103 protein-coding genes and 3 tRNA genes (1 of these 106 only partly in view) are annotated in these 115,343 nt (G+C 56.4%); 54 read left to right on the top strand and 52 right to left on the bottom strand.

Annotated features, from left to right (window positions below; translation table 11 throughout):
* Both GRI36_RS00810 and pyk read right to left on the bottom strand, forming a co-directional pair.
* The gene (locus GRI36_RS00810; protein WP_160596735.1) at nt 1-261 is read right to left on the bottom strand and encodes a protein kinase family protein; all 261 of its coding nucleotides are present in this window, start codon (nt 259-261) and stop codon (nt 1-3) included.
* Between the two features lie 9 nt (nt 262-270).
* Nucleotides 271-1,755: a pyruvate kinase gene (gene pyk / locus GRI36_RS00805; protein ID WP_160596734.1), complete on the bottom strand. Its 1,485-nt coding sequence runs from the start codon at nt 1,753-1,755 to the stop codon at nt 271-273.
* Between the two features lie 59 nt (nt 1,756-1,814).
* Between pyk and GRI36_RS00800 the strand changes: the two genes are divergently transcribed.
* The 7 genes from GRI36_RS00800 to GRI36_RS00770 all read left to right on the top strand — a co-directional run bounded on the left by GRI36_RS00800 (nt 1,815) and on the right by GRI36_RS00770 (nt 5,660).
* On the top strand, nt 1,815-2,126 hold the full coding sequence (locus GRI36_RS00800; protein WP_160598969.1) for a DUF1244 domain-containing protein: 312 nt from the start codon (nt 1,815-1,817) through the stop codon (nt 2,124-2,126).
* Between the two features lie 97 nt (nt 2,127-2,223).
* The gene (locus GRI36_RS00795; protein ID WP_160596733.1) at nt 2,224-2,460 is read left to right on the top strand and encodes a DUF2312 domain-containing protein; all 237 of its coding nucleotides are present in this window, start codon (nt 2,224-2,226) and stop codon (nt 2,458-2,460) included.
* A 46-nt stretch (nt 2,461-2,506) separates the two neighbouring features.
* A complete protein-coding gene (locus GRI36_RS00790) occupies nt 2,507-2,854 on the top strand; it encodes a heavy metal-binding domain-containing protein (protein ID WP_202392079.1) in 348 nt (115 codons plus the stop codon).
* 87 nt (nt 2,855-2,941) lie between these two features.
* Nucleotides 2,942-3,709, top strand: coding sequence for a YebC/PmpR family DNA-binding transcriptional regulator (locus GRI36_RS00785; protein WP_160596732.1), 768 nt, complete (start codon nt 2,942-2,944; stop codon nt 3,707-3,709).
* A 14-nt stretch (nt 3,710-3,723) separates the two neighbouring features.
* Complete coding sequence (gene ruvC / locus GRI36_RS00780) at nt 3,724-4,197, top strand: crossover junction endodeoxyribonuclease RuvC (RefSeq protein WP_160596731.1); 474 nt, start codon at nt 3,724-3,726, stop codon at nt 4,195-4,197.
* A 33-nt stretch (nt 4,198-4,230) separates the two neighbouring features.
* The gene (locus GRI36_RS00775) at nt 4,231-4,587 is read left to right on the top strand and encodes an arsenate reductase (protein ID WP_160596730.1); all 357 of its coding nucleotides are present in this window, start codon (nt 4,231-4,233) and stop codon (nt 4,585-4,587) included.
* Nucleotides 4,584-5,660 carry a glycerophosphodiester phosphodiesterase family protein gene (locus tag GRI36_RS00770; RefSeq protein WP_407985639.1) on the top strand — a complete coding sequence of 359 codons (1,077 nt, stop codon included), beginning with the start codon at nt 4,584-4,586 and terminating at the stop codon, nt 5,658-5,660. The genes GRI36_RS00775 and GRI36_RS00770 overlap by 4 nt, the downstream gene beginning before the upstream one ends.
* A 3-nt stretch (nt 5,661-5,663) precedes the next feature.
* Here the strand turns inward: GRI36_RS00770 and ubiG are convergent, their stop codons facing one another.
* Complete coding sequence (gene ubiG, locus GRI36_RS00765; protein WP_160596729.1) at nt 5,664-6,449, bottom strand: bifunctional 2-polyprenyl-6-hydroxyphenol methylase/3-demethylubiquinol 3-O-methyltransferase UbiG; 786 nt, start codon at nt 6,447-6,449, stop codon at nt 5,664-5,666.
* A gap of 53 nt (nt 6,450-6,502) precedes the next feature.
* Between ubiG and GRI36_RS00760 the strand changes: the two genes are divergently transcribed.
* Both GRI36_RS00760 and purT read left to right on the top strand, forming a co-directional pair.
* Nucleotides 6,503-7,774: an aspartate kinase gene (locus GRI36_RS00760; RefSeq protein WP_160596728.1), complete on the top strand. Its 1,272-nt coding sequence runs from the start codon at nt 6,503-6,505 to the stop codon at nt 7,772-7,774.
* 49 nt (nt 7,775-7,823) lie between these two features.
* On the top strand, nt 7,824-8,993 hold the full coding sequence (gene purT, locus GRI36_RS00755) for a formate-dependent phosphoribosylglycinamide formyltransferase (protein ID WP_160596727.1): 1,170 nt from the start codon (nt 7,824-7,826) through the stop codon (nt 8,991-8,993).
* Here the strand turns inward: purT and GRI36_RS00750 are convergent.
* Complete coding sequence (locus GRI36_RS00750) at nt 8,990-9,517, bottom strand: DUF2306 domain-containing protein (protein WP_160596726.1); 528 nt, start codon at nt 9,515-9,517, stop codon at nt 8,990-8,992. The two genes, purT and GRI36_RS00750, sit on opposite strands and share 4 nt — an antisense overlap.
* Nucleotides 9,518-9,676: 159 nt before the next feature.
* Between GRI36_RS00750 and GRI36_RS00745 the strand changes: the two genes are divergently transcribed.
* Nucleotides 9,677-10,483: a LytTR family DNA-binding domain-containing protein gene (locus tag GRI36_RS00745; protein ID WP_160596725.1), complete on the top strand. Its 807-nt coding sequence runs from the start codon at nt 9,677-9,679 to the stop codon at nt 10,481-10,483.
* An 84-nt stretch (nt 10,484-10,567) separates the two neighbouring features.
* Here the strand turns inward: GRI36_RS00745 and katG are convergent, their stop codons facing one another.
* Nucleotides 10,568-12,757 (bottom strand): catalase/peroxidase HPI, encoded by a 2,190-nt coding sequence (katG, locus tag GRI36_RS00740; protein WP_160596724.1) that lies wholly within the window; start codon nt 12,755-12,757, stop codon nt 10,568-10,570.
* 197 nt (nt 12,758-12,954) lie between these two features.
* On the opposite strand from katG, the gene GRI36_RS00735 reads away from it, so the two are divergent.
* Both GRI36_RS00735 and purU read left to right on the top strand, forming a co-directional pair.
* Nucleotides 12,955-13,965, top strand: a complete 1,011-nt coding sequence (locus tag GRI36_RS00735) for an NAD(P)H-dependent flavin oxidoreductase (RefSeq protein WP_160596723.1) — start codon at nt 12,955-12,957, stop codon at nt 13,963-13,965.
* Nucleotides 13,965-14,819, top strand: a complete 855-nt coding sequence (gene purU, locus GRI36_RS00730; RefSeq protein WP_160596722.1) for a formyltetrahydrofolate deformylase — start codon at nt 13,965-13,967, stop codon at nt 14,817-14,819. Before GRI36_RS00735 ends, purU begins: the two co-directional genes overlap by 1 nt.
* Nucleotides 14,820-14,852: 33 nt before the next feature.
* Here purU and GRI36_RS00725 read toward each other — a convergent pair whose 3' ends face one another.
* The 3 genes from GRI36_RS00725 to GRI36_RS00715 form a co-directional block, all read right to left on the bottom strand.
* On the bottom strand, nt 14,853-16,277 hold the full coding sequence (locus GRI36_RS00725; protein ID WP_160596721.1) for an aldehyde dehydrogenase family protein: 1,425 nt from the start codon (nt 16,275-16,277) through the stop codon (nt 14,853-14,855).
* Between the two features lie 134 nt (nt 16,278-16,411).
* Nucleotides 16,412-17,365: an alpha/beta fold hydrolase gene (locus GRI36_RS00720; RefSeq protein ID WP_202392078.1), complete on the bottom strand. Its 954-nt coding sequence runs from the start codon at nt 17,363-17,365 to the stop codon at nt 16,412-16,414.
* On the bottom strand, nt 17,314-19,467 hold the full coding sequence (locus GRI36_RS00715) for a PQQ-dependent dehydrogenase, methanol/ethanol family (protein ID WP_407985638.1): 2,154 nt from the start codon (nt 19,465-19,467) through the stop codon (nt 17,314-17,316). Before GRI36_RS00715 ends, GRI36_RS00720 begins: the two co-directional genes overlap by 52 nt.
* A 156-nt stretch (nt 19,468-19,623) precedes the next feature.
* On the opposite strand from GRI36_RS00715, the gene GRI36_RS00710 reads away from it, so the two are divergent.
* Entirely contained in the window at nt 19,624-20,520 is an 897-nt protein-coding gene (locus GRI36_RS00710) for a dienelactone hydrolase family protein (RefSeq protein WP_160596720.1), read from the top strand.
* A 32-nt stretch (nt 20,521-20,552) separates the two neighbouring features.
* On the opposite strand, the gene GRI36_RS00705 is transcribed toward GRI36_RS00710, so the two are convergent.
* Nucleotides 20,553-22,310, bottom strand: coding sequence for a sensor domain-containing diguanylate cyclase (locus GRI36_RS00705; protein WP_160596719.1), 1,758 nt, complete (start codon nt 22,308-22,310; stop codon nt 20,553-20,555).
* A 394-nt stretch (nt 22,311-22,704) separates the two neighbouring features.
* On the opposite strand from GRI36_RS00705, the gene GRI36_RS00700 reads away from it, so the two are divergent.
* Both GRI36_RS00700 and GRI36_RS00695 read left to right on the top strand, forming a co-directional pair.
* On the top strand, nt 22,705-23,694 hold the full coding sequence (locus tag GRI36_RS00700; protein WP_160596718.1) for an SPFH domain-containing protein: 990 nt from the start codon (nt 22,705-22,707) through the stop codon (nt 23,692-23,694).
* On the top strand, nt 23,694-24,185 hold the full coding sequence (locus GRI36_RS00695; RefSeq protein WP_160596717.1) for an NfeD family protein: 492 nt from the start codon (nt 23,694-23,696) through the stop codon (nt 24,183-24,185). Before GRI36_RS00700 ends, GRI36_RS00695 begins: the two co-directional genes overlap by 1 nt.
* 31 nt (nt 24,186-24,216) lie before the next feature.
* Here the strand turns inward: GRI36_RS00695 and GRI36_RS00690 are convergent, their stop codons facing one another.
* Nucleotides 24,217-25,179, bottom strand: a complete 963-nt coding sequence (locus tag GRI36_RS00690; protein WP_328598331.1) for a complex I NDUFA9 subunit family protein — start codon at nt 25,177-25,179, stop codon at nt 24,217-24,219.
* Between the two features lie 182 nt (nt 25,180-25,361).
* On the opposite strand from GRI36_RS00690, the gene GRI36_RS00685 reads away from it, so the two are divergent.
* Nucleotides 25,362-25,448: transfer RNA gene (locus GRI36_RS00685), tRNA-Leu, on the top strand.
* A 62-nt stretch (nt 25,449-25,510) separates the two neighbouring features.
* Here GRI36_RS00685 and GRI36_RS00680 read toward each other — a convergent pair.
* Complete coding sequence (locus GRI36_RS00680; RefSeq protein ID WP_160596716.1) at nt 25,511-26,311, bottom strand: crotonase/enoyl-CoA hydratase family protein; 801 nt, start codon at nt 26,309-26,311, stop codon at nt 25,511-25,513.
* Nucleotides 26,312-26,426: 115 nt separating this feature from the next.
* On the opposite strand from GRI36_RS00680, the gene GRI36_RS00675 reads away from it, so the two are divergent.
* The 11 genes from GRI36_RS00675 to GRI36_RS00625 all read left to right on the top strand — a co-directional run bounded on the left by GRI36_RS00675 (nt 26,427) and on the right by GRI36_RS00625 (nt 40,448).
* On the top strand, nt 26,427-27,578 hold the full coding sequence (locus tag GRI36_RS00675) for an acyl-CoA dehydrogenase family protein (protein ID WP_160596715.1): 1,152 nt from the start codon (nt 26,427-26,429) through the stop codon (nt 27,576-27,578).
* An 11-nt stretch (nt 27,579-27,589) separates the two neighbouring features.
* Entirely contained in the window at nt 27,590-28,570 is a 981-nt protein-coding gene (locus tag GRI36_RS00670) for an acyl-CoA dehydrogenase family protein (protein WP_160596714.1), read from the top strand.
* A 17-nt stretch (nt 28,571-28,587) separates the two neighbouring features.
* Nucleotides 28,588-32,154, top strand: coding sequence for a hydantoinase B/oxoprolinase family protein (locus GRI36_RS00665; RefSeq protein WP_160596713.1), 3,567 nt, complete (start codon nt 28,588-28,590; stop codon nt 32,152-32,154).
* Nucleotides 32,151-32,825 (top strand): DUF969 domain-containing protein, encoded by a 675-nt coding sequence (locus tag GRI36_RS00660; RefSeq protein WP_160596712.1) that lies wholly within the window; start codon nt 32,151-32,153, stop codon nt 32,823-32,825. The genes GRI36_RS00665 and GRI36_RS00660 overlap by 4 nt, the downstream gene beginning before the upstream one ends.
* A complete protein-coding gene (locus GRI36_RS00655) occupies nt 32,822-33,784 on the top strand; it encodes a DUF979 domain-containing protein (protein WP_160596711.1) in 963 nt (320 codons plus the stop codon). Before GRI36_RS00660 ends, GRI36_RS00655 begins: the two co-directional genes overlap by 4 nt.
* Complete coding sequence (locus GRI36_RS00650; RefSeq protein WP_160598963.1) at nt 33,772-34,761, top strand: DUF2891 domain-containing protein; 990 nt, start codon at nt 33,772-33,774, stop codon at nt 34,759-34,761. The genes GRI36_RS00655 and GRI36_RS00650 overlap by 13 nt, the downstream gene beginning before the upstream one ends.
* Nucleotides 34,762-34,865: 104 nt before the next feature.
* Entirely contained in the window at nt 34,866-36,359 is a 1,494-nt protein-coding gene (locus GRI36_RS00645; RefSeq protein WP_160596710.1) for a CoA-acylating methylmalonate-semialdehyde dehydrogenase, read from the top strand.
* A gap of 172 nt (nt 36,360-36,531) precedes the next feature.
* Entirely contained in the window at nt 36,532-38,124 is a 1,593-nt protein-coding gene (locus GRI36_RS00640) for a toll/interleukin-1 receptor domain-containing protein (protein ID WP_160596709.1), read from the top strand.
* Nucleotides 38,121-38,339, top strand: a complete 219-nt coding sequence (locus tag GRI36_RS00635) for a hypothetical protein (RefSeq protein ID WP_160596708.1) — start codon at nt 38,121-38,123, stop codon at nt 38,337-38,339. The genes GRI36_RS00640 and GRI36_RS00635 overlap by 4 nt, the downstream gene beginning before the upstream one ends.
* Nucleotides 38,340-38,354: 15 nt before the next feature.
* Complete coding sequence (locus GRI36_RS00630; protein ID WP_160596707.1) at nt 38,355-39,077, top strand: hypothetical protein; 723 nt, start codon at nt 38,355-38,357, stop codon at nt 39,075-39,077.
* A gap of 9 nt (nt 39,078-39,086) precedes the next feature.
* Entirely contained in the window at nt 39,087-40,448 is a 1,362-nt protein-coding gene (locus GRI36_RS00625) for a tetratricopeptide repeat-containing protein (RefSeq protein WP_160596706.1), read from the top strand.
* On the opposite strand, the gene GRI36_RS00620 is transcribed toward GRI36_RS00625, so the two are convergent.
* The 5 genes from GRI36_RS00620 to GRI36_RS00600 all read right to left on the bottom strand — a co-directional run bounded on the left by GRI36_RS00620 (nt 40,445) and on the right by GRI36_RS00600 (nt 45,560).
* Nucleotides 40,445-41,098, bottom strand: a complete 654-nt coding sequence (locus GRI36_RS00620) for a Crp/Fnr family transcriptional regulator (RefSeq protein ID WP_160596705.1) — start codon at nt 41,096-41,098, stop codon at nt 40,445-40,447. The genes GRI36_RS00625 and GRI36_RS00620 overlap by 4 nt on opposite strands.
* A gap of 49 nt (nt 41,099-41,147) precedes the next feature.
* Entirely contained in the window at nt 41,148-41,762 is a 615-nt protein-coding gene (locus tag GRI36_RS00615) for a glutathione S-transferase (RefSeq protein ID WP_160598962.1), read from the bottom strand.
* Nucleotides 41,755-42,708 (bottom strand): oxygen-dependent tRNA uridine(34) hydroxylase TrhO, encoded by a 954-nt coding sequence (gene trhO, locus GRI36_RS00610; protein ID WP_160596704.1) that lies wholly within the window; start codon nt 42,706-42,708, stop codon nt 41,755-41,757. Before trhO ends, GRI36_RS00615 begins: the two co-directional genes overlap by 8 nt.
* Before the next feature lie 224 nt (nt 42,709-42,932).
* Nucleotides 42,933-44,213, bottom strand: coding sequence for an acyl-CoA dehydrogenase family protein (locus tag GRI36_RS00605; RefSeq protein WP_160596703.1), 1,281 nt, complete (start codon nt 44,211-44,213; stop codon nt 42,933-42,935).
* Between the two features lie 3 nt (nt 44,214-44,216).
* On the bottom strand, nt 44,217-45,560 hold the full coding sequence (locus tag GRI36_RS00600; protein WP_160596702.1) for a phosphotransferase: 1,344 nt from the start codon (nt 45,558-45,560) through the stop codon (nt 44,217-44,219).
* Nucleotides 45,561-45,623: 63 nt separating this feature from the next.
* On the opposite strand from GRI36_RS00600, the gene GRI36_RS00595 reads away from it, so the two are divergent.
* Nucleotides 45,624-46,787 (top strand): AGE family epimerase/isomerase, encoded by a 1,164-nt coding sequence (locus GRI36_RS00595; protein ID WP_160596701.1) that lies wholly within the window; start codon nt 45,624-45,626, stop codon nt 46,785-46,787.
* On the opposite strand, the gene GRI36_RS00590 is transcribed toward GRI36_RS00595, so the two are convergent.
* The gene (locus GRI36_RS00590) at nt 46,784-48,289 is read right to left on the bottom strand and encodes an acetyl-CoA acetyltransferase (protein WP_160596700.1); all 1,506 of its coding nucleotides are present in this window, start codon (nt 48,287-48,289) and stop codon (nt 46,784-46,786) included. The genes GRI36_RS00595 and GRI36_RS00590 overlap by 4 nt on opposite strands.
* 21 nt (nt 48,290-48,310) lie before the next feature.
* Entirely contained in the window at nt 48,311-49,291 is a 981-nt protein-coding gene (locus GRI36_RS00585; RefSeq protein WP_160596699.1) for a pentapeptide repeat-containing protein, read from the bottom strand.
* A 192-nt stretch (nt 49,292-49,483) separates the two neighbouring features.
* Between GRI36_RS00585 and GRI36_RS00580 the strand changes: the two genes are divergently transcribed.
* Nucleotides 49,484-49,771 carry a hypothetical protein gene (locus tag GRI36_RS00580; RefSeq protein WP_160596698.1) on the top strand — a complete coding sequence of 96 codons (288 nt, stop codon included), beginning with the start codon at nt 49,484-49,486 and terminating at the stop codon, nt 49,769-49,771.
* Between the two features lie 158 nt (nt 49,772-49,929).
* Nucleotides 49,930-50,505 carry a pentapeptide repeat-containing protein gene (locus GRI36_RS00575; protein ID WP_160596697.1) on the top strand — a complete coding sequence of 192 codons (576 nt, stop codon included), beginning with the start codon at nt 49,930-49,932 and terminating at the stop codon, nt 50,503-50,505.
* A gap of 21 nt (nt 50,506-50,526) precedes the next feature.
* Here the strand turns inward: GRI36_RS00575 and GRI36_RS00570 are convergent, their stop codons facing one another.
* The gene (locus tag GRI36_RS00570) at nt 50,527-51,654 is read right to left on the bottom strand and encodes an amidoligase family protein (protein ID WP_235902124.1); all 1,128 of its coding nucleotides are present in this window, start codon (nt 51,652-51,654) and stop codon (nt 50,527-50,529) included.
* Nucleotides 51,655-51,791: 137 nt separating this feature from the next.
* Between GRI36_RS00570 and GRI36_RS00565 the strand changes: the two genes are divergently transcribed.
* Nucleotides 51,792-53,663: an ABC-F family ATP-binding cassette domain-containing protein gene (locus GRI36_RS00565; RefSeq protein ID WP_160596695.1), complete on the top strand. Its 1,872-nt coding sequence runs from the start codon at nt 51,792-51,794 to the stop codon at nt 53,661-53,663.
* Here GRI36_RS00565 and ccoS read toward each other — a convergent pair.
* The 9 genes from ccoS to GRI36_RS00520 form a co-directional block, all read right to left on the bottom strand.
* The gene (ccoS, locus tag GRI36_RS00560; RefSeq protein WP_160596694.1) at nt 53,660-53,815 is read right to left on the bottom strand and encodes a cbb3-type cytochrome oxidase assembly protein CcoS; all 156 of its coding nucleotides are present in this window, start codon (nt 53,813-53,815) and stop codon (nt 53,660-53,662) included. The two genes, GRI36_RS00565 and ccoS, sit on opposite strands and share 4 nt — an antisense overlap.
* Nucleotides 53,812-55,932, bottom strand: a complete 2,121-nt coding sequence (locus tag GRI36_RS00555) for a heavy metal translocating P-type ATPase (protein WP_160596693.1) — start codon at nt 55,930-55,932, stop codon at nt 53,812-53,814. Before GRI36_RS00555 ends, ccoS begins: the two co-directional genes overlap by 4 nt.
* Nucleotides 55,929-56,387, bottom strand: coding sequence for a FixH family protein (locus GRI36_RS00550; RefSeq protein ID WP_160596692.1), 459 nt, complete (start codon nt 56,385-56,387; stop codon nt 55,929-55,931). The genes GRI36_RS00555 and GRI36_RS00550 overlap by 4 nt, the downstream gene beginning before the upstream one ends.
* Complete coding sequence (gene ccoG, locus GRI36_RS00545; protein ID WP_160596691.1) at nt 56,384-57,868, bottom strand: cytochrome c oxidase accessory protein CcoG; 1,485 nt, start codon at nt 57,866-57,868, stop codon at nt 56,384-56,386. Before ccoG ends, GRI36_RS00550 begins: the two co-directional genes overlap by 4 nt.
* On the bottom strand, nt 57,855-58,829 hold the full coding sequence (gene ccoP / locus GRI36_RS00540; RefSeq protein WP_160596690.1) for a cytochrome-c oxidase, cbb3-type subunit III: 975 nt from the start codon (nt 58,827-58,829) through the stop codon (nt 57,855-57,857). Before ccoP ends, ccoG begins: the two co-directional genes overlap by 14 nt.
* On the bottom strand, nt 58,819-58,992 hold the full coding sequence (locus tag GRI36_RS00535) for a cbb3-type cytochrome c oxidase subunit 3 (RefSeq protein ID WP_160596689.1): 174 nt from the start codon (nt 58,990-58,992) through the stop codon (nt 58,819-58,821). The genes ccoP and GRI36_RS00535 overlap by 11 nt, the downstream gene beginning before the upstream one ends.
* Nucleotides 58,989-59,768 carry a cytochrome-c oxidase, cbb3-type subunit II gene (ccoO, locus tag GRI36_RS00530; RefSeq protein ID WP_160596688.1) on the bottom strand — a complete coding sequence of 260 codons (780 nt, stop codon included), beginning with the start codon at nt 59,766-59,768 and terminating at the stop codon, nt 58,989-58,991. The genes GRI36_RS00535 and ccoO overlap by 4 nt, the downstream gene beginning before the upstream one ends.
* Before the next feature lie 11 nt (nt 59,769-59,779).
* Complete coding sequence (gene ccoN, locus GRI36_RS00525; protein ID WP_160596687.1) at nt 59,780-61,435, bottom strand: cytochrome-c oxidase, cbb3-type subunit I; 1,656 nt, start codon at nt 61,433-61,435, stop codon at nt 59,780-59,782.
* A 151-nt stretch (nt 61,436-61,586) separates the two neighbouring features.
* Complete coding sequence (locus tag GRI36_RS00520) at nt 61,587-62,531, bottom strand: flavin reductase (RefSeq protein WP_160596686.1); 945 nt, start codon at nt 62,529-62,531, stop codon at nt 61,587-61,589.
* A gap of 200 nt (nt 62,532-62,731) precedes the next feature.
* Between GRI36_RS00520 and GRI36_RS00515 the strand changes: the two genes are divergently transcribed.
* The 6 genes from GRI36_RS00515 (at nt 62,732) to GRI36_RS00490 (ending at nt 72,427) form a co-directional block, all read left to right on the top strand.
* Entirely contained in the window at nt 62,732-63,556 is an 825-nt protein-coding gene (locus tag GRI36_RS00515) for an FAS1-like dehydratase domain-containing protein (protein WP_160596685.1), read from the top strand.
* An 80-nt stretch (nt 63,557-63,636) separates the two neighbouring features.
* Nucleotides 63,637-64,587 (top strand): 2-hydroxyacid dehydrogenase, encoded by a 951-nt coding sequence (locus tag GRI36_RS00510; protein ID WP_160596684.1) that lies wholly within the window; start codon nt 63,637-63,639, stop codon nt 64,585-64,587.
* Nucleotides 64,584-65,933, top strand: coding sequence for a GntP family permease (locus GRI36_RS00505; RefSeq protein WP_160596683.1), 1,350 nt, complete (start codon nt 64,584-64,586; stop codon nt 65,931-65,933). The genes GRI36_RS00510 and GRI36_RS00505 overlap by 4 nt, the downstream gene beginning before the upstream one ends.
* Nucleotides 65,934-66,063: 130 nt before the next feature.
* Nucleotides 66,064-66,960, top strand: a complete 897-nt coding sequence (locus GRI36_RS00500) for an ABC transporter ATP-binding protein (RefSeq protein ID WP_160596682.1) — start codon at nt 66,064-66,066, stop codon at nt 66,958-66,960.
* Nucleotides 66,961-66,974: 14 nt separating this feature from the next.
* Complete coding sequence (locus tag GRI36_RS00495) at nt 66,975-70,559, top strand: ABC transporter permease/M1 family aminopeptidase (protein WP_160596681.1); 3,585 nt, start codon at nt 66,975-66,977, stop codon at nt 70,557-70,559.
* 134 nt (nt 70,560-70,693) lie between these two features.
* Nucleotides 70,694-72,427, top strand: a complete 1,734-nt coding sequence (locus GRI36_RS00490) for an alpha/beta hydrolase family protein (RefSeq protein WP_202392075.1) — start codon at nt 70,694-70,696, stop codon at nt 72,425-72,427.
* Between the two features lie 60 nt (nt 72,428-72,487).
* Here the strand turns inward: GRI36_RS00490 and GRI36_RS00485 are convergent, their stop codons facing one another.
* The 10 genes from GRI36_RS00485 to GRI36_RS00440 all read right to left on the bottom strand — a co-directional run bounded on the left by GRI36_RS00485 (nt 72,488) and on the right by GRI36_RS00440 (nt 86,040).
* Nucleotides 72,488-74,668, bottom strand: a complete 2,181-nt coding sequence (locus GRI36_RS00485; RefSeq protein ID WP_160596680.1) for an Ig-like domain-containing protein — start codon at nt 74,666-74,668, stop codon at nt 72,488-72,490.
* A 628-nt stretch (nt 74,669-75,296) separates the two neighbouring features.
* Nucleotides 75,297-76,181 carry a DUF1295 domain-containing protein gene (locus GRI36_RS00480; protein ID WP_160596679.1) on the bottom strand — a complete coding sequence of 295 codons (885 nt, stop codon included), beginning with the start codon at nt 76,179-76,181 and terminating at the stop codon, nt 75,297-75,299.
* A 66-nt stretch (nt 76,182-76,247) separates the two neighbouring features.
* The gene (locus GRI36_RS00475) at nt 76,248-77,384 is read right to left on the bottom strand and encodes an acyl-CoA dehydrogenase family protein (protein ID WP_160596678.1); all 1,137 of its coding nucleotides are present in this window, start codon (nt 77,382-77,384) and stop codon (nt 76,248-76,250) included.
* 23 nt (nt 77,385-77,407) lie between these two features.
* Nucleotides 77,408-78,604 (bottom strand): acyl-CoA dehydrogenase family protein, encoded by a 1,197-nt coding sequence (locus GRI36_RS00470; RefSeq protein WP_160596677.1) that lies wholly within the window; start codon nt 78,602-78,604, stop codon nt 77,408-77,410.
* Nucleotides 78,605-78,728: 124 nt separating this feature from the next.
* Nucleotides 78,729-79,514: a peroxide stress protein YaaA gene (yaaA, locus tag GRI36_RS00465; RefSeq protein WP_160596676.1), complete on the bottom strand. Its 786-nt coding sequence runs from the start codon at nt 79,512-79,514 to the stop codon at nt 78,729-78,731.
* Nucleotides 79,515-79,700: 186 nt separating this feature from the next.
* A complete protein-coding gene (locus tag GRI36_RS00460) occupies nt 79,701-81,593 on the bottom strand; it encodes a GMC family oxidoreductase (RefSeq protein ID WP_160596675.1) in 1,893 nt (630 codons plus the stop codon).
* A 2-nt stretch (nt 81,594-81,595) separates the two neighbouring features.
* Nucleotides 81,596-82,078: a hypothetical protein gene (locus GRI36_RS00455; RefSeq protein WP_160596674.1), complete on the bottom strand. Its 483-nt coding sequence runs from the start codon at nt 82,076-82,078 to the stop codon at nt 81,596-81,598.
* Nucleotides 82,079-82,090: 12 nt separating this feature from the next.
* The gene (locus tag GRI36_RS00450; RefSeq protein WP_160596673.1) at nt 82,091-83,467 is read right to left on the bottom strand and encodes a hypothetical protein; all 1,377 of its coding nucleotides are present in this window, start codon (nt 83,465-83,467) and stop codon (nt 82,091-82,093) included.
* A gap of 402 nt (nt 83,468-83,869) precedes the next feature.
* A complete protein-coding gene (locus GRI36_RS00445; protein WP_160596672.1) occupies nt 83,870-85,045 on the bottom strand; it encodes an amino acid aminotransferase in 1,176 nt (391 codons plus the stop codon).
* A 125-nt stretch (nt 85,046-85,170) separates the two neighbouring features.
* On the bottom strand, nt 85,171-86,040 hold the full coding sequence (locus GRI36_RS00440; RefSeq protein WP_160596671.1) for a DUF1134 domain-containing protein: 870 nt from the start codon (nt 86,038-86,040) through the stop codon (nt 85,171-85,173).
* A 219-nt stretch (nt 86,041-86,259) separates the two neighbouring features.
* On the opposite strand from GRI36_RS00440, the gene GRI36_RS00435 reads away from it, so the two are divergent.
* Nucleotides 86,260-86,350, top strand: a tRNA-Ser gene (locus GRI36_RS00435).
* Nucleotides 86,351-86,978: 628 nt separating this feature from the next.
* On the opposite strand, the gene GRI36_RS00430 is transcribed toward GRI36_RS00435, so the two are convergent.
* Both GRI36_RS00430 and GRI36_RS00425 read right to left on the bottom strand, forming a co-directional pair.
* Nucleotides 86,979-87,065: transfer RNA gene (locus GRI36_RS00430), tRNA-Leu, on the bottom strand.
* Nucleotides 87,066-87,210: 145 nt separating this feature from the next.
* Entirely contained in the window at nt 87,211-88,083 is an 873-nt protein-coding gene (locus GRI36_RS00425; RefSeq protein WP_160596670.1) for a zinc-ribbon domain-containing protein, read from the bottom strand.
* A 170-nt stretch (nt 88,084-88,253) separates the two neighbouring features.
* Between GRI36_RS00425 and ftsE the strand changes: the two genes are divergently transcribed.
* Genes ftsE through GRI36_RS00405 form a run of 4 tightly spaced genes read left to right on the top strand, consistent with a single transcriptional unit; the run spans nt 88,254 to nt 91,151 of the window.
* On the top strand, nt 88,254-88,979 hold the full coding sequence (gene ftsE / locus GRI36_RS00420) for a cell division ATP-binding protein FtsE (protein WP_160596669.1): 726 nt from the start codon (nt 88,254-88,256) through the stop codon (nt 88,977-88,979).
* The gene (locus tag GRI36_RS00415; RefSeq protein ID WP_202392074.1) at nt 88,976-89,908 is read left to right on the top strand and encodes a cell division protein FtsX; all 933 of its coding nucleotides are present in this window, start codon (nt 88,976-88,978) and stop codon (nt 89,906-89,908) included. Before ftsE ends, GRI36_RS00415 begins: the two co-directional genes overlap by 4 nt.
* Nucleotides 89,905-90,435 carry a YdcF family protein gene (locus GRI36_RS00410; protein ID WP_160596668.1) on the top strand — a complete coding sequence of 177 codons (531 nt, stop codon included), beginning with the start codon at nt 89,905-89,907 and terminating at the stop codon, nt 90,433-90,435. The genes GRI36_RS00415 and GRI36_RS00410 overlap by 4 nt, the downstream gene beginning before the upstream one ends.
* A 5-nt stretch (nt 90,436-90,440) precedes the next feature.
* The gene (locus GRI36_RS00405) at nt 90,441-91,151 is read left to right on the top strand and encodes a lysophospholipid acyltransferase family protein (RefSeq protein ID WP_160596667.1); all 711 of its coding nucleotides are present in this window, start codon (nt 90,441-90,443) and stop codon (nt 91,149-91,151) included.
* Here GRI36_RS00405 and GRI36_RS00400 read toward each other — a convergent pair whose 3' ends face one another.
* Together GRI36_RS00400 and GRI36_RS00395 are read right to left on the bottom strand one after the other, a co-directional pair.
* A complete protein-coding gene (locus GRI36_RS00400) occupies nt 91,152-92,057 on the bottom strand; it encodes a prephenate/arogenate dehydrogenase family protein (RefSeq protein WP_160598959.1) in 906 nt (301 codons plus the stop codon). It lies immediately after the preceding gene.
* Nucleotides 92,057-93,154: a pyridoxal phosphate-dependent aminotransferase gene (locus GRI36_RS00395; protein ID WP_160596666.1), complete on the bottom strand. Its 1,098-nt coding sequence runs from the start codon at nt 93,152-93,154 to the stop codon at nt 92,057-92,059. Before GRI36_RS00395 ends, GRI36_RS00400 begins: the two co-directional genes overlap by 1 nt.
* 95 nt (nt 93,155-93,249) lie before the next feature.
* Here GRI36_RS00395 and metX point away from each other — a divergent pair, with 95 nt between their 5' ends.
* Together metX and metW are read left to right on the top strand one after the other, a co-directional pair.
* Entirely contained in the window at nt 93,250-94,347 is a 1,098-nt protein-coding gene (metX, locus tag GRI36_RS00390) for a homoserine O-acetyltransferase MetX (protein WP_160596665.1), read from the top strand.
* Nucleotides 94,344-94,949: a methionine biosynthesis protein MetW gene (metW, locus tag GRI36_RS00385; protein ID WP_160596664.1), complete on the top strand. Its 606-nt coding sequence runs from the start codon at nt 94,344-94,346 to the stop codon at nt 94,947-94,949. Before metX ends, metW begins: the two co-directional genes overlap by 4 nt.
* Nucleotides 94,950-95,020: 71 nt before the next feature.
* Here metW and GRI36_RS00380 read toward each other — a convergent pair whose 3' ends face one another.
* Nucleotides 95,021-95,425, bottom strand: coding sequence for a hypothetical protein (locus GRI36_RS00380; RefSeq protein ID WP_160596663.1), 405 nt, complete (start codon nt 95,423-95,425; stop codon nt 95,021-95,023).
* A gap of 139 nt (nt 95,426-95,564) precedes the next feature.
* Nucleotides 95,565-96,620, bottom strand: coding sequence for a fatty acid desaturase (locus GRI36_RS00375; RefSeq protein ID WP_160596662.1), 1,056 nt, complete (start codon nt 96,618-96,620; stop codon nt 95,565-95,567).
* Nucleotides 96,621-97,019: 399 nt separating this feature from the next.
* Here GRI36_RS00375 and GRI36_RS00370 point away from each other — a divergent pair, with 399 nt between their 5' ends.
* Nucleotides 97,020-97,208: a sensor histidine kinase gene (locus GRI36_RS00370; protein WP_160598958.1), complete on the top strand. Its 189-nt coding sequence runs from the start codon at nt 97,020-97,022 to the stop codon at nt 97,206-97,208.
* Nucleotides 97,209-97,311: 103 nt separating this feature from the next.
* On the opposite strand, the gene fghA is transcribed toward GRI36_RS00370, so the two are convergent.
* The 5 genes from fghA to GRI36_RS00345 all read right to left on the bottom strand — a co-directional run bounded on the left by fghA (nt 97,312) and on the right by GRI36_RS00345 (nt 101,674).
* Nucleotides 97,312-98,160 (bottom strand): S-formylglutathione hydrolase, encoded by an 849-nt coding sequence (gene fghA / locus GRI36_RS00365; RefSeq protein ID WP_160596661.1) that lies wholly within the window; start codon nt 98,158-98,160, stop codon nt 97,312-97,314.
* Between the two features lie 8 nt (nt 98,161-98,168).
* Nucleotides 98,169-98,549 (bottom strand): VOC family protein, encoded by a 381-nt coding sequence (locus tag GRI36_RS00360; protein WP_160596660.1) that lies wholly within the window; start codon nt 98,547-98,549, stop codon nt 98,169-98,171.
* A 39-nt stretch (nt 98,550-98,588) separates the two neighbouring features.
* Nucleotides 98,589-98,981 (bottom strand): VOC family protein, encoded by a 393-nt coding sequence (locus tag GRI36_RS00355; protein ID WP_160596659.1) that lies wholly within the window; start codon nt 98,979-98,981, stop codon nt 98,589-98,591.
* A gap of 99 nt (nt 98,982-99,080) precedes the next feature.
* The gene (locus GRI36_RS00350; protein WP_160596658.1) at nt 99,081-100,187 is read right to left on the bottom strand and encodes an S-(hydroxymethyl)glutathione dehydrogenase/class III alcohol dehydrogenase; all 1,107 of its coding nucleotides are present in this window, start codon (nt 100,185-100,187) and stop codon (nt 99,081-99,083) included.
* A gap of 56 nt (nt 100,188-100,243) precedes the next feature.
* Nucleotides 100,244-101,674, bottom strand: coding sequence for an NAD-dependent succinate-semialdehyde dehydrogenase (locus tag GRI36_RS00345; RefSeq protein WP_160596657.1), 1,431 nt, complete (start codon nt 101,672-101,674; stop codon nt 100,244-100,246).
* Between the two features lie 114 nt (nt 101,675-101,788).
* Here GRI36_RS00345 and GRI36_RS00340 point away from each other — a divergent pair, with 114 nt between their 5' ends.
* From GRI36_RS00340 to GRI36_RS00320, 5 genes are all read left to right on the top strand, one after another.
* A complete protein-coding gene (locus GRI36_RS00340; RefSeq protein ID WP_235902122.1) occupies nt 101,789-102,154 on the top strand; it encodes a hypothetical protein in 366 nt (121 codons plus the stop codon).
* A gap of 61 nt (nt 102,155-102,215) precedes the next feature.
* Nucleotides 102,216-102,887 carry a glutathione S-transferase family protein gene (locus GRI36_RS00335; protein WP_160596656.1) on the top strand — a complete coding sequence of 224 codons (672 nt, stop codon included), beginning with the start codon at nt 102,216-102,218 and terminating at the stop codon, nt 102,885-102,887.
* Nucleotides 102,888-103,104: 217 nt separating this feature from the next.
* Nucleotides 103,105-103,518 (top strand): peptide-methionine (R)-S-oxide reductase MsrB, encoded by a 414-nt coding sequence (msrB, locus tag GRI36_RS00330; RefSeq protein WP_160596655.1) that lies wholly within the window; start codon nt 103,105-103,107, stop codon nt 103,516-103,518.
* A 97-nt stretch (nt 103,519-103,615) separates the two neighbouring features.
* Nucleotides 103,616-105,814: a transglycosylase domain-containing protein gene (locus GRI36_RS00325; RefSeq protein ID WP_160596654.1), complete on the top strand. Its 2,199-nt coding sequence runs from the start codon at nt 103,616-103,618 to the stop codon at nt 105,812-105,814.
* Nucleotides 105,815-105,919: 105 nt separating this feature from the next.
* Nucleotides 105,920-106,318: a hypothetical protein gene (locus GRI36_RS00320; RefSeq protein ID WP_160596653.1), complete on the top strand. Its 399-nt coding sequence runs from the start codon at nt 105,920-105,922 to the stop codon at nt 106,316-106,318.
* Between the two features lie 104 nt (nt 106,319-106,422).
* Here GRI36_RS00320 and GRI36_RS00315 read toward each other — a convergent pair whose 3' ends face one another.
* The 3 genes from GRI36_RS00315 to hflK form a co-directional block, all read right to left on the bottom strand.
* Nucleotides 106,423-107,943, bottom strand: coding sequence for a Do family serine endopeptidase (locus GRI36_RS00315; protein ID WP_328598401.1), 1,521 nt, complete (start codon nt 107,941-107,943; stop codon nt 106,423-106,425).
* A 145-nt stretch (nt 107,944-108,088) separates the two neighbouring features.
* Nucleotides 108,089-108,940, bottom strand: coding sequence for a protease modulator HflC (gene hflC, locus GRI36_RS00310; protein ID WP_160596652.1), 852 nt, complete (start codon nt 108,938-108,940; stop codon nt 108,089-108,091).
* 2 nt (nt 108,941-108,942) lie between these two features.
* Nucleotides 108,943-110,118, bottom strand: coding sequence for a protease modulator HflK (gene hflK, locus GRI36_RS00305; RefSeq protein WP_235902121.1), 1,176 nt, complete (start codon nt 110,116-110,118; stop codon nt 108,943-108,945).
* Nucleotides 110,119-110,189: 71 nt separating this feature from the next.
* On the opposite strand from hflK, the gene GRI36_RS00300 reads away from it, so the two are divergent.
* The 4 genes in view from GRI36_RS00300 to GRI36_RS00285 are tightly spaced (at most 40 nt apart) and all read left to right on the top strand, a layout consistent with a single transcriptional unit that may run on beyond the window.
* A complete protein-coding gene (locus GRI36_RS00300) occupies nt 110,190-111,215 on the top strand; it encodes an Mrp/NBP35 family ATP-binding protein (protein ID WP_202392073.1) in 1,026 nt (341 codons plus the stop codon).
* A gap of 2 nt (nt 111,216-111,217) precedes the next feature.
* The gene (locus GRI36_RS00295; RefSeq protein ID WP_160596651.1) at nt 111,218-113,485 is read left to right on the top strand and encodes a molybdopterin cofactor-binding domain-containing protein; all 2,268 of its coding nucleotides are present in this window, start codon (nt 111,218-111,220) and stop codon (nt 113,483-113,485) included.
* A 24-nt stretch (nt 113,486-113,509) separates the two neighbouring features.
* On the top strand, nt 113,510-114,535 hold the full coding sequence (gene hemH, locus GRI36_RS00290; RefSeq protein WP_160596650.1) for a ferrochelatase: 1,026 nt from the start codon (nt 113,510-113,512) through the stop codon (nt 114,533-114,535).
* Between the two features lie 40 nt (nt 114,536-114,575).
* On the top strand, nt 114,576-115,343 hold the 5' portion of the coding sequence (locus GRI36_RS00285) for a cytochrome P450 (RefSeq protein WP_160596649.1). 630 nt of this gene lie beyond the right edge of the window; 768 of the gene's 1,398 nt are visible here — the first part of the coding sequence; its start codon is at nt 114,576-114,578; the stop codon falls past the right edge of the window.

The raw sequence follows: 115,343 nt of genomic DNA, 5'->3' as shown, positions 1-115,343 counted from the left end.
CTATTCCCCTTCAGCCGCCGCCATCATATCCATGAAATTGCGCGCGGCCTCGCGGTCGCCTTCATCTTTGAAGCTGGCTCCCAAATCGGGTGCTTCGCCGAGCATGTAGAGCAACGACCATAGGGCGAAGCGTTTGCCGCGGTCTTTTTCCAGGCCGAGATCGACCAGCATCCGTTCGGTCCCCGAAGCCATCGCCGCAGGGGTCATATCGGAAATATCCGAAGCCGCGAAATAGCGTTGGAGAAGGTCGCCGAAATCCACCCCTACCGCTCAGCCCTCATGCTTCTCAAGCTCGTCACCTGCCAGCGTCACCACATGCAGCAAATTGGTACTGCCCGGTGTGCCAAACGGAACCCCTGCAAGAGCGATAAGCTTGGAACCTGCGGTCCCGAAACCATGACGTAGCGCCATGCGTTTGCCCTTTGCGATCATCTCTTCAAAGCTGCCGATATCCTTGGTCATCACCGCATGCGCGCCCCATAACAGCGCGACGCGCCGGGCGGTTTTGATGGACGGGGTTAGCACCAGCATCGGCACTGAAGGCCGCTCTCGCGCTACGCGGCGTGCGGTTGAACCGGAGCCAGTGAAAACGGTAATAGCCGCGATATTGACCGTATCGGCGATGGTCATACAAGCATGGCTAAGCGCGTCTGCTGTGGTTTTGTCTGGCGGTGTCTCAAGCAGGCGGACCCGTTCGATATAGAGGTCATCGCGCTCCACTTGCGCGCAAATGCGGTCCATTATAGTCACGGCTTCTTCTGGCCAATCGCCCGCTGCGGTTTCCGCACTAAGCATCACCGCATCAGCCCCGTCATAGACTGCATTGGCGACGTCGGAAACTTCGGCGCGGGTTGGCGCAGGGCTTTCGATCATGCTTTCGAGCATTTGCGTCGCCACGATAACCGGCTTGCCCGCAATACGCGTTTTGTTGACGATGCGCTTTTGCAATGGCGGGACTTCTTCAGGGTTCAGTTCGACCCCTAGATCGCCGCGCGCGACCATGATCCCGTCGGACATTTCGATAATTTCATCGAGCCGGCGCACCGCCATCGGCTTTTCGATTTTGGCGCATAATGCGCCGTACCCGCCCATCAGCTTGCGCGCTTCGGCTAAATCTTCAGGCCGCTGGACGAAGCTGAGGCCGATCCAGTCCGCACCTTTGGAAACCGCGAAAGCGAGGTCCTTGCGGTCTTTGTCAGTTAGCGCCGGAATGGGAATTTCCGCATCGGGTACATTCACGCCCTTGCGGTCCGATATGACCCCGCCGACAACCGCTGAGCAGAGGATCTCGTTCTCGTCAGCGCGAATGACTTTGAGCTGTATCTTGCCGTCATTTATCAGCAAGCGCTGACCTTTTTCGAGCAAGCCGAATAATTCGGGATGCGGCAATTCGACGCGGGTTTCATCGCCTGGCTCGGGATTGCGGTCGAGCGTGAAATGGCCCGAATGGCGGATCACCGCCTTACCATCCTTGAATTTGCCCACCCGCAGTTTCGGCCCCTGAAGGTCACAGAAAATCGCTATCGGGCGATTGAGCTCGGCCTCCAAAGCACGGATCGCGTCGATGGTTTCAGCGTGGGTGTCGTGCTCGCCGTGGCTCATGTTCACGCGGAAGGCGTCAACGCCTGCCCACACCAGTTTTTTGAGCATCCCGGGATCGCGGCTGGCGGGACCTACAGTTGCAAGGATTTTGACCTTACGTCCTCGTGGGTCGAGCCATTGTTTTTTGTGAGTTTGTGTTTCGCGCTTTTCCATGAATGCAGCCTATGGCAGAGCGGCGCTTCAACTCAAGCGCGAAAGAGAAGGTGGCGGCGATGGATACGAATGCGGGCCTAGGCGTGAATGAATTACCCGATGCCGTAGCGGCGGCGGCATTCCGGCGGTTGGTGCACCATTTACAGCATCGCCACGATGCGCAAAACATCGATTTGATGGGGCTATCGGGCTTCTGCCGCAATTGTCTGGCCGATTGGATAATGGAAGCCGGATTTGAAGGCGATAAGGCAGCTGCGCGCGAGGTTATTCACGGAATGCCGCAGGCTGAATGGAAGGCCACCCGTCAATCTCCCGCAACCGAAGAACAGTTGAAACAGATGGAAGAAAGCGTCGCAAAGAATCGCGCTTAAAAATAACCCGTGAATTGGTGATTGGCGCACTTCACCCGGTGCGCGGCCCTCGCTATCAGGCAACTCAACTGATTCTCATTCCATTGGAGTAACGAACATGGCTGAAGCCACCGACGACCGCCTGCGCCTGCTGATCGAGCGCATCGAACGCCTTGAAGAAGAAAAGAAGGGCATCGCAGACGATATTCGTGACGTATATGCTGAGGCGAAGGCTGTCGGTTATGACCCGAAGATTATGCGCCAAATCGTTCGCCTGCGCAAAATGAAGCCTGATGATCGCAGCGAAATGGAAATGGTGCTGGATACCTATAAGGCGGCTTTAGGTCTGGGATAATTTGGGTTACTCTCCTGCTCGAGCATAATCATGCAGGAGAGACTAAATGGCAGGACCTTGGAAAGACGCACGCGGGATTACCGTAACCACCACGCCAACATTGGAAGGGCAACCGATCCAGCAATATCTCGGTATTGTGACGGGTGAAGTAATCGTCGGCGCAAATCTTTTCCGCGATCTGTTCGCCAATATCCGCGATATCGTTGGTGGCCGTTCGGGTTCTTACGAGCGTATCCTCGCCGATGCCCGCAGACAGGCGATTGAAGAAATTCAGTCCGAATGCGCAGCGATGGGCGGCAATGCAGTGGTGGGTATTGATCTCGATTACGAGGTTATTGGCGACACCGGTTCGATGCTGATGGTTTCGGCCAGCGGGACAGCGGTGAAGGTCTGACTTTTGGTGATTTCACGCAGGGGTGACGACTCGCGTTGGCTGGGCTATCGGCTGACCCTCAATTCAATCACACAATAACGGATTCCCATGGCAGGCCATTCCAAATTCAAGAACATCATGCACCGCAAGGGTGCGCAGGACAAAAAGCGTTCGAACCTGTTTTCCAAGCTGAGCCGCGAGATCACCGTGGCGGCGAAGATGGGTACGCCTGATGTGGATATGAACCCGCGTCTGCGGCTCGCGGTCAACACCGCCAAAGGGCAGTCGATGCCGAAGGATAATATCCAGCGCGCAATCGATAAGGCGAGCACGGGCGATGACGAAAATTACGAAGAAGTCCGCTATGAAGGTTATGGTCCGGGCGGCAGCGCAATTATTGTCGAGGCGCTGACTGACAATCGCAACCGCACCGCCACTTCGGTCCGCACCGCCACTTCGGTCCGCACTGCCTTTGCCAAAAACGGCGGCAATCTGGGCACGGCCGGTTCGGTCGCGCATGGCTTTGAACGGCTCGGCTATATTGAATATTCAGCCGAAGCTGGCGGCGAGGACAAGGTTCTCGAAGCGGCAATGGAAGCAGGCGCGGAAGATATTCAGTCTTCCGAAGACGGCCATGAAATCTGGACCGCCGCTGACGATTTGCACGAAGTCGCGGGTAGTCTGGAGAAATCTTTGGGTGAGCCCAAGGAGGTTAAGCTGGCCTGGAAGCCCAATTTGACAGTCGAGTTGGACGAGAAAGATGCGGCCGTCTTGCTGAAGCTGATCGACATTCTGGACGATGATGATGATGTTCAGACTGTTTGGGGCAATTATGAAATCTCTGACGAGGTGATGGAAAAGCTTGATCAGGACTGAGGAGAGCCGGTCCGATGTTGATACTGGGCCTCGATCCTTCGCTCTCCTGCACCGGCTGGGGCGTGGTTCGCAGCGAAGGATCGCGCCTTACGCATATTGCCAACGGCCAGATTAAGAGCGATGCCAAGGCCCCGATCGCGGACCGGCTGGCCGGGCTCCAACGCGAAGTCGCTGCTGTTATTGCCGAATACGCGCCCGACCGCGCGGCGGCAGAAGAAATCTATCTTAATAAGAACCCGCAAAGCACGCTGAAACTGGCGCAGGCGCGCGGCGTAGTGCTGGCGGCGTGCGGCGCGGCTGGGCTGAGCGTAAATGAATATGCCGCGCGGTTGGTGAAAAAAGCTGTCGTCGGGACAGGCGCGGCAGAAAAAACTCAGGTTCAGGCAATGTTGAAAGTGCTGTTACCCAGCGCGAAAGTGGCCGGGCCCGATGCTGCAGATGCGCTGGCGGTGGCAATAGCTGACGCGCATTTGGCACCCAGAGCCTGAAGCCGGAATTTAAAGCGAATTCGAGGAAGAATAATGTCGGTCGATCTTTACGGTATTCCCAATTGCGACACTGTCAAAAAGGCGCGCAAATGGCTCGATACAAACGGCGTGGACTATGTTTTTCACGATTATAAGAAAGAAGGCGCAGATCCGGCCAAGCTGACAGCATGGATCGCGGACAAAGGCGTGGATGTGGTGCTCAACCGGCGCGGGACCACCTTCCGTAAACTAAGCGATGCGCAAAAGGCAGGTATTGATGCGGCAAAAGCTGTCACATTGCTGCAAGAACATCCGAGTATGATCAAACGGCCGGTCGCCGAATATACCAGGGGTTCCGGCGGGACTTTGGTCGGCTTTAAGGAAGATGAATGGTCCGCAGCTTTCCTATGAAACAGGTTTTTTCCAGAGGCGTCCGCCCGATCATGGGATTGATGGTGGCGCTGTTCACAACGATGAGTGTTCCGTCCATGGCACAGATAGATCAGCCGCTAATTATTGCCCATCGCGGGGCCAGCGCAGAGCGGCCCGAGCATACATTGGCCGCTTACGAGCGGGCGATTGATCAAGGGGCGGATTATATCGAGCCCGATCTGGTGGTGACCAAGGATGGCGTGCTGGTTTCGCGCCACGAGAACGAGATATCGTCGACTACCGATATTGCCAGCCGTGAAGAGTTCGCGGATCGTCGCCGCAGCAAAACGATTGACGGGCAATTGACCGCCGGCTGGTTCGCGGAAGATTTTACGCTTGAAGAATTGCGGACCTTGCGCGCGAAGGAACGGCTGCCCGGCGTACGCTCGCAAAATGTACGGTATGACGGCCTGTACCAAATTCCAACATTGGAAGAAGTCGTGAAGTTGGTCCGCGCCAAACAGGCAGAAACCGGGCGCAAGATTGGTATCTATCCTGAACTTAAATATCCCGAATTCCTGTTGCAGGAAGAAGGGATTGATATGGTCGACCTGCTGCTGTCCGAATTGCGCGAGTTGGGAGTCACACCCGATGATCCGATTTTCATCCAATGTTTCGAGATCGGCCCGCTTCAACGTCTGAACAAACGCAGCGCCTTTAAACTGGTGCAATTGGTCAAAAGCTATGACGGACCGGCTGACGAGCCAGCAATGAGCTACGCCGAAATGATCACGCCAACGGGCCTTGCCGCGATTGCCGAATATGCCGATGCATTAGGGGCCGAGATTCCGCTCATACTCCAAAGCGACGGCACAGCCACTATGCTGGTAGCAAATGCCAAGGCCGCGGGGATAGCTGGCGGCGTGCACGCATGGACGGTCCGGCCGGAGAATGTGTTTCTGCCGCCCGCACTCAGATTGGAAGGCGGCGAAAATGCTCAGGGCAATTCGGTGCTGCTTAACGAACTTTTGAGGCGTGCCGGGGTAACGGGCATTTTCACCGATGATCCCGCAACGTCCAATGGTATCAAAACAGGCCAGAAATTGCCGTAATCGCTAACCAGTCTTCGTTGCCGTAACGATATAATTCAGCGCCAGATCGCCTGACAGATGCAGGCCTTTGGACGGGGTGAAAGCAATGCCGGTCGGCTCGCTCATTTCCATGCCGATATCGGCCAGCAATGCGCCCAATTCTTCGGGCGTGATAAAATCATCCCAATGGTGGGTTCCTTTGGGGATCATGCCCAAGGCTTCGGCCCCTTCAACCAGCAGCAACCGGCTGGCAGTTGTGCGGTTCGGGGTAGACAGGATCATCAGGCCGCCGGGCGCAAGTTTGGCCGCGAGATTGGAGAGAAAGCGGTGCTTGTCGGCGACGTGCTCCATCACTTCCAAGCAGGTTAGCAGGTCGAATTGCCCCAAGTTTTGTTCGCCGATTTCCCCTGCGATGTAACGAATATTTAGGCCCGCACCTTCTGCATGGAGCGCCGCAGCCTGCGCATTTTCCGGCGCGGCATCGACGCCTGTGACCTCTGCGCCCAGCCTTGCAAGCGGTTCGCACAGCAAGCCCGCGCCGCATCCGACATCAAGCGCGCTTTTGCCTGCTAACGGCTTCACGCTTTCAATATCGCCGCCCCAATGCAGATCAATTGCCTCGCGAACATAGCTTAGCCGCACGGGATTGAGCCTGTGCAGCATGGCCGATGACCCCTTCGGGTCCCACCAATCTTTCGCCAGCGCGCCGAAATGCGCGGCTTCGTCGGGCCGGATGGTTCGCGCGGCCAAGGGGCCGCCATTTGAGGCGCGTGAAGAATTCGTTTCTGCGGTTACTGTTGCATCGCTCATGCACCGACCTTAACAGCGCCATGAGACTCGCACCAGTATGGGGATGACGTAGCGTGGCCCGGATTGTGATGAAATTTGGCGGCACTTCGATGGCCGGCACCGAACGCATCCGGCGCGTCGCCAATATTGTGCGCCGTCAGGCCGCAAACGGCGATCAGGTCGCCGTCGTCGTTTCGGCCATGGCAGGGGAAACCGATCGCCTGGTCAATTTCTGCCGCGAAGCCAATGCAATGTATGATCCCGCCGAATATGATGTGGTGGTGGCAAGCGGCGAACAGGTCACATCGGGCCTGTTAGCGCTGACGCTCCAATCGCTGGGTTGCAAGGCGCGCAGCTGGCTCGGCTGGCAAATTCCGGTCCAGACTATTGAGGCCCATGCCAGAGCGCGGGTCGATACAATTGATGCGCCCGATCTGATTGCCTCTATGGAGCGCGGAGAAATTGCCGTGATCCCGGGTTTTCAGGGGGTTTCCGCAGATAGCCGGATCACCACTTTGGGACGCGGCGGGTCGGATACTTCGGCGGTGGCGGTGGCGGCGGCGATCAAGGCTGACCGCTGCGACATCTACACCGATGTTGACGGCGTCTATACCACCGATCCGCGGATCGTGGCCAAGGCGCGCAAGCAAAAGGCGGTGACTTACGAGGAAATGCTCGAGCTTGCCTCGGTCGGGGCGAAGGTCTTGCAAACACGCTCGGTCGGTCTTGCGATGAAGGAGGGTGTGCGGGTGCAGGTCCTCTCCAGCTTTATCGATGATGATGCGACCCCCGCCGATGATTTACCCGGAACAATGATCGTCTCTGAAGAAGAGATGGAACGCATTTTGGAGGAAGGCGATATGGAACGCCAACACGTGACGGGCATCGCCCATGACAAGAATGAAGCGAAAATTATCCTGACCCGTGTGCCGGATAAACCCGGTGCGGTGGCGCATATTTTCGAACCACTCGCAGGCGCCAGCATCAATGTCGATATGATTATCCAGAACGTTGGCCGCGACAAGGGTGAGACCGACGTGACCTTCACCGTTCCGCAAGCCGATCTGGCGCGCGCGCAAGCGCTGCTGGAGGACAAGCGGACTGAAATCGGTTTCAACCGGATTATCACCGACGATCATATCGCCAAAATCAGCGTGGTTGGTGTGGGTATGAAAAGCCATGCGGGCGTCGCCAGCACCATGTTCCGCGCCCTGTCCGATCGCGGGATCAACATCCAGGCGATTTCAACTTCGGAAATCAAAGTCAGCGTGATGATCGACGAGGATGAGACCGAGCTTGCGGTGCGCGTGCTGCACACGGCCTACGGGCTGGATGCTGCGGATTAAATTTCACGTGTAGGCGACCCGGCCCGCTAAGATCAGGAACGTCCAAGTCATGTCTCACACCGCGAAAATCCTTCTCCTTGGTTCGGGCGAGCTGGGCCGAGAATTTGTCATTTCGGCCAAGCGACTTGGGGCCTATGTCATTGCTTGCGATGCCTATGACAACGCGCCGGCGATGCAATTGGCAGATAACCGCGAAGTGTTTTCGATGCTCGATGCAGACGCGCTCAAGGATGCGATTGCGAGGCACCAGCCCGACTATGTTGTGCCCGAAGTAGAGGCGATCCGAACAGAAGTGTTGGCCGAGATGGAGGCTGCCGGGGTCAATATCGTCCCCTCTGCCCGTGCGACACAGCTGACGATGAACCGCGATGCGATCCGCGATGTTGCGGCACAGGAATTGGGACTAACCACCAGCCGTTACAAATATGCCGAGAGCCTGGAGGAAGTGCTGACAGGTGCCGAATTCACCGGGCTGCCTTGCGTGATCAAGCCGGTCATGTCGTCGAGCGGCAAGGGGCAGAGCACCGTCCGCAGCGCGGATGAACTGGAAACCGCGTGGAATTATGCGGTGGCCAATATGCGCGGCGACCGGGCGCGGGTGATCGTCGAGCAATTTGTCGATTTCGACTATGAGATTACCCTGCTGACTGTCCGCCACAAAGATGGGATCAGCTTCTGCCCGCCTATCGGCCACCGGCAGGAACGCGGCGATTATCAGGAAAGCTGGCAGCCAGCCGCAATGTCCGACGCTGCGATTGCCGCTGCGCAGGAAATGGCACGCAAAGTAGTCGATGATCTGGCCGGAGACGGCGCGGGTTACGGATTGTTCGGGGTCGAATTCTTCGTGAAGGGAGAGGAAGTGATCTTCTCCGAACTCAGTCCGCGCCCGCATGATACCGGTATGGTCACGCTGCTGAGCCAGAATTTGACCGAATTTGATCTGCATGCCCGTGCGATTATGGGCCTGCCGATCCCCGACGGAATCCGCGCGCGGCCATCTGCCAGCGCGGTCATTCTGGCGGACCGCGACAGCGAAACACTGAGCTATTCGGGAATGGCAGAAGCTATGGAAAACGGCGCCGACATCCGCATTTTCGCAAAACCCACCTCGCGCCCCTTTCGCCGCATGGGCGTGGCGCTCGCCTGCGCCGGTTCAACCGACGAAGCCCGCTGCCTCGCCAAGGAAGCAGCGGACAGGGTCGTGATCGGTTACGGCTAGCCGAAGACCAATGCGCTCATAAAACGGCCTGGCATGAAAGAGAAAATGCCGGGGATCATCAGCGCCCCCATATACATGCCGATAAGATGTTTTTTGTGACCAGCAATGTCGCCAGCGCGCGCCGTTGCGATTGCCTTATAGGATCCGATTAAGGTGATTGGCACGAATATATGGATAAGCGAAAAATCGGTCCCGCCGCGAATGAAAATGATCGATATGGCGCAAATCACCATTAGCACCACCCACAGCTTGCCGAGCATCTTGTGCAGCTTTGTGCCCTTGCGTGAAACAAGCAGATAGCCGCCCAATGGCACGGCGGGGATAACGGTGGAAACGTGGATCATCACCGACCAGCTGCGCCATGCATAATGGTCGGGCGCTGCGCCCATGATCGCGTGGACGATTGCATAAAGGCAGAATGCCGACATAGCGATGGCTGCGGCGCCGATTGCCGAACGTGTTGCGGGGGCAATATCGAACCCGCCTTTGGTTGGACGAGCGATATTGAGGGTTGCTGCGGTCATGTCATTCTCCGTGAAGTCTTGTTGTGAGAACCATCATGCCGCCGATCCGTTTGCCGGCAAGCCCGACTGCGCAAAGCGGCAGTTTCCTTCGCGGGCGGTACCCCTTCGGCCGATTTTGCCACTTTACGAAGCGCGAAAGGGCGCTAGGAATCGGGGGCAATGAGCAAACCGCGCATCCCGGCCGAGAAACACTTGGCTCGTAAAATCCTGATCGATCTGTCGATCATGACCGTGATCGGCGTCATTCTTGCTCTGATTGGGCCGTTTGGCAGTTTTGAGGAGCCGCTGCCCTACCGCTTGGTCAATTGGATGGGTTTTGCCTACATAGGCTATGCAATTTACAGCCCGATGGGTGCAATCGTTGATCGCATCCACGCGGCTCTTGAACTACCGAACTCGGGGTTGTGGATTGCTGCGGTCTTGGCGGCGACTGTACCGATGACAATTGTCGTATGGTCGATTGGCTTCCTGCCGAAGCCTGTGCCTTTGCCAAGTTTGGAACAGGCTCTTACAAGCTATTTCTATGTGTTGGTGATCGGTGGCGGCGTAACGGCGTTGTTCAACGCGCTGGAAGCTCAAAAGACGAGGGTAGCTCAGGCTCCGTCGAAGCAGATTCAGCCCGCGGCGACATTGGTAAGCGAGCCAGAAGAGACCGTTGCCAAATTCATCGACCGCCTTCCCCCTGCGCTTGGCAGCGATTTGATTGCGCTAGAAATGGAGGATCATTACGTCCGCGCGCACACAGCGCTTGGATCCGAATTGGTGCTGTTGCGGCTGCGCGATGCCGTGGCCGAGCTTGGCGGGCTTGATGGACAGCAAGTGCACCGCAGCTGGTGGGTTGCGCGCGGCGCTGTCGCCGATGTGAAACGTGAAAGGCGCAATGTCCGGCTGGTTCTCGATGGCGGGCTCGAAGCGCCCGTATCGCGGGCCAATGTCGCGCAATTGAAAGAGCTCGGCTGGTTTTAAACTCCAAACAAAAACCTCCCCGGAAGCCGAAGCTGCGGGGAGGTTCCTTGCGACCCTCGAAAGGGGGGTTCATTTATCGCTATATTATTTAAAGAACCCAGCATTCATGACTTTGTTCCATGCGGAGACAAAATCATGCACGAATTTTTCTTCGTTGCCATTTTCGGCATAGACTTCCGCCACTGCACGAAGCTGTGAATTGGAGCCGAACACCAAGTCGGTGCGCGTTGCGCGCCATTTTTCAGTGCCCGACGCGCGGTCACTGCCGACGAATTCTTCGTCACCGCTATCGTCGACTGTCTTCCATTCGGTGCCCATATCGAGCAGATTGACAAAGAAGTCATTGGTCAGCTGACCCGGACGTTCGGTTAGCACGCCGATGCTTGAACCATGGTCCGCATGCTCGCTGACTGCGCCAAGCGCCCGCATGCCGCCAACCAAAGCCGTCATTTCGGGCATCGAAAGCCCGAGCAGATGCGCCTTGTCGATCAGCATATCTTCGGTTTTCACGCTGGCTTTGGTCCGCAGGTAATTGCGGAAACCATCGGCGAATGGTTCGAGCGGTTCGAAGCTTTCGGCATCGGTATGCTCGTCACCCGCATCGCCGCGGCCGCCGGTGAACGGAACGCTGACGTCGAAGCCTGCATCCTTAGCCGCTTTTTCGACCGCTGCGTTGCCCGCTGCGATAATCGCATCGGCCATCGACAAATCGCCGCGCAGCTCGTCAATCTTGGCAAGCACCTTGGAAAGTTCTGCCGGATCGTTGGCTGCCCAGTCCTTTTGCGGGGCCAAGCGGACACGCGCGCCGTTCGAACCGCCACGGTGGTCCGAATTGCGGTATGTGCTAGCCGAAGCCCAGGCGGCTTTGACCAATTCGCTAACCGTTAGCCCGCTGCCAAGAATGGCCGACTGGAATGCGGAAACTGTGCTGTCCGAGGGCGTTGAACCTTCGGGCACAGGGTCCATCCAGATCAATGTTTCTTCCGGCACTTCCGGTCCAAGATAGCGAGTCTTGGGGCCCATGTCGCGGTGGCACAGTTTGAACCATGCACGGGCAAAGGCATCATCCAGCGCCGCCTGATCGTCACGGAAGCGTTCGGAAATCTTGCGATATTCCGGATCCATCTTCAGCGCCATATCAGCGGTGGTCATCATTGTCGGGACCTTCTTCGAAGGGTCGCGTGCGTCTGGTGCCATGTCAGCTTCATCAGGATTGATCGGCTGCCATTGTTGTGCGCCGGCTGGTGAGTGGACCAGTTCAAAATCATATTTGAACAGCAGGCGGAAGTAATCGCCGCCCCACGCGGTCGGGTTTGGAGTCCATGCGCCTTCGATACCCGAAGTGGTGATGTGGCCCTTGCCTATCTCGTCTTTGTCGGTCAGCCAGCCAAAGCCTTGCAGCGCAAGCGCTTCTGACTCGGGTGCTCCGCCGAATGTGTCAGTCGGTTTTGCGCCGTGCGCTTTACCGAAGGCATGGCCGCCCGCAGTAAGAGCTACGGTTTCTTCGTCATTCATGGCCATGCGCGAAAAAGTCTCGCGCATGTCGCGTGCGGACAGCAGTGGATCGGCCACGCCGCCGGGACCTTCAGGATTCACGTAAATCAGGCCCATCTGGATTGCGGCCAACGGATTTTCGAGTGCTTTGCCTTCGTCCGGGATAATGCGGGTTTCAGCGCCGGTATCAACCCATTGCTCTTCGGTGCCCCAATAAACGGTTTCCGGTTCGAAGACATCGGCACGTCCGCCGCCGAATCCGAAGACTGGGCCGCCCATGCTTTCAATCGCAACATTGCCGGTCAGGATGAACAGATCAGCCCAGCTGATATGCTTGCCATATTTTTGTTTGATTGGCCAAAGCAAGCGGCGCGCCTTGTCGAGGTTGCCATTATCGGGCCAGCTGTTGAGCGGCGCAAAACGTTGCTGACCGCTGCCGGAACCGCCGCGCCCATCGCCAGTGCGATAGGTGCCTGCTGCGTGCCATGCCATGCGGATGAAGAATGGACCGTAATTGCCGTAATCGGCTGGCCACCACGGCTGGCTGTCGGTCATCAGCGCCGTCAAGTCCGCCTTCAACGCGTCGTAGTCCAGCGTGTTGAACGCTTCTGCATAATTGAAATCGTCGCCCATCGGGTCGGCTGATTTGCCGCCCTGCGCCAGGATTTCGAGCTGGAGCGAATCGGGCCACCAATCCTTATTGGTGCGGCCGAGCAAGCTGCGTGCTTTTCCGCTGCCGCCAAAGGGGCAACCGGATGCTTGGGGATCTGCTTCTGCCATTGGGAATTCCTCTCAAAAATTGAATCTCTGTAGAACCTTACCATGCGCGGCTAGATTAATCGAAACGATTAAAGCCATCAGTCTAATCGGATTATCCGATTCTAGGCTGAATTGGGCGCAGTATCCGCTTTGCCAGCCTGCCTTGCCCGAAAACTGTGACTGTCATAAGGCGCAGGTTCTATTTTTCCGGAGTATTCATGACCAGCTTTCCCAAAACCTCTGCGCTGATGCAGCGCGGCACCGATTTCCTCGGCAGCGAATATGCGATCTTGTGCGGGGCGATGAGCTGGGTGAGCGAGCGGAACCTCGTTTCGGCAATTTCCAATGCTGGCGGTTTCGGGGTTATTGCCTGCGGCGCGATGACGCCCGAATTGCTCGATGGTGAGATTGCGGCAACCAAAGCGATGACGGACAAACCCTTCGGCGTAAACCTTATCACCATGCACCCGATGCTGTTCGAGCTGATCGAAGTTTGCAACAAACACGGCGTGACCCATGTGGTGCTGGCCGGCGGCATCCCGCCCAAGGGCAGCGTCGAGGCGATCAAGGCTTTCGGCGCAAAAGTGATTGTGTTCGCCCCAACGCTGGCACTGGCGAAAAAACTGCTCCGCAGTGGCGGCGATGCTTTGGTGATCGAAGGCATGGAAGCAGGCGGCCATATCGGCCCCGTTTCAACCAGCGTGCTGGCGCAGGAATTTCTGCCCGAATTGGCGGACGATCATCTGGTGTTTGTCGCAGGCGGGATCGGGCGTGGTCAGGCGATTGCAGGTTACCTGGAAATGGGAGCGGTGGGCGTACAGCTCGGTACTCGGTTTGCCTGCGCCAAAGAAAGCATCGCGCATGAGAATTTCAAGAAAGCTTTCTTTCGCGCCAACGCCCGCGATGCGATCACCAGCGTTCAGGTCGATCCGCGCCTGCCGGTTATCCCGGTCCGCGCTTTGAAGAACAAGGGCTCCGAAGAATTCACCGCCAAGCAAATCGAAGTCGCTAAACAGCTCGACGCAGGTGAAATCGAAATGGGCGAAGCGCAATTGCAGATCGAACATTTCTGGGCCGGCGCACTCCGCCGCGCAGTTGTCGACGGGGATGTCGAAAGCGGCTCGATCATGGCTGGCCAATCGGTCGGTATGCTTAAAGAAGAAGAGCCCGTTGCCGACATCATGCAAAAGCTGATGACGCAAAGCGAAGAGGCGCTGAGCCGCAGGTAATGGCTGATCCGCTTGTCCTGACACTTAGCTGCGCAGACCGGCCCGGGATCACCGCGCGGGTCACGAATTTCCTGTTCGAGCGCGGCGGCAATGTGCTGGAGGCGCAGCAATTTAACGACCGTGACAGCGATGCGTTCTTTATGCGGGTCGAGTTTGATCCCGATGGTACGCCGCGTGAGGATTTACGCACTGAATTTGCACCGATAGCTGCCAAATTCGGGATGCGCTGGAAGCTAACCCAGCGTGACCGCCCTCGGCGGGTCATGATAATGGTCAGCAAGTTCGACCATTGCCTAGCCAGTCTGCTCTATCGTTGGCGTATTGGCGAATTGCCGATGGAACCTGTGGCGATAGTTTCCAATCATCCCGCTGAAGCAATCAGCCATACCGATCTCAGTGGCCTGCCGTTTCACCACTTGCCTGTCGCTCGCGAAACCAAGGCCGAGCAAGAGGCGCAGGTGCGCGCCATCGCCGAAGAAAGCGGTGCAGAATTGATCGTGCTAGCACGCTATATGCAGATATTGTCGGACGAGCAGTCGGCGCATTTCGCAGGGCGCTGCATCAACATTCACCACAGCTTCCTGCCCGGTTTCAAGGGCGCGAAACCCTATCATCAGGCACACGCCCGCGGGGTCAAAATGATCGGTGCAACCGCGCATTATGTCACACCCGACCTCGATGAAGGCCCGATAATCCATCAATCGGTAGAGGCAATTAGCCATGCCGACAGCCCCGAAGACCTAGTCCGCAAAGGCCGCGATATCGAAAGCCGCGTGCTCGCGCAGGCGGTGCGGCTACATCTTGAGGAACGTGTGCTCCTGAACGGTCAGCGTACGGTGGTGTTCGGGGGGTAGCTTCCGCTAACCCCCGATACTCCGCTTAATACGTCAAGCAGCGGCTTCTTTTTTCACCGTAATCACCTGCGCATAGGTGAATTCTTTCAGGCCCTCGATGCCGTATTCCGCGCCGAAGCCTGATTGCTTGTGGCCGCCGAAAGGGGCGAAGGGGCTGAGGTGTAGGTATTCGTTCACCCATACGGTGCCGGTTTCCAGTTGCTCGGCGATTTTCACGCCGTTTTCCGCGTCGCCAGTCCACACCGCGCCAGCCAGTCCGTATTCAGAAGCATTTGCGCGGCTGATGACTTCTTCTTCGGTGCTGAACTTCATCAGTGGCATTACTGGCCCAAATTGTTCCTCGGCCACGATCCGTGCATCTTCGGGCGGATTGTCGAGAATGGTGATTGGCACATAATATCCACTACCCGACGGATCGACTTCGCCGCCAACGAGGAATTTGTAGCCGCTTGACTTGGCATCTTCGATCAGTTCGACGACGCGGTCGAATTGCTTCTTGTTCTGGATCGGGCCGACGCCGGTGCCTTGCTCGCTACCGTCACCGACTTTCACATTCTTGGCGACTTCGGCAATTGCCGCCGACATTTCGTCATAAATATCTTCGTGGATATAGATGCGTTTGGCCGCGACGCAGATTTGTCCTGCATTGCTGAAGCTGGACCAGAACAATTGTTCGGCCACTTTTGACACATCAGCGTCGGGCAATACAATTGATGCGTCATTGCCGCCAAGTTCCAGCGTGATGCGCTTCAAATCTTTCGACGCGCCTTCCATGATTTTTTTGCCGGTTGCGGTCGAGCCGGTGAACGTGATCTTGTCGATGTCCGGATGGCTGGTGATCAGCGGTCCGAGGCTGTCTTCGCCAGTGATAATATTGACCACGCCGGCCGGTGCGATGTCTTTAATCAATTCCGCAATCCGCAAAGTAGCCAGTGGAGTGAAGGGCGAAGGCTTGAGCACGATGGTGCAGCCGCTGAGAATAGCAGGAGCGATTTTCTGCATCGCCATCATTACCGGGAAGTTCCACGGCACGATGCCGCCAACTACGCCCACGGGCACGCGGCGGGTGCGGCTGAGGCGGGTGTCACTGTCTTCATTGATCACATCATCAAGGCTGAGTGTAGATTGCGCGGCCATCATCCCCGCTGCGCCGAAAATCTCGCCCTTGGCTTGATCGTGCGGCTTGCCCTGTTCGCTGGTCAGGAGGCGGTACAGCTCGTCAGCATTTTCCTTGATCGCACCGGCCATTGCCTGAATTACTGCGCGGCGGTCTTCAATCGGGGTCTTGGACCATGTCTTGAACGCTTTGCGGGCAGCGGCAACCGCACGGTCCAGCTCGGCTTCGCCGCAGGACGGCACCAGACCGATGACTTCTTCGTTTGCGGGGTTCAAAACCTCCATCGTTGCCGAAGTTTCGACGAGCTCGCCATCGATCAGGTTCTTGTAAGAAGTTGGCATTGGAATCTCCCATTATTGTTTGTCGCGTTGCGCTTGCCCGGCGCGAATCGAGTTGGTCTTTGTTGGCAACTTACCATGGGCAAGGCCATTACGGCAGGGTAAAATGCCTTGAATCGGGCGCAGATGATTTGTTCTCAGTCGTTAGAATTCAACCATTCGAGCAATATCCGATTGCATGCGTCTGGACGTTCCTGATGCAGGAAATGACCCGCGCCCCGAACCCGCTCGAACTTCAAGCCGGCGGTATAGTCTTCATCATAAAGCAGTTGCTCGAACACTTCTGAGTCAACGCAGCCGTCCTCCTCTCCCGACATTGCCAGAACCGGGATTGTCAGCTTGAAAGCAGCCTGCGATTTGGATGGTGCGCCCTGTTTTTTGCGGCCAAGTGCAGCGCGGTAATAACCGAGCGAGGCGGTCAGGACCCCCGGTTTGCGGAATGTCGCCAGCACATCTTCCATCACCGCATCGGGCCCATCCCAGCCAGGGCTCCATTTGTTCCAAAGGCGCTTGAGGAGCGCGAAATTGTTCCATCTTACAGCCCGCTCGGACAGGCCGCGCAATTGGAAAAACAGCATGTACCATGATAGCAAAGCCTGTTTCGGGTGGCGGCGGGCCTCTGCGCTGAAGCGGCCGGGGTGCGGCACGGCTAGCGCGGCAATACTGCGGAATTTATCGGGCGCGAAGGCCGCAGCGGAATAGGCGATGGCCGCGCCCCAATCATGACCGATCAAGTGAACAGGCCCGGCGTCCAGCTCTTCCACCCAAGCGAGCACATCAGCCACCAATGCTTGCATGGAATAATCGCCATCTGCCGGCTGCGAACTTGGTTCATAGCCTCGCAAAGTCACAGCGACGGCGCGGTATCCGGCTGCCGCTAAAAACGGCAATTGGTGACGGAAGGAATTGGCATTGTCGGGAAAGCCGTGGAGACACAGGACCAGCGGCCCTTCGCCCATGGCCGCGGCGCTGAACGCCAGCGGGCCATGGTGAAGGATTAGCTGCTGCGTTGTGGGCTGCGCCGACAATGACTGGCCGCCTATTGCTCCGATTTCATCACCTTGTCCTGATTGGCGCGGAAGATCACCCATTCGCGGATTGCGTCGATCTGCTCCTTGGTCAGCGAGCCTTTAAAGCTGGCCATGCCATTATCCTTGAGCGCGCCGTCATGGACGATACTTTGCCATGCGGCTGGATTGACCAGAGAACCACTGCGGCGAAGGTCTGGCAGAACGGTTGAGCCGACCGCGCCCGGTGCGTGGCACACCGCGCAATAGCGGGCATAGCTTTTGCCGCCAGCGGCAATCACGTCGGCCGAGGCGCGGCTTGGTGGCGGGTCGAGCGGCATTTTGGCCATGTCGATTTTCGCAGGCAATTCGGCCTTGCCCCCGATTTTGAACACCAGCATCCGGCTGACATTGCGCACAGGTGCCTTGCGGTTAAGCAAATCGCCATCGACGGTTATGGCATAGGCACCACCCCATCCAGCGAGGACCGCGATATATTGCTCGCCATCCACGGTGTAGGTGATGGGCGGGGCTACGACGCCAGTTTGCGCGGCGAAGCTCCACAGCTTTTTACCGTTCGCAGCATCATAGGCGTTGAATTCGCTGCCTGCGGTGCCTTGGAATACAAGCCCGCCGCCGGTTGCGAGCAAGCCGCCATTCCACGGTCCTGGATGCTCGACAGTCCAGCGCGGTTTCTTCGCAACCGGATCCCATGCAACCAACATTCCTTTCAGCGTGCCAGCCACTTCGCGGCGGAAGCCCTCGTCTGGCGGAAGATCGCCTGCGGCCAGATCAAACCCGACATTGAACCCGCGATTGGGGTCGGGCTTCCAATTGGCTTCGGGGGCATACATCATCGCCGCTTCGAAGGCGGGAATATAGACCAATCCTTCGCCGGGGTGATACGCCATCGGGTGCCAGTTGTGGCCTCCCAATGCGCCCGGCGCGACGAGGGCCGGCTTTCCGGTCTTGTCGATCCGCGTCTCGGGGTTTTCAATCGGCCGGCCATTTTCGTCGATACCTGTCGCCCAATTCACGGTGACATAGGGATCGCCGCTGATGAATTCTCCCGTCTCGCGGTCAAGCACATAGAAGAAGCCGTTTTTCGGGGCCTGCATCAGAACTTTGCGGGGCTTACCCTCGATTTCGAGATCGGCGAGCATGATGTGCTGGGTGGCAGTAAAGTCCCATGTCTCGCCCGGGGTTGTCTGGTAATGCCAGACATATTCGCCGGTGGTGGGGCGCACCGCGACGATGCTCGAAAGATACAGATTGTCGCCTTCGCCGGTGCCGTCTTTGCCGGGGCTGCGATAGGCGCGATTCCACGGGCTGCCATTGCCGACCCCGATATACAGCAGATCGAGATTGGGGTCATAGGCCATCGCGTCCCACACGGTTCCGCCGCCGCCAATGCCGTTTTCACTGCCGAGCACTCCGCCAGACCATGTTTCTGCGGCTTTTTGCAAATATTCAGGAGAGTTCTCGTCCTCGTCGCCCGCCGGGACGGTGTAGAACCTCCACAATTCGTCGCCGCTGCCCGCGTCATAGGCGGCAAAATATCCGCGCACGCCAAATTCTGCGCCGCCATTGCCGATCAGCACGCGGCCATCGATGATGCGAGGCGCGCCGGTAATGGTGTAGGATTTTTCGGGATCGGTAGTTTGCTTTTCCCATTTCACTGTTCCGGTTTCGCGGTCCAGTTTGACTAAGCGACCGTCGAGCGTGCCGAGAAACAGGCTGTCACCCCAAGCGGCGAGGCCGCGATTGACGACATCGCAGCACGCTTTGACACCGGTCTCGCCGGGAACTTCGGGATCATACGTCCAGATTTCCTCGCCAGTTGCGGCGTTATAGGCTTTCACCTTGCTCCAGGCGGTGGTGAAATACATCACCCCGTCAATCACCAGCGGGGTCGATTCCTGACCGCGTGCTGTGTCCATATCGGCAGACCATGCGAGTCCGAGTTCGCCAACATTCTCGGTGCTGATCTGGGTGAGGGGGGAGTAGCGCTGTTCTTCGTAATTGCGGCCATAGGTGATCCAATTGGCATCATCCGATTGCGCGCTCAGCATCCGTTCGGCGCTGATGCCTTTCTCGCTCATATCGCCGCCCACTTGCTGTCCGCAGCCGGTCAGCACCAGCGCGGCCGACAATGCAGCTATTCCCCCGAAGCCCAATTTTTTCATGAAGCGCCCTCTCACAAGCTTATCTTTTTACATTCGGGGCACTGTATTCAGTCGCCCTTTGCAACTGTTCTGACGAAGCAATTCGAGTCTGTCCATACTTGCCGTGGGAACCGGAACGCCGCATGATCGCTTACTCGCCACAGAGGGAGATGAAATATGTGCGATGATTTTACGCGGGAACAGGAAGATGCGGCGCTGGCACGGATGGAATCCATGCGCGGGATCAGCCGCCGTCAATTCGCGGCCCTTGGCGGAGCTGCGGCCATCGCTGCCTGCGCCCCAGCGGAGGGTGAAGCGCTTACAATCGCCGATGCCGGAATGGTGGAAAAGACAGTCAATTTTGAAACTGCTGATGGCACGGCAGACGCATTTTTTGTCCATCCCGGTAGCGGTACGTTCCCGGCAGTCATCCTTTGGCCGGACATTGCTGGTTTGCGGGAAGCCTATCACATGATGGCAAAGCGGTTAGCCGGCGCAGGTTTTGCGGTTCTGGCGATCAATCAATATTACCGCAGCGCGAAAGCGCCGGTTTTAGGCAGCTTCATGGAATGGCGTACCGAAGAAGGACGTGCCAAGCTGGCACCGATGATCGAGCAGTTGGGGCCGGACCCGGTCATGCGTGATGCCAAGGCTGCGGTCGCGTTTCTCGATGCGCAGGCAGCTGTCGACACGAGCATGGGTATTGGCAGCTGCGGTTATTGCATGGGCGGACCGTTCACAGTGTTTACTGCTGCGGCGGTGCCTGAACGCGTGAAAGCGGCGGCCAGTTTCCACGGCGGCGGCCTGGTGCGTGACAACGCGCAAAGCCCGCATAAATTGCTCGACCAGACGAAGGCACATTACCTGTTCGCAATTGCCCAGAATGACGATGCGCGTAGCCCTGATGATAAACAGGTTTTGAAGGATGCTGCCACGGCTGCCGGTGTCATGGCCGAAGTTGAAGTATATGCCGCCGATCATGGCTGGTGCACATTGGATTCACCGGTTTACGACAAAGGTGAGGCTGAACGAGCCTGGGGCCGAATGCTCAAATTATACGAGGACGCGCTTTAACGTTCAGGAGGGTATCCGCCGGACGCTGATTATCAGGCGGCGAGGCGCAGCCTGTTACGGCCAGCTTTTTTGGCTTCGTACAGCGCCTCGTCAGCCGCCTGCATCAACCACATCTCGTCAGCGCCTTCGACATATTGGGCGATGCCGACACAGGCGGTCACTTGCTCAAGCTCGGCCTGGGCCCAATCAAGGTTCATTATGCCGGCGCGCACGCGCTCGGCGATAGCCATCGCCACTTCGCTCGTCGTGCCGGGTAGCACAAACAGGAATTCTTCGCCGCCCAGACGGCCCACACAATCGCTTGCGCGCAGGAAGCTGGTGCTGGTCGCCGCAATGGCCTCCAGCACGTGATCACCCGCCTGATGGCCGAAACGGTCGTTGATCGATTTGAAATGGTCAACATCCAGAATCCCGATCGACAGCGGCTCGCCAGTCTTTTCGGCGGTTACAATTGCCTGCTGCAAAAACCCGACCACCTTTCGGCGATTGGCAATATTGGTCAGCAAGTCGGTTTCTGACAGATGGGTGGCGATTTTGGCCTGTTGTTCGGCCACGCTGCGGGCTTCTTTCAGCGATTTGATTGCCCCGACGCGTTCGGTAATATCTTTGACCATGCCGAAAATGCCAATCACTTCACCATGCGCATCGAAGTCAGGCTCTCCGCTGCTGGTGACATAACGAATTTCACCGCCTGGACGAATAATACGGGCTTCGAAATGATATTCGGATTGCTGGCGCAAAGCGGTGATCAAGGTTTGCAGGATCATGTCCCGGTCATCAGGGTGATACCGCAATATTGCCCGCCTGTTGGGCAAAGGTTCTTCATCCAGACTCATACCATAAATCCGGAACAATTCGTCTGACCAATGCAGGTTTTTTGATCCGATTTCATAATACCAATGGGCAATATTTGCGGCACGTTCTGCCTGCTCGAGACGTTTCTTGCTGTTTGCCAATTCGCCGAACAGCCGGTGCTTTTGAGCAAGCAAGGCTGAGAGCGGCCACGCCGCGCACAGCAGGCTGAGCAGGAAGAATTGAAAGAAAAGATTTTTTGCCTGGGTCGTTCCCGCCATCAAATTGATCGGGCCATCCCCCATCGCGGTGGCCCAAGTCCCGGACAGCGCAATCATGACCACGCTGGCTGCAGCGGCGGGCGCACCAAGCCGATAGGTTGCGCCAATCACGCATAACGGGATGACGAAAAGCAGCGGATATTGATTTTGGGAGAATACCGCCAGAGTAATAGCTGTCACCGCCGTCAGCGCCAACCCGGCCCAAAAGATTTCGCGCTTTGCAGGTCTTACAGAGATGCGGTTTGCGGCATTTGCTATCATTACAATCGCGGGCGTCACGATAAGGATTCCCAGAACCACCGTGCCAAACCATGATTGGAAAAAATGGACCGACAAATTCCCGCTAAACATTGTTGCAATCGCCGCGCTGACAAAGCCGCCCGCTAGTGCTCCGCCAAAGAACCTGACGACGCTGCGCGGATCATCCATTGAACCCAGCGAGCCGTCTGACTTGCATGCAAAACGGCTGACGATCAGCGCCTCGATACAATTCGCGGCGCTGTAAACCAGCGCTTCTTGCACGGTTGATCCGGCTTGCAAGTTTGCCATGACGCTGCCGATCGCTACCGTCAGCAGGATGGACGCGTGAAGTGACTGGCGCGATAACAGCAAAGCCGCAACGAACAAGCCGCTGCCGGGCCAGAAGCTGGCAATCCCATCGCTGTTTTGCGTTAGCGTTAGCGAGCCAATCGCCAATCCATAATATAGCGCGGCCACGACTGGCACCCAGTACCAGTTTTTTGGCAAATATGACTGTGGCGACCCCATTGGAGCGCTGTCACAGCTTGTGGTTAAGATCAAATGAAAATCTGTGTGAAATCAAAGGGTGCGGGTTCGATTTTCCTACTTGGGCATTTTCTGCGTAAGCGGCTCAGATGCGATTTTTTCTGAAATTCGGTGGCAAGAATTGCCGTTTCAAAACCACTACCGGACGGGAGTATTTCCGGGCCCCGAGCAAATGTGTAACCCGATCCCCAACAGTAAAATCGTTTTAAGTCATGAGCTTGCTTGAGGTGTGTTAGGTTACAGGTGTAACCCTCAGGCGGTTTTTCTTCCCACTTTAGCCAGGACGCGCTACCCTTTGTTTATAACGTAAAACCGGGAGTGAATTATGATTGAAGGCATTCTGCTGATTTTGTTGGTGATGCTGGTTGTCGCGGTGATGTTTTCGACCGTCCGCGTGGTTAAGCAAGGCTTTGTCTACACGATCGAACGGTTGGGCAAATTCACCAAGGCGGCCGAGCCGGGTCTGCACATTCTTATCCCGTTTATCGACCGTATCGGCCACAAGATAAACATGATGGAACAGGTGCTCGACATTCCGGGCCAGGAAATCATCACTGCCGATAACGCAATGGTTGGCGTGGATGCGGTGGTCTTCTTCCAAGTTCTGGAAGCTGACAAAGCAGCCTATGAGGTTTCCAATTTGTATGGCGCAATCATGGCGATCACGACCACCAACCTTCGCACGGTGATGGGTTCGATGGATCTGGATGAGACATTGTCGAAGCGTGACGAGATCAACGCACGGCTATTGTCGGTGGTCGATCAGGCGACTTCGCCTTGGGGCCTCAAAATCACCCGCGTGGAAATCAAGGATATTCGCCCGCCGCTCGATATTTCGGAGGCAATGGCGCGTCAGATGAAGGCAGAGCGCCTGAAACGTGCCGAGATCCTCGAAGCCGAGGGCGACCGCGCATCCAACATCTTGCGCGCAGAAGGTGACAAGCAAAGCGCCATCCTTACCGCAGAAGGCCAGAAAGAAGCGGCGTTCCGCGATGCCGAAGCCCGCGAGCGTCTGGCCGAGGCCGAAGCCAAAGCAACGCAGATGGTGTCCGACGCGATTTCCGAAAGCGGTAATGCGGCGATCAATTACTTCATCGCGCAGGAATACACCAAGGCGATTGGCAAATTTGCCGATAGCCCGAATGCCAAGACCATCCTGTTCCCGGTCGAGGCAACCCAACTGATCGGTTCGCTGGGCGGAATTGGTGAATTGGTTAAAGACGCAATTGGCAATGGCGGCGGTAATCCCGTTCCGCCTTCAACCACCAGCCAGCCTCGCAGCTCGGTGCCCCGTACCACGCCAAGGAGTAGCTGATGCAGTGGTTTCAAGGACTTGATGCCGGATGGGCATGGCTTGCCATTGGCATAGCGTTGGCGGCGGCTGAACTCGCTGTTCCGGGCATGTATCTGATTTGGCTTGCGCTGGCGGCGCTGGTTACAGGCGGGCTCACCATGGTGCTCGATCTGGGCACGGCAGCGCAGGTGGTCAATTTTGTGTTTCTGGCGCTGATCATTGCCTATTCGGCCAAGCGTTTCTTGCGCGACCGGCCGATTGTCAGTTCCGATCCGCTGCTTAACAATCGCGGTGGCCGGATGATTGGCCAGCTGGTGACGGTGTCGATCGCCATCCAGAACGGGGAAGGGCGCGTCAAAGTTGGCGACAGTGAATGGATTGCGCGCGGACCAGATTGCGAGGCCGGCTCGAGGGTCCGGATAATTGGCGCGCAGGGCGCTACTTTGACGGTTGAGGATCCGGACGCGGCGCAGGGAGCTATTGCTCAGGAACCGGAGGCTCCTCCGGCCTGAGACAGCTCAGGCTGCAAAGCTTACTTGCTGGTCAGTTTTTGGATGCCATCGCGAAGCGTCCATGCTTGCGGTATTGAACCATCCAGCGGTCCAAAAACAGACTGAGCGGCTTAGGCTCTATGCCTAACTGCTTGAAGCCAAGTGCTTTTTCTCCCACGACATTGCCCTGTTTCAGCAATCTCCATTGGTCAGTGCCCATTGGCGTTAGCGGCAAGGCGGCAAAAATGCCGGACACCATGTCGGGCATCGGAATGAAAGTTCGCTCGCGGCCTTGCGCGGCAGAAATACGCCGGTTGATTTCCATCATGGTCAACTGTTCGGGGCCGCCAAGTTCGTAGGTTTTGCCGCCATGCTTTCCAGGATGGGCAAGCGTTTCCGCCACCGCCTCGGCAACGTCATCGACATAGACCAATTGCAGCTTAGCCTCCGGCGCAAACACCGGAAGCACCGGCATAAACTGGATCAGGCCAGCAAACATATTGAGGAAATTATCATCTTTGCCGAAGATAATCGACGGACGCAGGATTGTCGCGCTTGGGAAGGCCTCAAGCACTAGCTGCTCGCCTATCGCTTTGGCCTGGGCATATTCAGCGGCGCTCTCTGCATCCGCACCAATCGCACTAACTTGGACGAAGCTTGTGACGCCGGCCTGTTTAGCAGCAGCTGCCAGCTGACCTGCGCTCCGACCCATCAATTCAATCAGATCGCCGTCAAACGATCCGACCATATTGACCACCGCATCCGCGCCATGCACCACCGCCTCGGCGCTCCGCTCGTTCTTTATGTCGCAACGGGCGAATTGGATTTGACCCAGATTGGCCAGTGGCTTCAAGCTAAACGCTTCTTCGGGATGACGGCTGGCAATTCGCAACCTTGCACCGCGCTCAAGCAATGCTTGCGCGACATAATTCCCCAAGAAGCCGCTACCACCGGCGATGACCACAAGTTTGCCATTGAGAGGATCTGATTTCGCCATGATAAATAAAGCCTGCATTCTGAAAGCCAAGAAGTTGCTGTGCGCCATGCCGCAACCGACCAAGCCCTGCAACTATTCCAACCTCTGCGGTAGCAATTTCGCAGCAATTGGCTCATCATCTGCATTGACAGGCAGGCCCCGCCACCGCTACTGGCCCGCTCCTACCTGCGGCTGGCATGCGATGTCTAGCATGCTCAGGTGCCCAGATGGCGGAATTGGTAGACGCGCTAGCTTCAGGTGCTAGTATTCGCAAGGATGTGGAGGTTCGAGTCCTCTTCTGGGCACCACATAATTCTAGAGCTGCCGACATTGATCTGGGCTTTTCAGATCTGACGCCAATCGCTGAAACCTAGTGGTCCTTAAATTCCGCAGGGCGTTTGTTCAGGAATGCTTCGACTGCTTCGTGATGGTCGTGCGTATGGTGGGCGAGTGCTTGGTAGGCTGCTGACATTTCTAAGAGCGGTGCCAGTTTCATATCTTGTCCTTCGCGAAGTAGACGTTTGGCCATGCGGGTGGCGTGGCCGGGGTTGGCTGCGATCGATTCTGCGATTTCCATTGCGCGACCCATCAATTTTTCGGGGGTGGTCACTTCGCTGACCAGGCCGAATTCCAGCGCCTTGGCGGAATTGAGCATTTCGCCGGTAAGCGTCATCTGGCTTGCCCGGGCCATTCCAACAACGCGGGGCAGCAACCACGCGCCGCCGTCGCCTGGCACGATTCCGAGCTTCACGAAGCTCTCTGCAAACAGCGCATTATCCGATGCGATGCGGATATCGCACATGCAAGCAAGATCCAGTCCGGCGCCGATGGCGTGACCATTGATCGCAGCGACAACTGGCACTTCCAATTCATATAACGCTGCCGGGATGAGTTGAATTCCGGTGCGGTATGAATTGCGAATCTCGAACGGAGATCCTGCAAACATTCCTTCTTTGTCGCGCATATGTTTGACATTGCCGCCCGCACAAAACGCTTTGCCTTCGCCGGTAAGGACAATTGCGCGAATTGAGGGATCGCGCGTTACCGTAGCGCAAAAGTCGCGGATTTCCTCGCTATGAGTAGGCTCGGAGATGGCATTTCTTTGCTCTGGCCGATTGAGCGTAGCGACCACGATCGCGCCTCGCCGCTCGGTCTTGAGAAATGGTTCCATGACGCACAGTGCTCCTTATTATGAATGATCTTCGGTATTCGCTCTTATGCATTTGCACCAGCAGCAGTTTCTCATCATACCCAGTGTAATGTGAATTCCGATATGGGGCCAAATCGTGTTTGAAAACTTTGCCTACGCTGATTTGCCGCAAGACGATGAGGATCTGCGACCCTTGGTACGGCAGATAGCCGCTGACGCAGTCGTAGATTTACCCATGGATCAACGGGCGCGTTCGTGGAGCGGATTTGATGCCGCTTTCAGCCGCAAATTAGGCGAGGCGGGATTGCTTGGGCTGACAATTCCCGAGCAGTACGGCGGCGGCGGACGAGGGCCGTTTGCGCGCTTTGTGGTGGTTGAGGAATTGCTGGCGGCGGGTGCCCCGGTTGCGGCGCATTGGATTGCGGACAGGCAAAGCGCGCCGCTAATCCTTAATTTCGGCACCGAAGAGCAGCGGCAATTCTATATCCCCCGGATATGCCGGGGGGAGGCGCTGTTTTGCATCGGGATGAGCGAGCCCGGATCGGGTTCGGACCTTGCAAGTGTAACTACTAAAGCAGAGCGGACCAAGAAGGGTTGGCGGCTGAATGGCCAAAAGATCTGGACGACAAATTCGCTCCATTCAGATTACATGATTGCGCTGGTTCGGACATCGGGGGGAGCGGAGGACCGGCACAAAGGCTTGTCACAATTGATAGTCGATTTGAAGCTGCCCGGGATTACGATCAAGCCGATTAGTGATCTGACCGGCGATGCACATTTTGCCGAAGTCTTCTTCGATGATGTGGATTTGTCCGCTGATGCCTTAATTGGTGAAGAGGGCGCTGGTTGGAAGCAAGTCGTCGCTGAATTGGCCTTTGAACGCAGCGGCCCGGAGCGGATATATTCCAGCATCATCCTGCTCGACTCGTGGATTGCGCATCTCAGGGAAGCCGGCAGGAGCGATGATACGACCCTGTCGCTAGTTGGAGAATTCATGGCGCGCTTGGCCACTTTGCGGGGAATGTCGGTGGCGTGCACTGCCTTGCTTGCCGCTGGAGAAAGTCCTGTTGTGGAAGCTTCGATCATCAAGGACTTGGGTACGAGTTTTGAACAGGACCTGCCAGCAGCAATCGCCAATGATTTGGCATCGCATCCTGATGAGAGCGCCAATCCAGAGCTCTACCGGACATTGCAATACGTCAGCCATATCGCGCCTAGCTTCTCCCTGCGAGGCGGAACCCGTGAGATCCTCCGCGGGATTATCGCTCGAGGATTGGGGTTAAGGTAATGGGCGGAAAAGTGGATAGACGTGAATTACTTGATCCGTTTGCTGGCATGCTGGCGTCTTGCTGTGCCCCAGCGGACATCAGGCGCATCGAGGCCGGAGGAACGCATTTGGAAATGTGGGAAGCCATCGAAAGTTCGGGCTTCTTGCAAGCATTGGTGCCTGAAAGCCAAGGCGGGATTGGGTTGAGGATGGCGAGTGTCGCGCCGTTGTTTATGGCGCTCGGCGGGAATGCGGTGCCTTTGCCGGTTGCCGAAACAATGATCGCACGAAGTCTGCTTTCTACTGCAGGAATTGGCACCATATCCGGGTCTATCGCATTGGCATGTCAAAATGGCGCTGGTTCAACATTCGTTCCTTACGGCAGGGTCTGTGACCATGTGTTGATTGACGACGGAAGTGCACTTCAGTTGTTTGATGTTAGGCAACTCGAACGCCAGTATACAAATGTCCCTGGCAGCGTTGACGCATGGTTGAACTTGCCAAAAAGTGGGGAGGCGCTGAGAATCATCCGCCCAGGGTCGGGGATCAGCCATTTAGGGGCTTTGGTTAGTGCGGCAGCAATATCTGGCGCGGCTGACCGGCTGCTCGACATGACCACAACCTATGCAAATGAGCGTGTCCAATTTGGTAAGCCGATAGGCCGCCAACAAGCGCTGCAACAGCAATTGGCGGTGATGGCGGAAGATGTGATTGCGGTGCGTTTGGCGGCCGAGCTCGCTTGCCAAAATAGCTTTCTCCCGAGCGAAATCCCTGCCGCGACTGCCAAAATTATTGCCAGCAATGCCGCCGTCAGGATCGCTAACACAGCCCATGCAGTTTTTGGCGCAATCGGCATAAGTGCAGAGCATGATTTGCAGCTGTTCACCAGAAGGTTGCACAACTGGCGGCAGGCGTTTGGTTCGGAACAATATTGGCAGATCAGGCTGGGTGCCAAGCGACTCAAATCCGAGTTGCGTTCGATCGATTGGGTGCGCAATACATATGAATGTTGATTGCGGAGTGCGCGCAAATGGCTGATCAAAAAGTCTGGCGTTTTGCGATTGATCGCGGCGGTACCTTTACCGATGTTGTGGCGAAAACGCCTAGCGGCAAGCTCGTGTTTGATAAGCTGCTGTCAGAGAATCCGGTCCATTATGCTGATGCTGCGAGCGAAGCTGTCAGGCGTCTGATGGCGCTCCATGGCTCAGGCCCGATTGCCGAGGTTCGGATAGGCACGACAGTCGCCACCAATGCCTTGCTGGAACGTAAGGGCGAGCGGCTCGCCCTAGCAATCACCGAAGGGTTCGGCGATGCCTTGCGGATAGGCGTGCAGGCTCGGCCGCATATTTTTGCGCGGCATATCGAATTGCCTGAACAATTGTCTTCGCTTGCTATCGAAATTGACGAGCGAATTTGCGCGGGCGGCAAAGTGCTTCGGGAATTGGATGAAGCGGCTGCTCGCCGATCATTTCAAGCTGCGAAGGACGATGGAATTGAAGCAATTGCCATCGTGCTGATGCATGGCTGGAGGTACACGAAACATGAAGTGCGGCTTGCAGAAATCGCCCGGCAAGTGGGTTTTGCCCAAGTCAGCGTTAGTCATGAAGTTTCCCCGCTCATCAAATTGGTCCCTCGCGGGGATACAACCGTCGTCGATGCGTATCTTTCGCCTGTCATAAGGCGTTATATCGATCAGCTTGAGGCTTTGCTCCCGCCAACCAAGCGGCTTCGCTTCATGCAATCAAATGGCGGGTTGGCCGAAGCTGGTGCATTCCGGGGTAAAGACGCGATATTGTCAGGCCCGGCTGGCGGAGTTGTCGGAATGGTCGCCGCCTCTGCGCCTTTAGGTTATGATCGGCTCATCGGCTTCGACATGGGCGGGACGTCGACCGATGTCGCCCATTACGCAGGCGAATATGAACTTAGCGGCGAAAGCGTAATTGCCGGTGTTCGGATGGCTGCACCGATGATGCATATTCATACTGTCGCAGCCGGCGGCGGTTCGATTTGCCGATTTGACGGGTTGCGTTTTCGCGCTGGACCGGAGAGCGCAGGGGCGAACCCTGGCCCGGCATGTTACCGCAATGGCGGCCCGTTAACGGTGACCGATTGCAACCTCTTTCTAGGCCGGATTGATCCGGCATTCTTTCCTGTGGTGTTCGGCCCCGGGGGTGATGAGCCGCTTGATCCGGATGCATCGCGGGCGAGGCTAGAAGAGATCGCGGTTTCGATGGATGATCCGCCTTCGCTGACCGATATAGCTGAGGGGTTTCTCTCAATTGCGATCGACAGCATGGCCAATGCGATACGCAAAATCAGCGTTGCACGCGGGCACGATGTGACGCGCTATGCGCTGGCCTGTTTTGGCGGCGCGGGTGGGCAACACGCCTGCCGGGTGGCTGACGAGCTAGGCGTCGAGACCGTGCTGGTGCATCCGCTGGCCGGGATATTGTCGGCTTATGGAATTGGTCTTGCGCCGGTGAAAGCCTTTCGTGAGCAGAGCATAATCCGGCCATTGGAGGAAGATTTTGGCAAAGCATTGGCATCGCTCAAGAAGTCGGCAAAGAATGCGCTATTAAGCCAAGGGATTAGCCATCAGGATATCACGCTGATCTCACGCGCCCGATTGCGGTTCGAAGCAAGCGACAGCGTTTTGACAGTGCCTTGTACCGATATTCAACAAATGGAGCGCACCTTTCGTGCGGAGCATTGGGCGCGCTTTGGCTATTCAAATGCGTTGGCGGCAATCATTGTCGAGGCTTTGAGTGTTGAAGCCAGCGGAACTGCAGGCGGGCTAGGCGAAACCCAAATCGAGCCGCAGGCCGAGAACGCGACTGGCTCAGGACCTTGGAGAGTTATAGGTCGGTCTGCGCTGGAACAGGACCGCCCCCTTCTTGGCCCAGCGCTTGTCATCGATAGTGGCTCTACCACCATTGTTGAGCCCGGCTGGCAGGCGGAGCTTGCAATGGAAGGCAGCCTAATTTTGACCCGCGCCGATGCGCTCAAGCGGGAAAAGGCTGCGGGAACCGAGGTCGATCCAGTAAGGCTCGAGATATTCAACAATCTCTTCATGGCGATTGCCGAAGAAATGGGCGTTGTGCTGCGATCCACCGCAACCTCGGTGAACATCAAAGAACGCCTCGATTTTTCCTGCGCCTTGTTTGACGCAAGCGGTTCGCTGATTGCCAATGCGCCGCATATTCCGGTGCATCTGGGGTCGATGGCAGACAGCATCCGCCGAATATTAGAAGCTCGCGGGACAGACAAGAATGGTCAGCCGAGGGATGGGCGAGGTCTTCTGCGCGGGGATGCATATGTCCTCAACGACCCCTATCGCGGCGGTACGCACTTGCCTGATATCACTGTGATTGTTCCGGTTTTCTATGATGACAACAGCTTAGCGCCCGATGCCTTTGTCGCCGCTCGCGGGCATCATGCCGATATTGGCGGGATAGCGCCCGGCTCGATGCCGCCTGATAGCCAGACAATCGAGGAAGAAGGCGTCCTTCTCGATAATCTGTTAATGGTAGATCAGGGCGATTTCCGCGAACAAGAAATGCGCGAAGCGTTAGCTGACGCTCGCTGGCCGGCCCGCAATCCGGATCGCAATATCTCCGATCTGCGCGCCCAGCTTGCGGCCTGCACTCGCGGCGCCGGCTTACTCTGTCAATCAGCCTCCGAGCAAGGGCGCGAAGTCCTGGCCGCTTATATGAATCATGTGCTTGCGAATGCCGAGGAATCTGTCCGGCGCTTGCTAGGGCGGCTTGAAGATGGCGAATATGCCTATCCTATGGACAATGGTGCAGTAGTGAAAGTTACGATCCAGATTGACCGGAGTGCGAGGTCTGCTGTGTTCGATTTTACCGGCACCAGCGCGCAATCGCCGGGTAATTTCAATGCGCCCAGTTCGATCACGAGGGCTGCTGCGCTATATGTTTTGCGTACTTTGATCGACGATCAGATTCCTATGAATGATGGGTGCCTGCGGCCTGTCGAATTGATTGTGCCTGAAGGGTCGATGCTTAAGCCCGCGCCGCCCGCTGCTGTCGTCGCTGGCAATGTGGAGACCAGCCAAGTCATAACCGATGCTCTGTTCGCTGCGACTGGACAGCTCGCCCCAAGCCAAGGGACTATGAATAATTTCACTTTCGGCAATGAGCGGCATCAATATTACGAAACGATTGCTGGCGGATCGGGCGCAGGGCCGGATCATGACGGAACCAGCGCGGTGCAAACCCACATGACTAATAGCCGGCTGACTGATCCCGAAATTCTCGAAACGCGATTGCCGGTGCGATTGGATAAATTTGCGATCCGCATTGGCTCCGGCGGAGAAGGCAATCACAAGGGCGGCGATGGTGTCGAGCGGCGCATTACTTTCCTGGAGCCGATGCGCGCCAACATGCTGGCAAACCGCCGGAAAATCGCACCACGCGGCTTGTCGGGCGGCGGGGATGCGCAACCGGGGCGCAATTGGGTCGAGCGGGTAAACGGAACAATCGAAGAATTGAGTTCAAGCGATACAGCCGACATGGAGCCGGGTGATTGCTTCGTTATATTGACACCGGGCGGTGGCGGTTTTGGGGGTAGTGAATGACAAATTATTGGCCATTGGCCGGAATACTCATCGTGGTGATCGGTTTCGCGCTGCGCTTCAATCCCTTGATGGTTGTGGTTGTCGCGGCAATTGCGACAGGTCTTTTTGGTGGGCTGGATTTTGTTGCTGTGATTGAATCCCTCGGGAAGGCCTTCAACGACAATCGCTATATCAGTGTGACCTGGATCATCCTGCCGGTGATCGGCTTGCTTGAACGCCACGGGTTGCAGCAACGCGCTAAAGCGTTGATCGAAAGCGTTCGAGGCGCGACGATGGGCAAGCTACTGGTTCTGTATCTACTGTTCCGGCAGATTACCGCTGCACTGGGGATGAAGGATATTGGTGGTCACCCGCAGGCAGTTCGCCCGTTGGTCGCACCAATGGCAGAGGCAGCGGCGGAGAAAACCCACGGTAAACTGTCGGACGAAGACAATGATAAAGTCAAAGGCATGGCAGCTGCTACCGACAATGTCGGGCTATTCTTTGGTGAGGATATCTTCTTCGCGATTGCCTCCATCCTGTTGATTCAAGGCGTGTTTGAAAGCTCCGGCTACCCCATGGCTACTTGGGAGCTTGCCGTTTGGGCAGTACCCACCGCAATTTGTGCATTCTTTATCCATGGCGGCAGAGTGCTGGCCTTTGACCGCAAGTTAGGGAGGCCTGCCAAATGATTACGCTTGATTGGCTGTACATCCTTGCAGGCATTATCTTTGCGATCTGGTCAGTGCTAAGCGCGCTCGATTCAACAAATGGGAAGGGCATTGGCAATGCGGCTTTCTGGGGCCTGCTCGCGGTCAGCTTTTTCTTTGGCGGGCAGTTTTCGGATCTTGCCAACGGCGTTTTGGTGCTGGTGCTGGTTGCCATTGCAGGCTTCGGGCAGCTCGGTCGGAGTGATCCCCCCACAACGAATTTGGTCGAACGAGCAGGCTTTTCGGAGGCACTCGGCAATCGCTTGTTCTTGCCTGCAATGATCATTCCATTGACAGCCGTTGTCGGCACTATTCTGTACAATTGGACTCCCTTGGGTGAAACCGGTCTGTTCGAAGAACGGCGTGAAACGCTGATATTGTTCGGAGTAGGGGTGGTGTTGGCGCTAGGTGTTTGCATGGTCTGGCTGAAGCCGGCTTTGCTAGCCCCCGCTGAAGAGGGCCGCCGATTAATTGACTCAATCGGTTGGGCTGCAATCTTGCCGCAAATGTTGGCGGCGCTGGGGGGAGTTTTTGCGCTTGCTGGTGTCGGCAATATAATTGGGTCGCTCGCGGGTGAGGTAATGCCCGAGAACAGCGTGTTCATCGCAGTGGTTATCTTTTGTCTGGGCATGGCATTGTTTACGATCATTATGGGTAACGCCTTCGCTGCGTTCCCTGTGATGGCTGCGGCAATCGGAATTCCTGTTCTGGTGCAGCAATTCGGCGGAAATCCGGCAGTGATCGGCGCGGTTGGGATGCTCGCCGGTTTCTGCGGAACCTTGCTGACCCCGATGGCTGCCAATTTCAATATTGTGCCCGCGGCATTACTTGAAATGAAGGATCAATATGGCGTGATCCGACAGCAAGTCGGCACCGCTATTCCGCTTTGGGCGTGCAACGTGCTGATTATCTATTTCGGGGGCTTCCTATTGTGGAATTGACCGAGGATTTAGCGGCCGATTTTGCGCGCATCGCGCTTGGCCATGTGGCCCGCGAATATCCGCATAAGCTGGACCATGTCTTGAACGGCGATGTCGACGCAAAGACGCCGGGTGCGCTTCATCCTGTATTCTTCGGCAGTTTCGATTGGCATAGCTGCGTTCATGGCTGGTGGACTTTACTGACGTTGCGTCGTTTGTTTCCAGACTTAAATGAAGCAGCGCAGATTGACGCTCTTGCAGAGACTACTTTCACCGCTGAAAAGTTAACTGTGGAATTGGCCTATCTGGAACGACCATCTTCAGGGGGATTTGAGCGCCCCTATGGTTGGGGATGGTTGCTGTATCTACATTTGGAGGCTTCGCGTCACCATGACAAGCGATGGGCGAAAAGGCTGGAGCCGCTTGCAAGAGCCTTCGCCAAACGCCTCGGCGATTACCTCAAGATACTCACCTATCCGATCCGCACCGGCACGCACTTCAACAGCGCTTTTGCCTTGACCCTTTCGCTCGAATGGGCGGAGCAATTTGACACCCGACTGGCTGGCCAAATCAATGAGCAGGCAAAGGGATGGTTCGGATCCGACAAGCGATGTCAGGCGTGGGAGCCGGGCGGAGACGAATTTCTTTCTCCAGCATTGTCAGAGGCGATGTTAATGCAGCGTGTTCTGCCGAAAAACGATTTCGCAAACTGGTTCGCTGAGTTCTTTCCAGACATCGGCTCGTTGCAACCCGCTACTCTTTTCACACCCGCAACCGTTAGTGATCGCAGTGACGGTAAAATTGCACATCTCGATGGCCTCAATCTCAGCCGCGCTTGGGCTTGGCAAAATCTGACCACTGGCTCTGCCGGGAATGAAGACCTAATCCGGCAAGCTGCCTTGCTTCATCTCGAATCTGCCATGGATCATATCAGCGGCGATTATATGGGTGAGCATTGGCTGGCCAGCTTTGCCCTGCTTGCGTTGCTGGCCGATTGAACGGGCTTTCTCAAAGTCGCCCGCAAGGCTATGGGGGCGCATCAAACGCGTTGGCAACATCTAACTGACCGGCAGCGAAAATTGGATTTCAGGAGTCACCCCCTATGCGCAATATTGACCATTTCATTGTCGGCGGATCGCCAGCACAGACCGAGCGTTTCCATGATGTTTGGAACCCGTCGACCGGTGAGGTCCAAGCGCGCGTTCCTCTCGCTGGCGCTGCCTTACTTGAACAAGCGGTCGAAGCCGCCAAGAAAGTTCAGCCTGAATGGGCCGCAACCAATCCGCAAAAACGTGCCCGTGTTATGTTTCGTTTCAAGGAACTGATCGAAGCCAATATGCAGGAACTTGCAGAGTTGCTCGCGTCTGAACATGGCAAGGTCGTCGATGACGCGAAGGGCGATGTCCAGCGCGGCCTGGAGGTGATCGAATTCGCGTGCGGCATTCCGCATGTGTTGAAGGGCGATTATTCGATAGGTGCTGGCACTGGCATTGATGTCTACTCAATGCGTCAGCCGCTGGGTATTGGTGCTGGTATCACGCCATTCAACTTTCCTGCAATGATCCCGATGTGGATGTTCGGCATGGCTATCGCTGCCGGTAACGCCTTTATTTTAAAGCCAAGCGAGCGCGACCCGAGTGTTCCGGTTCGCTTGGCCGAATTGTTCGTCGAAGCAGGCGCGCCCGAGGGGCTGCTGCAAGTTGTCCATGGTGACAAGGAAATGGTCGACGCAATCCTTGACCATCAAGATATCGCGGCGGTCAGCTTTGTTGGTTCCAGCGATATTGCGCATTATGTTTACAAACGCGGCGTTGCCGCTGGCAAACGTGTGCAAGCCATGGGCGGGGCGAAGAACCACGGCATCGTGATGCCTGACGCTGACCTTGATCAAGTAGTCAACGACCTTAGCGGAGCAGCCTTTGGCTCCGCTGGCGAACGCTGTATGGCATTGCCGGTTGTGGTGCCGGTAGGTGAAGAAACCGCCGAGCGTCTGCGAGAGAAACTGATCCCCGCGATTGAAGGGCTCCGCATCGGCGTGTCTAATGACCCCGAGGCGCATTACGGGCCGGTTGTAACACCTGAACACAAGGCGCGGATCGAACAATGGATTGCGACGGCTGAATCCGAGGGTGGCGAACTTGTTATCGACGGGCGGGGCTACAGCCTACAGGGCCACGAAAAAGGGTTCTTCGTCGGTCCGACCTTGATCGATCACGTCACCACCAAAATGTCGAGCTACCAAGAAGAAATCTTCGGCCCGGTCCTGCAAATTGTGCGCGCCAAGGATTTCGAGGAAGCTGTGCGCATGCCCAGTGAACACCAGTATGGTAACGGCGTCGCAATTTTTACCCGCAACGGCCACGCCGCGCGCGAATTCGCCAGCCGGGTCAATGTCGGGATGGTCGGCATCAACGTGCCGATTCCGGTTCCGGTCGCATATCACAGCTTTGGTGGGTGGAAACGCAGCGCATTTGGCGACACCAACCAATATGGGATGGAGGGACTTAAATTCTGGACCAAGGTCAAAACGATCACCCAGCGCTGGCCCGATGGGTCGGTTGATGATGGTAATGCGTTTTTGATCCCGACACTTTAATTGCGCTCATCGATCCGCTGATCTTGCGAAATCATTAGGCACTCGTTCTCCGAACGGAGTGAGTGCGTTTTGTTTGTCGCGCCAGAAAAGGTTTGAATTACAGTAATCGCTTCAAGAATATGGAGGTATCGTGTTACGGTCTGACCTATAACCAAAGCAAAGGGGGGCGCATTTGGGGTTCGGTCAGGAATTGCGCATTGATGGGGCCGATCCGGTTGCGAACCGGTTCAAGGCATTTGTAAGCTATAGTCATGCCGACAAAGCAGAGGCACAGAAACTACACCGCAAGCTAGAAGCTTACCGTCTGCCCAAACATCTTCGTCAGGACGCGGTCGGACTAGCGAACGATGGCCGCGTCGGTGCAATCTTTCGTGATCGAGAAGATTTGCCTGCCGCTGAAGATTTGACCGAAAGCGTGAAACTCGCGCTATCCGGCTCGGAGGCGCTGGTAGTGTTGTGCTCGCCCAACGCCAAGAAATCACCATGGGTGGCGCGCGAGATCGAGCTTTTCCGGGAGCTTCATCCGGCACGCCCGATCTTGGCGGCTCTGCTAAGTGGCGAACCGGAAGAAGCGTTTCCGGCGCCATTGCGAGACGGGCGCGAACCTCTTGCCGCCGATCTGCGCAAAGACCAAGACGGTCCGCGCCTAGGCTTTTTGAAAGTAGTTGCAGGCATTGCGGGAGTGCCGCTGGATGCTCTGGTAAACCGCGATGCCCAGCGCCGTGTCCGGCGTGTGACCGCGATCACAGTCGCAGCCTTAGCGGCCATGGTAGTGATGGCTTTAATGACCACATTCGCTCTCAAATCGCGCGACGAAGCGCAGACGCAGCGCGCCGAAGCTGAAGGCGTTGTCGAGTTCATGATGACTGATCTACGGACTGACCTGCGCGGAGTAGGGCGGCTCGACGTCATGGAATCGGTCAACCAACGCGCAATTGATTTTTATGAAGGGCAGGGCGATATTACCGATCTGCCAGTCGAAAGTGCTCTACGCTGGGCTCGCATCCTGCATGCGCTGGGCGAAGATGAGACAATTAAGACAAGTTTGGATTACGCCAAGGCCAACGACTATTTCGAGCGTGCCAACAAAGTGACGGCTGAGATACTTGCGGATGATCCGGCCGATGCCGTTCGTGTTTACTCCCATGCTCAGAGCCAGTTTTGGCTAGGCTACAACCTCTATTTGCAAAAGCAATTCAAGAGCGTGGCGCCATACTGGTTGGAATATGACCGCCTCGCCAAGGACCTTCGCGAACTGGCGTCAGACGAGCATGACGGCGAACGCGAAACGGGATTTTCGCAAGGGAGTCTCTGCACTTTGGCGTTGGACGAGGCGCAGGCTGTATCTGGCAAGGCAACCGAGTATTGCGCCAGGTCGCTGGGACATATGCAGGCGGTCCATGCAGCCAATGACAATGAACAAAGCAAGCTTGATCTCGTTAACCGCCTAAATTGGTATTCGCGGGCATTGGAGTTGGACGAAGAAGTTGATGCTTCGCCTGAGGTCTATGTTCAAGCGCTTGAGATAACAGAAAGTTTGCTGGCCGCTCATCCGCAGAACCGGGATTTTCGCGATGTTTGGCTTACCATTCAAATAGCTTTGGCTGAAACAGAAATTCGGCGAGGACAAAGGAATTCCGCAATAAGCAGGCTCAAACACGCAGAAGGGTTTGCAATAAAATTGACGGCGGAAGAGCCCGATAATGTGAGGTGGAACCGGCGTATTCAGAAAATTTCAGAGCATTTGAAGGGGGGTAAACCATGACTCATAACGAGATGGCACTTTTTGGAACCACGAGTGTGATTTTCGGGCCAGCCAATAATGAGGGGTGTCTTGGAGACTTCAAATGGGTTGCTCCGTTTAATTTGCACTTAGATGTGCTCGAAAAGAAGAATGACCAAGACGGCACCTACATCCCAATCATTGTCGATCCCGATGGCCGTTCCCGGGTGGCAATGAAGGCCCATAGCAGTTCCTAATAGAGAGAAGATTCCATGATCAGTCCATTTTCGCGTATAGCGGCAGCAATAAAAGCGTTTTTCCAGCCCGGCGTGCTCGGCCCGACGGAGCCGATTGGCTACAGTGAAATACCGCCATTTAAGGATGTGTACCTCGTCGATGTCGAAATCGGTGACAATGGCAATGGCGGGCTTAATATCGAGATGTGCGGCAAGATCGTTGGCGGGAAAGTAACGTTCAGTCATACGAAAATTCAGGGGCAGCCTTGCGAAACATCACTTCAGACCGCCATTCGTGCGTTAATTGATGATCCGACTGATCAAAGACGTGTTCGGCGAACAAGACATACGGATGCAGCAGGCCACCGCAACAAGGCAACCCCGATGTCTTTCAATGGGAAAGGCGATTGCTTTATCGTCTATCGCCTGACTAACACTAACGCCTTTTTCACCCAAGAAACCTTTGCGATAAAGAAGGAAGAAGGCTTGTCATCGAACATTCTTCCATGGATGCGAAGAGTTGACGATTGTGGCTTACCACTGCCTTATGACAAGGATTATGACTCGTCTAATCCGGTTAGAAACAAAAGGACGAAGATGGCTGTACTCGCCTACCGCAAGCCTAATGCGAGTGCGCATCTCGCGCGCTTTAATCTGTATCTTGATATCGTTGAGGATACTAATGACCCAGTCTCGCCTTATGTCCCCATTATTGTCGATCCTGATGTCCGCTTCCCTGGTGGGAACGGTGATCCATAAGGCTGCATAGTGACCCCTCACTCCCAAATCATTCGCCTTGCTCGTTCTGGCTCGCCTGAACGGGCTTGGGCACTGATGGAGCAGCATGGCTTGCTCGACTCGGAGACTGACGAGCGTTCGCTGACTTTGCAGGCGCGGTTGGTCAAGGATCGGGCGAAGCTGGCTGAGGGGACGGAGCGGGCGCGGTTGTTTGCGGCGTCTGCAGCGATCTATGTCAAGGCGGGTAAGATTGATCGGCGGAGCTATCCGCTGATCAATGCTGCTTCGCTATCATTGCTGGCGGGCAAGTCCGCGCACTCGCACAAATTGGCGCTTGAGGTTCTTGCGGTGCTTGAGGCTAATCCGAGCGAGGCTGAAACACCCTACTGGCTCGGCGCGACACAGGCTGAAGCATTGCTCTTGCTTGGCAAAGAGGCGCCAGCGAGAGCGGCATTGCGCGCCGCGATTGGCAAGCAGCCAGCAGCGTGGGAGGATCATGCCGCTACCATCGGCCAATTCGAATTGCTGTGCGCAGAGCTCGGTTTCGATGCGGCGTGGCTCGATCCACTCAAGCCGCCAACATCGCTACAGTTCGCCGGAATTATGTCTGTTGCGCAAGGTGATGCTCTTGTGGGCGGCCAAGTTACCTCTTGGCTCGAGAAAGAAAATGTCGGTTTTGCTTATGGCGCGCTGGCGGCTGGCGCGGATATCTGGATTGCGGAAGCTGTGCTAACTCGCGGAGCTGAGTTGCATGTCGTTCTGCCCTGTGATTTGGCGGCTTTTCGTGAACGTTCGGTAATAGCAATGGACCCACGATGGGGTCCGCGTTTTGACGCATTGATTGGCGAAGCTGCCTCACTCCAAACACTCGATTTTTCGGCAGCACCGCATGGCCCGGCAATCGAGCTTGGCGATGCAGTCGCGCTTGGAATGGCAATGCACAATGCCCGCCAATTGTGCAGCAGACACCATCGTTTGCGGATCGTGGCGGAGGGAGAGGACCACCAGCGATGGAGCGCCGCTGATACCACTTTGATCAAAGCGAAGCGCGCGCATGACCCGATTCATGGTGATGCTGAGCCGGAAATAGCCAACACCGCGCTGCTGTTCCTAAACGGAAAGATCGAGCAGTTTCCAACTATCGCCGAAGCATTGCAGTTCGCCACAAACGGCGGTGCCGCGATTGATTTGCTGCCAGTTACACGTGGCCAAATCCCGCCTCAAATATCCGCACAACTTGCCGCCATGGCCGAATGTGCCGAACCTGGACAAATGCTGGCCACCCATACCGCAGCTCATGCCTTGTTTGCCGAAAGCCCCGATATACGCATCGAAAATGCAGGTGACATGCGCTGGTCTGGCGGGACTATGCCGCTGTTCGCGATCCGCTAGAGGACCATATCCTCCAACATCCGGGTCGAGGATATTTGCCAGAAACCTTCCTGTCGCTGCATCACGCCGCGCCGTTCCAATTCGCTGATCGCGCGCGAGGCTGTTTCGCGGGAGGTCTGCGCCTGAACCGCCAATGCAGAGACCACCGGCACCGGCGCGATCCTGCCATCGGGCGAAGTGCGGGCGCGCAGTTCGCTAAACACCCGGCCCTTTGCCGTCAGTGTCACGCGGGCTGCCAAGCGGCCCAGCACATTGGCCAATTGTGATGCGTACAGGCCAGCGAGGCCCGATGCGATGGCGGCATTGCTGAGCGCCAATTCGCGCAATTGTGCTGTTCCGATGACCAGCATCTCCACCGCGCTTTGCGCAATGGCCTCGACAGCATGAACATCGTCTTTGGGATAGGCACCGAACACTTCGCCGGGTTCGATTGTTGAGATTTGTGTATATTGGCCTTCGGAGCCCAAAGCGTGCAATCCGATCGCGCCTGAAACTACAAATTGGCAGGCGCGCGAAGGGTCGCCCTGAAACGCAATTGTACTTGCATGATCCGCCTCTACGAACCGCAAGGCAACCATCAGTTGCTGTGCCATATCAGCGTCGCAATCAAATATCGCCTTAACAATCTCAGTGCGCTCTTCGCGTGTCATGATCGCCCCTAAGTTACCCTAAGCAATTGAGAGGTTTTGATGCTGGCGGTCAAGTTCCGGCGCTTTCGGGGATCCACTGCGGTCGCTTGACCATAATGCCCTTGAACAAATCGGACTCTAGCTGCGCTGCTAGCCATGCCTGCACTTTTGGTATTGGCAGCGCATAAAACCATTCGCGATCTGTCGCTGAGAATTGACGAACGAAGGGCATGATCGCAGCGTCAGCCATGCTAAGGGCCCCACCGCATAAGAATTCCGCTCCAGCCAACCGGGCTTCCAATTCCTGCAATATGGCCAAGCAAGCCGCCCGGTGTTCTTCCGGGTCGGCATTGTAGCGTGCGGCATATTTATAGCGGTCGAGGTGATGTTTGAACGGCCCGTCGATTGTCGCGATCAATTCGCGGTCATCGCCGGCCAGCCATCCTAGCGGATCGTTGCGACCCAGTGCCCAGCGCATCACATCGATGCTTTCATCAACCACTGTGCCATCGTCCAGCACCAGCACCGGAACTGTACCTTTGGGCGAGGCATCGAGCATTGCTTGCGGCTTTTCGCGTAAAACAACTTCGCGCATTTCAACCGGCGTTTCGCTCACGGCCAAGGCCATTCTTGCACGCATGGCATAGGGGCAGCGGCGGAAGCTGTAGAGAACCGGATCAGCCATCATCACTGTCCTTCTGCGGAGTGCCAATGTGGCCACCGCCGCGGATTTTCGCGAGCTCCGTCTGCTTCTGCCGCTCGGCATAGCGCGCGCGTTGCTCGTCCGTCCTTGTGCCGTAACAATTGGGGCAGCTGATGCCCTCTTCAAACAGGCCGGATTTCAAATCCTCCGGCTTCATCGGATTGCGGCACGCACGGCACAGCGTATGCGTGCCCAGTTCCAAGCCATGCTTCACGCTAACGCGCTCGTCGAAAACAAAACACTCGCCTTGCCAGCGGCTTTCGCTTTCGGGCACTGTTTCGAGATATTTCAATATGCCGCCTTTTAGGTGATAGACTTCCTCCACGCCTTCACTTTTGAGGAAGGCGGTGGATTTCTCACAACGGATGCCGCCAGTGCAGAACATTGCGACTTTGGGCATTTTTCCTCCCGATTCGAACTCGGCACGGCGGGCACGGAACCAGGCGGGGAAATCGCGGAAGCTTTCGGTTTTCGGGTCAATTGCGCCTTTGAAACTGCCGATGCCGACTTCGTAATCATTGCGCGTGTCAATCACGATTGTGTCCGGATCCTCGATCAGCGCGTTCCAGTCCTGCGGCGCGACATAGGTGCCAACATCACCGACCGGGTCCAGATCGGGCTGTCCCATGGTGACGATTTCTTTCTTCACCCGAACCTTCATCCGCAAGAACGGCATTTTGGGCGCGCGCGCTTCCTTTGTTTCAATGGCGGCGCAACCGGGTAGTGCGCGGATATGGCGCAGCACCGCTTCGATACCGTCATCGCTACCGGCAATCGTGCCGTTAATTCCTTCGGGCGCAACCAGAATTGTACCGCGAACACCCTGTTCCTCGGTCAGTTTTTGCAAGGGCGATTGGATCGCCGCCGGATCGGTAAAGGGCGTAAACTGGTAAAGCGCGGCCACTTTGATGGGGTCTGTCTGGGTCATTGCCTAAATTCTTAAATCTACCGTTTGGGTTACACCTGTAACCTAACACACCTCGGATAAGCTGTTGGTCTAAAGCGATGTTTATGTTGGGGAACGGGTTACACATTGTCCCGCCCATGGAAATCCATCAATTCATTATGCCTCAGTTCGCGGTCACGCACTGGACGCACAGCGCCATAGCAAAATGCGCGGCAGTAGGAAAATATTTGGAAGGAGGCTGTATTCTATTTGCGTTTATTCGGTCCCATAAAGCCAAACAGATGCCCCGCAACCTTGCGCATCTGGATCTCTTCGGAACCCTCCGTAATGCGGTAGCGGCGGTGGTGGCGATAAATATGTTCGAACGGTTTATGCCGCGAATAGCCGATACCGCCATGGACCTGCATCGCGGTATCGGCCGCGTTGCATACGAGCCGGTTGGCCTTGTAATTGCACATGGAAACCTTGTCCGACAGATATTTGGCGACGTCGGGCTTGGGCATTGTGTCCATTTGCGCGGCGGTTTTCCAGATTAGCAATCGCAGCATTTCGGCGTCGGTCTGCAATTCCACCAGCGGGAACTGGATCGCTTGATTGGCCGAAAGCGGCTTGCCGAATGGCTTGCGCTCGCCCGCATATTTAACCGCTTCATCAATGCAATATTGCGCCGCGCCGAGCGATGACGCCGCTTGGCGAATGCGGTTTTCGTGGACGAAGCCCTGCGCGCAGGCCAACCCGTAATCCACATCACCGAGCACGGCATCGGCGGGAATCCAAACGTCCTTAAGACTGATTTTCGGGTGATCGGTGGGCATATTGAAAGTCCACAGATATTCGCCAATCTCGAAACCTTTCGCGCCGTAGGGGACGATGAAGCAGCCGATCCCCTTGGGGCTGCCATCATCGCCCGAATGGCGTGCGAAGACCATGCAATGGGTGGCGACATGGCTGCCGGTGGTCCACATTTTTTCGCCATTGATCAGCCACCCGTCCACGCCGTCACGTGTCTCGGGAACCGCGCGGGTTTCCATCCAGGTTGCGTCTGATCCGTGCGCTTCTTCGGTCAAGCCAAAACTCCAGCGCATTGTGCCATCGAGCATGGCTGGAATGAAATCGCGCTTTTGTTCTTCGGTCCCAAAGTCGCGCACGAGCAGCGGCTGGACAAGATTGCCGACAATGCTGCTCTCGTTCTGCAAATCATTGTGCAGACCAAGGCCCTTATGCGCCAGATGGTGGCGGATTGCCGCCATCGCCAGATTGCTGCCATCCTGTCCGCCAAATTCGGAAGGCAATGCAAAGCGGTAATGGCCGGCCGCGTCAGCGGTGCGGCGCATTTCCGACAGCAATTCCTCCCAATCTTCGGTTGGCAGGCCGTCATTGTCCCAATCGGTCCGGCTGTTTTCGCGCCGGTGATCGAAGAAACGGATATTGTCGTCCCGCGCCTCGATTGGCTTGATTTCGGCGTCGATGAAGGCATCCAGCTCGGCCAGATAATCGGTAATTTCGGAAGGCAATTCGAACATCATATTCTAGGCTTCTCCGGTCCATTTTTTGCGCGCTACGGCCAGGGCAGGGTATTTGGGCGAGTCCATTTGAACTATTTCCAGCGCATCGAAGCGCAGTGCAGCCAGCACACCTTTGCTTTTCAAGGTTTGCTCGCCCGATAGAAAGTCTTGAGCAAGGTCCTGTGGATCGATCCCAGAGAAATCCAGTTTCTGCTCGCGCCCGATGATCCCGAGGGCATTGCGCGCCACTGCGAGCTGGAAACGATCATGCCCTTCCATGCGATGCTTGACGGTTACCAGCCATTCCGAGACGGCCGTCGCTATCTCCCCAGCAGTTGCATCGCCCTTGGGTTCCCAAGCCTTGGATATGCGCTTGGATAGATTGCGTCTGTGCTCTCGGAACGGCGCTTCGTCCTCAAGCAGCATCAACAAATCCAATTCCTGCTCGCTGGTACGCCGCGAAATCACAACCCGTTCGAGCATCCGGTCCTCGCCGCTGCGCCAGATTTTGGCCATTCGCAGACAACCCAGCGCCCACCAGACGGTGCGATAGATCAGCCAAAATCGGAACCGCTCGCGATCAACCGAATGCCCGCTTTCGGCTTCATAGGCCGCAAAATATTCCTCAAGCGTACCCAGCCCCAGCGCGGGCCGGTCATATCTGGCAAACCGCCACACCGCCATGCAGCCGAACGCCAAATCCTCGTGCCGGTCACCGAAATGCGCCAATTCCCAATCAAGTACGCCGGTCAGCTGCGAGCTATCGACCAGAAGATTGCCCAAGCGGAAATCGCCGTGGTTCAGAACGGGTTGGGCAGGATCGGGCAGATTGTCTTCCAGCCATTTCAAACCAAGCGCGATGATGGGGCGGTCGCCACCAGCTTCGTCAAATTGTTTGCGCAGTGTAGCCACCGATTCGGCGTAATTCATTACCGGCACATCGTCAGGCAAGTCGGCGCGCCCTATCGCATGGATACGCGCCAGATCGCGTGCTGCCCCGGCAAGCAATGCGTCGCTGTTCGCCATTCCGAGAATCTCGCGGGGGTCGGGTGTCCCGGGCAGGGCAAGCATCACGAAACCGCTACCTAGATCGTCGCCAGATTCTAGCTCGGCTACCACTTCGGGGGCGGTCACTCCTGCGGCGCGTGCAGCGCGGATTATCGCCGCTTCGGTATCGTGGCCGAAAGGACGGTCCGCCATAAAGTCCAGCGTCGGTGCACGGCGCAGGACATAGTCTTCGCCGCCAAAACCAAAGCGCCAGCTTTCCATTGTCGCGCCGCCGGTCAAGCGCGTACAGGCGCTGATCTCCCCTTCGCCAAAATGGCGCTGCATCAATCGTTCGATTGCGAGTTTGATAGTTTCAGACATCTGGCGATCAGCTTAAGGCTATTTTCCTTCGATTCACAATTGCGTGTTATGTCGCCGGGACAAATGAATGACGATCTATCATCCCAATCCGCGCTGAAAGCAGATGCGCATGCCTTGGCCAGCCGCGCACAGCGGTGGATGCTGGAGGAAGCTTTTCCGTTTTGGGCGGAGCAAGCGCCCGATCCGGCTGGCGGATTTTACGAGCGGTTGGACCTGTCAGGCACGCCAATTTCCGGCGAACCGAGCCGGGTGCGTCTGCAAGCGCGGATGGTGTTCACTTTCGCGCTGGCGGCCGAGCTGGGCTGGGACCGAGCGCGTGGATTGGCGTTGACCGAGCGCGGGATTGCTACTTTGACGAAGGATTGCCGCCGGCCTGACGGGCTCTATGGCACCTTGGTCCAACCCGGCACTGGCTTAGTCGATGAGGCGGCGGAAACATACGACACGGCATTCGCGTTGCTGGCGTTCGCGACGGCCTATCGCGTCTTCAGCCTATCCAGCGCGTGGGATGCCGGTTCAGAGCTAAGCCAAGCGATCGAAAAGCATTTGAAATTGGCTGCGAGCGACTCCGGATATCGCGAGCGCCTGCCAGCACCGTCTATCCGCGAACAAAATCCGCATATGCATCTGACCGAAGCTTCGCTCGCGTGGTTTGAAGCGACCAAGGATGAGGCCGCCCGTGACCGGGCAGTGGCGATTATCGGATTCGTCCAGGACGAGTTTTTCGATTCCGAAGCTGGCATGTTGTACGAATTTTCCGGCGGCTCGGGGCCGAAGAATCGCATCGAGGCCGGGCATTTGTTCGAGTGGGTGTGGATCTTGGGCAGGCTGCGTGAAGTTTCGGTCCATTGCCGGCAGGAGCTTGCCGATGCGCTGCATGACGGCGGAATGCGGCTGCTGGACGATCTCGATTATTTGCCCTTGTCACAGCATTGTGATGGATCGGTGCGCGAGGCCGTGCAGCGCACTTGGGGGCCGACTGAAAAGCTGAAAGCGCATATCGCGCATTGGCGTGTTCACCGCACCGATGCATTGGCGCGGCTCGTTCTGGATAGCGCACAAGGACTGTTCGATGACCATGTCGAGGGCGCCATCGAAGGCGCATGGATAGACGCGATTTCCCCGAACGGTCGTCCGCTGATTACCGATATTACCCCTGCAACCGGCTACCACATATTTCTGGCGTTTCAGGAACTGATGCGTTTTTCTGAAGAACTGAACGCCTAAGTCCGTTTCCAATAGAGCAGCCCGTCCTCACCGCGCTCTCCAATTCCACTTGTGCCGACTGGCTCATGCTCACCGCTTGTAAAGAATGCAATCGAAGCCTGATCATCGCCCGCGATCTTCGCGCAGAAACGTGCGCCACCCGCATTGCGTGCAATCACTGTGCCGTCCCTTGGCGTGCCATCGCGATTGTAGAAGACTGTGTAGCTTTCTGCCGTTCCCGGACCGGAATAGGCCTCGTCCAACATGGGCACTGCGCCGCGCGCCGCATTGGCCTCTGCCTGATAATCGAAACTGCGCGGAAACTCGGCAGAAGCGATGGGCTTACTCGATAAAACTATTGCGTGGTTATGCGTCGCATATCCGCCATTGGCGAACAGCAGGCCGTTGGTCCCTGTGGCGCGCAATTGCTCCACCATCGATACGACAGCGTGGCTCATATAATTGCCGATTGGCCCGCCGCCGAAGGTCAGTCCGCCAAATACTGTTGCGGGGCGGTCCACTGGCCAATCCAATATCCGCCGAGCCATTTTCGGGACGCAGGGGAAGCAGGAATAAAGTTCGGCATAGTCGAAATCACTGATCTCCATCTGGTTGAGCCCGAGCGTTTCACGCAAGGAAACTTCCATTCCCGCAGAAGCATCATAGCGATCTCGGCTGAGAAAATCATCGCTTTCATGGGCCGCTGCACCATTGCCGACATAGATAAGCTGGCCTTCCGCCATTCCGCGCCGCCGCGCTTCGGCCAGGCTGGTTATGATAAAGCCCGCGCCTTGATTGACTGAGGAATTGGCCACCATCAGCTTGGTATAGGGGAACGCAATCGGGCGGTTGTCAGCAGAAGGCTGGATGATCTCTTCGGCAGATTTCGCCTGCCGTATCCACGCGCCTTCGTTTTTTGCCGCGACTTCGGAAAATAGCGACCAGATTGAGCCGCTTTCCGCTTGCCCTTCGGCCAATGTTTGCCCCCACGCAGCGCGGGTCGCGTTTTCATATATCGGATAACAATCAACCGGCGCGACAAGATCATATTGCGCGAGGTAACTAGGTGCGGATTTGTTTTTGCGCGCCCGCATAATATTGTGATCCGCCGCCGATCCGCCCTGCCGCAACGCCGCCAGCTTCATTGCGGTTCGCAAAGCCTCGGCACCGACCACAGCCGCGACGGAAATTTCGCCCGCACCGATCCGGTTGGCCGCTTCGTTCAGTAACATGATCGGGCTGTCACCCATCGGAAGCGGTGTTTGATATTGATGCGCCGGGTCGATGCCCAGCGCTGCCGATAGTTTTTGAGGCAAAGGGTTCAAGTGCCGCATCGCAATCTGGTCAACGATTGTGAGCGAATCCAATGCCTCCAACCAGCCGCCGCCACCATTCGTGTCAGCAAGCTGCAAAGCAGCCGCCATCAATGCCACAGGATCAAGCCCGTCGCAGGGATCGCTAGGCCGATCATTGATCTGGCCCACCCCGACAATTACCGGAACGCGCGCCGGATCGTTATTCATGGCTGGCTGACCTGTCTGGAACTACAAAGCGCATTCGCCGGTGCTTTGCATGCTTTCCCCGTCCACCATCGTGGTTCGGCAATATTGAATGAAATAGTTCATCGAATCGAAATCCAATTTTGCTTTCCACAAATTGGCATCGGTTAAATTGGCATTGGGCATATTAGCCCCGCTTAGATCCGCACCGGCCAGATTCGCGCCGGTAAAGTCAGCGTTCGACAAATCAGCATCGGCGAGCTTTACACCCGATAGATTGGACCCGGACAAATTCGCGCCGGACAGATTGAAATTGCTAAAATCTTTGCCGCTTAAGTCCATATTGGACAAATCACTGCCCGATTGGTCGGTACCGTCTTTGATGGCATATTGCTTATAGCCTCCCTCGGGCTTTGTGTAGCAATCGGCGCTGTTAATTTCGCCGCCAGGTAACATCGTCCGGCAATATTTGGCATCGGTCAGAGTTGCTCCGGTCATATTGGTTCGGACGAACCGAATTCCAGTTAGGTCAGCTCCCGTCAGGTTTGCGCCGACAAAAACCGCGTCCATTATGAGCGCGTCAGAAAGGTTTGCGCCGGACAAATTCGCCCCGGTTAAATCCGCGCCAACAGGGAAAGGTTTAGGCAGGTTTGACATGGTTTTGAACGCATCGGCTAACTCCTTCGAACTGAAGAAGGAGTTGGAAAGGTCGGCCCCGGACAGGTCCAAACCGCGAAGATCTGCGCTGGCAAAATCGCATCGCTGGCATAATTTGGTGGTTTTCGCTTGCTCGATTGCGGCATCGCCGGAGACGATATCGGTTCTGATTGTTAAGGTTAATGTATCTTCTGCTTCAGCCTCGCCGTCTTCAGCCCCGCCGTCTTCAGCCCCGCCGTCTTCAGACCAACTTTCTTCAGTCATTCCAAGCTGGTCTGCTTCTTGGGCCGCCAGATTGCTGGTCGCGCAGGCCGATAGTGCAACAAAGCTGAACAGCATGGTACAGACCAAATCAGTTCGAAAATTCATCTCATTTCCCCCCATAATCATTTTCGGCCAGCGGATATTGACCCGTGGCTAGCTAACGCGGTGTGTTCCACGCGCGACATCCATATTCAAGCTGATATCCGCAAATGTGCCGGATTGTAGAAGGCAAGCCTGTTGTTTCACGAGGTTTCGGCGTAAACTTTCGGTTGGACACGCTGTCCAGGGGGACCAACCATGAAATTAGGCATCACCACATTGGCATCTGTCGTTCTGCTGTCTGCGTGCGTCACCAATGAAACACCGGCCGATCCGGAACCGGCGGAAATTTCTTGGACTGAAGCGGTCGAGTATATCAACAGTGGCGGTGTGGAGACTGCGATGCAGACCCACAGCCTGTTTGTTTATCTGCAAATGAAGGATGGACGCGAATTCACCACCACCGAACCGAATATTGACGAGGTTTTCCGCGTCATTCGCAATTGCGGTGAGCCCTGCGCCGATATCGCAAGAATTACTGAATAGCCGAACTCAAGCGGCATTTGCCCTCAGATAATCACGCCATACTTCAGGCCTGGCCTGGGGTCTGGCCTCAGAACCAGCCTCAGGGTGTCAATGCGGCAGTCATCTTTGGGCGCGCATATGCTGATCGGTCAATTTTAACCGTACATCGGGGGTGATGCATGGAAAACCAACGAAAAGCGCGACCGTTATTACGGGTAAGGTTGGGTATGTTGCCGCTGATTGCCATGGCGATAGGAAGTGCAGCTATTGCTGGTGATTCCACTGGTATTGTCACGGGCCCAGACGGACTTAAGGCTTGCGCGGGGTGCAATTTGGCGGGCGCCAATCTGGAAGGCGCGGACTTAATGTATGCGAATTTGGAAGGCGCGGATTTGACCGGCGCCAATCTTACAGGCGCCAATCTGGCCGGCGCCAATCTGGAAGGCGCAAATTTAGCCGATACAAATTTCACCGGCGCCACGCTCGATAGCGCGATTCTGGCGCATTCCAATTTGATGCGCGCAAAAATGAACGATGTCTCATTAGGCACAGCCGACATGTCGGGCGCATTGATGTGGAAGGCGAATTTGACTGGCAGTGACTTGTCGGGTTCGGTTCTAACCGATGTCGATTTAAACGGCGCGGCGGTGGATGAAGGTGCGTTTGACCATTCCAAATTATGCAACACCACTTTGCCCGATGGCCGGGCACGGGACCGCGACTGCGTTTATCCGCCTGATATGGGCCGCGAATAAATGGACTGGATGTCGGCCAGACTATTTATCCAAGAACCGGCTCTTGAAGGCGCGTTCTTTCCACATTTCTTGAGCGTGACCCGCAAGCGATAATTGGCCGATAAGTGCAGCGAAACTCGCGGGCATGGCATCAGCATCAGCATCATTTTTGCAGCACCAATGTAGAATGGCCTGAAACAGTTCTGCTGCTTCTAGAATGCATAATGCGTCCAGCGAGGCAGGTAGAATCCGCACTTCGAATGTGTGTTTCGCAGTGTTTCTACTGGCGATGTTGAGCAAGTTGAAGTCGCAATATTTGGACAGCTTGAGTGCGGCCAAGGCTGCCCTTGCATCGGGCCATTCCAACGCCTGAAATTCCGCGCCGCTGGTCAGTTCGCGTAGACTGGCCGGCCATGAGCCCAGCCGGACGCAATTGGCATTCACGCCGACGACACGCTTCAAATCATCGCCAAACTTCTCCAGCACGGCGACCAATTTCGCAATCACGCGTGCTGAACACAGCCGCTCGGCGTCGAAATGGATATGCGTGGCCCCTTCGGTGGGGATGAAGAACCCGAGTTCGGCTGCTTGCCCGAGCAAGTCCGTCAGAACCACTTCATGATCCGCCGCAATTGGCGCGGTCACGAGTTCACATGGCCTTTCGCGTTCGCCGGGTAACGGCGCGGCGATAGCGACCGAAATGCCGCGATCATCAACCACTCGCACCATATTGCCTTCGTGCGGTTGGGGGCTCGTGCCAAACAACTCTGCGAGCGGGCCCAGCAATTCCATATGCGATGCATCAGGGTCGCAGTGCCGCATTACCAACCGGAGAATTCGCCCATCATCCGCAATAATCCGGTACCAGCCTGGCAGCGGAGCTTTGCGCTTGTTCATATCGGCTTGCAGCGTCAAATCATCGACGAATGACGCGATATGCTCACCTGTGCTGCCGGTTACGTGGAAAGCGAGCGTCAGATTCTCGAATGTCGGACGGTCGGGTGTGTCGGAAGGCTCCGATTGCGGATGAAAGAAGCGTGAGACTGTGCCCCCGCAGCTTCTTGCGACTTTGTCTGCCAATTGCAGGCGAGACGAGCCGCGCGGCGCGACCAACTCGACTTCAAAGCCCATTTTCCAGTCTAAATTCAGCGCCAAATCGTATGCCCCCATCACACAGGTTCAAGCCCTTTGTCAGGCGCGGTGTCAAGCGGAGTAGTTGTGTGGCGTGCTTAATCGAAACGCCGATAACGCATTGAGCATGCATTCTCGGCTTTCGGTTGCCGCCTAGTGCTGGTAGGCGGCGCGCCATGCTAGGAATCACAGGAATTACCGTGCGGCTGGGAGGCCGGACCATATTGGACCGCGCCACAGCCGCGATCCCGCCAGGCGGACGTATCGGTCTGATCGGGCGCAATGGTGCGGGCAAATCGACCCTCATGAAGGCGATCATCGGCGAGATCGATCCTGATGAAGGCAGCATCGACATGCCGCGACGCGCGCGGATGGGCTATATCGCGCAAGTTGCGCCAAGCGGTCAGGCCACGCCTGCGGAAACCGTGATCGCTGCCGATGTCGAACGGGCGGAGCTACTTGCCGAATCCGAAGTGTGCATTGAACCCAACCGGTTAGGCGATATTCACGAACGATTGCTGGCGATCGACGCCTATACCGCTCCGTCGCGGGCGGCGCGGATTTTAACCGGGCTGGGTTTTGACGAAGAAATGCAGAACCAGCCGCTCGACAGTTTTTCCGGCGGTTGGAAAATGCGCGTGGCCTTGGCCGCTTTGCTTTATACGATGCCCGATGTCCTGCTGCTTGATGAACCGTCCAACCACCTCGATCTAGAAGCAACATTGTGGCTGGAGAATTTCCTGAAGGATTATCCGGCGACGGTGCTGGTAATCAGTCACGAGCGCGATCTGCTCAACAATGTGGTTGACAATATCCTCCATCTTCAGGGCGGTAAATTGACGCTTTACCCCGGCGGTTATGACAGTTTTGAGCGCCAGCGGGCAGAGCGCGCCGCGCAATTGGAAGCGGCCAAGGCCAGTCAGGATGCACAGCGCGCGCGCTTGCAGGATTACGTCAATCGCAATTCGGCACGGGCATCCACCGCCAAGCAAGCGCAGTCGCGCGCGAAAATGCTCGCCCGGATGCAGCCGATTGCGGCGCTGATGGAAGATCCCTCGCTCAGTTTTGATTTCCCCGATCCGGCGGAATTGAAGCCGCCTTTGATCACGCTTGATCTGGCGGCGGTCGGCTATAGCGACGAGCCGGTGTTGCGCCGCCTGAACCTCCGGATTGACCCCGACGAACGGATCGCGTTGCTTGGCCGCAACGGAAATGGCAAGACCACGCTGGCCCGTCTGCTGGCCGCACAATTGCCCGCAATGGAAGGCGAAATGAACGTTTCCGGCAAGATGAAAGTCGGATATTTCACGCAATATCAGGTCGAAGAACTATCGGGCGATGATACGCCGCTAGAGCATATGACGCGGGTTATGCCCAATGCGAAACCGGGCGCAGTGCGCGCGCAATTGGGCCGGTTTGGTTTTTCCGGAAACCGGGCAGTGTCTCTTGTATCCAGCCTTTCGGGCGGGGAGCGGGCGCGTCTGGCCTTGGCTCTTATTACCCGCGATGCGCCCCATTTGCTGATCTTGGATGAGCCGACCAACCACCTTGATGTCGATGCGCGCGAGGCTCTGGTGCAGGCGCTCAATTCCTATGATGGCGCGGTGATCCTGATTAGCCACGACCGTCATATGGTCGAACTGACCGCAGACCGGCTTGTGCTGGTCGATGAGGGGACGGCGACCGATTATGACGGCAGTATGGATGATTACATCGATTTCGTGCTGGGCGGGAAATCGGGCCGCAGCAAGAAGGATGATGAGGGGGGCGAAAAGAAGCCAAGGGGTTCAAAAAAAGACCGCAAAGCAGAGGCTCGCGCCCGCGAGGACCGTCGCAAGATTCAGTCGAAGATTGCAGCTTGCGAGAAAGCGATGGCGTCGCTGGAGAAGGATTGTTCGGCGATTGATAAGGCAATGTTCGAGCCTGACACGGCGACTGGCGAGCTTGCCAGATTGTCGATGGGCGATTTGTCGCAGCGCCGGGCGAAATTGGGCGCCGAGGTGGAAGCGTTGGAAGCCGAATGGATGGAGTTAAGCGATCAGCTCTAAGCTCGATCATCTACCTCCTCGTCGATAAGTATCCTGTTCGCTGCTCCGTCGGGATCATCGAATTGCCCGCTTCGCAGCGCCCAAAAAAACGCGAATAACCCCGCTAAGCCCAGACCCAAGGCAACGGGAATTAGGAGAGCGAGGCCGGTCATTTGGCGGCCCTGACTAGCCGGAGCGAATTTCCGACTACGATCAGCGAGCTGGCGGACATTGCAATTGCCGCAATCAGCGGGGTGACCAAGCCCGCCATGGCCAAGGGCACCGCAAGGATATTGTACCCGATAGCAAGCGCGAAATTCTGCTTCACCACGCGCATTGTCGCACGCGAGGCGCGGATCGCCTGCGGGATGGCAACCAGCGATTCCTGCATAAACACAAAATCCGCTGCGTGCAGGCCGACATCGCTGGCGCTGCCCGGCGCGATGGAGGCATCAGCGGCGGCGAGCGCGGGTCCATCATTCAACCCGTCACCCACCATCAGCACATTGTAACCGGCTTCTCGCAGACGCCCGATCGCTTCCTGCTTTTCCGCAGGCGAAACACCCGCTTGCGCGCTCAACCCCGTTTCCCGTGCGATTTGTGCGACTGCCGGGATATTATCGCCTGATAGAATGCTGGTTTTTATGCCTAACTGATCCATTTGGGCCAGCGCGCCGACTGCATCGGGCCGTAGGCGGTCGGCAAATTTGACCAGACGGCTGGATGGCCTGCCGGTCTCGAGAGCTACAGCGGTACCTTCGGCTGTTTCGGGCCGGCGCAACGCAAACTGTTGGCCATCCGCTTCCCCAAAGACTCCTTTGCCAGCGCGTTCGGTGACATTTTGAAGGGCCACAGCTTTGACGCCGCGCGCCGTCAATGCGCCTGCCAATGCGCGTGACAGGGGATGACTACTGCTAGATGCCAGGGTCAAAGCGATTCCAGCCTCGCGTGCATCCATTTCCGCAATAGTATCGGGATCGGGCACAGGCTTGCCCATTGTCAGCGTCCCGGTCTTGTCGAGCAAGGCCCGATCAATTTTGGCCAGCCGTTCCAGCGCAGATCCATCCTTAACCATAATGCCTGCGCGCATCAGCGCACCGCTAGCGACCACTTGCGCCACCGGAACCGCTAGCCCCAATGCGCAAGGGCAAGTGATAATCAGCACGGCCACGCCAATCACCAACGCATCATAAAGGCTCGCTCCCGCGATAAGCCAGCCGAGCACAGTCAACGCAGATAAAGTGTGCACGGCGGGCGCATAAAGCCGCGCTGCGCGGTCGGCGATCCGGACATAGCGCGACCGGTTCTGCGTCGATGCCTCCATCAGCCGGGCAATTTCAGCGAGTGTGGTGTCCTCGCCGGCATGGGTCACAATCACATCAACCGGCGAGCCCAGATTGAGTGTTCCTGCGAGCACATCATCGCCTTTGCCCGCGATTATCGGTGTGGTTTCTCCCGTGAGAAGCGAGCGGTCAAACTGGCTGTTTCCACTGACTATCCGCCCATCGGCCGCAAGGCGTTCGCCAGCGGCAACCCGCATCACCATACCGTTCTTCAGGTCGCCCGATGGGCTCCAGATGACTCTGCCGTCCTGTTCGATAATTGTCGCGCCGCTCGCCGCTTGGCTGAGTAGCGCGTCGACGCCCGAACGCGCCTTGTCGCGCATCATCGCATCGAGCACGCGGCCGGCCAGCAGGAACGTCAGCAGCATCAAGGCCCCGTCGAACCACGCGTGCGCGCCGCCCATCGCGGTTTCATACAGGCTAAGGCCGGTGGCGACGATCACACCGATAGAAATCGGCACATCCATATTGGTCTGGCGTTTGCTCAACGCCTTCCATGCGGAACGAAAAAATGGCTGTCCGGCGTAGGCGATGGCCGGAACCGCGATCAGCGCTGACAGCCAGTGGAACATGCCCCGCGTGCTGCCATCTGCGCCCGACCAGACGCTGACTGACAACAGCATGACATTCATCGCGGCAAATCCCGCCACAGCGAGCGGGGCGAGCAATGGCTTCACCGCAGAAACAGGCGCATCCAGCCGCGAATGACGGACCTGGGCCTCAAACCCGATATTAGCGAGTGCCAAAACCAGATCGCGGTCGTCCAAATCCGCCGAATGCGACACTTTTACAAGCCGTGAGGACAAATTGACGCGCGCCGAGTCAATTCCTGCAATCTGGCCTAGCCCGCGTTCGATTTGGCTCATACACCCGGCGCAATGCATCGCCGGAACCGCGAGCACGGTTGCATGTTTGGCGAAATCATCTCCGGATGGAATGGCGGTCATCGGATGTATTCCTCGCTGCGCCAGATTTTCCCGTCGGCCTCGATCTGCAAGCGCAATATCCAGCGTTCCCGTGCAAGGATTTGTTCGGATTGGTGGTTGCCGCCGCTTGTTGCGGTAAAACTTAATTGCTGATCGGGCAGGCGCCCCACCGGATGGCGCGCTGTGCCGGTCACCACCGCAGTTCGGGGCACGTTGTTCAGCGCAACCGCCAAATGCCCGTCTTCCAGCCAAGTGGTTTCAACACTCCAGCCGAGCGCACGCTGCGCCTCGGCCTTATCCAGCCAGCCATTGAATTCCTGACTGGCGACATAGGAGTTTTTGACCGTAACTCCGCCAAAAGTGGAGGTGGCGTAGCTTGCCATCGTGAAGTTGACCGCGAAGATAATTCCGAAAAACACCACCAGAATGAAGGCGGCATGTCTACCGGTGAAGGCTTTGGCGCGCTTGTGTGTCATGGGGTACCCTCCGGAGCTTCGAAACGGGCTTCAGTGGTGTCTTGCTCGCGCTGTTCGTCGAGCGAGGTGACGGTGAAAGTAAAGGGCTGGGATGCCGTGCCAGCTGGCGCGACGACATAGATTCTGACGATACGCGTGGCGTCTGCGGACACTGTGCGGGTCAGGCTCCGGGCCGCTTTTTCACGGGCCATATCATCGCTCCACATCAAGCCGCCCGCCAGACCCGACATGGTGATTTCCATATCGCGAGGGCGGCTTTCCATGTTGCGCAGCCGCACGGTGTACGCATTGCGGACATCGCCATTGCTCATCAGCATAAAGGGCGGGTTTCGGTCCTGCTCGACGGTCAATTCTGTGTGTGAGCGAACGCCGAGCGAGAACAGCATTGCAGCCCCGATTGCGCCCCAAATTCCCAGATAAATCAGAGTGCGCGGACGTAGCAGCGTGGTCAGAATTGGCTTGGGCGTTCCGCCCGCCGCCTCGTTCTTACAATCTTCCAAAGTCGCGTAATCAATCAGACCTCGCGGACGGCCAATCTCGTCCATCACCCGGTCGCAGGCATCAATACAAAGCGCGCAAGTGATGCAGCCGATCTGCGCCCCCTCGCGGATATCGATACCAGTCGGGCACACCGCAACACATTGGTTGCAATCGATACAATCGCCATATTCTTCGGGGTTTTTGGCGGCTTTCTTGACGCTACCACGCCTTTCTCCGCGCCAATCCTTATAGGTTACGATCAGCGATTTTTCGTCGAGCATCGCGGTCTGGATGCGCGGCCAGGGGCACATATAGATACACACTTGTTCGCGCAGAAAACCGCCGAGAATGAAGGTGGTCGCAGTCAGAATGGCAACCGTGGCATAAGCGACCGTTGCGGCCTGTCCGGTCCAGAATTCCACCGTCAGCGTTGGCGCATCGGCAAAATACATAATCCACGCGCCGCCGGTCCAGAAACTGATGAAAAGATAGATTGTCCATTTGAACCCGCGCTTGGCGATCTTGCTCGGGCCCCAGGGCGCAGCATCGAGCCGCATTCGCGCATTGCGGTCACCGTCAACGAACCGGTCGACATGCTGGAACAGGTCGGTCCATACGGTTTGCGGGCAGCTGTAGCCACACCATGCGCGGCCGACCGCACTCGTGACAAGGAACAGCCCAATGCCCGCCATAATCAGCATTCCGGCAACATAATAAAATTCATGCGGCCAGATCTCGATGCCGAACATATAGAACCGGCGGTTTGCCAGATCGACCAGCACCGCTTGATTGGGCGCATAGGGGCCGCGGTCCCACCGGATCCAAGGGGTGATGTAATAAATCCCCAAGGTGATCAGCATCACCAGCCATTTGAAGCGGCGGAAATTGCCGTCAATGCGCTGCGGGTGGACCGCTTTACGCTTCTCGTAAAGCGGTCCCGGCTCTGGCGGGGTCTGCTTCTTGGCTGGATTGGTCCAATCGATGGCGTCAGCGCTGCTCATCGGAAATTGCCCCGGTTTCTGGCCGGGCTTCAATCGCTGCCGCGCCCTCCTTGGCCGTCCTATCCACAAAGTCTTCGCCGCCGCCGCGCGAATGGATGTAGGCTGCAAGCATTGTGATAGTGACCGGATCGAGCCGGTCTTTCCATCCGGGCATGACGCCATGTGCAGGGGCATAGATTTGCTGCTCGATCTCGGCGCGACTGCCGCCATAGAGCCAAATTGCATCGGCCAGATTGGGCGCGCCCAATTTGCGGTCGCCCGTTCCCGACGGTCCATGGCAGCTGGCACATTGGGCGGCGTAGATCTCCGCACCTTTCTGGTTGGCAGCCCCGTTTTCGCCCAGCGACATGACATGCTTGGTAACGTCAGAGATTTGCGCCTGCGTCAGCATCCCGTCGCGCCCGAAAGCTGGCATATAGCTGAGCCGTGTTTCACGCGATCCGCCCCAACGGATGCCGTGGACGAGCGTGGTTTCGATGGCTTTCAAATCACCGCCCCATATCCAATCATCGTCATTCAAATTGGGGTAGCCCTTGCTGCCTGCAGCGCCCGCGCCGTGGCATTGCACACAATTGACTTTGAACGCGGCCGCTCCACCAGAAATCGCTTCGCGCATATTGGCTGCGTTCTCTGGAAGCTTTTCGATAGGGATACTGGCCAGCGCAGCCACAATCGGGGCACGACGATCGGCCTCCGTCTGCATTTCAGCTGCAAACTGCCCCCGGCTGGTCCAGCCAAGAACACCTTCGGTTCCCTTTTCCAAAAGTGGCCATGCAGGGTAAAGTATGACGTACCCGATTGCCCACACAATGCAGGCATAATAGGACCAGACCCACCAGCGCGGCATCGGTGTGTCCAATTCCTCGATTCCGTCCCATTCATGGCCGACAAATTCAGTGCCGGTGGGTTCATCGATGCGTTTCGAAGCGCCGCCTTTGGGGCTACCATCCTTATTCGCCATCGTTCTGATCCTCGAATATTACATTTGCCGCCTCGTGATTTCGTGCCTTTGCGCCGGGGCGAAAAGGCCACAGTGCCAACACAAGGAAGATGACAAACATCGCAAGCAGGCCCCAGCTGTCGGCCAGATGACGCAAGAATTCATAGGTTGAATGATCGGTCATCGACCTGTCTCCGTCGCGAGTTCCTCTTGCGCCGCGGCATCGTTCACATCGACTAGCGTGCCAAGCATCTGGAGATAGGCGACCAGCGCATCCATTTCGGAAATCAGCTTGGGATTACCGTCAAAATCGCGGATTTGAGTTTTTGGGTAGCGTTCCTGAAGGTCGCCCGATGACAGATCCGGATTGGCTTGCGCAGCCAGATCCTTCTCCGCATTTTCGATATCCTCATCGGAATAGGGCACGCCCATCATCCGCAAGGCACCAAGCCGGGCAGCCGGATTTTCAAACTTGATCGGTGCTTTGGCGAGGAAAGAATAGGACGGCATAACGCTTTCAGGCACAACCGATTGCGGGTCTTTCAAGTGCTGGACATGCCAATCATCCGAATACCTATCACCGACGCGGGCAAGGTCTGGCCCGGTCCGTTTCGACCCCCATTGGAACGGATGGTCGTACATGCTTTCTGCGGCCAGACTGTAATGGCCATAGCGTTCCACTTCGTCGCGGAACGGGCGGATCATCTGGCTGTGACAGGTGTAGCACCCTTCGCGCACGTAAATATCCCGCCCCGCTTGCTCCAGCGGAGTATAGGGCCGCATACCGTCCACTTTCTCAATCGTATTATCGATCCAGAACAGCGGTGCGATTTCCACGATACCGCCGATCGCGACGGTGATGAAAGCGCCCACTGCGAGCAGCGTTACATTGCGTTCGAGCCGCTTATGGCCCTTAATCGTTTCTTTGACGCCCGGGGCGTTGGTGACAGGTTCGCTCATGTGATCGCCCCTCAGTTTGCAGTTGCAGGAATGGCGGGACGGTCAGCTTCGGGATTGTAGGCGGGATAGCTCATCTCCGCTTCCTCGCGCCGCTTCCCGGCGATTGTCGACCATACATTGTAGGACATGATCAAAGCGCCGATGAGGTATAGTCCGCCGCCGAAAGCCCGCATCCAATACATCGGTTTGACTGCCACGACGGTGTCGACAAAGCTGTTTACCAAATAACCGTCGGCACCGTATTCGCGCCACATCAACCCTTGCGTCACACCGGCGACCCACATGCTCGATGCGTAAAAAACGATCCCGAGCGTCGCGAGCCAGAAGTGCCAATTGACCATCCGCAAGCTGTAAAGCCGTTCCTTCTTCCACAGGCGCGGAACCAGGAAATAGACGCAAGCGAAGGTGATCATGCCGTTCCAGCCAAGCGCGCCGGAATGAACGTGGCCGATAGTCCAGTCGGTGTAATGCGACAGGCTGTTGACCGCTTTGATTGACAGCATTGGCCCTTCAAAGGTGCTCATGCCGTAGAATGCCAGCGCCATCACCATCATCCGGATAATCGGATCGGTGCGGACTTTGTCCCACGCGCCGTTGAGCGTCATCAGACCGTTGATCATCCCGCCCCAGCTGGGCATCCATAATACGATTGAGAACACCATGCCGAGCGTTTGCGCCCAATCAGGCAGCGCGGTGTAGTGGAGGTGATGAGGTCCGGCCCAGATATACAGGAAGATCAGCGACCAGAAATGGATGATTGACAGGCGGTAGGAATAGATCGGCCGTTCAGCCTGTTTCGGCACGAAGTAATACATCATCGCAAGGAAGCCAGCGGTCAGGAAGAAGCCGACCGCATTATGGCCGTACCACCATTGAACCAGTGCGCCTTGCACTCCGCCAAACAGCGGATAGCTGGTCGATCCGAAGATGCTGTACGGCATATCGAGATTGTTCACCACATGCAGCATCGCCACGGTGATGATGAAGGCGAGGTAGAACCAGTTGGCCACGTAGATGTGCGGTTCTTTGCGTTTCACAATCGTGGCGACGAAGACAATCAGGTAACACACCCAAACCACTGTCAGCCACCAATCGGTGTACCATTCGGGCTCGGCATATTCCTTGCCCTGCGAAATGCCGAGCAGATAGCCGCTGGCCGCAAGCACGATGAACAGCTGATAGCCCCAGAAAACAAAGCGGGCGAGACTCGGGAAGGCCAGTCTCGCCCTACAAGTGCGCTGGACAACGTAAAAAGACGTTGCGATCAGCGCATTGCCTCCAAAAGCAAAGATGACCGCCGATGTATGCAGCGGACGAACTCTGCCGAAATTGAGATAGGGTTCGATGTTCAGCACAGGATAGGCGAGCTGCAGCGCGATAAACAAACCCGCAAGCAATCCGGCCAGACCCCAGAACAACGTGGCAATTACGCCCCATCTAACCGGATCATCATCATAGACCGACTGATCGACTGGCATTTTGAATACGCCCTGCGCAATCGCGTCAAAATCGGCGCTGCGAACGGTGAACCATAGTGCGGCGCAAATCGCCGCAGCGACAATGGTCATTTGTATTGCAAATGCCTGATCAGCCGCAGCAGCAATAGCCGCCACGACGCAGACGAGCAGCGCATAAAGCACCCCCGTCCTCGTGAGGATTTTTTCCATTAGCTTCCCTTCCCGTTGAAGCAAACTGATGGAATATCTGTATGATAGCTTGGCAGCGCCGGCTTTGATCTATGTCAAATAAGGACTGACCTGTGCAGAATTTTTTTGCTGGCGCCGGTGAAGGGCCAAACGGCTCTTGGTCAAAGCCAGCTTATTCGGCTTGATCGCGGGCGGTCAGTTCAATGATGCGGCGCAGAACACGCTTTGTTTCAGCCAATTCGCCTTCGGAAAAATGATCGGCCAGATCTGCTTCGAATGATTTCCCTAGCGCGAGTGTTTCGACGAATTGCTCGCGGCCCGCTGGCGATAGTTCAAAGCCATCATTCCTGGCCTTGATCAGGTCCTTTTGGGCCATATCGTTCAGCGTAGCTGCGGAGGGTGCATACCCGGTGTGGCCCAGCCGCAATACGATTGCATCGCTCGTCAGTGGAGCCTCTGAACCGAGCAGTGACAGTGTCAGATATTCGTCCATCGAGAGGCCCAGTTCGGCAAGTTTCTGGCGGACGGGCTGCGATGTTTGGTAGTGCGCGCGAGAAATCAGATAAAACAGGAAATCGTCGCTGAACCGGCCATGTTCCAGATCAACCGATGGCTGGGCTGCCTCTGAAGTTTTGGGCCGCCGTTCAGCATAGCGCCCGCCATGGAATAGCAACGGGGCAACATCATGCGCTTCATAGGATTTGACCTCGCCTACGAAGATTACATGGTCTCCGCCATCATATTGGTGACGCGTCTGGCATTGGAACAGCGCAGCATATTCAGCAAAAACGGGCGAGCCGAGCGCGCCATCTTCCCACTCTACACCGTTGAATTTGTCTTCGCCTGATCTGGCAAAACGGTTTGACAAATCCTCTTGCGATGCCGCCAGTACATGGACAGCAAAATGCCCGCTGGCGCTGAAGGCATCATGCGAAAATGAGTTTTTGGCCAGTGACCACAGCACCAATGGCGGGTCTACGCTGACCGAATTGAAGCTGCTGGCGGTAACGCCAACGGGCTTGCCGTCGGTTCCCTTGGTTGTGGCAATGGTAACGCCAGTCGCAAAGGCACCCAATGCCTTGCGAAAGTCCTGACCCGTAGGCGCGCTGTCACTCATTCCAATCTCCCAGCCTGCAATACGGCTGTCACTGCACCACGGTTCCCGGTGCATCGCAGTCCCTAATTGGTGGCTGCGGATTTATCCATCCTTGTTGTCGCCCTATTCCGAGGATTAGCCACAAGGCCAGTCCCCAAATTCGCTTTGCAGTTGACGGCTGCCTGCCGCTTGAAGAAAGCAGCAGCGGGAGGGAGGAAAAAATGGTGGCAGATAACAAATCCGAGATCGCTGAAGATTTCCTAACTGCATCCTTGCTCGCCCGATATGAGGCAACGATCGGGGGAACGACAGGGGCAAGTGATTGCGGTGGTTATACGCCTCACGGAATCCATTGGTGTTTGGCCCCGCCAACCACGCCGACCGAAGATTTGCGCGGTGACGGGCATCCCAAAGCGAGCGCAATCCTGCCGCCAGTTGATTTACCAAGGCGGATGTGGGCATCGAGCGAGGTTGAGTTTCATGCCCCGTTGCAGCCGGGCGACGCCGTTCGGCGAGTGAGCCAAGTGGCCGGTTTGGAGAGGAAATCAGGTTCCAGCGGGGAATTGGTTTTTGTCCGCGTGCTGCATGAGACATCCGCGAACCAGACGCTTTGTGTCCGCGAGGTGCAGACGCTGGTCTATCGAGAACAATCCACGAATGCCCTGCCGCTTCCTTCCAGCACGGGTTTTTCTGGCGGAGATTTCGATTTTTCTGAGAGTATTCATCCAACCCCGCAAATGCTGTTTCGTTATTCAGCCCTCACCTTCAATGCGCATCGGATTCATTATGATCTTGAATATGCGCAGCAAGCAGAAGGCTATCCCGCTTTGGTGGTGCACGGCCCGCTGATGGCGAGCCTGCTGCTGAAATTTGCGACCCGCCATTTGGGCTATGGTGCAATCAAGAAATTCGCCTTCAGAGGTCGATCCCCCGCTTTTTGCGGGCAGGATTTGTATCTCGGCCTGAAGCTCGGGGCGGAGCAGCACGCGCTTTCAATATTGGGCGCAGATGGCCGGCTGGTGATGTCGGCAACTATTGCAAACTAAGACGGATATACCGAACGATTTGACTTTTTCCTTCCGCAGCCGGAAGTCAGCATTAAAACAGAATTCGGAGAGTTTTGACCATGCCGATTACAATTGCTTGCAGCCGCCCGTTACCGTTCCCGTCGATCGAATTGGGCGGCGAGGAAGTGGTTTTTATGCCTCCGGCAGAAGGTCAGCCGATGCCGCAAGAGGCGTCAATTTACCTCTGCACCTCGCTGGAGAAGGTCGATGCGGACATGATCGCGTCGATGCCTCAAGGCATGGGTCTGATTGCCAATCTCGGTATCGGTTACAATAATATAGACCTTGCCGCTGCGGCGAGCCGGGGAATTAAAGTGTCAAACACCCCGATTGGGTCGGAAGATACCGCCGATTTGACATTCGCCTTGATCCTCGCCGCGTGCCGGAAAGTTGGTGAGAATGAGCGCTATCTGCGTGCTGGCGGTTGGGAAAAGGGCGAGCCCGCACCGCGTTTGGGAATGCGCGTGCACGGTGCTGTGCTGGGGCTGGTCGGGTTTGGCGCAATTGGCCAGGCTGTGGCGCGGCGCGCGACCGGCTTCGGCATGAAAATTCTGTATCACGCGCGGTCACAGAAGGCCGAAGCTGCTGCGCTCGGCGCGGAATATATGGCCGATCTGGATGAGATGCTTGGCCAAGCAGACATTGTTTCGGTTCATACTGCGCTGAATGAACAGACTACCGGGATGATTGGTGCGCAGCAATTTGCGAAGTTCAAATCGGGTGCTGTGGTGGTCAACACCGCACGTGGCCCCGTTATTGATCAGGCTGCGCTAATTGCGGCGTTGCAGGAAGGCAAATTGAGCGCGGCGGGCCTCGACGTGTTCGAGGATGAGCCACATGTGCCAGAGGCTTTGCTCAAGATGGACCAAGTCGTGCTCACGCCGCACGCAGGCAGCTCCACCGGAGCGGCGCATGCCGATATTATGCGCCGGGGTATCGCCAATATCACGAGCTTTATCGAGACAGGTGATGTGATCGACCGGGTTCCGCTTGATGGCGAAAAGGCATGATTTCAGCAATCGGATTGCTCGCAAGTCTGGTGCTGCTGATCTGGCTTGCATTGCGCGGCATCAACATCGTTTTCGCATCGCTGCTTTGTTCGCTGCTGGTGATTATCACCAGCGGGCTGCCGCTCGCAGCGACGTTCGATGAAGGCTATCTGTTCGGCAATCTGGGTGCGTTTACCTTTGCCGGTAAGTTCTTTTTGCTGTTCGCGGCGGGCGCGATGTTTGGTCGGGTGATGGGCGATAGCGGCGCGGCGGCGAGCATTGCCATGGCGCTGGTTCGCAAATTGGGCGCGCACCGCGCTTTGTGGATTACTGTACTGGCTAGCGCGCTGTTGACCTATGGCGGAGTGGTTGTGTTCGTGGTGATTTTCGCGATGTATCCGCTCGGGCTGCGCTTGCTCAAAGAGGCTGACATTCCCAAGCGACTGTTTCTGGGCGCTCTGGCGCTGGGGGCGGGGACATTCACTCTGACCGCATTACCTGGCACACCATCAATCCAGAACATTATTCCTACGCTCCATCTGGGCACAGATCTCTATGCTGCGCCATGGCTAGGGCTGGCTGGCGGCACAATCATGTTCGTTCTGGGAATGACATATCTCGAATGGCAGCGACGCAAGGCGCAGGCTGCGGGCGAGGGCTTCGACCCTGCCCCTGGCGAGGAGGTTGTGGCCAGCACTGGCGGGCCCGAGCGCCTTCCGTCATGGCCGCTTGCCTTGCTGCCTTTGGTGCTGGTCATAGGAACAATTGTTCTGCCGCGTTTCGGCGCTTCCCTTTTGCCTGTACAAATTGCCGAATTTGCGATGACCCAATCGGTGATGTGGCCGTCGATTGCGCTCGCTTTCGGAAGTCTGGTCGGGCTCGTGCTTTTCGCGAAAATCCGCAGTCGTCCGCTCGCAGTGCTGGGTGAGGGCGTGCAAGATGCCGTCGTGCCTCTGTTTGCAACCGCCGTTGTGATCGGTTTTGGGGGCGTGGTGGTTCAAACGGCTGGCTTTGTCGGCTTCGCTTCTGCGCTGGTTTCGATGGACAGCTATCCGTTGCTCTCGATGTTTGGCGCAGTCAGCACTGTATCGGGTATCACCGGCTCTGCTTCAGGTGGATTGCAGATATTCATGCAAACGCTCGCACCCGAATATCTCGCGATGGGAATCGAGCCGGAGGTGTTGCACCGGCTGGCGGCGATGGCCGCTGGCGGGTTCGATTCCTTGCCGCATTGCGGCGCGGTGGTGGCGATGCTCGCAATTACGAGGCTCAGCCACCGGCAAGCCTATTTTGATGTCGGCGTAATTACGGTGGTCATTCCAGTTATCGCGACATTGAGCTGCATCGGCTTAGCGTTTTTGTTCTGATTGCGTGACCCCGCCTGCCAATTGTCCGCCGTTCGTCGGCTAGTGCAGGTTATTCGCAGAACAGGCGGCGCAGCTGCTTTACTTGCGCAACACAGCTACATAGTCTGCCCGTGAACGGGAGGATCTTTCGATGCTGGAACTGCAGAACGTCACACATATATACCCCAATGGAACGCGCGCGCTGGATGATGTGACGCTGAGTATTCCAAAGGGCATGTATGGCCTGCTCGGCCCCAATGGGGCGGGCAAATCGACGCTGATGCGGACGGTTGCGACACTCCAAACTCCTTCATCGGGTTCGATTACTTTCGGCGATCTGGACATTTTACAAGAAGCAGAGGAGCTGCGCAAAAGGCTCGGCTATCTGCCGCAGGATTTCGGCGTTTATCCGCGCGTTTCAGCCTATGATATGCTCGATCATATGGCCGTTCTGAAGGGTGTCGGTTCCAGCAAGGAGCGTAAGGAAACGGTCGAAACGCTGCTCGAACAGGTCAATCTGTGGGATGTGCGAAAGAAAGCCATCGCCGGCTTCTCAGGCGGCATGCGGCAGCGTTTTGGCATTGCTCAGGCGCTGATCGGCAATCCTGATTTGATTATTGTCGACGAGCCGACCGCCGGCCTCGATCCGGAAGAGCGCAATCGTTTCCTCAATTTGCTCGCCGAAATTGGCGAGAATGTCGTGGTTATCCTCTCGACCCATATCGTCGAAGATGTGGCCGATCTTTGCCCCCGGATGGCAGTGATCGTCGAAGGCAGCATTAAACTGGAAGGTGCCCCGAAGGATTTGATCGATAAATCTCGCGGCACGATTTGGGGCAAGACCATCCCTCGCGGCGAGCTTGAGGCGCATCGCGAGAAGTACGAGGTCATCTCGACCCGGCTGTTCGCAGGCAACACAATCGTCCACATCATGTCGGACAAGGACCCGGGTGATGACTTTAAACCCGCTGATGGCGGGTTGGAGGATGTCTATTTCTCTACTTTGGCATCGACGCGCCGCTCCGCACCCGCTGCAGCAGCAGCTTAAGGGAGGGCGAGGCCATGTTCGGCAAAATTGCTCTGTTCGAATTGCGTTATCAATTGCGCAACCCGGTGTTCTGGGTCGCGGCGATCATCTTTTTCCTGCTGACCTTCGGGGCGGCAACCAGTGACTCGATCCAGATTGGCGGCGGCGGTAATATCAACGCGAACAGTCCGATCGCAATAACCCAGACGACGTTGATCCTGACGCTGTTTTTCATGTTCGTCAGCACCGCCTTTGTTGCAAACGTGATCGTGCGCGATGAGGAAAGCGGTTTCGGGCCGATGGTCCGTTCGACGCAGGTAAGGAAGTTCGATTATTTGCTGGGCCGGTTTGCCGGTGCATATCTATGCGCGGCGATCGCGTTCTTGACGGTTCCGCTTGCCATTTGGCTAGGTTCATTGATGCCCTGGGTGGATTCCGAAACGCTGGGGCCCAATACACTTACCTGGTATCTCTACCCCTATCTGGCTTTTGCCATTCCCAACATCTTTTTCACCAGTGCGCTGTTCTTTGCCATTGCCACGCTGACTCGGTCGATGATGTACAGCTATGTCGCGGTAGTCCTGTTTCTGGTACTGTATATCACTTTTACAGCGCTGGTTGGCAGCGAGCCCGAATTGCGTGAATTTGCCGCCTATACCGAACCCTTCGGGATTGGCGCTGTCAGCTATGTTTCGCAATATTGGACAGCGACGGAATCGAACTCGCAGCTTGTCCCGTTCGAAGGCGCATTGCTAACCAATCGGTTGATCTGGATCGGGGTTGGCTTTGCGGCGCTCGCTTTTGCCTACTGGCGCTTCAGCTTTGCCGAGAAAGGCGTTTCCAAACGTAAGGCCAAACGGCTCGCCAAAAAAGCCGCCAAGCTGGGCAAAATCCAGCCGCAGACAGTCGCATCATTGCCGCCAATCAATCCGTCAAAGGCGGGCTGGGCGCGGTTAAAGGCGACTACCAAGTTCGAGATGGGGCAAGTGTTCCGCAGCCCGGCGTTTTTCGTTCTGGTCCTCATCGGGCTGTTCAACAGCTTCGGCGCTTTGCTGCTGGGTAACGAGATTTACGGCACACCTGCGCGCCCGCTGACATTCTCGCTAATCGCGCCTTTGCTGGGCACTTTCACCATCATTCCGCTGATTATCGCGATTTATTATGGCGGTGAACTGGTTTGGCGCGACCGCGACCGGAAATTCCACGAGATTGTCGATTCCACGTCGTTGCCCGGATGGGCCTATATGATCCCGAAGACCATCGCGGTGACATTGGTGCTTCTGGCAACTTTGATCATTTCGGTTGTCGCCGCGATGATCGCACAGATGATGCGCGGCTATTTCAATTTCGAGCTAGAGAAGTTTTTCAACTGGTACATCCTGCCGGTCACCGTTGACCTGGTCTATATCGCGATCCTGTCAGTATTTGTGCAGGCGCTTAGCCCCAACAAATACGTCGGCTGGGGTCTGATGATCATATATGTTGTCGGGACTATAGTATTGGGCACCATGGGATATGATCACCCGATGTTGCTCTATGGTTCAACCGGCCAAAACCCGGTGTCGGACCTCAACGCAGACAATGTCGGCGGCGCACTTGGTTGGTGGCTGCGCCTTTATTGGGGCGGTGTCGCTCTGGTGCTGGCGGTGCTCGCGCATTTGCTGTGGCGCAGGGGCACAAACACAAATCTCAAACCACGTTTGAAGCAACTTCCGCGCAATCTGATGTCTCCCGCTGGCGGGATGGCGCTGGCCGGTGTGGCGATAACCGTTTTAAGCGGCGGTTTCTTGTACAACCAGATGAACGTGCAGAACACATACCGAAATCAGGACAGTGTAGAGGCGTTGCAGGCGCGCTATGAGAAGGAATACCTCCAGTTCGAAACGCTGAAGCAGCCGTCGGTGACCGACATGATTTTGGCAGTCGATTTGTATCCGGAGGAACTGCGCGCAGAGGTAAACGGTACCTACCGGATGATCAATGATACTGGCGCTCCGGTAGAGACGCTGCACGTGCGGTTATTCGATGCAGAGACCAAGCTGCTCGAAGTCGATATTCCCGGCGCTAAGCTGGAAAAGAATGACGAGACATCCCAGCACCGGATTTACCGTTTCGATAGCCCTCTGGCCCCTGGCGCAGAGGCCACGCTGACTTTCAAGAGCCAGCGCTGGCACAAGGCGCTGTCGGCAAACGGTTATGGAACGCGGCTGGTTAAGAATGGCACGTTCCTCAACAATGGCGAATTTGCACCGTCAATCGGGATGGACCGCAACGGTCTGCTGTCCGACCGGGCAACCCGCCGGAAATATGATCTCGAGCCCGAATTGCGTCCGGCCAAGCTGGAGGATGAAAGCGCTCGTGACCGGAATTATGTCGGCAATGTGGATTGGGTCAATTCCGATATCACGATCTCCACGGTCCCGGGCCAGACACCGATTGCGCCAGGAACGCGAATCTCGGACGAAGTGAAGGATGGTCGGCGGATTGCGCGGTTTAAATCAAGCGCACCAATCCTTGCATTCTTCTCAATCCAATCGGCTGACTATGAAATCAAAAGGCGCGATGCGGACGGGGTAGAGCTTTCAGTGTTCTATGATGCAGCGCATCCATTCAATACCGACCGGATGCTCGATGCGATGGAAACATCGCTCGGCTATTACAAAGCCAATTTCGGACCCTATCAATTTGACCATGCACGGGTCATCGAATTCCCCGGCTACGCCAGTTTCGCACAGGCGTTTGCAGGAACGATGCCCTATTCCGAAAGCATCGGGTTTCTGGCCAATGTCGCCGATCCGGGCGAGATTGATTACGTCACCTATGTCACCGCGCACGAGGTCGCCCACCAATATTGGGCGCACCAGCTGATCAGCGCAGACCAGCAAGGCGGAACGATTATGGTCGAGACCCTGGCGCAATATTCGGCGCTGATGGTGATGAAGCAGCTATATGGCGAGGATCAAATCCGCCGCTTCCTGAAATTTGAGCTCGATAATTATCTCAGTGCGCGGGGGGGTGAAGCGATCGAGGAGCTTCCGCTCGAACGGGTCGAGAACCAGGGCTATATTCATTACCGCAAGGGAGCGGTGGTGATGTATCTGCTGCAGGACCGGCTGGGCGAAGACCGTGTGAATGCAATGCTCGCCGGATTGCTCGACCAATACCGTTTCAAGAGCCAGCCTTATGCAAGTTCGACCGATCTGGTTCAGGGGTTTTATTCGCTAGCGCGCAATGAAGACGAGCGCGGTCTGGTGCGCGATCTGCTGCAAAAGATCACGCTGTATGATCTTAAAGCCGATGGCGCGGCCGTCCGCGAATTGCCCGATGGCCGGTTTGAAACCACCATGACTATCGAGGCGGCCAAATATTACGCCGATGGCAAGGGCAAGGAAACCGAGAGCAAGCTTTCCGACCAGATTGAAATCGGCCTGTTCACAGAGCGGCCCGGCGGCGACGTATTTGATCGCAAGAACGTCTTGCTGATGGAGCGCAGGCCAATCCGGTCGGGCACCCAGACGATCAAACTGATTACAGCCAAGCGGCCAAGCTGGGTCGGAATTGATCCCTACAACAAATATATCGACCGAAACTCGGATGATAATCTGGCTGAAACGAGTTGACTGGCCCCACGGCTTGGCCCCACGGCTTGGCCCCACGGCTTGGCCCCACGGCTTGGCCACGCTGACTGCTGATGCCTTATGGCAATCTCCGACCTAATCGCTTAGGTAGTGGCCAAGTAAATCGGACGGGGGAAATGGCGATGGCGGGATCGGATCAGGCTGTGGCAAATGGAGCGACAGCAAAGCCGCGCTGGTGGCTGTCGCTGGCCGGATTGGTTGTCGTACTCGCTGGCGCATTTCTGGCGTATTCTATCCGGACTTCAGGCGGCACGACCGTTCAGGATATTCGCTTTACCGGGACCGATGGCACGCAAATGAGCGCGCTTCTCTATGTGCCCGAGAATGCGACTGAAGTGACGCCAGCGCCAGGTATTCTGGCGGTTCACGGCTATATCAACTCGCGCGAAACGCAGGACGGGTTTGCAATTGAATTTGCGCGGCGCGGCTATGTCGTTCTGGCACTCGACCAGACGGGGCATGGCTATAGCGGCGGGCCTGCATTCTCAAATGGATTTGGCGGTCCCGACGGGCTCAAATATCTCCGGTCATTGCCGATGGTTGATACGAACCAAATCGGACTGGAAGGCCACAGTATGGGTGGTTGGACGGTGCTGGCTGCCGCCGCCGCCGCACCCGGCGACTACAGTTCGATGGTGCTGGAGGGTTCGTCCACAGGAGCCCCATTTGCGCAGGATGGTTCGCCTGGGTGGCCGCGTAATCTGGCCTTGGTGTTCAGCCGCTATGACGAATTTTCCAAGATAATGTGGGGCGTCGACCGCGCCATAGATTTGCCAAGCAGCACGAAACTCCAATCCGTATTTGGAACAGATCAGCCAATAGTCGAAGAACAACTGTATGGCGTGGTCGCAGATGGAACCGCGCGAAAATTGTATCAGCCCTCAACGACGCATCCCGGCGATCATTTCTCCACCGTTGCAATTGGCAATGCGACAGATTGGTTTGCCGCAACGCTCGAAGGCGGAACGCCGCGTCCGGCCAGCGACCAGATATGGTATTGGAAAGAAACCGGCACGGGTTTCGGCCTGATCGGCTTTGTCATGATTATGCTGGGCGTGTTTGACGCCTTGGTGCGATTGCCGTTTTTCGCGAGCGTCCGCTGTGAAGTCATTGCCGCAAACCCAAGGCGCGACAAACGCTGGTGGCGGAATTTCGCGCTAAACACCGGATTGCCGGCGGTGCTATTCTTCCCGACCTTTATTGCGGCATTCTTCCTTTTGCCTGCATCGGTCTGGTTGCCACAAGCGGTCACGACCCAAATAATGCTGTGGGCAGTGGTCGGTGCTTGTGTCAGCCTGTTGCTTGCTCGATTTATCAAAGGACCCGCTCTCGCGCCGCAATCGGACTGGATGCGGTCAATTGTGCTGGCCTTGGCAACGGTCGCAGCAGGCTATTTCGCGCTCTGGCTGACGGGGCAGGTTTTTCTGACCGACTTTCGCCTGTGGGTTGTCGCGGTGAAGTTTCCGAGCCCGCGGCAATGGGCAATCGCGGTAATCTATGTCGTTCCTTTGACGCTGGCCTTTACAGTGATGATGCGCACGCTGTGGAGTGCCACAGTACGGGGTGATACTCCGGCCAAAAGCTACGCTGCTGCAATATTGACTTTGACGACTGGTTTCGCAGTCTTGCTTGGCATCATCTACGGCATTTTCTTCGCTACCGGGACGCTGGTGACTGCATTTGACCCGCTCAGCACAGTAATCGCGTTGCAATTTGTACCGGTGCTGACCGCTGTGGCAATTATTGGGGTTTTCACATGGAGACGCACAGGCAGCTACCGGCCCGGAGGGATCATCGCCGGAATTCTGGTCACTATGTATGTTGTCGCAGGCACCGCTACTCAAGTCTGACCCCCATCCTCAATGGAGGGCAAGGATCAAAGGGAAGACCGGCAAGTCAAATTTCGTGCGTCAGTTCACCTGACAAGAATAAGTGAGGGTGGCTGTCTGGCCAATTGAAAGGGTGCCGAGCACAATGCCCGCACCCGAAAGATTGGAAAATGTGTAAGAGCCCGATGGCACGCCATCGCCCGCAATGTTCACAACACTGGCGCTGTTGCAGGTGATCCCCGTGCCCGGCGCGTCGGTGACCACTGCGCCAGCAACCGGATCAGGTCCGTTATTGGTGACAGTGACTGTGTATGTCGTAGTCGAACCTGACATCAATACGGTGGTGCCGTTAGACTTAGTAATGGCGAGGTCGACCCGCGGCTGGTTGACAGTGATTGTATCACTCACCGAGATGCAATTTGCAGGCGAGTTCAGGTCGCAAAGTTCATAATCAATGTTGTAGGTTCCTGCCGAAACAGCCGCTGCAACGCTGATTGCACCACTATTTGTGTCGAGTGTTATCCCGGCGGGCCAAGTGCCGCTCTCTGCAATCGTAGAATTGGTTGCATCGGCCTGGTCGCCATTGATCGTGTCATTTGCACGCACATTGGCAATGGGTGTCGAGGCAGTGCCTGCCAAGCTTGTGCCATTTTCGGTGTTTGCAATAATCTCAACCGCATCGACACTGGCAGACAATTCGTCTCCGCTTGTCCCTGGGTCTGTTTCATTGGCTGTCGCAGCGCTAGCAAGAGTATTGGTGATTGTTGTGCCGCCTTGCCCGGCATCGACTGTGCCTTCCAGGGTCAGCGTGGCGGTAGCGCCATTGGCCAGCGATCCGATGGCCCACAGGCCTGAACCTGCATCATAGGTCCCTGTGCCAGTGGCTCCATTGTTGACCGTAGCTGTCAGGCCGGCGGGAAGCGTGTCGGTAAGTGCAACATTGGTCGCATCAGCGGAGCCATTGTTTGTAACCGAGATGGTAAATTCGACCGTTTCGCCAACTGCAGGCGTCGCGTCGCCGCTCGAAACAATTTTTTTGGTGACGAGATCAGCGCCGGATACTTCGACCGTGACCGTTGCAATCTTGCAATTTGTTGGATCGGTTGCGTCGCAAATCTCGTACTGGAAGCTGTATATGCCCGGCAATGCCCCCGGCGTTACGCCGACTGCGCCTGTCGATGGGTCAAATGTCAGGGCAGACGGGACCGATGAACCGCTGGCCACTGCCAGTGTTGTATTGCTGGGCGATGTTACAGCGCCGTCGATGGTGTCATTATCATGGACGTTGATGATGGCAGGCAACCCGGCATCAAGGCCGGTCACCGAAACTGCATCATCCGCAGCTGCGATTCCGGTAATATCAACGGTGACGGTTGCAGTGTAGGTCGAGCAATCCGTCGCAATCGCTGAGTATGTGAAGCTATCGGCCCCAGTATAATCACCATCGGGTTCGTAAGACACAGTACCGTCGGGATTGATCGTCGCGATGCCGTGAAGCGGCTGAGTTACTATCTGCGCCGTCGACCAGTCGATTTTTGCACTATCATTGGTCAAGGTGTCGAATGTGACGATGCTATCGACGGTCGTCGTGCTACTGTCGTCGCTAACAAATGCAGCTGCGGTATCAAGCAAGATGTCTTTTGGATTGGAGGTCGCGCTTGAACTTGGAATAGTGGTGATGTTGATGAATTTCACATCATCCAGGGTGACACCAGCATGGGTGGCAATCACCGATAAGTCGAGATTGAGTGCGACACGGGTGTCGTCGCCACCATCAAACGGGTTGATCCCGAGGCTGGTAGCTGAAGTCGTAGTTCCAATCGAAATGTTCGTTGAGGTTCCCGAGATTTTGATCGGAGAGGAATCATTATTGCCCTCTTGCAAGTCTATGGCAATCACACTGAATGGATCGTTGCCCAAGGTAACGACATAGGAATAGTTGGCGTTGCCATCGCCATCTGTGTCAAACAGGATCGAGATGTCGGAACTGTTTCCGCCGCTGTTCGAAACAGGGTCCAACTGAATGAATAGAGGCAACGGGTTGTTTGCCGGAAAACTACATTGCAGCTCTACGGATGTAAGATCCGACTGCTCTTGCTCATCGTCAGCGCCGTTATTGTCTGTTGATCCGACGGTAGTGGTTTGGGCGTTGGCGACGTGTGGCAGAATTGATGCAGCGGTTAGCAAGCATGCTGCAAAGCAACTCGCCGTATGGCGCAGCAGATTTGTGCCTTCATAAATCTTTGCGTCAGTGCTTAACATACTACATCATCCAGTCTGGATCGTTCACGGCTTCTCTCGCGCATGAACTTGGGCACACCAGCTAGGCGAGCGCCACTGCCTCTTGCGCAGATTTGAACCGGACGTAGTGCAAAGCTTTTTAAAGAAACATGTACCCATCACTGCCAGATACGAAGATTTACATAATATAGTCAATTAGCCAGTTTTTTGCTTCCTGATCCCGCGGGCAAGAACGAGATCTATTTTCAGCTCCCACTTTACAGCCGCATTGGCGAACGCACCTTAGGCGTCACTATAATTGGTATGCTGTTGCCGTGACATATTCCGGCCTTACCTGATGCCGCGGCAAGGCTTGCCTACATAATCTCGCTGCTGGCGCCGTCTTTGTCGTTCTTGGTGTAGGTGGTTTTGATCATGCCGAGCGATTGTTCCGCCCTCCGATAATCATCAGCAATCACAGGAACTAATTCTGTAAGGCTGGGGCAACTTCAATCTTCTCAGCCTAGCCATAGATATGGGCGTTGACTATCCGCGCTTCCTTCAACGATTTCGCCTGCAATACGGTCGCCTTGGGCAAACAATATTAGGTTGGGGCACTTTGCGAAGGCGTTCTTACTCAACCATCTTTCGGGGACGCTGTTCGCGAAGTTCAGTTGCTTGGCGGGCGCAGGATCAGAACCGACGTCTTTCGGCGATATTCTTGATAGGCAGGGTCATCGCCCCATTTCTTCTCAGCGGCTTTATCGAGCAAATTGATGCCGCTTATCTTGGTCAGCAACAAAGTGATGAACAAGGGCGAAGCAAAGACAAGGAATGACCAGCCCGAAAGCACCGGTAATGCGATTATCGCCGCGCCTGTCCACAGCATGATTTCGCCGAAATAATTGGGATGCTGTGACCAAGACCACAATCCGGTGGAGATAAATTTCCCCTCATTTGCGGGATCGGCCTTGAACACGCTTTTCTGGTGATCAGCAATTACTTCGATCAGGAAAGCGGCAACCCATATTGCCGAGCCGATCCAGAAGAAGATTTCAAGCGGCACACGGTTTGTCGTTGATATGACCACGACAGCTGCAGCGGCGGTGATAATGGTCCAGACTGCCTGCAACGTCCAGGCGACCAGGAACCGCGGTGGGTTGACTCTAATGGCGTCAAACCGGCTATCGCCCCCTTCCGATTTACCGATCCGCACGAACAAGAAGCTGCCGAGCCGGACAGCCCAGATTACCACCATGGCGGCGATAACAACCGCTCGTGCGTCAAGCGGAGCAGACAGAACGCAGGCGGTCCCGATTATCGTAAGGTAGGTGAGCGCGCCTGTGAGATCGTAATATTTCTCGGTTTGGGAAATCGCAGCTGGAATGAAAGCCAACCAATTCACCGCAAAAGCCACAGCCGCACAGACTACGAAAACCGGATAGCCAAATGCAGTGATTCCGTTTCCGCCAGCAAGCCATGCGAAGCCAAGTCCAAGCGCAGTCGCGAACACAACCACGGCCAAGCTTTTCGGCAAATTTTTAAAATTCGTCATGGTCGGTTCTCCGCTAGGAATTGCGCTTTGCTACAAAGGCTCGTCAGCCTTTTTTGGTAAATCCGCTTAACTTGCAGCCAAAGCGATATGCCGCTTCATGTGATGGTCAACATTGCCGAATTCGGAATCGAAGATCGTCAGTCGTTTGAAATAATGTCCGATTGCCAATTCATCAGTCATGCCCATGCCTCCGTGTATCTGGATAGCTTCCTGACCGATACGGTGCGCGGCCTGACCAATCCGGACTTTCGCCGCTGAAACTGCGCTTTTGCGCTCCTTCTCGGACTCGCCAAGCTTCAGCGTGGCGAGATAGGACATCGACTTCGATTGCTCATATTCGGTGTACATATCGACCATCCGGTGCTGCAAAACTTGGAACTTGCCGATTGGCACGCCAAATTGTTTGCGCTGTCGTGAATATTCGACGGTCATATCAATCGCGACTTTCATCGCGCCGCATGCTTCGGCGCATTGCGCGGCAATCGCTTCATCGGTGACCAATTCGATCAGCGGCAAGCCTTTGCCTTCTTCGCCAATCAGCGAGTCGGCAGACACCGATACATTTTCAAAATAGATGTCCGAGGCGCGGCGTCCGTCCACTGTCGGATAATCGCGGGTGACCACGCCATCGGCGCTTTTATCGACCACGAACACCGAGATACCGGCTTTATCGCGCCGGTCGCCGGATGTCCGGGCAGTCACCACTAGATGCGACGCCCAGGGCGCGCCAATGACCACGGCTTTGTGGCCATTGAGGACGTAACCGTCGCCGTCTTTTTTGGCGGACGTATCGACATCTGCCAGATCATAGCGTCCGCGCGGTTCGGCGTACGCGAAGGCATAGACCCGGCTACCATCAACGATTGCGCCGATATGTTCTTCCTTCTGCGCGTCTGTGCCTCCGTGTTTGAAGAAACCGCCAGCGCACACGACGCTGGGCACATAGGGTTCAACAACCAGCCCGCGCCCGAATTCTTCCATGACCACCAACGAGTCAATCGCGCCGCCGCCAAAGCCGCCATCTTCCTCTGAAAAGGGCATGCCGAGCAGACCCAGCTCGGCAATTTGAGCCCATAATTCTGGTCGCCAACCGCTTTCGCTGCTGATCGCTTCACGCCGTGTTTCGGTGTCGTAATTTTCGCGAACAAGCCGGGTCAGGCTGTCGCGAACCATGTTTTGTTCGTCGGTAAAGTTAAAATCCATGGGTCTCTCTCCGTTATACTGGCTTAAAGGCCCAAAATCATCTTGCTGATGATGTTGCGTTGGATCTCGTTAGAGCCACCATAAATCGATGTTTTACGCATGTTGAAATAGGATGCGGCGGAATGCTGGGCGTATTCTGGCCCGATCGGATATTCATTCGATCCCGCATCGGGAACATCGCGGTAATAGGGCGTTCCGTAATGGCCGACCGCCTCCAGAGTGAGCTCGGTCAGGCGCTGCTGGATTTCAGTGCCCTTAATCTTCAGAACCGAGCTTTCCGGTCCGGGGCCGCGACCCGCTTCTTCCCCGGCAAGCGTGCGCAGCTCGGTAATTTCAAGCGCTGACAAATCGATATCGAGCTGGCTGACTTTGCGGGCGAAATCGAAGTCTTCCATCAAAGGCTTGTCGTCGAGAAGTTCCTTCCTTGCGATATCGCGCAACTGTTCGACCGCACGTTTTGACCGGGCCACTCCGGCGATCCCGGAACGCTCATGCGCGAGCAGGAATTTAGCATAGGTCCAGCCCATATTCTCTTCGCCGATCAAGTTCTCGACCGGAACGCGAACATCGGTCAGCCATGTCTCGTTGACCTCATATCCGCCATCGATCAATTTAATCGGGCGCACTTCGATTCCAGGTGTCTTCATATCGATCAGAATGAAGCTGATGCCTTGTTGGGGCTTGGCTGCATCGGGATCGGTCCGGCATAGGAAAAAGCCCCAATCGGCGTGTTGCGCCAGGGTTGTCCATGTCTTCTGGCCGTTGATTACATAATGATCACCATCGCGCACGGCGGTGGTTTGCAAAGAAGCAAGGTCAGAACCTGCGCCCGGCTCGCTATAGCCTTGGCACCACCATACATTACCGCTGCGAATGCCCGGCAGGTGCTGTTCCTTTTGTGCGTCATTGCCAAACGAATAGATCACCGGACCGACCATCGACGTTCCAAATGGCAGCGGCATGATCGCGTTGACCGCCGCATTTTCTTCGGACCAGATGTAACGCTGTGTCGGGGTCCAGCCGGTGCCGCCATATTCGGTTGGCCAAGCCGGAACCGACCAGCCCTTTTCGCCCAGAATTTTGTGCCAAGCGACCAGATCTTCGGGCGGCATGTCGTCCCGTAGACCGCTGCCGGTCAAATGTTTCGGGTAATTTTCTGCGATAAAGGCGCGCACTTCTTCGCGAAAGGCGGTTTCTTCAGGGCTAAAATCCAAATTCATCGGACGACTCTCCTAGGCTGTGTTACCGCGTTACTGACACAAGCGTCAGTATCAGAAAAGGGCGGTTTGTTCGCTTCATTGCCCGCGCCCTGCTTGCACGTCGCAGACCGTAAGGGAAATACAGCTATTTTTTTACAGGCGGTTGTTTGCGTGTGAACACGAATTCGCGTTGGGTGGAGGCTTTGGCATCGAAAGCGTAGCCTTCGGTATCGAAGTTTTTCAGGTCTTCTGCGCGATCAATGCGGTTCTCCATGATCCATCGCGCCATCAGCCCGCGTGCGAATTTCACATGATACATCAACCGGCGTGCTTCGCCATCTTTCACATTCAGGAATGATGCCGTGATGACCGGCGCAGACAGCGCGCTGGTACTAGCCGCCTTGAAATATTCATTGGAGGCAAGGTTTACGATTGTCTGGTCGGAATGTTCGGCAAGGTCATCTATCAGCTGTTCACCGATCCGGCTTCCCCAAAAGTCATACAAAGAATTACCACGAGGGTTTTTGAGTTTGGTGCCCATTTCAAGCCGGTAAGGCTGGATCGCGTCCATCGGGCGCAATAGGCCGTAAAGGCCGGATAGAATGCGCAAATGATCCTGTGCATAGGACAAAGTGCGGTCATCCATGCTCTTGGAGTCGAGCCCCCAATAGACATCGCCATCGAAGGTCAGGCCTGCCGGCTTTGCCGAATTACTACGACCGTCAAGGGCGAAGGTCTTGAAACGCTCAACATTCAACTCAGCAAGCTTGTCCGAAATATGCATCAATTTTTTGAGATTGGCCGCCGATTGGGTTTTGGCCACCGCTGCGATTTCCCGCATATCCGCATCAAGGCGAGGGCGCGTAATTTCGAGCCCGGTTTCAAGCGGGTCGAAATTCAACTTCTTGGCAGGTGAAAGCAGCGTAATCATTGTTTGCGGAAAGCTCCAGATGTGGTCGCAGAGGTGCAGCGCAGGCAACATCGCGCCCAAACACCGATCAGGCTAAATTGATTGGCCACGCTGGAGGCCAAAATCAATAGCTAACCCGTGTTCTTTATCCTTAGAACGCGTTCGTTCCAAGCCCTCGCCCTGTCAAACCGGATGAGCGCCCAGAGCTCATTCAAGGTCAGCGAGGATAATATCGGCCGCCCACAGTGCAAGCGCCGCAATGGTCAACGTCGGATTGCCCGTCGCGACGGTGGGGAATACACCGCTTCCGACGAGGAACATATTTTTGTGGTCCCAAGAGCGTTGCTCCCAATTCACAACCGATGATTTCGGATCATCCCCCATCCGGTACGTTCCCACGATATGGCCTGCCCCGAAATAGCGGAAATGATCGGTGGTCGCTCCGGCAGTGCCCTCGGGCACGACTTTGCCACCGGCATCATAGGTAACGGAGAAACTGGAGGGATCGGCGGCTGCTTCTTTAGCGGTCGGATGCGTGGTAAATTCTTCCGCGCCCATCGCGCCATAGATGTTGCTGGAGACCTTCTTCGCAGCAACGAAGCCCATCTTGGTGTAGTCCGACAGATCATAGGTGATCCGGGGGCGAGGCAAACCTAATTTATCCTTGTAAGTGTCTGACAAAGATACCGCGCAATAATCTTCGGGAGTTTGTTCGACGAGAAAGCCAAGCCGGAATTGGCTGATGAGCGCCTGATTCAGCCCTGCAACCAATCCCGTTCCGAAATGCGCCTTCTTGGTTTGGTTGAGCTGGCTTATGTTGGTGCCAAGGACGAAATCGAGTGTGGAAGTGTAAGGATCACCGATGGGGAAGTTCCAACCTTCATTACCAATCTCGATCCTGAATGCGGCGTGCTCGCTGCGAAATGTTCCATCGCGCATCGTTTCGATTCCAGCGGTCGATAGCGGACCTCGGTAGCCATAGACCGGCTCGGCGGTTTGAGCCCATGACAAATAGATCGGATGATCCATCAGGTGTTTGCCGACTGCGAGGCTGCTGTTTGCCGCGCCGTTGGGCAATTTACCGCCATTGGTCGACATCAGCAGCAGACGCGGCGTTTCGATTGCATGCGCGGCGATGATGTAACGCTCTGCGGAGACTGTGCCGTTACCCGTCGCACCGCCGTCCAGCGTTTCATACTGCAGATAGCTGATACCCGAGACATTGCCGTCATCGCCGATCAGGATTTCCTTGGCGACAGTTTTGTATAGGATGGCAACATGCGGGTTTTGTAACGCCTCATAGAGCGTGACAGTAGGGTCCCATTTGGCCTGTATCGGGCAAATCGGAATGCAATTGGTGTTGCCTGCGCATTGCCGCCGGTTCTGGAATGGCACCGAATTTCTGGCCGCAGGAGTGTTGGTCACACCAAGCTTGATACCTTCTTGAGGAGGGAGGACTGAAAGGCCTTCCTCAACGGCCGCATCGACTAGTGAATCAGGGATTTGCGGCATAGGATAGTTGTAGCCGGGCGCAAAGGTGATCCCGTGATACCCTTGATCAGCCGCATTGGCGGCAACGCCGATTTCGTGCTCGGCCTTGCCATACCATACCTCCAGATCGTCATAGCTGATCGGCCAGTCTTCCTCGACATCATAGACCGTCTTCATTTTGAAGTCGTTTGGGAGCAGCCGGAAACTGGTTCCAAGCCAATGACGGCCGGTCCCGCCACCGATGCGCTCGTACGTGCTGGCAAAGGCCAATGGGCCCTGCTGGTCCATGTAGGCTTGATCGGATTTCTGCCAATTTGCCTCGTCCAGCATCAAAGTTGTGGCGCGGCCAATTGTCATTTCATCGGGATTGCTTGGCGATTGTATCCCTGCCGCATCGGGCGTTACGATTGGCGGTGAATAAGGCGATTCCGGGACTTTTGCCTGCGCCGTGTAGAAGCGTTCGAGAGACTCAGCATTGGACAACTGCCCGTCTTCACCAGCCTCCAGCAGCAGGACAGATTTTCCTGCCGCACCAAGCTGCTTGGCGATCAGGGCGCCGGACACGCCAGCGCCTACGATGACTACGTCATAATGTTGGTTGGTCGCCATGATTATGCTCCCCCCGCCAGATCGTTGAGTGATTGCGGCGCGCCGTTCCAGTAACCAAAGCGCAACTCGCTATATCCCATTGGATGGGCTTGCCCGACCTTCCATGCCCAGCCTTGTGTGTAAGTGTCGCTGGAGATTACAATTGATGGGGCGAATTTACTTGTTCCGGCTTTATACGCTTTAAGCCCATCGATTGGATACCAAGCTCCGAGATACCACATCAGCATCACGGCTTGGGCCATGATCGCAATATCATCGCCCGATTGCTCGATGATTATGCTTGCGAGCACTTCCGGCGGCTCGGCGCTGTGGGCGCTGTAAACCTGCATTAGTCGCTCGAACTGATCGCCAGCCTGCGCCTTTGCGTAATCCTGATAGGTTTGCGCTGTGCCATGTGTATCAAGCACGGGACGGAGCTTGCCAGCGGGAATGCCCGTAAGCGCTGATGAGAGGGCGACAAAGTCTTTGAGAGAATCGTTAGACATGGTTGCGCGCTCCTATTGTGCTTTTTCGAGGACAAAGCTGAAATCGGATTCCTTGCCATCTGTGGTGGTCGCATTGTTGTGGCACGCCATACAGCTTGACGTGGCTTGCGGCGTATTGATCCATCCATTGCCTGAGCGGGTTGCCTGAACGTAAGTTTCCATCGTTGAGTTCGCCGCAAACAGAGGGAAGGGTGCCCCGCTTGGGTCTGTTTTGCTTTTCGCGTCGGTCGGCCACTGCGTTGTGACCAGCTTGTAATTGGCAAGAACACTGTTTCCCAACGCAGCTTGGAACTGCGAATTCCAGCGACCCGCACTATCAAGCGCTTCTTTGGGATAGGTCGTCGTCCGCATGATCTGGCTCCTGAAATCGCCAGGAAATGGCTCGACCGACGGACTCCACGGCTGGGGCGGTTGTGTATTAACATCGCAGTCGCTGCAGGATGGATTGTAGAAATTGAAATGTCCGTCTGAAGTAGGGGTGTCCGGAACGTTGGCCACATGTTCGAACGATCCCCAAAGCCACTGTGGTTCTGCGTCGGTCTTATGGACAATATGCATGCCGACAAGGCCAAGCTGCTCCGTTACGCAGGTTGCGGGCTCGCCTTGTGATGCAGGTGTGTAGACATAGCCCGTAACGGACTGGAACGCGGCAGGGTCATCTCCTTCGCCCATGACTTTCCAGGAAACCTTGAGAACAATTGCACCCAAAACGCCCTTGCCATCAGGCTCCATTTTGCCAGCCGGAAATTCGATCTCGTCAGAGAAAGCCGCTTGGCCTGCCCTGCTGTAAAGATCGTTGGCGACAATGTAATTGTACATCGGCTCATTTACGAGGATCTGGTAGCGGGCATATTTACCGTTTTGATCGATTAGCGGCCCTGTGTTCAGCGGCTCGCCAGAAATGCTCGCGGTTGGCGTAATCGGTGTTTTGCTGATCATCTGGAGAACTGGCGCACCTTTCGCCCCACCTGTGCAAATTTCCGGCGCAGGCACGGCTTCGCCAAATGGAGGCGGCGCGGCGCCATCTGCGAGCATTAGACTGCCTAGATCTTGCCAACCCTGCCATTCAATGGAGTCACCGGACTTCTTGTTGAGGGCAACGAATGTCAGCCATGAGTTAAAATCAAAGGCAATTTGCAGATTGGCAAGATTGAATTCTGTAATATCGCCAAAGCCAACAGTGCACGGTAGCCCGCTATTGGCGGTCTCGCTGCTTATTGATGCTGAAGACAGAACCGGGCCAGTGGTGTTGCAATTATCAATGACAGGATTGATCGGACCGCTAGCGATTGTGACATCTTCAGCGTTTTCGGTATTTCGGCACCCTGAAACTGCCGCCAGCAGTGAAATCGCGGCACCCACCGCGCCAATTGTTTTCAATTTGCTCACCGAATTGTCTCCTGCATTTGCGGGCAGGCACCATCTGTCCTGACGACATCAGGTACTTGCAATCAGGCGACCTTGTATATTGCTCGCTCGAACTATCTTTGTTCGATTAGTGCTTAGGTTATTCAATTGTTTCGGAGCTGGCAAGGCATGGGTGCAAAATTTAAATACACAAAATTATTAAATAGTTAGGCTGTATTTTATTCGGTTGTCGTATTCATACAATAAAATCGTTTATTGAGTAACCTGATGCAGCACGCTCTACTATATTCGGCGGATGATGCCGCATAGCAGCCCCTACACCAGCATTCCTGCCATCTGGACGGATTGGGCTGTTTTGTGCGGCACTAGCCGAAGCTCACAGCTTTGAAGAACGCTTGGAATGTGCCACGCCAGCGGCGTGGTTCAGCTGGTCACAGCTGCCAACGCATCGATGAATTTTGGGATATTGCCCAAGTACAGACCAGCGATGTTTATCCGGCCAGAGCCCGCCATGTAGATCGCATGATCATCGCGCAGTGCCTGGATTTGCTCCTTGCTCAACGGCAACACAGAAAACAAACCGTTTTGGCGGCCGAGTGGGCGCAAATCGACTGTGCCCGCATGGCCAGCCTTGGCCAATTCAGCGCGGACCTCACGCATCCGCAGGCGCATGTTTTCCAGTTCTTCCAGCCATTGCTGGGTCATATCCGGATCGCGCAGCAATAGCCGCACCGCCGCGCCGCCATGATCAGGCGGCATCGACCAGCTGGCCCGCGCCAACGCGTTCAGATTGGACAGCACCGGATCAAGCTTGTCCGGGGTCTCCATCATCACATAAAGCGCACCAACACGGTCGCGGTACATGCCAAAATTCTTGTCGCAGCTGTAAGCAATCAACGCCTCTGGCACAGAAGAAAGGACCTTGCGTACGCCGTAGGCATCTTCCTCAAGTCCGTTACCAAGCCCCTGATAGGCGATGTCGAGAATGGCCAGTGCCTTGCTGTCGGCCAGCGCGGCGGCAATCTGGTCCCACTGTTCGTTCGAATAATCGATACCGGTTGGATTGTGGCAGCAGCCGTGCAGCAACACCGCTTCGCCGTTCTGTGCGTGGCGAATTACTTCCAGCACAGCGTCAATATTGGCAGTGCCATCTGCATTGGTATGGTCGAACGCTTTAGTCTCGACGTTTACATCGGACAGGATTTGAGCATGGTTGGGCCAGCTGGGCACGCCCATATGGATCGCCGTAACGCCAGCCTTCTGCGCTACCGCAACTGCCAAACGCACTGCGCCGGTTCCTCCGGGGGTTTGCATCCCTTCAATCCGGCCCTGTTTGGTTGCGTCCTTACCGAAAATATAGGGCATCAGCGCATGGACAAAGCCAAGATCGCCTTCGGGGCCGAGGTAGCTTTTGCTGTCCTGCTCGGCAACCAGCTTGGCCTCCGCCGCCTTAATCGCGCGGAATACGGGGGTCGCACCCTCGTTCGTGCGATAGACGCCAACGCCAAGGTCGATTTTGTCGGCCCGGCCATCATCGGCATAGAGTTTGATCAGCGCGAGCAGCGCATCGGGCGATTGGGGTTTGAGACGGTCAAGCATGATGTGCCCCCATTGCCGAGAGCAGCCCGTCCTAGCAACATATATTCGCGAATTGTGCCTTTCAGTTTTACCTGTGACCCGAAGGTCGCGCACTTTCGCGTTTAGCCCAACTTAGAATGGCAGCCTTAGAATGGCAGCCAGCGTTGTTTTTTTGAAAACCGCATATATCCGGCATTGATGCCCAGCCGCAGGCCCGCCCCCACGCGGATCGGAATCAGCACTTTATCGCCGCGCCGCATATAGCTGACATGCATTCCGCCGACGAGATAGGCTTGCCCTTCGCCAGCAGGAAAGCGTTTGAACAGGTCTTCGCTGTCATAAAGGTTGTAGACGAGAACAAACGTGTTGCCCGCATTAGCCCCCGCGTCGAACCCTATGGATGGGCCAGTCCAATAGACCGGGCGTTCCCCCTCAATCTTGTGATACAGCGTGCCCGAGCCGTAGCGCGCACCGATAATAAACGCCCCACCCGCCTCGCGGCCCACGATATAGGCATTGGGTTCGCCTTGATCCTTCAGCAGATCCTGAATCAAATTGGCGACGCCTTCAGCGCCCTTGCCAAACAGGCCCTCTGCCGCGCCGATAAGATCATCTTCCTTGTAGGTGTTTGCGCCAGCTGCTGGCGCATCCGCTGGCGCACCTGCCTCACTAGCGGTACCGGGCGATGACATGACCGGGTCAGACCAAGTCGGCGCTTCCGCCGGAGGTTCTGTGCCGGTCAACATCTTGTCACCGAATGATGGTTCTGGAGGAGTGGTGGAGGGCGTGCCTGCCACCTGCTCGTCGGCATAAATCGGCGCATCACCAGGCTGCTCGGTATTCTCTCCAGCCAAATCACCGTCAATCGCACCGATTGTTTCGTTAGGATCCACAGTCTCGATCGCTTGAGCGGCAAGCGGAGAAGATATCAGCGCCGCTGCACTCAGCGCAGCAACAAGGGCTGCACGACATTTTGCCTTGGCCCAATGTATTTTGGCGGGGTTGGATATTCTCATGTTTCCTCCGGTGTCCGCGCAAGCAACTGGCAGACATGTACCGGCCTAAAAGAATCCTTCGGGGCTGAAGCGGCAATGAACCGGCGACGAAACGAATCGGAATCGGGATGAACCGAGCCTTCCGTGTCTCAAGCGGAGTATTTTGCACGATTGTCAGGACTCTACTTGCCGCCTTGGCATGCCCTCGTTATAGGCCCGTTCCGCATTAGGTTGCGATCCGGAGACGTGGGTGAGTGGCTGAAACCAGTTCCCTGCTAAGGAACCATAGGAGTAAATCCTATCGAGGGTTCGAATCCCTCCGTCTCCTCCATCTCGCTTTTCGCAAATGGCTTCCCATAGCCCGCAACAACCATATCCCGCAAAAATACGGCGATTGATGGCCAATTCGGCTAAACCGATGCTCCGCCCTTCTGGGCGCCCGTCGATGCCAAATTTTCTAGTGTAGAGAATGCGTCCGGATGGCGCTTAACGTGCGAGGCGCTCAATTGACCTGGCAGTCGAAGGGCGCGGTTACTGATTCGCCTTCAGCCAATGCCCCAATCTTACCATCCGGGCTCGGCGTATTGGTCTTTGTAGTGGAAAGATCCGCCGTTACGGCATCAAAATTTTTCTGTCCCGATGCTACTATATCGCTTTTGCTAAACTAAAGTGGTGAACTGGAACTGCCTGAAGAGTTTTATCGGAAGTAAAGCCTACCATCCTGCACAAATTTTCGAGGCTTGTAAGATGCTTTAGACCTATGAACTTCTCTGCGGTACCCTCAGCTAACCCGGCGTAAGGGACACAGGGGTAGGCTCGTTAAAAAGTTGGCATTTCTTGATTTGGGAGTTTTCGCTGACCTGAAACTGTTCAAGGCAGCAGCGAATTGGCGCAGAACCGCGCCATTCATGGCCGCAGCCACACATTTAGCGACATTCGGAAGCCCACTCAGGACTGTTTGGTGCGGTCGAGAAGACTCGAACTTCCACGGGCGTTAGCCCACAACGACCTCAACGTTGCGCGTCTACCAGTTCCGCCACGACCGCACTCAGTCAGCAGAGGCAGCATGACTGCCTCGCTTGGTAGGAGCGCGCCACTAGCAAAGCGCTTATCCCCGCGCAAGCGTGCGATTGTCATACGATGATTTTTAATGATGATACCGGAATTCCGACCACCAAGTCAGCTTGCTGATTAGCTCGGCTTCCAGCCAATTTCCGCAAATTTTGCGGATTTGGGCACATCGGTCATGACTTCGTTAATTGTAATGTCTTCGCCCGGGGCCAGATTGGCTTGAGGCGGAGGCACTTCCCAGCTGTAAACAATGCGTTCGCGCTCGTCCCGCATAACAATCAAGATTGACGGAACGGACAGTGTTTCACGGCCGAGATTGGTAATTTTGCCGCTTGCGCTGAAGAACTCGGAGCCATCAGGTAGGGTCCGCCGGTCTTGCTGGTCGGCCGGAAAATCGAGCACCAGATCGGGCTGTCCCGCGGCGAATGTTGGGCGGCTGATTGGAACCCAATCCGGCAACCCATAGTAACTAACCGCGCCGACAGTGCCGAGCGCAACCATTGCAAACACTGCGCCTGCCGCAGTCCATACTTTTAGTGGATTACGGCGTGATCTAAATGGTGGTTCAGAATTAAACTGCGAAAATTCATCCTCATAGTCGTCGGCGACCTCTGGTGCCGGCGCAGCCGTAGCGACAGGCGGCGGGGGAGGACTGTCTGGTTCATTGGCATCTGCCGCGTTGCGAACGTCCGATTGCGAAGGGCTTTCGCTTCGGTGGGTATTAGTAAAGCCGGGGCGCACATCGGATTCAGGCTCGGATTTCTCCGCCTTATCCGCAGTACTTGAAGCCGGCGACCTTGCGGGCGCTTGTGAACTTGGCCTTTTGGCGGGCTCATTCGAACTAGGTGTATTGAATTCGCTGAGGTCGAGTTCAGGCCCGTCCTGATGCCAACTGTGGCGGCATTTTGCGCAGCGCACAGTCCGGCCTTCGACGCCAACGGCGCTGTCAGGAACGACATATCGCGTCGAACAGGCAGGGCATGCAATAATCATGGTTACCCTCTCCTTAGGACTGTGTGCGAATCGCAACAAGGCTTTGTGGACTGTGGGCAGGCACTACTGTGGCTTTTTTCCACACCGAAGGACGGCTATAGGGCAAGGGATATGAAAAATTGCCTCCCTAAAAACGTGAAACCTAAAAACGTGAAAAAACGGTGCATTGCATGAGTGTGAGCGATGGTGAAGGCGTCACATTTGATAATGTTGGGCTGCGCTACGGCACCGATAAGGAAGTTTTGAGCGATGTTTCTTTTACGCTTTTCCCCGGCAGCTTCTATTTCCTAACCGGCGCAAGCGGGGCGGGTAAAACGTCCCTATTGAAGTTGATGTATCTGGCGCAGCGGCCGTCGCGCGGTGCGATCCGCATGTTTGGAACCGATGTAATCACGATGCCGCGCCGCCGCCTGCCTAATTTCCGCAGGAGGCTGGGCGTGGTGTTTCAGGACTTCCGCCTGGTGCCGCACCTATCGGCGTTTGATAATGTGGCGCTGCCACTGCGTGTTTCCGGAGTGCGCGAGGCAGATTTGCGTAAACCGGTCACTGATATGCTCGACTGGGTTGGACTTGCAGAGCGACTGGATGCGCTGCCGGCGACGCTTTCGGGCGGTGAACAGCAACGAGTCGCTATTGCTCGGGCTGTTATTGGGCGGCCCGATATGCTTGTCGCCGATGAGCCAACCGGCAATGTCGATCCGGACATGGCGCTTAAATTGTTGCGCTTGTTCGAATCACTCAACCGGCTCGGGACCACTGTGGTGGTGGCAACGCATGACGTGCACTTGCTTAAGAAAGTGCCAGCTTCGCTAATTATGCGGCTTGATAAGGGGCGCTTATCTGATCCGACTGGTGCGCTACGCTATCCGCCGCGTGCGTCAGGGGGCAATTTATGAAGAAGCCACCCGCAATAGGGAGCAAGACAGCGCGCGGTTTAAACCCGTTTCGGGGGGAGCGCGCCGCACAATTGGTGCCTCAGGCGCGATTGGCTGGCCCAATGCCTTGGGTGATCGCGATCATGATTACGTTGACGGTAATCGCGGCGGCGGGCGGTTTGGCGCTCAACAACGTTGCGAGCAACGCCCGTTCAGAACTCGCTGGGGGGGTTACAGTGCAGATTGTCGATGCGTCGAGTGCAGAACGCAACCGCCAAGCGTTGGCCGCCGAAATGGCATTGGCAGCGCGGCCTGAAGTCGCAACCATTCGCCGTGTGCCGGACGAAGAACTGGATGCACTGCTAGAGCCATGGTTGGGGGTGGGAGCAGATAATGAGGCAGTGCCTGTTCCGGCGCTGATCGACGTCCGCCTGCGCGATGACGCCAGCGAGCGAACACTGAACACGCTGCGCGGAATTCTGGCCATCGAGGCCCCGGCGGCGCGGCTCGATGCGCAGTCGAGCTGGCTTGGGCCGGTGTTCTCAGCAATCGCTTCGCTTCAATGGTTATCTGCGGCTTTGGTCATTTTGCTAGGCTTAACCAGCGCGGCAGCGGTCTGGCTTGCAGCACGGTCTGCTCTTGGCACCAATCAGGACACGATTGAGATTGTCCATTTGCTCGGCGGCACCGACACACAAATTGCGCGGATATTCGAACGCTCGATTGGGTTTGATGCAACGCTAGGCGGCGCTGTGGGGCTTGCGCTCGGACTCGCAGCTGTGCTGGTGCTAGGTCAGCAATTTGATGAGCTGGGGTCGGGCATGATGGCTGGCGGCGCGCTGCGTTGGTATGATTGGATCCTGATAGCGCTAATCCCATTGATTGGGGTCGCTTTGGCCATGCTGACAGCGCGGATGACTGTGATCGCAGCCTTGAGGCGGATGCTATGATAAGGCGCATTCTCGCTCTTGCCGCAATAATCTGGTTTGTTGGATTTGGCTGGTTCACTATCGCCCTGCCGGAACCAGTATCTGGTGTGAAAACCACTGCGGTGATTGTGCCGACCGGGGCGGCTGGCCGGATTGAGCACGGCCTGAAAGTACTGGCCAATGGTGAGGCCAAGACAATGTTGGTGACTGGCGTCGATCCGGAAGTAAAGCCAGGCGAATTTGCCGCTCAATTCGAAGTGCCGATGGATGTCATGCAATGCTGTGTTGAGCTTGGATTTAGCGCAGTAGATACTCGCGGGAATGCGACCGAGACGGCAGAGTGGGTCAAACAGGGCAAGGTTAAATCGCTCCGTTTGGTCACAACCGATTGGCACATGCGCCGTGCTGCCTATGAATTGCGGCAGACAATTCCGGGTGATGTCAAAGTGGTCGAGGACGCGGTTCCTTCAGAACCTTCGCTGCGGATTCTATTTCTTGAATATCACAAATATTTGGCCTCGCGCACATCCAGTCTTTGGCGAGGATAGGCCCGATGTTGCTCATTCTGCGTAATCTTGCTTTCTATCTGATTTTCTATTTGATCAGCCCGATTTTCATAATCGGGTCGGTCCTGGTGATGTATTTCAGCGTGCCAGCGCTCAAGACGATCGTTCGGGACTGGTGCCAATTCCATCGTTGGTGCCTCAGAGTTTTGGTTGGTATCGACGTTACGATTGAAGGCGAGATCGTCGATGGTCCTGTATTTTACGCGATCCGCCACGAGAGTTTCTTCGAGGCGATTGATGCCCCTGCCAATTTCGATTTCCCCGCACCCTTTGCAAAACGCGAATTGTTTCTGATCCCGCTGTGGGGCTGGGCGGCCAAGGTTTATGGGTTGGTGCCAGTTGCCCGAACCGATGGTGCAAAAGCGCTGCGGGCTATGGTTTCGGCTGCGAAAACATTGTCTGCGCAAGGTCGCCCCTTAGTAATCTTTCCTGAAGGGACTCGCACCCCGCATGGTCAAGCCGGGAAGCTGCAAGCGGGTTTTGCAGGGCTCTATAAATTGATCGGCATTCCGGTCATTCCGGTGGCGGTGAACAGCGGTCCGCTATATCATCCCTTTCTCAAACGGCCCGGCACAATCACCTACAGATTTGGCGAAATCATTCCGCCAGGTTTGCCCCGTAAGGAGGTTGAGGCGCGGGTTCTCGCGGCAATTAACGCTTTGAATTCGCCGCCAACCCCGGAAACAATTTCCGAATAATCAGTGGTCGCTGCGCCCGAAATCGGGCCGAGCATCATCCTGACCTTGTTCGATAATGGACCGGCGAATTGCGCGGGTACGGGTGAACAAATCGTGCAGCGCATCGCCATCACCGCTGCGGATTGCGCGTTGGAGCGCGGTCAAATCCTCTGTGAAGCGGCCAAGCATCTCCAGCACAGCATCCTTGTTGTTAAGAAAAACATCGCGCCACATGGTCGGGTCTGAAGCAGCGATGCGGGTAAAATCGCGAAAACCGCCTGCAGAGTATTTGATCACCTCGCTGCGGGTTACATCTTCAAGGTCAGAGGCTGTGCCAACAATGGTGTAAGCGATCAGATGCGGAATGTGGCTTGTCACCGCCAGCACCAGATCATGATGCTTAGCGTCCATGATTTCAATTTTTGAACCAAGCCGCTCCCAAAATTCGCTGAGCGCGTCGATCGAATCTTGCGGCGTTTCAGCAGACGGTGTCAGAATGCACCAGCGATGCTCAAACAATTCGGCAAAGCCCGCTTCGGGCCCGCTCTGTTCGGTACCGGCAACCGGGTGCGCAGGGATCACGCAATGATCGGGCAGCGCCGCGCGAAGCGTGTCGACCACCGACTGTTTCGATGAGCCCACATCGCTGACGATCGCATTCTTGGGCAAGGCATCGCGAATTGCCTCTGCTGCAAAGCCCATCGCGCCAACTGGCACACACAATATCACCAAATCGGCATTAGCAACCGCTTCGATTGAGGTGTTGCTGATTGTGCCCGCAAGATTTCTTGCTCGCGCTGCGTCTCTTGTGACTGGGTCGGTATCGAACCCGGTTGTAGCAATTTCGGGGCAATGTTTCGCAAGCGCGAGGCCAATCGATCCGCCAAGCAGCCCCAAGCCGATAATTGCGACGTTACCGATGGCCATCATATCGCCTCGATCAAGCCGCGCAAAATACGCGAGACATCATCCATCTGCTCGGCGGTGCCGATGGTTATGCGCAAACCATGCGGCAGGCCTGCTCCGGGCAACCAACGCGTCGCATAGCCTCCTTGCGCCAAGGCGAGATAGGCCTGTTCTGCTGTGACCCTACCTTCGAACAATACCAGCAGGAAATTGGCCTTGCTTGGCAAAGGGCGCAGGCCGTGATTGCCGAGGCTTTCGATCACTTTGACAAAACGTGCCAGTTCGCGGGCATTGTGGCAGCGTGAGGCGGCGACGAAACCTTGATCGCCCACGGCAGCAAGCGCCGCAGCTTGTCCATGATTGGTGACGTTGAAGGGGCCGCGAATCCGGTTTAGCGAGCCTATGATGTCAGAATGTCCGGTGGCCCAGCCAATGCGTTCGCCCGCCAATCCATAAATTTTGGAGAACGTGCGAGTGACAAGGACGTTGGAGTGTCCGGCTGCCAGCGCGAGGCCGTTGTCATCCTCATCAGCGGTCAGATATTCGGCGTAGGCCTGGTCAAGCACGAATAGAGCACTGGCGGGTAACGCAGCGTGAAGCCGTGCAACTTCAGATGCGGTCAAATAGCTGCCAGTGGGGTTGTTGGGATTGGCGAGGAATACCACGCGGGTTTTCTCTGTGACCGCTGCGATCAACGCGCTGACATCGGTGCCATAATCTCTATCGGGGGCGATTATCGGTGTTGCCCCGCAACGGCGCGCCGCGATCTCGTAAACGGCGAAGCTGAAATTCGAAAACAGCACCTCGTCGCCGGGGCCGGCATAGGCTTGAACGGCCAGATTAAGCAGTTCGTCGGAACCCGTTCCGCAAACAATCCTTGCGGGATCGATGCCGTGTAATGTGCCAAGTGCGGCGCGCAATTCGGCTGAGTCAGGATCGGGATAGGCGCAAGGCACTTTGGCCCCGCTCAGCGCGTCTATCGCAGCGGGCGAACTGCCAAGCGGGTTCTCGTTCGCGGAAAGCTTTATCAACTCACGTCCGTCATCCGCGTGTGCTTTGCCGGGCACATAAGCGTGAATTGCTTCGATCCATGGCTTTGGAGTTGGCTTGTCAGTCATATCGGCGCGGCGTTTAACCGCTTTGAGATGAATAGGACAGAGGGCAAAATTTGCTCCGTTGACAGCGCAGCTAGGGTGCCCCAATCGGCGCTGCCATGGCACCCACCCCTGCCTTTTCCGCGATTACGCTCCCGCATGCCCTCCCGCTGGATAGTGGCGAAGTGCTTGAAGGCGTGCAAATCGCGTTTGAAACCTACGGCGAATTGGCAGCGGACAAGGGCAATGCGATCTTGCTGTGCCACGCGCTGACCGGCGATCAATTTGTCGCCAGCGAGCATCCAATTACAGGAAAGCCTGGCTGGTGGGAGCGGATGGTTGGGCCCGGCAAGCCGATTGACACGGGCCGGTTCCACGTAATTTGCGCCAATGTAATCGGCAGTTGCATGGGTTCGACAGGTCCAGCGTCCGAAGGTCCGGAAGGCAAGCCCCATGCGATGGCGTTTCCAGTCATCACGATCCGCGACATGGTTCGCGGTTTGATCGGATTGCTAGACGTGCTCGGTATAGAAAGGCTGCACGCTGTCGTTGGCGGATCGATGGGCGGAATGCAGGCGCTTAGCCTCGCCGCAAACTTCCCAGAGCGTGCCGAACGTGTTCTTGCGATTGCCACGACCGCACGCCATTCTGCGCAGAACATCGCCTTTCACGAGGTTGGCCGCCAAGCCATCATGGCCGATCCCGCTTGGGCCGATGGTGAATATTATGCGAGCGGGATCACTCCTGATGCAGGCCTCGCGGTGGCGCGGATGGCGGCGCATATCACCTATCTTTCCGAAGAAGGGCTGACCGAAAAATTCGGAAGGAGGCTGCAAGATCGGACCGAGAAAGGCTTCGGCTTCGACGCCGATTTTCAGGTCGAAAGCTATCTGCGGTATCAAGGTAGCGGCTTTACCCGGCGGTTCGATGCCAACAGTTATCTCTACATCACCCGTGCGATGGACTATTTTGACATTGCCGAGGAGCATGGTGGGCTATTGGCGGATGCTTTTGCCGGAACCACATCGCGTTTCTGTCTTGTGAGTTTCGACAGCGACTGGCTCTACCCCACTGCCGAAAGCCGCCATGTGGTCCACGCGCTCAATGCCGCCGGCGCTCCAGTCAGCTTCGTTGAGCTCAGCGCGCCGTTTGGGCACGACAGCTTTCTGCTCGAAGTTCCCGCGCTTGACCGAGTGGTGAAGGGGTTTCTTGAATGAGCGTTCTTCAAAATTCGGCGCTCCGCCCTGATCTTGCAGTAATCCTCGATCACATCGCGCACGGTAGCCGCGCTTTGGATGTCGGTTGCGGCGACGGAGTGTTGATGGCTGCACTGCGTGACGAGAAGCAAGTGGATGCGCGCGGGATCGAAATTGACGGAGCCTGCGTCGAACGCTGTGTCGCACGCGGGCTGTCCGTGGTGCAGGGCGATGCGGACCGCGACCTGACTTTCTACCCCGATGGCGCGTTTGATTATGCAATCCTCAGCCAGACGCTGCAAACCGCGGCGCGGCCCGATCGGATCATGCAAGAACTGCTTCGCGTTGGCCGCCGTGCTTTTGTCAGCTTTCCCAATTTCGCCTATTGGCGGATGCGCAAGGCATTGCTGCTTGGCGGACGGATGCCGGTGACGCGGCATTTACCGGTTACTTGGTACGAAACGCAGAATATTCACCACGTCACGGTCAAAGATTTCGAGGCACTGGCGAATGACCTCGGTATAACCATTTCCAATCGCTGGTTCTTCACCAACCAACGTGAAATCAGCGCAAGCGGTGCAAATTGGCGCGCCGAATATGCTCTGTTTGAGGTTGGCAGGTAGAGGCCGAATGCAAAGGGCACCGCTGCTTTGATTGCAGCGATGCCCTTGGTAACAATATGTCGAGGCGAAGCCTAGGTCACAACGCGCTCAACCGTTGAAACAGAGCCATCGTCCGGATCGGTTGAAGTCCAGACCCCGTCCTCTCCGACTGTTTCGGCATAGCATGTCTGCTTGCTTTCCTCTGCGTCGGGCGTTGAGCAGAACGATTCGGGCGATTTCTGTTCCCATTTGCCAGTCTTGGGTTCCTCGCCTTCAGAGGTGGATGTGTATGTACCATCCGCCCTCAGTTCTTCAATGCTTACCTTGCCTTCTGCGTCAGTCACTTTGAAAGTGCCGATGCTGGGGCCGCCGTCCGCAGCAGTTGTTTCTGTAGCCACTTCAACGGTTTCTGCTGGTGTTGCTGTTTCATCGGCTTTCTTTTCGGCTGAACAGGCCGCCAAAGAGGCAACAGCCGCAATTATCAGAATCTTCTTCATAATATTCCCCATTCTCACAAGGCAACGCAGTGATTACCGTCATCGCCGTTTGTGCGCCCGCGTGCACGCTAACCGTTATTTGCCTGATTGCAAATCGGCCGCCTGCGCGAAATCGGTCGGGGTTCGAAGAAACTCGCGCCTAGCCCGGCTCCGCGCTCTTGCCCGCCATCATCGCCGCTTCACGGAATGTGACCAGCCTGCGCTGACCCTCATCCCACAGGGCAAGCCGCAATGCCTTGAAGGTTTGGAGCGCGGTAAAGCGGTTCATATCATGCAATTCGGGATGCGCGGTTAGCACTTCGCGCAAACGGTAAAACGGAATGCGGCTGGCAAGATGGTGTACATGATGCACGCCGATATTGGCGGTGAACCAGCGCAGCGGTTGCGGCAAATCCAGATGCGTGCTGCCGTGCAAGGCGGCATCGTGAAATGTCCATTCAGACTTTTTGTCCCAATGTGCATCTTCAAACTGATGCTGAATATAGAACAGCCACACTCCCAACGAAGCCGCAATCAACAGCGAGGGGAAAAACACCAGCGCCGTTGTCGCAAAGCCGAACTGGAACACCAGCGCGGCCAATATCAACAGCGACACCACATTTGTCGCCATTGCGCTGACCCAATATCGTGCGCCTTCCTTCATCAACCCGATAGGCAGCCGGTGCCGCAACAGAAACAGATAGGCTGGACCGAAACCGAGCAGCACAATCGGGTGGCGATAGAGCCGGTAGAAAAACCGCCCATATTTTGATTGCGCCTGAAATTCGCGCACAGTCAGCGTGTCGACATCGCCAAATCCGCGCGCATCCAGATTGCCAGTCGCGGCATGATGCAGCGCGTGCGAGCGCCTCCAGCAATCATACGGCGTCAGCGTGAACACACCCATTGCGCGCCCGACCCAGTCATTGCCCGACCGGCTGGCGAAGAACGATCCGTGGCCGCAATCATGCTGGATGATAAACAACCGCAACAACAACAGTCCGGCAAGCGGTGTCAGCGCCAGGCCGATGTAATATCCCGCCTGAACGGCAATCAGTGTGCCAGTGAACACCGCGATGAAGGGAATGAGCGTGATCGCCAATTCCCACAGGCTGCGGCCCGTCCGCGAATCCTTGAATGCATGCAAATCACGCGTGAGCTTGCGCGGGTCGAGCGTGGTTGGAACCGGCTCGGCGAGGGGATTGAGGTCAGGCATTGTGTTCCTTGAAAAATATTCTGTATTCGAGCGCTAGACGGGCAATGGCAGCTTGTCACTGTAAAGCCGCCTAGGGTTACACCTGTAACCTAACACACCTCTGATTAATGTATGAAAACGAAGATTTTGTGTGTTGGAAAACGGGTGACACTTTTGCCCGGGTTTGCGGAAACGGGATGAAATTACCGGGTTCCGCGAGCGAAGGTTTGACCACCAATTATGCTTTCCTTCGAATGTCGCCATCTCCAATTTTGACCCGGCCGAGCCTCATCGATTATTGCTGCGAGCCGGGGAACGTCGGTGAGACGAGTCTAGCGATGGAATGCCGTGTAGGAAATTGATTGGGCCGCGTGGGCTTGTTTAATTGCATAACGGTGATGAAGCGCTCGCGATTGGAGCATTCGGAAGCGCGACCGGCTTTTCCAGCCTTTCTTTCGCGGGGCGGCCCTGCCTAATCGGGATGGGTTGGGCCTCGGCCTTTTCATCGCTTCAGAGATCGCCAAAGCGCACGGAGGCAAGCTTGAAGTTAGCTCAAACACCGAAGAGACGTGCTTCACTTTCAGGATGCCAATGCACAACCCGTCGTAAAAAAACTTGCGGCAAGCTGGCATGGATTGCGTGCTAATTTCGAACTAGCTTTCGCTGTTGGCTTGATACCGGGCATTACGCATCCGGCAGCATAATTATTGAGTCACCTCAATCGCTCCGCATGCCATCGGACATGGTCGGCCATAAAGGTAGATATAAAGTAATAAGAGTGGTCATACCCCTCTTGCATCCGGATCGTTGCGGGGATGGCGGCTTTTTTACAGGCGAGCGCTAACAGGCCGGTTTTGAGCTGGTCTTTCAGGAAATTATCGTCGGTGCCCTGGTCGATCAGCAGGTTCGGCAAGCTCACCCCACTCTTGCTCAAGCCGTCATCAATTAAAGCGCACGCGTCATATTCGCGCCATGCGGATTTGTCCGGCCCGAGATAACCGCTCAACGCCTTCTCGCCCCATGGGCAATTTAGCGGGCTGACAATCGGGGCGAAGGCGCTGACGCTCTTGAAGCGGTCGGGGTTTCTGAGCGCAATTGTCAGCGCGCCGTGGCCGCCCATTGAATGGCCGGTGATGCCTTGGCGGGACATATCGGCGGCCGGGAAGCATTCGGCAATCAGCGCGGGCAATTCACGTTCGATATAGCTGCGCATTCGGAAATTTTTGACCCAAGGTTCCTCGGTCGCATCGACATAGAAGCCCGCGCCTTTGCCGAAATCATAGGCCTCGTCATCGGGCACGTCATCGCCGCGAGGGCTGGTGTCGGGCGCGATGAAGATGACGCCGTGCTCGGCGCAAGCGGCGCGGTATTCGCCCTTCTCGGTGACATTGGCATGGGTGCAGGTCAGGCCGCTGAGATACCATAGCACGGGCAGTTTCGCGCCCGGTTCGTGCGGCGGGACGTAGACCGAGAAGGTCATTTCGGTGCCGGTTTCGGCGGAGGCGTGGGAATAGACCCCTTGCACTCCGCCGAACGCGGTATTTTCGCTTACAGTGTCCATCCGGTGGATTATGGCATCCGCATCATGGTGCAGATTTTATTGCCTGCCGGATCGCGCAGATAGGCAAGGTGCATTTTCATGCCGCCGCCTTCGCGAATGCCTGGTGGGTCTTCAATTGCGGTGCCGCCATTGGCGAGGCCGGCGGCGTGCCATGCCTCGGCCATTTCTTCGCTATCCACGGTGAAGCCTATCGTGCCGCCATTGGCGTGGCAGGCGGGCTTGCCATCAATTGGCTTGGTGACAATGAAGATGCTGCCATCTTTGAAATACATCACACGACCTTTGGGATCGGCCGATCCTTCGCGGCCGCCAAGTGCGATGAAACAGGCGTCGTAGAATTTTTTCGCGGCATCGATATCATCGGCACCGACCATTACGTGGCTGAACATAGGGTTCTCTCCTGATAGGAACTTGGGTTGGGCTGGCGCTTAAGCTGGGCGATGGATGCCGCAAATTTTGTGGCCATCGGGATCGGTAAAGTAACACAGATACATAGGGCCCATGCTGCCATCGCGCAGGCCGGGCGGGTCTTCGATGCTGGTGCCGCCATTGGCCACTGCAACATCGTGCAGTTGCGTAACTTGTTCGGGTGAATTGCAGGCAAACCCGATGGTGCTGCCGTTTGACGCGATTACCGGCTGGCCATTGATCGGTTCGCTGACGCTGAAGGTTGATCCGTCATGCGCATAGAACAGGCGAGTCTGGCCGGTGTCGTTGACATGCGCCATTGGCTCGCCCGCACCCAGCACGCCCAGTACTGCATTATAGAATTTCTTGGACTTCTCGATGTCGGCAGAGCCGATCATAATGTGATTCAGCATTTCTCTCTCCTTCTCCGTCATCCCAGCGGAGGCTGGGATCTGTTTTAATTGCGCGTCCGGTGACGAGCGATCCCGGTTTTCGCCGGGATAGTGTTTACTTCAATACACCACCACGCTGCGGATGCTTTCACCCGCGTGCATCAGGTCAAAACCCTTGTTGATTTCGTCTAGGGTCAGCTGGTGTGTGATCATCGGGTCGATCTGGATTTTGCCGTCCATATACCAGTCGACAATCTTGGGCACATCGGTCCGGCCCTTGGCTCCGCCGAAAGCGGTCCCGCGCCAGTTGCGTCCGGTGACGAGCTGAAACGGGCGCGTTTCGATAGTCTTGCCAGCCTCTGCCACACCGATGATGATACTGGTGCCCCATCCCTTGTGGCAACATTCGAGCGCCTGCCGCATGACATCGGTGTTGCCGGTGCAGTCGAAGCTGTAGTCAGCCCCGCCATCGAGCATATTTACAAGGGTTGCCACAACATCGCCAACATCCTTCGGATTGACGAAATCGGTCATACCGAACTTTCGGCCCCACTGCTCGCGGGCCGGATTGATATCGACGCCGACAATCCGGTCCGCGCCGGCCATTTTCGCGCCTTGCAGAACATTAAGGCCAATGCCGCCAAGGCCGAACACCACGACATTGTCGCCCGGTTTGACCTGCGCGGTGTTCACCACTGCGCCGACCCCGGTGGTCACGCCGCAACCGACATAGCAGCTGGTGTGAAACGGCGCGTCCTCGCGAATCTTCGCCACCGCAATTTCGGGCAGGACGGTGAAGTTCGAAAAGGTCGAGCAGCCCATATAGTGGAAAATCGTTTGCCCTTTATAACTAAACCGCGAAGTCCCGTCAGGCATCAGCCCCTTGCCTTGCGTCTCGCGGATCGCGCTGCACAGATTGGTCTTGCCGCTCAGGCACATTTTGCACTGCCGACATTCGGGCGTGTAAAGCGGGATCACGTGATCGCCCACCGCGACCGAGGACACGCCCGCGCCGATTTCGCGCACTATGCCAGCACCTTCGTGACCTAGTACGGAGGGGAACAGCCCCTCACTGTCGAGGCCATCGAGCGTATAAGCATCAGTGTGGCAGATTCCTGTCGCCATGATTTCGACCAGCACCTCGCCCGCCTTGGGGCCTTCCAGATCAAGCTCGACGATTTCGAGCGGTTGTTTGGCTTCAAAGGCGACCGCGGCTCTAGTTTTCATGCGACAGAAATCTCCGGTAACAGTTCAGTTTCTTTTCGAGACTATTGAGCCTCTCGTCAACCAACGTGAACAGATTTGGTCACCATGCAGGCCATCACGCCTTCGGCACCGTCTTCATGTCCGTGACCCGACCATTTCACGCCGCCAAACGGCATATCGACCGCGCTGACGCCGCCGCTATTGACCGCGACCATACCGGCCTCGATTTGGGCGATTAGACGTTCCTGGCGCGCAGGGTCCGACGACCACGCATAAGCAGCCAGTCCGTATGGCAGACGGTTGGCTTCCTCGATCATTTCGGCTTCGCCTGCGTAGCGGTTGATGATGGCAACTGGGCCGAACGGTTCTTCATTCATAATTTCGGCATCGGTCGGGACTTCGGACAGGACAGTTGGGGCGTAGAAATATCCCTGATTGCCAATCCGTTCGCCGCCGGTTTCCAGCTTGCCGCCCTTTTCGACCGCCTCTGTGACCATCCGCTCGATCTGGTCGGGGCCGCGATCATTAGCCATCGGACCCATTTGGACGCCGTCTTCCATACCATTGCCAACTTTGATGCCTTTGACCCGCTCGATAAATCCATCGCGGAATTTCTCGAAAATCGGTTCTTCGACAATGAAGCGTGTTGGGCTGACGCAAACTTGCCCTGCATTGCGGAACGCATTTGGAGCCATCACATCTAGCGCTTTTTCAATATCAGAATCTTCGAAGACCAGCACTGGCCCGTGGCCGCCAAGCTCCATCGTTGTGCGTTTCAAATCATCGGCCGCCAGTTTGACCAAATGTTTGCCCACTTTGGTCGAACCGGTGAAGCTGACTTTGCGGATGATGGAAGATCCGAGAAGATGGCAGCTGACATCGTCGGGCACGCCGAACACAACTTGGCAAACCTCGGCAGGCATTCCGGCATCAAGCAAACATTGCACCGTGGCCAGCGCCGCCGCCGGTGTTTCTTCGGATGGTTTGACGATGACCGAACAGCCTGCCGCAACCGCGCCGCCGACTTTGCGGACAATGTTGATGACAGGAAAATTCCACGCCGCAAACGCTGCGACCGGACCAACAGGTTCATACCGCACCTCGGCGCGCTTGCCTGCGGGGCGGACCATCGTGCGACCATAGAGGCGCTTACACTCGCCAGCATAGAATTCCAGCAGCATTGCACCGTAAATGGTTTCGCCCTTGGCTTCGGGTAACGTCTTACCCTGTTCCAATGTTAGTGCTTCGGCGATTGCGCCAACGCGCTCGCGCATCAACGCGGCAGCTTTGGTGATGACCGCCGCACGTTGTTCAGGCGGGGTAGCGCGCCAGATTGCGAAGCCCGTGGCTGCATGCTCGAGAGCGTCATCGAGATCTTCGGCGGTCGCATGCGGAACCGAACCCAGCACTTCGCCGGTGGCCGGATTGAGCACTTCGCCCGATTTGCGCCCAGCGCCGGAAATTTCCTTGCCGCCGATTAGGAGATGGAGTGAGGGGTAATTGCTCATTTTTAAGGTCCTTGATGGATTGCTGCGTTGCGGCAGAGATGGGGTTTTCAAATCGTGATTGCGAATAAAACTTGTCAGGTGATTGTTCATCCGGGCTTCTCTATCGTTCAAAGGATGACCAGACTTATCGTTCCAACCGCAGCGCTATTGGCCGCAATGACCGCCACCAATATTTCCGCACAGCCGGGCCAGCAATTAACGCTGGAACAAAAGGCGGCGCTTCGTTGCTCCGCCGCTTTCGCGCTAACTGCTCAGGCGCAAACTCGCGGAGAGCGTCAGGCATTACGCTATCCGCTCTTGGCTGAACGGGGCCGCGAGTTCTTTGTGCGCAGTTCAGCGCGGATTATGGACGAGACGGGTTTGGACCGGCTCGCCGTCGCGACACTAATCCAGCAAAAGGCGCAAGAATTGCGAGATGATAGCAATATTGACGAAGTGATGCCGTCATGCCTGATTATGCTCGAAGCGTCAGGCATTTAAAGGTGAATTGCCAAACTGCGCTATATAGACGCGACGCGATGCTTGCTGCATTAGCGTGACAATGTGGCGTTTGTATCAATTCCCTCTTTGCCCGTTCAGCCGAAAGGTCCGCTTGCTGCTTAGCGAGAAGGGCGTCGGCTATGAATTGTGGCGGGAGAATCCGTGGGAAGGCAATGATGATTTCTTTGCTCTGAACCCGGCGGGACGCACTCCGGTGCTGCATGACGCAGAAAAGAAAACCACGCTGTGTGATAGCCGCGCGATTTGCGAATATTTCGAAGAAACGGTTGATCAGGCGCCAATGATCAATGGTACGGTAAAAGACCGCGCCGAAATTCGCCGCTTGGTGGCTCTGTTTGATGAAAACTTCTTCGCCGATGTCACCCACCCACTGCTGCATGAACGGATGAAGAAACGTCTGATCTTGCGCCAGCCGCCAGATTCCAGAGCATTGTCGAACGCGATGAAAATGGCCCACGGCCACCTCGATTACATCGATTACTTGGTCGATACGCGCCCCTGGCTTGCAGGTTCGCGGATGAGCCTGGCCGATTTGGCAGCGGCCGCGCAAATCAGCGTCGCCGATTATCTCGGCGGCATTGATTGGAAGGGGCATGAACAATCGAAGAGCTGGTATTCTGTGTTCAAAAGCAGGCCGAGCTTCAGACCTTTGCTGAGCGAACGGATGGAAGTAATCCAGCCGCCCAAGCAATATGGCGATGTTGACGGATGAGTTTTTCGTTTGTTTAGCCTCAAACGCCGGGGGTCTGCATCCGCAGGTTTGGTTTAGCCCAGACTGGCGGGGCAAGCAGCTACAGGCCGACCGCCGACGTGCGACTGGCGCGGCAACCTAAGGGAGCGGATGCGGCTGCTGGCGCGCGAGGCCCAAAAGAACACGAGCTTGAGGCTAAACAAAGACTTCCTATATCTCAGGCTCAAGGAGTTCTGAAATGACTGACCCCAAATCCACTACTGACACCGAATGGCGCGAAAAACTTACGCCGGAGCAGTTTCATGTTCTTCGCGAGAAGGGCACCGAACGCGCCTTCACAGGCGAATTCGACAAGCATTATGACGAAGGCGAATATGTCTGCGCCGGATGCGGGACCAAATTGTTCGAAAGCGATGCGAAATACAACAGCGGTTGCGGTTGGCCTGCGTTCACCAAGCCCGCAGAAGGCGACGTAGTGGCCGAGCACCGCGATGTGTCGCACGGTATGATCCGCACTGAAGTTACCTGCTCAAAATGCGATGGGCATTTGGGCCATGTGTTTCCTGATGGCCCGGCCGAGGCGGGGGGATTGCGGTATTGTATCAACAGCGCCTCTCTTGATTTCGCTCCTGATGACTCAACTGACGACTAAATCGCTTTCTCCGTTCACGCAGCGTTACAACTGTTCTATGCATCGCTTTGAGGATGGACGGGTGCATTACGCACCGTTGAACGGGTAAACCTAGTCGATGGCACAACGGGGCAGCCGGCGCGCGGCCAGCACAAGCCGGAAACAGAACGCAAAGCCAGTCAGGCGAAAGCCGACTGGCTGGCGTTTGTGGTTGCGCCGTGTGTTTGTGTGGGGCGGGTTTCTCAGCTTGCTCGGCGTGTTGTTCCTCGGTCTGGCGGTGGTGTTCGCCGCGCGATCACTGCCCAGCTATCAAGAATTGAAAGCCACCCAGAACGCGCAGACTATCATTGTCCGTGCGCGTGACGGGACGGAGATTGTCGAACTCGGCCCGAGCTTTGGCAAATGGCTGACCAGCGATGAAATTCCGCAGGTGATGAAAGATGCGATGATTTCGGTAGAAGATCGCCGTTATCATAGCCATTTCGGAGTTGATCCGATTGGTTTGGGGCGCGCGGTCTTTGTCGCTGCAACTGGTGATAAGCGGCTGGGTGCGACATCAACCATTACCCAGCAATTGGCGCGCAATGTCTTCCTAAATTCCAACCGGACTCTTGACCGGAAACTGCGTGAGGCAGTCCTGGCAATGGCGCTGGAGTGGAAGTTTTCGAAAAATCAAATCCTCGAACTCTATCTGAACAAAGTCTACTTCGGTGGCGGTGCCTATGGAATTGACAGCGCCAGTCGCAAATTCTTCAGCCATCCAGGGACCGAACTCGATACCGCTGAAGCCGCGATTATCGCCGGTTTGGTGAAGGCCCCATCACGCTATTCCCCCACCGCCGATGTGCAGGCGGCGGTCGACCGCGCACAAGTGGTGTTGCGGTTGATGAAGGAGCAGGGGCGGATTGATCCCAGCATTACCGTGGACCCCTCGGCTGTGAAGCTGAAAGAGGACAAGAGTCAGAATTCGGTGCGCTATTTCACTGATTGGGCTTTGCCGCAGCTTGATTTACTGCTGCCCGAAACATTCGAACCGATTGAAGTGTGGACCACGCTGGATGTAGGGATGCAGCAAACCGCCGCAGCATCAATCAAATCTAACACACCGAACAATGCGCAAGGCGCGTTGGTCAGTCTCGACCGCGATGGTGCAATTCTGGCGATGATCGGCGGAACCGATTATGTTGAAACCAATTACAATCGCGCTGCCGACGCGGTGCGTCAGCCGGGGTCATCGTGGAAGTTATTCGTTTATCTCGCGGCACTGGAAGCGGGTTACACGCCCGAAGATATGGTCAAGGACGTTCCAGTCACGATTGACGGATGGAGCCCGCGCAATTCTGGTGGCGCCTATGCCGGAGACATAAATTTGCGCACTGCATTTGCCTATTCCAAAAACACGGTCGCGGCTCAATTGGGCAATGAGGTCGGTTTCGGCACTGTCGCCTCGATGGCCAAGCGGTTCGGCATCACCACGCCGATCTCGACGGTGCCTTCCATGGTGCTCGGCAGCAACGAAACGCGGGTGATCGACATGACCCGCGCCTTTGCCGCCGTGTCAGCCGGCGGAAAATCAATCGAGCCCTATGGAATTGTGAAAGTGACGACCGCGAGCGGAGAACTGCTGTATCAGCACGAGAAGTCCGGTGGTTCCACTCTGGTCCCTGATTACGTTGCGGCTGGGATCACCGACTTGCTGCAAACCGCGGTCAACACTGGCACTGGTAAAGCGGCGCAAATCGGACGCCCGGTTGCGGGCAAGACCGGGACAACCTCGTCCAACAAAGACGGCTGGTTCATCGGATTTTCCAGCGGGATCACCACTGGCGTGTGGATGGGCCGCGATGATGCAAAAGCGGTGCCGGGCCTCCAAGGTGGCCGCGCCCCTGCGCAGGCCTTCGCCGCTTTTATGCGCTATGCGGTGAAGGATCGCCCGGTTGAACAATTCAACACCGAACTGAAATTGCCCGAATGGCAACTTGAACCCGATGATGAATTCTATTTCGGGGACCCTGACGATTATTACTACATCGACGAGCAAGGCAATCTGATTGAGCCTGGCGCAGGGCGCGATCCGAATAACCCGGTTCCGCAGCCGAACGGCCAGGCGACGCCCGGCGATGTTTCGCGCCGCCCACAAGTGCCTGAAAATGATGCGCCACCTGCGGCCAGCGATGATTTCCTGAACCGTGCCACAGGTGAGGGATCGGCAGCAGCACCGGCGCAGAACCGGCCCAAGCCCGCTCAGCGTGTCCCTTCGCCGCCACCGCAGCAACAGCCAGCGCCGCGCACCAATCCGGCGGCACCTGTAAATTAGCTTTCTCTGAGACATTTTCGGCGGTGTGACCTTGGTCACAGCGCCCCGTCCAACGCCGGATTAATCCTTCACCCAAGCAATATCGCTTTTGGACAAGGAGGACATATGTCTATTCGCTTTACTCTACTCGCCGCGCTCATGGTCGCATCATCATCATCTGCCAGTGCTTCGCACCAAACTTCGGTCGATGCCGACGGTTGCTGGGACGCAAAAGATGCGAGCCGTAACAAATGTCTCAGGCAAACGAACCATAGCTGGGACAAGAGCAAAATCACCGTAACTTACAGAAACACCTGTGCGAACAGGATTTATGCGAAAGTGTGCCATGATCAGAAAGACGGGTCACCCGATTGCGGTGCTTTCGGAATTCGCGGCTACAGCGATTACAAATACTATACTTACAATGCCACAGGCGACGTGGAGTATAATGCAGTTGGATCGGACAATTCATCATTCGATTGGGTTTGCAAAAGCCGTTGGAACATGAAAGTCAACGGATCGTAATTGCGAACCGTTGGATCATAAGTCCAAAAGAAAAGGCCCCGCGGGTTTATCCAGCGGGGCCTTCTTTATATCAATCTGCCCAATCGGTCTCGGGCCAATGATAGTTAGCGTAACCGAACAGCGCGGTATGCGGGAGCACCGCCTTCGCGCTGGATCTGCAACAGCACGGCTTCGCGGTCCTCAGCGACGGCTTCGTTCACGATCGTTTCCAGATCGGCAATGCTCGCCACGGGCTTGTAATTGGCCGTCAGTATGATGTCCCGGCGGCGCAGACCCTTGGTCGCTGCATCGGAATTCGGGTTCACTTTCAGAATTGCAACGCCTTTAGTATTAGCCGGGACGCGCAGTTGGCGCGCAATTTCTGCGTTAATTGCCACGACTTGCAGGCCCAGCTTGTCGATGACCGGGCTGGCATCTTCGGATTGCTCCGGCATTTCTGCCTCATCATCGCCGCGGAACATTTGCCGCTCGCGGATTTGATCTTCGGTTGGACGTTTACCAACCAATGCACGAACTGTGCGAGTTTTACCTTCGCGAACCAACTCTATCGCGATTGTCGTGCCGGGTTTGATATTGGCAACCAGGAACGACAATGTCTGGTCGGGCGTGACTTCTTTGCCGTCAATCGAGATCACGATATCGCCCGCCTCGATGCCCGCCTTGTCTGCCCCCGCATCGGGTTCAACCAATTGAACAAATTCACCGCGATTGCGGCGTAGGCCGAGCGAATCGGCCAAATCATCATCAACCGGTGTGATGCTGACGCCCAGATAACCGCGCTCGATGGTTTTACCGCTCTTCAACTGTTCGACAATTGGCTTGGCGGTTTCTGCCGGGATCGCAAAACCGATACCCACGCTGCCGCCCGAGGGGGACAGGATCGCGTTGTTAATGCCGATTACATTACCTTGCATATCGAACAACGGCCCGCCCGAATTGCCGCGATTGATGCTGGCATCGGTCTGGATGAAGCGATCATAGGCACCGCCGCCGGTATTGCGCATAACGGCGGAGACAATTCCGCTGGTTACCGTCCCGCCAAGGCCGAATGGATTGCCAATCGCAATCACCCAGTCACCTGTGCGTGCCTGCGCTGAATCGCCGAATTCTACGAAAGGAAAATCCTTGTCGCTCTGGATTTTTAGCACAGCCAGATCAGACGCAGCATCAGCTCCAACCAGGGTCGCTTCATATTCTTTGCCGTCGGGCATTTTCACGGTGATTTCTTCAACCGTACCGCGACCCGAAGGGCTGACAACGTGGTTGTTGGTGACCACGTAACCATCGGCCGAAATGATAAATCCGGAACCCAGCGATTGCGCCTCGCGGGTTTGCGGAGCGCCGCCCTGTGGTGCGCTGCGTTGCGGCATGCCGAACAATTCTGCGAGTGAATTGCCCCGCTGTTCGACTTCGACACGCTGCCGGGTTGCGATGTTGACCACGGCTGGCTGCAATTGCTCGGTCAGATCAGCAAAGCTTACCGGAGCGCCCGCTCGCGGTACAACTCTGGCCATCTGGCTATCATCATTTTGCGCCACTTGCGCGCCGGCTGGATAACCGGTCATCAGAGAAATGGCTGCGCCGCCAACCAGCAGCGCGGAGGTTAATCCATAAGCATATCGCACAGGCTTCACGTCCTTACTTTCCTTTTGCTCACTCGGGCCGGGAAGGCCCCGCTTTTCCGTTGTTCTTGCTCCCCTTCTTACAGGATCCGCTGAACGGCGATTGAACAGTCATGGTGCCCATCGACCAACGGTCAACGACAGGCGTCTAACGGCGACCCCTGAACTGTCGCAGATATTCATTGTCGGGTGACAGAATGATGCTGCTTTCGCCCTGATCTTCGCCCTGCGCAAAGGTCTTGTCATAGCTTTGCATGGCCCGGTAGAAATCATAGAAACCGGGATCTTTCCCGAAGCTTTCAGCGTAAATTCTAGCCGCTTCGGCATCAGCTTCTGCCCGAATGATCCGTGCGTCGCGTTGACCCTGAGCGCGGATCGTGCGGGCTTCGCGTTCGCGGTCAGTTTCCATCCGGGTGAATGCTGCTGCCAATGGCGCACCTGTTGGCAGGTCGGTTTGCTTGATGCGCACATCAATTACTTGCGCGCCATAGCGCCGAGCCTGATCATCAAGCTTGGACGTTATATTGCTCATCGCGTCGCCGCGCTCAGCCGTCAGCATCGCTGCGAAAGTCCGCCGCCCCAATTCTTGGCGGAGGACTGAGTTGAGAATTGGTTCAAGCTGCAGCCTAACGCCGTCGGTCGTGCCAGCCGACTCAACCATCTGTACGGGATCGATTATCCGAAACCGCGCATAGGCATCGACAAGCAAGCGCTGCTGATCGCTGGAGAGCACTTGTTGCTGGCTCATATCGAGATCGAGCACGCGTTTGTCGATCCGGATGACTTGTTCAACCAGCGGGATACGTAAAACGACTCCGGCGCCGGTTTCACCAAATGGGACATCGGGTTGGAAGCGGTTGATAACACGCACGGGATTACCCGTACGCACGACAACTGCTTGCTCTTCTTCGGGGATGACGACCATACTGGACATCAGGCCAATCAAAGCGAGGCCGACTGCGATGATCGAAAGTTTATGGCTTTCCCAAATATTTGTCATGTTCATTGTCCCTCCACCGCAGCAGGTGGCGAGGCCGGCGGCGCTGCTTGTGCTCGCTTGCGAATTTCCGGAAGCGGCAAATACGTTGTCACTCCATTAGTTTCGACGATGGTTTTGTCGGTTTGGCTCAAAACACGCTCCATAGTCTCGTAATATAGGCGCTGGCGGGTGACCTCAGGGGCAAGTCGATATTGCTCATACACCTTATCGAACGCTGCGGTTTCACCTTCTGCGGCCGCCAAAATCTGCTGCGCTACACCGCGCGAACGGTTGCGTGCTGCATCGGCATCCTGCTCAGCCGCAGACACATCTTTGAATGCGTCACTAACCTGCTCGGGTGGATCGGTCTTGTCGATTTCAACACCTTGGACCGTGATACCAGCTTTGTATCCGTCAAGGATCGCTTGCATCCGGGTCCGGACGCGTTCTTCGATTTGCGCCCGGCCTTCGCCGGAGAAAGTATCGTCCAAAGTTTTTTCCGCAACGGCAGAACGCATGGCCGCCTCAGCGGCTTGCTTTACCGTCTCGATTGGTTTTGCGAGGCGGAACTTATACAGGGACAAGTCATTGATATTCCACCTAATAAGGTAAGAAAGATTGACCAGGTTTTGATCGCCAGTCAGGATCAGTTTCTCGCCTTCAGACCCTTCGGGAATGCGGAAAGCACGAACTTCGCTGACATTTTCGATGTACACGCTTTCGAATGGGGCGGGTAATGTCCAGTTTGTGCCTGGATTGAAAGTCCGGGAGAACTTGCCGAGCGTTGTAACAACACCTTGCTCTTTGGGCTGAACAAAATGAATTGAGGTCGTCCCGACCCAGGCCAGTGCCACCACGCCGATTGCAACGGGAAGCCAGCTTTTGCCGCCGGGTCGCTGCGGGAATTGGAAATTGGGGCCGCCGGGGCCGCCGCCGCCTTTGCGCGGACCCTCTGGCCCACGCTTTTTGAAGATGTCTTCGATATTGGCAGAACGGCGCGGCTCTTCACCGCCACCTCCACCGCTTCCCGGCAACCACGGATTGCGCGGTCCCTTAGGCTTTTCGCTGCCGCCGGAATCTGAATCAGACCCTCCGCCGCTGCCGGATGGGCCATCGGAACTGTCCGATTTGCCGCCCCATGGGTTTTTGCCAGCCATTGCCAGCCCGATATTTTTCGCAATTGCGCCAAATGTGCTCATGAACTCTTTATAGGTGTCGATTGTAGGAAAAACAGGGGGTGCGTGCGGGAATTTACTGCTAGGACCCGATTATGGATGAACAGGCATTAAAAGCGCGGCTGCCGGACTCGGTTGCGGCGCGCATACAGACGATAAAGCTAACGGATGGCACAGTAACGTTGGTGCTCGAAGCATCAGGATTGGACGCCGATAATCGCGCCGGTCTGGAATCAGCGGTAAAACAAATGCTGGGCGAGGCGGAGGGTGTTTCCGAAGTGCGCGTGGCAATGGTGGCGGATCGTGCGCCTGCACCACCGGTAGCTCCTGCCCCCAAAACACCTCGAATTATTGCTGTCGGATCGGGCAAGGGCGGTGTGGGTAAATCGACGCTGACGGCGAATTTGGCGGTCGCTCTTGCCAGAATGGGGCGCAAAGTCGGAGTGGTTGATGCCGATGTCTATGGCCCTTCGCAGCCGACATTGTTCGATAATAAGGGTGCAAAACCCGAGGGCCGCAACGAGAAACTGGTTCCGGTGCCAAGCCGCCACGGCGTTCCGGTGCTGTCGATGGGACATCTGGTTGAACCGGGTAAAGCGCTGGCATGGCGCGGTCCGATGGCTGGCAATGCGATGGCCCAATTGGTCGATGCGCATTGGGGTGATACCGAATTGCTGCTGATTGACCTGCCACCGGGCACTGGTGATGTGCAATTGACGATGCTGTCCAAATTCAAGCCTGAAGGCGCGGTGATTGTCTCTACCCCGCAAGATCTGGCCCTGATCGACGCGCAGCGCGCAGCCAATTTATTTGAAACGGGCAAGGTTCCGATTATCGGGTTGGTGGAAAATATGTCCGGCTATACCTGCCCATCTTGCGGAGAGGTGAGCGATCCGTTTGGCAAGGGCGGCGTCGAGGATGCTTCGGAAGGAACTGGCATTCCGTTCCTTGGCCGGATTCCTTTGGCGATGGAAATTCGTATTTCCAGCGATGCGGGCTCCCCCTCTGCCGCGGGTGACAGCGCCGAAGCAGAGCCATTTCGGGACATTGCCCGCAAGCTCTCTGACTGGCTCGATGCCGCTTCTAAGTCTGAGGCAGCCGTTTCCAAGGAGAACGCCTGACCATGCTTGTCAGCCGCCGCGGTGTGCTAATCGGCGCTGCTGTCGGTGGCGGGTTGCTGGCAGCCTGGGCGCTTCGGCCTAGAACATATCCCACCCCGCTCAGGCCGGGACGCAATGAATATGCATTTGACGCTTGGCTGAAGATCGCCGCCGACGGCGTGATTACGGTCGCGGTACCGCAATTGGAAATGGGGCAGGGCATAACGACCATTCTGCCGCAGATTATCTGTGCCGAGCTGGGCGCAGATTGGCGGCAAGTCGCAGTTGAACCGGCACCGGTCAGCGGTGCCTACGCCAACATTCCGCTTGCGGCCAAATGGTCGGCTTTATGGATGCCGTTTGCGCCGGGTATGGCCGATGAGCCTGACGATTTGCTCGCCGAGCGCTTCGCCCAGATCAGCCGTTTTTCCGCCACTGCAGAGGGCTTGTCAGTGGCAGCCTATGAGAGCTCTTGCCGTCAAGCTGCTGCATCGGCGCGGATGGTGCTGATAGAGGAAGCCGCCGAGCGATGGGATATCGAACCAAGTGCTTGTGATGCAGCGGGCGGCTTCGTCAGTCATGAGGACAAGAAGCTGGCTTTTGCCGAACTGGTCGGGGGGGCGTCGAAGCGCGAAGCGCCTGACCCTCCGGCGCTTAGAGCATGGGCCGCATCGGAGCGACCGATTGCGGGTCAGGCAGAGGAGGAGATTGCCTATCCCCGGCTTGATCTGCCTTCTAAAGTCGATGGTACGCATTTGTTCGCAGGAGACGTCCGGCTGCCCGATATGGTCTATGCCGCGATAACGCATGGGCCGGTCGAGCAATCCGAGTTATCCGAATTTGATAGCAACGCCGTGGCCGGTAATTCACGGGTCATCACCGTGATAAAAGGCAAGCGTTGGCTCGCCGCAGTGGCAAGCGATTGGTGGAGCGCAGACCAAGCGTTGGCCGCGATGAAGCCAAAATTCTCGGTCGCCAATGTCGTCGACAGCAGTGATATCGCTGACAAATTAATCGAGGCCACGCGCAGCGGGACGGCAATTGTTGTGGCGCAAAGAGGCGATGGCGCTGTGGGCGAACCCGATATAGCCCGCCGCTACGAAGTCGCACCAGCGATGCATGCGGCGCTCGAAACCGCTAGCGCCACGGCACGATATGCTGATGGCAGGCTGGAATTGTGGATTGCGAGCCAAGCCCCCGAACGTGCGAGGGAGGCTGCGGCAAAGGCAATCGGCCTCTCGCTAGAGGACGTTGTGCTTTATCCCATGCCCGCTGGCGGGAGTTTTGACCGCCGGTTGGAGCATGACCACGCAATTGAGATCGCGCTGATTGCGCGAGAGGTTTCCCGCGACAATCCGCGGCCTGTGCAACTGGTCTGGTCGCGCTGGCAGGAACATGTGGCCGGGTTGCATCGCACACCTGCCGCCGCTTTGATGTGGGCGAAATTGATCCCCGGAGCAGCTGGCCAGATCGCGGCATTGCAAACGAGAATTGCAGCGCCTGCCACTGCGCGCGAATTTGGCGAGCGTTTGTTCGCCAACAAAACCCATTGGGCGGCACGCGAAGCGGCGTCTGGTGTGGCTGACCCGATGGCGGTGGAGGGCGCAGTTCCAACTTACGGAATTCCGTTGTCAGTGGTGGAGCATGTGCCAACAGACATCGGCCACTCAACAGGGCGGATGCGCGGGAATTCACACGGGTACACAGCGTTCTTTACCGAAAGCTTTATCGACGAGGCAGCATCGATGTTCGGGCGTGAACCCTTGTCCTACCGTATCGGAATGCTCGGCGGAGACCCGCGTATGGTCGCTTGCCTGCAACAGGCAGCGCGGCTGGGCCAATGGGGCGGCGGACGCGAACAAAGCGGACAAGGCATTGCCTGTCACCGGATTGGCGAAGGGCGCATCGCCTGCGTCGCGACAGCCCGCCAAGGTGAAGGCGGGATCAAGGTTTCGAAATTGAGCGCTGCGGTCGATATTGGCCGGATAATCAACCTCGACATCGCGCGGCAGCAGATCGAGGGAGGGCTGATCTTCGGGCTGTCGCTCGCCCTGGGTTCAAGCACGCAATATTCAGGCGGTCTGCCAACCAGCCAGCGGTTGAGCGATCTGAATCTGCCTTTGCTGGAAGACTGCCCGGAAATCGATGTCGAATTTATCACAGGCGATGGCGAACCTGTCGATCCCGGGGAACTAGGCGTGGCGGTAAGCGCTCCTGCTATTGCAAACGCACTTTTTTCTGCGACCGGGCTGCGCTTTCGCCGTCTGCCGCTATTCTCCGAAGGGCTCTAGAGCTGAAATGATTTGGGTATCTGCATGACTTGGCAATCGCAACAACTCCCGGCTGATCACCCAAGCGTGAAAAGCGGCAATGTCGGCGTACTGGTGGTCAATCTGGGCACGCCAGAGGCCCCCACTGCAAAAGCGGTAAAAGTCTATCTGAAGGAATTCCTGTCCGACCGGCGCGTGGTGGAAATTCCGCCGATTGCTTGGCAGCCGATCTTGCGCGGTATCATTCTCAATACAAGGCCCAAGAAATCGGCCCATGCCTATTCTCAGGTATGGACTGAAGAAGGCTCACCGCTCGCATTCATAACCAAGGCGCAGGCCGAGGGCTTACAGGAACGTCTGGGCGGACAGGTCAAAGTCGAATGGGCCATGCGCTACGGCAAGCCCACCATTGCCGATCAATTGCAGAAGCTGATGGATCAGGGCTGCGACAGGATTTTGCTTGCGCCGCTTTATCCGCAATATTCGGGCGCAACGACCGCGACCGTGGTCGATAAAGCGGCCGAAAAGCTGAAGGCTATGCGCTGGCAGACTTCGCTGCGCACGCTGCCGCCCTATTACGATGATCCCGCATATGTGGATGCTCTGGCGGCCGATCTGGGCGCACAATTGGATGCGCTGGAATTTGAACCCGAAGTCCTTTTGTTGAGTTTTCACGGGATGCCTCAGCGAACGCTCGATTTGGGCGACCCCTATCATTGTCATTGCCGCAAGACCGCGCGTCTGGTGGAAGCGGCGATGGGGAAACGCGGCGGTATGCGCTATGTCACCACCTTCCAGTCGCGTTTTGGCCCGGCCAAATGGTTGACCCCGGCGACCGACACCACGCTGGAGGACGAGGCCAAGGCGGGTACCAAGCGGATCGCCATCGCCGCACCGGGTTTCTCTGCTGATTGCCTCGAGACGCTCGAAGAGCTGGTCATTCAAGGCAAGGAACAGTTTCAGGAGGCTGGCGGCGAAGATTTCGCGGTTCTGTCTTGCCTCAACACCAGCGTGCCCGGAATGGATATGCTGGAGCAAATTATCCGCCGCGAACTGTCAGGCTGGACATAGGGTAACGAATTACTTACATTTGTGTCAGTAAGGAAAAATCATGGCCACTCTCGCAGAAAAAACAATCTCCGAAACGCACACTAACGGATTTTCGCCGAAGCATTGGTCGGAGCGTGTCCCTGGGACTTCGCTGGATCACATTCCGGGCGAGAAGGGCCTGCCGATCATCGGCAACACCTTTAAAATGCTTGCTGACCCGCATGGGTTTACCAAAGATATGATGGCCAAATACGGGCCGGTTTACCAGAACACTGCTTTTGGCGGCACAGTTGTCGCAATGATTGGCGCTGATGCGAACGAACTGGTGCTGTTCGATCGCAACAAGATCTTCAGTTCGGAACAGGGTTGGGGTCCGATCCTCGACCAACTGTTTCCGCGCGGATTGATGCTGATGGATTTTGACCATCACCGGATGGACCGTCGTGCGCTCTCAATTGCGTTCAAGCCGGGGCCGATGCGCCATTATGCAGATGCGTTAAACCGCGGCATCGCCGATACGGTTAAGGATTGGGCGGGAGAAATGACCTTCTACCCCGCGATCAAGAAACTCACGCTCGATCTGGCGGCAGACAGCTTCATCGGGATTGAATGGGGTCCTGAAGCCGACAAGATCAACGAAGCTTTCGTCTATATGGTGCAGGCCTCCGTCGCGCCCGTGCGCAAGCCGCTGCCGTTCACCCTCCTGCGTAAGGGCGTGAAGGGCCGAGAATTTTTGGTGGATTATTTCACCAAGGAAACGCTCCGCCGCCGCGCCGAAGGCGGAGGGCAGGATATGTTCAGCCAGTTTGCCAATGCAACGCATGAAGAT

The sequence above is a fragment of the Pontixanthobacter gangjinensis genome, from assembly GCF_009827545.1.
GTDB classification, from domain to species: Bacteria; Pseudomonadota; Alphaproteobacteria; order Sphingomonadales; family Sphingomonadaceae; genus Pontixanthobacter; species Pontixanthobacter gangjinensis.
The sequence above is the reverse complement of the archived record's forward strand: the minus strand, read 5'-3'. Positions and strand labels throughout refer to the sequence as shown.

Excerpts from the sequence above, each read along its gene's own strand:
- GRI36_RS00645 (WP_160596710.1), top strand. The coding sequence starts at position 34,866 with ATGCGCAATATTGACCATTTCATTGTCGGCGGATCGCCAGCACAGACC.
- GRI36_RS00325 (WP_160596654.1), top strand. The coding sequence starts at position 103,616 with ATGGCACAACGGGGCAGCCGGCGCGCGGCCAGCACAAGCCGGAAACAG.
- trhO (WP_160596704.1), bottom strand. The coding sequence starts at position 42,708 with ATGACCCAGACAGACCCCATCAAAGTGGCCGCGCTTTACCAGTTTACG.
- hflK (WP_235902121.1), bottom strand. The coding sequence starts at position 110,118 with ATGAGCACATTTGGCGCAATTGCGAAAAATATCGGGCTGGCAATGGCT.
- GRI36_RS00300 (WP_202392073.1), top strand. The coding sequence starts at position 110,190 with ATGGATGAACAGGCATTAAAAGCGCGGCTGCCGGACTCGGTTGCGGCG.
- fghA (WP_160596661.1), bottom strand. The coding sequence starts at position 98,160 with ATGGACACTGTAAGCGAAAATACCGCGTTCGGCGGAGTGCAAGGGGTC.
- GRI36_RS00480 (WP_160596679.1), bottom strand. The coding sequence starts at position 76,181 with ATGACGAATTTTAAAAATTTGCCGAAAAGCTTGGCCGTGGTTGTGTTC.
- GRI36_RS00635 (WP_160596708.1), top strand. The coding sequence starts at position 38,121 with ATGACTCATAACGAGATGGCACTTTTTGGAACCACGAGTGTGATTTTC.
- GRI36_RS00510 (WP_160596684.1), top strand. The coding sequence starts at position 63,637 with ATGCCGATTACAATTGCTTGCAGCCGCCCGTTACCGTTCCCGTCGATC.
- GRI36_RS00380 (WP_160596663.1), bottom strand. The coding sequence starts at position 95,425 with ATGAAGAAGATTCTGATAATTGCGGCTGTTGCCTCTTTGGCGGCCTGT.
- GRI36_RS00605 (WP_160596703.1), bottom strand. The coding sequence starts at position 44,213 with ATGATGTTCGAATTGCCTTCCGAAATTACCGATTATCTGGCCGAGCTG.
- msrB (WP_160596655.1), top strand. The coding sequence starts at position 103,105 with ATGACTGACCCCAAATCCACTACTGACACCGAATGGCGCGAAAAACTT.
- GRI36_RS00475 (WP_160596678.1), bottom strand. The coding sequence starts at position 77,384 with ATGGATTTTAACTTTACCGACGAACAAAACATGGTTCGCGACAGCCTG.
- GRI36_RS00340 (WP_235902122.1), top strand. The coding sequence starts at position 101,789 with ATGACCAGACTTATCGTTCCAACCGCAGCGCTATTGGCCGCAATGACC.
- GRI36_RS00500 (WP_160596682.1), top strand. The coding sequence starts at position 66,064 with ATGCTGGAACTGCAGAACGTCACACATATATACCCCAATGGAACGCGC.
- hemH (WP_160596650.1), top strand. The coding sequence starts at position 113,510 with ATGACTTGGCAATCGCAACAACTCCCGGCTGATCACCCAAGCGTGAAA.
- ccoO (WP_160596688.1), bottom strand. The coding sequence starts at position 59,768 with ATGAGCGAACCTGTCACCAACGCCCCGGGCGTCAAAGAAACGATTAAG.
- GRI36_RS00735 (WP_160596723.1), top strand. The coding sequence starts at position 12,955 with ATGACCAGCTTTCCCAAAACCTCTGCGCTGATGCAGCGCGGCACCGAT.
- GRI36_RS00745 (WP_160596725.1), top strand. The coding sequence starts at position 9,677 with ATGAGCAAACCGCGCATCCCGGCCGAGAAACACTTGGCTCGTAAAATC.
- GRI36_RS00550 (WP_160596692.1), bottom strand. The coding sequence starts at position 56,387 with ATGACACACAAGCGCGCCAAAGCCTTCACCGGTAGACATGCCGCCTTC.
- GRI36_RS00410 (WP_160596668.1), top strand. The coding sequence starts at position 89,905 with ATGATAAGGCGCATTCTCGCTCTTGCCGCAATAATCTGGTTTGTTGGA.
- purU (WP_160596722.1), top strand. The coding sequence starts at position 13,965 with ATGGCTGATCCGCTTGTCCTGACACTTAGCTGCGCAGACCGGCCCGGG.
- GRI36_RS00790 (WP_202392079.1), top strand. The coding sequence starts at position 2,507 with ATGGCAGGACCTTGGAAAGACGCACGCGGGATTACCGTAACCACCACG.
- GRI36_RS00725 (WP_160596721.1), bottom strand. The coding sequence starts at position 16,277 with ATGCCAACTTCTTACAAGAACCTGATCGATGGCGAGCTCGTCGAAACT.
- GRI36_RS00570 (WP_235902124.1), bottom strand. The coding sequence starts at position 51,654 with ATGGGGGCATACGATTTGGCGCTGAATTTAGACTGGAAAATGGGCTTT.
- GRI36_RS00350 (WP_160596658.1), bottom strand. The coding sequence starts at position 100,187 with ATGAAAACTAGAGCCGCGGTCGCCTTTGAAGCCAAACAACCGCTCGAA.
- GRI36_RS00800 (WP_160598969.1), top strand. The coding sequence starts at position 1,815 with ATGGATACGAATGCGGGCCTAGGCGTGAATGAATTACCCGATGCCGTA.
- GRI36_RS00295 (WP_160596651.1), top strand. The coding sequence starts at position 111,218 with ATGCTTGTCAGCCGCCGCGGTGTGCTAATCGGCGCTGCTGTCGGTGGC.
- GRI36_RS00655 (WP_160596711.1), top strand. The coding sequence starts at position 32,822 with ATGATTACGCTTGATTGGCTGTACATCCTTGCAGGCATTATCTTTGCG.
- GRI36_RS00585 (WP_160596699.1), bottom strand. The coding sequence starts at position 49,291 with ATGAATTTTCGAACTGATTTGGTCTGTACCATGCTGTTCAGCTTTGTT.
- GRI36_RS00575 (WP_160596697.1), top strand. The coding sequence starts at position 49,930 with ATGGAAAACCAACGAAAAGCGCGACCGTTATTACGGGTAAGGTTGGGT.
- GRI36_RS00445 (WP_160596672.1), bottom strand. The coding sequence starts at position 85,045 with ATGCTTGACCGTCTCAAACCCCAATCGCCCGATGCGCTGCTCGCGCTG.
- GRI36_RS00440 (WP_160596671.1), bottom strand. The coding sequence starts at position 86,040 with ATGAGAATATCCAACCCCGCCAAAATACATTGGGCCAAGGCAAAATGT.
- GRI36_RS00565 (WP_160596695.1), top strand. The coding sequence starts at position 51,792 with ATGCTAGGAATCACAGGAATTACCGTGCGGCTGGGAGGCCGGACCATA.
- GRI36_RS00785 (WP_160596732.1), top strand. The coding sequence starts at position 2,942 with ATGGCAGGCCATTCCAAATTCAAGAACATCATGCACCGCAAGGGTGCG.
- GRI36_RS00345 (WP_160596657.1), bottom strand. The coding sequence starts at position 101,674 with ATGAGCAATTACCCCTCACTCCATCTCCTAATCGGCGGCAAGGAAATT.
- GRI36_RS00695 (WP_160596717.1), top strand. The coding sequence starts at position 23,694 with ATGCAGTGGTTTCAAGGACTTGATGCCGGATGGGCATGGCTTGCCATT.
- GRI36_RS00455 (WP_160596674.1), bottom strand. The coding sequence starts at position 82,078 with ATGTCTAACGATTCTCTCAAAGACTTTGTCGCCCTCTCATCAGCGCTT.
- GRI36_RS00615 (WP_160598962.1), bottom strand. The coding sequence starts at position 41,762 with ATGGCTGATCCGGTTCTCTACAGCTTCCGCCGCTGCCCCTATGCCATG.
- GRI36_RS00775 (WP_160596730.1), top strand. The coding sequence starts at position 4,231 with ATGTCGGTCGATCTTTACGGTATTCCCAATTGCGACACTGTCAAAAAG.
- GRI36_RS00665 (WP_160596713.1), top strand. The coding sequence starts at position 28,588 with ATGGCTGATCAAAAAGTCTGGCGTTTTGCGATTGATCGCGGCGGTACC.
- ccoG (WP_160596691.1), bottom strand. The coding sequence starts at position 57,868 with ATGAGCAGCGCTGACGCCATCGATTGGACCAATCCAGCCAAGAAGCAG.
- katG (WP_160596724.1), bottom strand. The coding sequence starts at position 12,757 with ATGGCAGAAGCAGATCCCCAAGCATCCGGTTGCCCCTTTGGCGGCAGC.
- GRI36_RS00795 (WP_160596733.1), top strand. The coding sequence starts at position 2,224 with ATGGCTGAAGCCACCGACGACCGCCTGCGCCTGCTGATCGAGCGCATC.
- GRI36_RS00360 (WP_160596660.1), bottom strand. The coding sequence starts at position 98,549 with ATGTTCAGCCACGTAATGGTCGGTGCCGATGATATCGATGCCGCGAAA.
- ftsE (WP_160596669.1), top strand. The coding sequence starts at position 88,254 with ATGAGTGTGAGCGATGGTGAAGGCGTCACATTTGATAATGTTGGGCTG.
- GRI36_RS00395 (WP_160596666.1), bottom strand. The coding sequence starts at position 93,154 with ATGACTGACAAGCCAACTCCAAAGCCATGGATCGAAGCAATTCACGCT.
- hflC (WP_160596652.1), bottom strand. The coding sequence starts at position 108,940 with ATGACAAATATTTGGGAAAGCCATAAACTTTCGATCATCGCAGTCGGC.
- ccoP (WP_160596690.1), bottom strand. The coding sequence starts at position 58,829 with ATGGCGAATAAGGATGGTAGCCCCAAAGGCGGCGCTTCGAAACGCATC.
- GRI36_RS00590 (WP_160596700.1), bottom strand. The coding sequence starts at position 48,289 with ATGAATAACGATCCGGCGCGCGTTCCGGTAATTGTCGGGGTGGGCCAG.
- GRI36_RS00485 (WP_160596680.1), bottom strand. The coding sequence starts at position 74,668 with ATGTTAAGCACTGACGCAAAGATTTATGAAGGCACAAATCTGCTGCGC.
- GRI36_RS00515 (WP_160596685.1), top strand. The coding sequence starts at position 62,732 with ATGGTGGCAGATAACAAATCCGAGATCGCTGAAGATTTCCTAACTGCA.
- yaaA (WP_160596676.1), bottom strand. The coding sequence starts at position 79,514 with ATGATTACGCTGCTTTCACCTGCCAAGAAGTTGAATTTCGACCCGCTT.
- GRI36_RS00375 (WP_160596662.1), bottom strand. The coding sequence starts at position 96,620 with ATGCCTGACCTCAATCCCCTCGCCGAGCCGGTTCCAACCACGCTCGAC.
- ccoS (WP_160596694.1), bottom strand. The coding sequence starts at position 53,815 with ATGACCGGCCTCGCTCTCCTAATTCCCGTTGCCTTGGGTCTGGGCTTA.
- GRI36_RS00495 (WP_160596681.1), top strand. The coding sequence starts at position 66,975 with ATGTTCGGCAAAATTGCTCTGTTCGAATTGCGTTATCAATTGCGCAAC.
- GRI36_RS00715 (WP_407985638.1), bottom strand. The coding sequence starts at position 19,467 with ATGAAAAAATTGGGCTTCGGGGGAATAGCTGCATTGTCGGCCGCGCTG.
- GRI36_RS00630 (WP_160596707.1), top strand. The coding sequence starts at position 38,355 with ATGATCAGTCCATTTTCGCGTATAGCGGCAGCAATAAAAGCGTTTTTC.
- metX (WP_160596665.1), top strand. The coding sequence starts at position 93,250 with ATGGCACCCACCCCTGCCTTTTCCGCGATTACGCTCCCGCATGCCCTC.
- GRI36_RS00660 (WP_160596712.1), top strand. The coding sequence starts at position 32,151 with ATGACAAATTATTGGCCATTGGCCGGAATACTCATCGTGGTGATCGGT.
- ccoN (WP_160596687.1), bottom strand. The coding sequence starts at position 61,435 with ATGGAAAAAATCCTCACGAGGACGGGGGTGCTTTATGCGCTGCTCGTC.
- GRI36_RS00710 (WP_160596720.1), top strand. The coding sequence starts at position 19,624 with ATGTGCGATGATTTTACGCGGGAACAGGAAGATGCGGCGCTGGCACGG.
- GRI36_RS00490 (WP_202392075.1), top strand. The coding sequence starts at position 70,694 with ATGGCGATGGCGGGATCGGATCAGGCTGTGGCAAATGGAGCGACAGCA.
- GRI36_RS00335 (WP_160596656.1), top strand. The coding sequence starts at position 102,216 with ATGTGGCGTTTGTATCAATTCCCTCTTTGCCCGTTCAGCCGAAAGGTC.
- purT (WP_160596727.1), top strand. The coding sequence starts at position 7,824 with ATGTCTCACACCGCGAAAATCCTTCTCCTTGGTTCGGGCGAGCTGGGC.
- GRI36_RS00750 (WP_160596726.1), bottom strand. The coding sequence starts at position 9,517 with ATGACCGCAGCAACCCTCAATATCGCTCGTCCAACCAAAGGCGGGTTC.
- GRI36_RS00700 (WP_160596718.1), top strand. The coding sequence starts at position 22,705 with ATGATTGAAGGCATTCTGCTGATTTTGTTGGTGATGCTGGTTGTCGCG.
- GRI36_RS00555 (WP_160596693.1), bottom strand. The coding sequence starts at position 55,932 with ATGACCGCCATTCCATCCGGAGATGATTTCGCCAAACATGCAACCGTG.
- GRI36_RS00320 (WP_160596653.1), top strand. The coding sequence starts at position 105,920 with ATGTCTATTCGCTTTACTCTACTCGCCGCGCTCATGGTCGCATCATCA.
- GRI36_RS00520 (WP_160596686.1), bottom strand. The coding sequence starts at position 62,531 with ATGAGTGACAGCGCGCCTACGGGTCAGGACTTTCGCAAGGCATTGGGT.
- GRI36_RS00425 (WP_160596670.1), bottom strand. The coding sequence starts at position 88,083 with ATGATTATTGCATGCCCTGCCTGTTCGACGCGATATGTCGTTCCTGAC.
- GRI36_RS00595 (WP_160596701.1), top strand. The coding sequence starts at position 45,624 with ATGAATGACGATCTATCATCCCAATCCGCGCTGAAAGCAGATGCGCAT.
- GRI36_RS00770 (WP_407985639.1), top strand. The coding sequence starts at position 4,584 with ATGAAACAGGTTTTTTCCAGAGGCGTCCGCCCGATCATGGGATTGATG.
- GRI36_RS00680 (WP_160596716.1), bottom strand. The coding sequence starts at position 26,311 with ATGGAACCATTTCTCAAGACCGAGCGGCGAGGCGCGATCGTGGTCGCT.
- GRI36_RS00690 (WP_328598331.1), bottom strand. The coding sequence starts at position 25,179 with ATGCAGGCTTTATTTATCATGGCGAAATCAGATCCTCTCAATGGCAAA.
- GRI36_RS00720 (WP_202392078.1), bottom strand. The coding sequence starts at position 17,365 with ATGGGTGATCTTCCGCGCCAATCAGGACAAGGTGATGAAATCGGAGCA.
- GRI36_RS00535 (WP_160596689.1), bottom strand. The coding sequence starts at position 58,992 with ATGACCGATCATTCAACCTATGAATTCTTGCGTCATCTGGCCGACAGC.
- GRI36_RS00600 (WP_160596702.1), bottom strand. The coding sequence starts at position 45,560 with ATGTCTGAAACTATCAAACTCGCAATCGAACGATTGATGCAGCGCCAT.
- ruvC (WP_160596731.1), top strand. The coding sequence starts at position 3,724 with ATGTTGATACTGGGCCTCGATCCTTCGCTCTCCTGCACCGGCTGGGGC.
- GRI36_RS00355 (WP_160596659.1), bottom strand. The coding sequence starts at position 98,981 with ATGCTGAATCACATTATGATCGGCTCTGCCGACATCGAGAAGTCCAAG.
- GRI36_RS00405 (WP_160596667.1), top strand. The coding sequence starts at position 90,441 with ATGTTGCTCATTCTGCGTAATCTTGCTTTCTATCTGATTTTCTATTTG.
- GRI36_RS00460 (WP_160596675.1), bottom strand. The coding sequence starts at position 81,593 with ATGGCGACCAACCAACATTATGACGTAGTCATCGTAGGCGCTGGCGTG.
- GRI36_RS00620 (WP_160596705.1), bottom strand. The coding sequence starts at position 41,098 with ATGACACGCGAAGAGCGCACTGAGATTGTTAAGGCGATATTTGATTGC.
- GRI36_RS00470 (WP_160596677.1), bottom strand. The coding sequence starts at position 78,604 with ATGAATTTGGATTTTAGCCCTGAAGAAACCGCCTTTCGCGAAGAAGTG.
- pyk (WP_160596734.1), bottom strand. The coding sequence starts at position 1,755 with ATGGAAAAGCGCGAAACACAAACTCACAAAAAACAATGGCTCGACCCA.
- GRI36_RS00580 (WP_160596698.1), top strand. The coding sequence starts at position 49,484 with ATGAAATTAGGCATCACCACATTGGCATCTGTCGTTCTGCTGTCTGCG.
- metW (WP_160596664.1), top strand. The coding sequence starts at position 94,344 with ATGAGCGTTCTTCAAAATTCGGCGCTCCGCCCTGATCTTGCAGTAATC.
- GRI36_RS00415 (WP_202392074.1), top strand. The coding sequence starts at position 88,976 with ATGAAGAAGCCACCCGCAATAGGGAGCAAGACAGCGCGCGGTTTAAAC.
- ubiG (WP_160596729.1), bottom strand. The coding sequence starts at position 6,449 with ATGAGCGATGCAACAGTAACCGCAGAAACGAATTCTTCACGCGCCTCA.
- GRI36_RS00505 (WP_160596683.1), top strand. The coding sequence starts at position 64,584 with ATGATTTCAGCAATCGGATTGCTCGCAAGTCTGGTGCTGCTGATCTGG.
- GRI36_RS00400 (WP_160598959.1), bottom strand. The coding sequence starts at position 92,057 with ATGGCCATCGGTAACGTCGCAATTATCGGCTTGGGGCTGCTTGGCGGA.